Source organism: Thermotoga profunda AZM34c06, from assembly GCF_000828675.1.
Classification (GTDB): Bacteria; Thermotogota; Thermotogae; order Thermotogales; family DSM-5069; genus Pseudothermotoga_B; species Pseudothermotoga_B profunda.
Genome location: NZ_AP014510.1, coordinates 576,716 through 692,058, shown reverse-complemented (window position 1 = coordinate 692,058; position 115,343 = coordinate 576,716). Strand labels below are relative to the sequence as shown.

Below are 115,343 nucleotides of genomic sequence, written 5' to 3'. Positions count from 1 at the left end.
GTTATATCTATGTGGCAACACAGAGTGGTATCAAGGTCTTGGATAGTAACCTGGAACAATCCAAATCCGTGGATCTGAATGGTATAGTGGAGATCTTGTTACCCAAATAAATAAAACGTTGAGAGTTCTAATATATTTTTAATATCTGTGTTCAGATAATGTATTTAGTCCAATTCATCTAAGGGGGGATCAAAATGACCAAAAGATTTATATTGGTTTTGCTTGTGTTGCTGGCTGTTGTCAGTTATGGTATACAGTTTAAAAGGAATATCGAAGAGCGTATTGAAGTTATGCGCGATGGTTCTGCGATTATCAAAAGAACGGAATTTATTCCAGAGTCAGAGTTAACAAAGCCATACATAACCCACTATGAAGAGATGCAAAAAAACAAAGATGTTTTCAACAATTTTTTGAATGAGCTCACCAAACACTATTACTTACTATACGGCACAACTCCTTCTTTCACAATGAATGATATGAAAATCACTCGAGATTCGAAGGGTTACACTTGCACTATAACAATGAAAGTACCAGGTATTGTCAGATCACAAGGTGGTTCATTTCTCATCATTCGTAAAGGTTTTGAAAATGAAAAACTCGCAGAGAAACTGATGCCAAAGTATTTCGAGAACGAAATCGATGGAAAAATCTTTGAATCAGCTTTCCTGCAATCAGAAAAGAATTCTCTTTTGACAGAACGAAAAGTCGAAATTGTACTACCAAGTGGCTCACAATTGGAAGACATAAAACCTAATTTCTTCTCAAAATCTTTATCAGACAGTTGGTCTGTAGACATGGGAGGGGGCACAACTTACAAAGCTGAACTTAAAAAAACAGAGACAGGTATCTTAATCTCAGAAAAAATAGTAACAAATGGTGGCATACCCAAGAACCTCCTTGATGAAAAAAGAAGTATAGAGGTTTTACAGGCTCTTAGGGACTACACTGCTTTTAGTTTGGTTTTCTCTAACAAAGATATGAGTGAAAAGAATTTGACCCAACCTGTTGCACACAAAATCTCAAGTGATTTTTCTGGATCTTGGAGTTTCAGCGTCTCTACTGGAGAATTGTTATCCTATACCTTCACCTACCAGACACTCTCAGTGACACCAAAGATAACTGTTACCCTATCTTTTACGGCATCGTTGTTATGGGAACACGAATGGGTGAGAACGGGTTGGCTCAGTTGGAGTTATAGGTTTAAAAAATTTGAAAGTGTCGTATCTCTCACTCCTTCTCTCACTCCTTCTTTACAGGTATCATCTGGTGGAACCGTTGAAAAACAATGGTCTAAAAATCTTTTTACACGAGGAAAGACCGTGACATTTTGGGTTGGCTATGTACCTGTTGTACTCTATCTTGAAGCAAAACTCGATGCCGAAGCAACCGCGAAGATCTATGGCTCGATAGGCTTCACCACTTGGGCTACATTCAGTGTAACGACATCGCTCAAAGTTACCTATCAAAATGGTTCTTGGAGTAAAACCCCAAGTTATTCAACCAGTTATTCTGGCGTGAATTTCCAAGCAAACGCAAAGATTGGAGCTGAAGCAGAAGGAAAATTGCCTTTCACTTTGTCTGCGTACGTTTATTATGTTGCAGGACCATTTGTGAAACTCACCCCTTGGATAAAAGGGGCAACATCGGCATCTGTCGGTAGTTCGAATCAGGTAGGCTATACGATAACAGGCGGATTAACAGCCTCTGGTGGTGTTCAGATGGCAGGTTGGCTGAAAGATCTTTGTGGAAATATACCATCAATCAGTTACGATTTTTGGGAATGGAGCAGAACACTTGCGAGTGGCACATACACTTTTTGAAAGCCAAAGACTTCAAGAAATGACAAAATGGGCGGGGATGTGACACTCCCGCTTTTTTCATTTTGTCAAAGATTCGTACCAGGATACTTAACACATCTGGTGTATAAAAGTTTGTATGGCGAAATATTCGAATCCTTTCAGAGCACTGAAGAACAGAAATTATCTAATGTTCTGGGTACCACAGAGTATATCATTGATCGGAACATGGATCGATACGACGTTGCGTGGCTGGGTCGGTGTGAATATTTTGCCAGAGAGCAAAGCGTCGGGGTTCATCGGTCTGATAGCCTTCTTGAAAGGGTTTCCCACTGTGATACTCTCTCCAGTGAGCGGAGTTCTCATCGACTGGTTTGGACCAAGAGAAGTACTTTTCTTGACACAATTGGCTGATACGATCAATGCTTGCTTTATGGCTTATCTCGTCTATAAAAATATCCTAACACCATTTCAACTACTCATACTCAGTACTCTTATGGGGGTTTCTGCTTCTTTCTATCTTCCTTCCAGAAATACCTTTATTGGAAATATAGTTCCAAAGAATTATCTTCCAAATGCCCTTGCTCTTCATTCAATGATATTCAACATGGCAAGAATGATAGGTCCATCGATAGCGGGCTTTGTCGTGAAATATTATGGTCTTAGCTTTGGTTTTTTAATCAATGCGATTTCATTCGTACCACTACTGATAGTATTGCCAATGATACCATCAAAACATGAGACCATCAACAACAATGACAAATCATTTTTCAAAGACCTTGTGGAAGGTGTACGCTTTGTCTCTAAGAACAGAACAATGAGTTTGACTTTCTATTCGTTGATCGTTTATGCACTCTTTGGTATGCCTTACAGCATGTTGATGCAAGCCTTCGCAAAAAGTGCTGCAAAAACAGGTCTTGTAGGTTATGGTTTGATGATGGGATCTATGGGATTAGGAGCACTTATCGGAGCCTTGGTTGCAGGCGGAATGGAACCAGAACATGTCATATCCATTAGAGAAGAATATTTCATATTGATCATTGGCATGAGTACATTGATCAGTTCCATATATCCCCCAGCAGCATACGTGATGTCCTTTGTGAATGGTGCAGGGCAAACGATATTCTTCAATATCACCAATAGCAGAACTCAATTTCTATCACCACAGAGTATGCGAGGCAGGACGATGTCATTGTACGCTTTGATAAACAACGGTGGATCACCAACAGGCGCATTCATTTTTGGTCTTGTTGGGAATATCATAGGTATCAAAAACTCATACACTATACTCGGTGTTGCCATGATAACGTACTTTATCCTCAAAATATGCTTAAACAATAAACCTGAGAATCTCAGATCAAATAACTAACACCACTCACAAGGATTGTGGCAAAGACAATATACCTCAACCAATTAATACCCTTTTTCAAGGCGAATTTAACTCCAAGATATGCCCCTACCATGCTACCCAATCCAAGAATCAAACCCGCCAAGAACATGACCTTTCCATTCAGCAAGAAGATGATCAATGATATAGGTGTATATAAAAGAACAATGAAGACCTTCAGTGCATTATTCTTTACCAAATCCAAACCCAAAAGTGCCGCAGTGAAAAATATGAAAAAGAATCCAACACCAGCTTGTATAAAACCTCCGTAGACACCTATACCAAAGAATGCAATGGCTGCTAAAAAGGGATTGATCTTTTTATTAGGCTCTCCACTCCACATTTTCGGCTTGATGAAGAAAAACAATCCCATAATCAAAAGCAAAACTCCAACAATTTTTTTGAGAAGGTTCTGATCCAGGTCAACCACGATCATCGTGCCAACAATTGAACCTACAGCGGCTGGTATTCCACACAAAAGTGAGAGCTTCACGGGAAGTACCTTACCTTTCTGGAAATTCCTCACCGCCACTATATTTTGAAGAAGAATTGCTATTCTATTTGTGCCATTCGCAACATCTATCCCCATTCCCAAAAGAGTAAGAAGTGGGAGCGTCAAAAGGCTACCACCGCCAGCTACAACATTCAAAAAACCAGATGCTATGCCCGACAAGAAAATGAGGAAATACAACATAATATCACCTACTGCTTCACAAGAACTGTGAGAAGTTCTACGAGTTTTTCAAAGTCGTTTAGAGATATATACTCCGCCTGAGAATGTAGATATTTCACTGCCAATGCTATTGGCACCATTTTTGCATTGTTTTCAATCGCTACAGATCCATCCGTTCCACCACCGGTGATACCAACTTGAACAGGTATACCGTATTCCCGTGCCACACCGAGAATCTTTTTCATCATATCGTAGCTTGCTATCGCACTGTTATCGACCATTCTAAGGACAGGCCCTCTTCCACATGCAACATCACCCGTTAGAGATGAACAGCAAGCAAAAGAATCTATCGCATAACAAAGATCTATATCGTGTTTAGACACAAATGCCTTCGCACCTTTTAGACCTATCTCTTCTTGAACGGTCCAAACGAAAAATACTCTTTTCTTGAGATCTTCTTTGACCACATTGTTAAGAACACGTAATAGTGCAACACAGCCAAATCTATCATCAAGAGATCGCATTGACAAATATTTGTTGTTCAAAATGCTCATATGTTTTTTGAAGACAGCAAAATCCATCACCTTCACACCGAGTTCCTCTGCTTCTTGTTTACTGTGTGCACCAATATCTATACGAAGATTGTCCGTTGATTGATTCATTCCAAGATGTGGCGGTGTTACTCCAATTACACCATCGATAACGCCTCTCTCTGTCACAACATCAAGATGTGCGCCCAAAAGCAGTCTGTCATCGAATCCACCTATTTTCCTGAACATGAGTAAACCATCGGATGTGATGCCTGTGATCATCAAACCGATTTCATCCATATGGGCCATCAAAGCAATGTTTTCTTCTCCATGACCTATTTCAACGATGAGATTTCCTATGTTGTCCACGGTATAGTTGATATTCTCAGGAAGATGTGAAATGACAAGTTCTCTAATCTTTTCTTCTCTACCTGATATACCTCTTGCCGAGCAAAATTCGATTAATTCTTTTAAAAAGTCGTTTTCTTGCACACAGATCACCTCAAAAAATATTATACCAATTTGTTCGCTCAAGGAACGTTTTTATTCCATTTTCTCGATGGTTAGAAATGAACGCCTGAAATACTTTCGAATAAGAAAGATCAGAATAACAGTCAATGAAATCGGAAGGCAAATACCAACCAAATCAACCAATATCTCTTTTCTGAGAATAGTTAAGAGTGATTGTCTGTTGTACATATACATGATCAACGGTAGAACAGACCCGGCAGCCATAGCAAGAACAATGCCTTCAATGGCAAAGATGTGGGAAGTGTTCAATATCCTGGCTGGATTACTAATCGTATTTTTCTCCTTTTCTTTCATGAAAAAACCGATGCCTAAAATCGATGCAAACGCATACATCACAAATATAATAGGAACGATGAGATAAAACGTCAATGAAAGTTTGAAGTAAAGTTGCAAAAAAAGAGCCAAAATAACTGTTATCAATGAATAGAGACCTGCCGGTATGATCATCTTGGGCATCAAAATTTGCGAATTAGTCAATGGCATGATCTTTGCAAGTGGCCAAGCCATAAATTCTTGCTTCATAAGCATCGCTGAACTCATTGAAACATACATAGTGCTTATAACTATCGATATGAAAAGGGGACTCACAAAAGACCTTGTTGTGAAGACAAAAATCAAACTCACAGCTATTGGATAAATCAGCATGAATATACCTTGTTCATATCTAAAAAGAAGCTTGAGATCCTTTGAAAAAACACCGGGTCGATGAGTTGTGTTTTCGCGTCTCCTGAGATGTGTTATCTCTCTATTTTCAAAGGTAATTCTCTCTGATATTTTCAGCGAAATAAACCACAACACAAAAATCGCGGCAAAAAGTAATATCACATATAAAAAGTTGTCCAGAGCAAGTATCGGCCAAACAAATGGATTAAACCCAGAGAAAACCTTCAGTCCGGTTTTTATCAAGAGAGATAGAGTGTTGGCATTCATGCTTTTCATACTGGGTAAAGATTGAGTAACAACGAGAAAGAGAACCACCGTGAGCAAGAGTGAAAAGACATTCATTTTTCGTGCCGTTGATCTTTGCATCCAAAGACCCAAAAAGGAGGCGATAAAGATTGAGATCAAAAGGAGCATGAAACACATCGCAAAAGAGAGAAATATCGACATGAAAAGATTCTTTCCAGTAGCCACGGCATATGCCGGTATGACAAAGAGATACATCACTACTGTAAAAGACTGTACAATAAAAGTAAGAACCGTTTGGTACAACACTATCGTTGATCGCCTCACAGGCATAGTTAAAAGAAGCTGTATCTCTTCATTTTTGACAAAAGAATTCACCAAACTCGGTACAAAAGAGAGAATAAACATACCAGCCATTAAAACAGACCAGTTAGCAACAAAGATTGTGGCAAGATCGCTTTGATCAACAACTACATCTTTTGCCATTTTGAAAAAATCAGCCAAGAAAAGCCCAAGTGGTAAACCGTATGCGGCCACAGCTACTACAGGGAAAAATAAATTGGAGATTGGTTTTTTCATCCTACCACGTGATTTACTTGAAAAATTTGTCGATCCCGCTAAACCATATTTCAAAAGTACTATCAATTGTCTCATCTTTCAAAGCTCCTTTACGATAGCTTCGATATCTTCGCCATCGGCAGTTAACTGGAGAAAGATGTCTTCAAGGCTTGCTTGAGTTTTGTTTGCGACACTTCTCAATTCGGCTAAGGTCCCCTCTGCTATGAGCGTACCTTTGTTGATTATTCCTATTCTTGTACACATCTTTTCTGCAATCTCAAGAACATGAGTAGTCATGAAAACTGTACTGCCCTCAGAAGAATATTTTTGTAGAAGCATTTTTAAAATCTTTGCCGATTTCGCATCTAACCCTACCGTTGGTTCGTCAAGAAATAATATTTCCGGTTTTCTCATCAAAACACTCACCAGATAGAGTTTTTGCTTCATACCATGTGACATGTCAGAGATTGTTTTATCAAGATAATTCACTCCAAATACTTCACACAATTCGTTGATTCGCTCTTTGATCTTTTTCCTATTCAACTTGTAGATCTCAATTACAAAATCAAGGAATTCAAATCCTCTTAAATTCGGATATATCCTTGGTTCATCTGGAACAACGCCAATTCGACTTTTTATCTCTATCTCTTTTTTACTCAGATCAAGACCAAGTATCTTGATCTCCCCATAGGTTGGTTTTAGTGTACCTGTAAGCATTCTTATCGTCGTTGTTTTTCCAGCACCATTTGGTCCCAGAAAGCCGTAGATTTCACCTTGATTTATCGACAGATTCACACCATTAACTGCTCTGAAATTACCAAATTCCTTGACCAAATTCCTTGCTTCAATAGTAATACTCATGTCATTGCCTCCTATAATCTCTCCGCTGCCAAAGTCGCGAGCTTCGATCTTTCTCCCTTGGTAAGGGTGATGTGTGCGACCAATGGATCTCCAATCAATTTAGAAGCAGCATAGACAAGTCCATTGCTGTCTTTGTCAAGATATGGCGTGTCGATTTGGTATGGATCACCAAGGAGTACGATTTTTGTATCTTTCCCGGCTCTTGTGAGTATTGTTTTTACCTCATGTGGTGTCAAGTTTTGTGCCTCATCAACGATGATATATTGATCCGGTATACTCCGTCCTCTTATGAAACTCAGTGCGCTCAATTCCATTATTTCTCTCTTCAGAAATTCTTTGAGACTCATTTGAACACAGTCAAAAAGAAACTCAAGATTGTCCATAACTGGTTGCATCCATGGCTCGAGTTTTTCTTCCAATGAACCTGGAAGGTATCCAACATCTTTACCCATCGGAATCAAGGCACGTGTAACTATGATTTTTTTATATTTCTTTTCCTTCAAAGTTTTCTCAAGTGCGCAGGCAAGAGTTATTAAAGTTTTACCGGTACCTGCTATCCCAACGAGTGTTACCAGATTCACTTCATCATCAAGCAAAGCATCCATTGCAAACAACTGTTGCTCATTCAAAGGGCTTATCCCCCATACAACAGTAGATTGATCTATCGAGAGCCTTTTCGCAGATTTGTTTTTCACTTTGAAATATCCATTAACTGCCTTGATGTATTCATTTTCTCTTGTATCAACTGTTTGACCTTCTTCGATTTGCTGATTCAACTCTCTGTATCCCGTAGGCAGAGAAGCGAGATCTGATCTATCTGTTAAATAATCCTGAGCTAATATACCGAGTGCCGAAGCCTTCACTCTGAGACTTATATCCTTACTGACAAGAATAGTTGGTATAGAGGAAGTTCTTCCAAGTCTCAAAACATAAGCTAAGATCCAGTTATCAAGATATTTTTCAAACAAAAATTCTGGTGCTTCCCTGCGACCGTCTGTTATCGTCATTACACTGATAGAACCACCACTCGACAGTTTTATACCCTTTGAAAGATCGCCCATCGTCCTGAGTTTGTCCAACTCTCTTATAACTTCTCTTGCTGATCTACCAACAGAATCGGACCTTCTTTTGAGTTTGTCCAACTCTTCCAGTACCGGCAAAGGCAGTACGATGTTGTTATCTTCAAAGGAATATATAGCATGAGGATCATGGATCAAAACGTTGGTATCAAGAACAAAGTTCTTCACCATTCCTGTCCCCTCCAATTATGAAGAAGTTCTAAAACCTGTGGCTCGGTGAGTTGATTCAGCATCTTTATAAATACCTTAGCAGTCACAAGTGCATCGTCCAAAGCTCTGTGAGTTGGTTTTTCATATCCAAATTTCTGCGCAAGCCAACCAAGGGTTTTTTTCTCTCCGAACAAAACCATTGACATCTCGCGTGTGTCTATGTAGTTAACTGTAGGAGGGAAAATACCTATCTCTTTGGCTGAGATATCTACAAAAGTCAGATCAAATTCGGCTCTGTGAAAAACCATAATGGATTTTCTCATGAAGGTTCTCATTTTTTCAAATACCTCATCGATCACAGGGGCATTTTCTATATCTTGATTGCTTATTTTATGAACCCTCTCAACAACAGCAGGTATTTTTATCTTTGGATTGACAAGCGAACTATATATAGATCTGTACAAAATTTTCTGCTTGTAAACAGGAACTATGGCAATTTCAATAATCCTGTCGCCACCCAAAGGATCAGTACCAGTTGTTTCAGTATCCATCACACAAAAAAGTCTATCACGTAGGTTCAAGTTTACCTTCCTTTCACGTGTACATCAATCTGTGGAAATGGAATGGTAATTCCCTGCATTTCGAATTCTTTCTTTATTCTTTGTGCGAGTGCGTTCAAAGCATCAAAATAATTCTCCCTTTTGACCCAAAAAAGTAACTCAAAATCAATTGAAGAACTATTAAATCCACTGAAAACTATGGAATTACTGACATTTTGTTTTTCAACAAATGGCTCTTCGTCAACACATTTTTTGAGTATTTCAAGTACCTTCGTTAAATCCGAATTGTATGCCACCGAGACCTTCATCGACAGCCTTCTGACCGGTCCAGGCCAATAATTGGTTACTTTCTCACTCCAGACCTGCCTGTTAGGAATGATAACACTCTTCCCGTCAAAAGTCTTCAAGATGGTGTGATTGTAATTAACAACTTCCACTATCCCGATTGTACCGTCTATTTCTATTACATCCCCTTCTTTCAATTTTCTCGTGATTAACACTAAGATTCCTGACATGAGATTTGACAAAGGTTCTTGAAAAGCCAGACCAACTATAAATCCAGTCACACCAAAAGCTGTCAGGTAAGGTAACAAACTTATGTGCCAGATATTCAAAAGAACCATTAGAACAATCAGTGTTATAATTGTTCCAAGGATCAACTTGACAGTGTTCTTCATCTTGAACTCTTTACCAAGCTTTTCAGTACTCTTGATTATCATTCCATATAAAACACGATAAACAATGTAACTGATTGCAACTGATATCACAGAATTAACGACTCGTAGAATAAATTCCTTGGACATTTTCTTGATCCTCCTTAGTCTTATTATCTATTAAATTGTACTATATGGAATCTTGAATCTCATTTGATCTGAATTCTGAGTTATAATAAATATCAGTATCTCTGACTGTTTTTCAATATAGGGAGGATGAACAATCCACAATGATGCCACAGATGTCCACAAATAGAATTCACACATTTATTTCGAGTTTTATAAGAGAATCGAGCAATGCAAAGGACCCAGAGTCACTCCTTCTTTCTCTCATAAAGATTGTCCAGAAATTCGTCAATTGTCAATGGGTGGCTATACTGGATAAGGATTTTAATTTGAGAAAATCCGATTCGAGCAACATATCACTTGAACAGGATTTACTCGACATGATCAAATGGTCTGTTGAGAAAATGTCGCCAACTTCCTTGGTAAAGGGCCAATCAACGATCTTGATATTCCCATTAGTAAAAACCAATAGAGTTCTTGGTGTCTTGCTTGCAGCGACAAATGAAGAGCCGGTCTTTGAAATTTTTGAACTAATCCGTACCCTTGCGTTTCTTTCATCAGTAGTACTTGAAAACCTCGATCTGTACAAATCACTTGAAAAACAACATGCAGTAGTTGAAGAAACCATGAATTACATGCAGCGGATATTCAATTCCTTTCCACAGATAGTAGTCGTTCTCGATTCTCAGCTAAAACCAATCTTTTCAAATATACAGTACTTACAACGTGAAAAGGAATCAAAATTAACTGATGCGATAGAAAAAGTTGCAAAAAATGTGTTAGCAACTAATTCTCGACAGGTGAGCGAGATTGAATCAGAAGGAACTTTTTACTCATTAATCGCAGAGAAGATCGAATATGAAGGTGAGACACAGGTACTGTTGTCCATTACGGATGTGACAAATACCAAAGAACTGGAACGGCTCAAAGCGATCGACAAACTAAAAACAGATTTCGTTGCAAGTATATCCCATGAACTCAGAACACCACTCGCAGCAATTAAAGCCTATTCAGAAACAATGCTCTCGAGTTTGAGCGATCTTGATAAAGACATTCTCAATGACTTTCTTCAGATTGTGTACAAAGAGAGTTTGCACTTGGAGAGTTTACTCGACGAACTCCTTGATTTTGCCAAGATCGAACAGAAAGCCATGAGCCTTGAAAAAACAAAATTCAACTTGGCAGAACTCATCCAAGAAGTTATACAGTCGATGACAGAATTTGCAAAAAGCAAAAATGTAAGACTTGAATGCGATGTAAGTGAACCGATCTTCATACTCGCAGATAGAAAGAGAATCAGACAGGTGCTGATCAACCTTGTAAGCAATGGTGTGAAATATTCTAAAGAAAATGGAAATGACAAATTTGTGAAGATCTCGACGAAAATTGATAATGCGTTTGTTATAATTTCAATCTCTGATAATGGAATAGGTATACCAGAGGAATACCAACAAAAGGTTTTTGAGAAATTCTTCAGGGTGGGCTCGGCACTCGATTATAGAACGGAAGGTGCTGGAATAGGATTGACGATAACAAAAGAAATCGTTGAGTTACACGGTGGAAGGATTTGGTTAGAGAGTAAAGTCAACGATGGAAGTGTGTTCTATGTTCAGTTACCCTTGGGAGAGTGAAAAATGGAGTTACAGGATATCTTGGTAAAGATAGATGAACTTCCAACACCAGATCCAATTGTTCAAAGAATTGTATCAGTCGCATCAGATCCAGATGCGTCTGCGAAAGATCTCGCAGAAGTCATCAAATTGGATGCGAGTCTAACGGTTCGCATATTGAAGTTAGTGAATTCAGCTTATTATGGTCTTCCACGCAAAATAGCTGTACTGAACGAGGCTATAATGATCCTTGGTTTCAAAACTGTGAGAAACATAGCTTTGAGTGTTTTCACATACAATTCTGTTCTCAAGAACAAGAGACGTTCTACCATCGATCATTATCAACTGTGGAAACATTTCATAGGTGCCGCAGTAGGATGTGAACTTCTGGCACAGATGGTGGGATATCCCAACAAAGAAGAACTGTTCATATCGGGATTGTTACACGATATAGGAAAAGTAGCACTTGACTATATATTTCCTGAAGCCTTTGGTGCTGTTACAAAGCTCACAAAGACTTTGCAGATTTCTTTCACACAGGCAGAAGATAGACTGAACTTGCCAAATCATTCTATCATCAGTGGCAAAATGATAGAAAAGTGGAACCTTCCCGAGATCGTTGTTCATTCGGCGAGTGGTCATCATACACCAAATAATTTTTCAGAATCTGTTTACTCAGATGTAGTAGCAATTGTTCATATAGTTGACTTTCTCGTGAATTTGATGAGATATGGCGATTCTTACACATATGGTGGCTTAACGCTCTCACCTTTCGCGTTGAATGTATTGGGAATAAAACCAAGCTTCTTGACAAATTTGGCAGATAAGCTAAAAATTCGCTTAGCAGAAGCCGAAGATTTCTTGAAAATAGAACAGGAGGTGTCCTAAATGAGACCTGACTACAGAAAGGCTATGTTGGAATCTGAAATCACAAAACTCATAACCGAAGCACTTCGTGAAGCAAAAGATCCCAAATTGAAAGATTTGTTGATAACTATCTCTCGCTCAGAATTATCAAATGACAAAAGATTTGCCGATGTCTATGTGAGTGTTATGGGAGACAAAGATGAGCGCATCAAAACTGTCGAGTACCTGAACAAGATCAAAGGATATTTCAGAACGTATTTAGCCAACAACTTAGATTTGTACACAGCTCCTCAGGTGAGATTCAAAGAAGATCCTGGTATAGAAGCAAGTGTGAGAATACAAGAGATTTTGAACAAAATCAAGGAGGAGAAAACCGAGTGAACAAATCTGGAGTCCTGCTGGTGGACAAACCCGAAGGCCCAACTTCACATGACATCGTTAATGAGGTCAGAAAGAGATTGAAAATCGAAAAAATTGGGCACGCAGGAACTCTCGATCCATTTGCAAGCGGATTGTTGATAATTGGAATTGGCAATGGAACCAGAATTCTTGAATATTTGATGAACCACAACAAGATCTATCGTGTGAAGATGCGCTTAGGTATCATCACAGATACTTTCGATATCACCGGGCAAGTCATGGAAGAAAGATCAGTTGATTGTTCAACCGAGCAAATATTGAATGTAATCAAGTCCTTTGTTGGAACATATAAACAGGTTCCCCCTGCTTATTGTGCCAGAAAATACAAAGGAGAAAGACTTTACGAACTTGCAAGACAAGGCAAGATAATAAGGTTACCTCCAAAACAGGTGACGATATACAAGATAGAAGATATCTCAATAGATGGAAACGACATCTCTTTCACAGCAGATGTTTCTGCTGGTACGTATATACGTTCACTATGCATGGACATCGGTTATGTACTCGGTTGCGGTGCAACAACATTGAAACTCAGGAGGATCTCCATAGGACCATTCACGGTCGACAAAGCTATCGATATTTTGAAAGCCGATCAACAAGAAATACTCAACAACTTGTTGGATTTGTCGAGAGTATTAGATATGCCAAGGGTTTATCTGAGAGATTGTGGTTATGAAAAAATTATCCATGGTAACACACTCAAAGTTAAAGATTTGAAAAGCTTTGAAGACTTTCCCAAAGACTCCTTGGTACAAGTGATTTACCAAGGTCAATTAATCAGCATAGCAAAAACACAGCGCAATTCTACATTTGTGAGAACTCTAATTGAACAGAATCGGAATGAACCATTACTCAAACCGATCAAAGTTCTAAAGGAGAATTGACGATGAAGGAATACGTTATAACCATAGGAGTATTTGACGGTGTCCACATAGGACATCAACAACTACTCAATAAGGTGAAAAAAACTTCGGTAGAGCATGGTTATAAAAGCAAAGTTTATGTCATTTCTTATCCCTTTGAATATTTTCTTGATGATTTTGATGGTCTTATAATGCCATTGACTGACAGAGTCCTACAGATATCGAAATATGTCGATGAAGTCGATGTGCTCGACCTTCTTCAAATCAAAGACATGCCAGCGGATGTTTTTTTTGACAAATACATAGCAAAGAACTGCTCTTTTTTAATAGTAGGGGAGGATTTCAAGTTTGGAAAAAATGCTTCAGCCGATATAACGAGATTGAGAGAAATGTGCAAAGAAAGCGAAATCCAACTCGAGGTTTTCCCGGAGGTTTTTGATTCAAAGAACAGACGAATAAGTAGTTCTCTGATAAGGAAACTCATACGAGAAGGTGAAATTGGGGAAGTTTCAAGACTACTCGGTAGAAATCTTTCGATCTATGGATTTGTGGAAAAAGCAAATGAAGAAGCCTTGGAAAGTTTTGTTGTTAAAACCGACGAGAAAATAACAAGACCATCAATGGGTACTTTCAAAGCATTCGAAAAAAATTTTCAGGTGAATGGCATGGTGAAATTCGACGATGAGATAGTCTTTATCTCAAAAGATCTCCATGCAGCTCCTGGTAGTATTTTGGAAGTGGTCATACTCGGTCAGCAAAAGGGGGATGAGAAATGACAATTGGAGTTGTAACTGGTACAAGTAGTTCGAGTCCGTACAATTTTTTTGTCAGACTCCACCAAGAAAATAATCGACCCATCCACATGGTCCAGATAGATGATGTCGTTAAAGTCATTTTTTCGTACAAACCTTATGGTGAAATAATCTATTATGGCATAGTTACAGAAATCAATGCACGATGGGACTTTGGCCTTGTTTCAGGTTATGAAGAAGAGATAGCACTTAAAGGTTTGTTACCAGCCTTTCCAATTTACATAGCTACAGTAACAACAACGCGTATGTTGAGAGTTGAAAAAGGTAAAGTGACATCAGACGCTCCACAAGTACCCCCACCACCAGGTACGGAAGTGTTGATAGCTGAAGGTGAAGAAATAGACATTGCTCTTGGATTTGACGATCTAATCAAACAGAATATGGCTGTTCCAATAGGTACTTTTAGAAACGGAAGGCCAGCCTATGTAGATGTGAGATATATCCTTGGAGAAAACGGTGCACATATAAATATCTCTGGACAATCTGGTGTGGCTTCGAAAACCTCTTATGCGACGTTTTTGGTCAGATCATTCCTCGATACAGGTAAAAAGTTAAGAGAAAAGAATGAACTCATGGGATATCTATCACGCTCGAGATTTATCATCTTCAATGTCAAAGGAGAAGGGTTACTTTTCTTAGATAAATGGTCAAAAGACTGGAAAAACCTTGAAAAGGAAGAACAGGGAAAACACTGGAAAAAGATGTATGAATCAATGGGTATCGAACCAAAACCATTTGAGAAAGTCTTGTTTTACGCACCAAGAAGATCTAAGAAAAACATGGCACCATGGTCAAATAAAAGATATGACAACATCTTCTCATACGGTTGGGATTGTATAGATATCTTCAAAATGGGATTATTTGAACTCATGTTCGATCCACAGGAACTTGAGATCAACCAAAACCTTCAACTTGCTGTGACCACCGTACAAGAATTTCTCTACGAAAGACTTGAAAAAGCTGTTGAAGAGGCAGCGAAATTTTGTCATAAAAATTCTTGTTTTCCTTCCACAACAGACGATGAAATAATTCTTCGAACTGCGATTGCAAATGGATTTGATATTGTAGCACAAGGCAAACTTCCTGAAGGAATAGATGATCTGATAAAAATGTTCTCAGAAGATTCAGATAAAGAATTTTCAGATAAAATGATGCAGGAGCTGAAGGGAAAATCAACCATTATGGCTATGATAAGAAGACTCAAATCGATCAAGAACATTGGTATGGACCTTATTTGGATTCCTACGAGTTTTCTCTCGGCAAAAGTTGGAACCACTGAAGAACACAAGATAAATTGGGATCATCCCGGCCAGGTTACCGTGATAGACATTTCAAAACTCAGACCAAGAGTTCAATCATTTGTTGTTGGGGCGGTACTCGTTGAAGTGATGCGTTCTCGTGAAGAAAAAACCGACCAAGATCCCGTCTTCATATTCCTCGATGAACTGAACAAATACGCTCCAAGGCACGGTGGGGGACCACTTGGGAATCTGTTCAGAGATATAGCAGAACGTGGTCGCTCTTTCAGGGTGATAATGATCGGCGCAGAACAGACGGCCTCCGAAGTCGATTACAGAATAATAACTCAGTCATCAACAACAGTTGTTGGAAGGCAAAAAGGAGCAGAGTTAGAGAAGCCCGAATATGCACACCTGACTGTTGAGCAAAAAGAACGCGCAGCGTTGCTACAACAAGGAGAGATGATCGTTGATCAGCCATTTATGAGAATACCAATAACCGTTAGCTTCCCTCTACCTGCTTGGTGTACAAGAGAAGATGGATATTACACCCTTAGCGAAGAGAAAATCAAACAAATAGAAGGAAAACTTTATGGGTGATAGAGAATGGTACTAAAAAACGTATTAGTCTACCAGAATGGTGAATTTGTAAAAAAAGATCTGCATGTGGAAGGAAAGTTCTTCGTTTCAAATTCCTCTGGACTTATTTTTGACTTCTCGGGCATGTATTTAATGCCTGGTTTTGTAGATTCCCATGCTCACATATTGGGTGTAGGTCACAAGTATGGTTATCTAAATCTTGAGCAAATAGATTCGCAGGAAAAATTGTTGAATCTGATAAAAAACTGCAACGATGCAGTTATCAAAGGTAGAGGTTGGAGTGAGCAAATTCTTGGAGGATACCCTGATAAAAATTTATTGGATCAAATAAATAAACCTGTAATACTCAAAAGAAGATGTGGCCATATAGCGGTGTTGAACAAAGCTGCGATGAGTGTTGTTGGAATATACAAGAACGACGGAATCTTCAAAGAAAATGAATTAGATCTGATAGAAGAAAAATTGAAAGATGAAAATCCCGAAAAGTTTTTCAAAATAGGTGAACAGAAATTTCTCGAACATGGAGTGACCTTTGTCCATTCCGATGATCTTCATGGAATCAGCTGGGATCAATTAAAGAAAATACTCATGAACTCAAGAATTAGAATCTTTGAGAAACTCTATTTTCCTACAATAAATGACCTAATAGAATTTGATGATTTTGGCGACCTCACAGAAAAAGTTTATGTGAAGGGTGTGAAAATCTTTGCAGATGGTTCTCTTGGTGGCAAAACAGCCTACTTGAGTCTACCCTATCCAGATGAAGTGCAATACAGAGGTGTTAAATTACTTGACTCCGACCAGATAGAAAATTTTGCGAGAGTAAGTAGTCAAAAAAATCTTCAACTTTCTGTTCATGCGATTGGTGATGCTGCTGTTCACGAAGTCGCTGAAGTGTACCAAAAGTATCCAGGTAATAGGATTATTCACGCACAGCTTGTCAGGAAAAGTGATCTACCTTTACTGAAGAAAAGTTATTTTAGTATCCAACCTCATTTTGCCTTTGAAGACCAAGAGTTAATCAAAAAAAGAATTCCTCAAGATCTCGATGTCCTCAAATATGATTTTCTCAGATTTTTCAAGGAAGGTTACAAAATCAGTTTTTCCACCGATGCACCTGTCTCACCAGAAGATCCAAAGTATGTGATTGAAAAGGCTTTGAAAATGGGGTTCAACTTGAGAGAAGCGATTGAACTTTACACAGTTGCCGGGGCAAAAGCCGCTGGGTTTGATAATATAGGCAGGATCGAACAAGGATATCTCGCTGACTTTGCAATATATGAAAGAAACCCTCTCAAACTGGAAGATGATCCTATTGCAGTTTACGTTTCAGGTGAACTCGTCTGGAAAAAATAAATGGAGCAGGCGGTGGGACTCGAACCCACACCCTCCGCCTTACCAAGGCGGCGCTCCACCTCTTGAAGCTACGCCTGCTTACAGTGTTCAGTATAACAGAAATACACTTTCTTTTCAAGAGCCTTATATAATTATCCTGGTGGGTGAAAAATATGAATGTGGTTCTTGCCGCTGCAACAAGTGTGGCGCTTGTTCTTTCTGGTGGAGGAGGAAGAGGAGCCTATCAGATAGGGGTTTGGAAGGCTCTAAATGAACTTGGAATCGAGATTGCAGCCGTTTACGGTACATCGGTTGGAGCCATCAACGGTGCTTTGATCGCAATTGGTGATTTTGAATTTGCCGAGAAAAGTTGGCTTGATATTACTTTTGAAGACGTGATGGATATACCCGAGAGCGTGAAGAAAATAATAACTGGTAGATTCACCGATCTGACGATCCCAGAAGCAATAGATGCAGCTAAACAACTGATAAGTGAGGGGGGAATAGATATAACACCTCTGAGAGAAAAAATGAAAAACCTACTCCCTGAAGAAAAGATACGTACCTCAAAGGTACACTATGGTCTTGTTGCTTATTCTCTTTCTGAATTGAAACCTTATATGCTTTACATAGAAGAAATCCCACAAGGAATGCTGGCTGATTATATTCTATCAAGTGCCAATTTTCCACTTTTTAAAAGAGAAGAAATTGGGGGTAGACTCTTTGTTGACGGTGGTGTGTACAGTAATATACCAGTCAAGATGGCCATAGAAAGAGGTTATGAGAATATCATAGTGGTAGATATAGGTACAATAGGTGTGGCCGATATACTTGAATACATAAGAATATTCAGTAATCAGGGTAGGATAGAATACATACGACCAAGAGAACATTTTGGAACAGTGCTCACCTTTGATTCTCAGGTTTCAAAAAAATACCTAACGGAAGGTTACTTAGACACTCTTGCCCATTTTGGAAAACTCTTTGGTGAGAGTTATTACATAAGTGACAATGAGGATCTTATACAAAAATTATTCATAAATCTAAGGTCGGTCGAAAGAGACATAGCAGCGTCATTACTTGGAATTCGTTTACCAGTTAACCTGTCAGCACAAGCTCAATACGAAGAATATATTCTACCAAGATTGAGATTGGAAACATTATCTCCCTTTGCGGAACCAGCGTTAGTCTGTAGAAAGTTACTCGAAGATGTGGCAAAATTTCTCAAAGTTGAAAGATTAAAGGTTTATACATCTTATGATTTACTAAAAGCTATAGTGAGCGCTTCATCCCCTTCAGGCTTTTTGGATACCATCATGTATAAGACCAGATACAGAAAACTAATTGATTTTCTAATCTTTTTGTACAAAAACAGTCATATACCCCATTCGCAGGAAGTTACTCCATGATTTTTTAAAAAATTTTCATCGTTGGTCAATGCAAGATTGAATTTTTCTACTAACTCGGGGGAATTACATTCATCTGCACCGTTTATCTGGTATTGCAAGTAGGATGACATTAGATCTTCAAAAACAATTTTGGCATTCTGACCAACGAGTTTTCTTAGAATTCTCATCTTGCTTTTGAGAATTTTGAGATCTTGCATCTTGCGTGATGCCATTTTTGTGCCTCGCTTTGGAACCAATGGATTGAACGACAACTTAATCTGTCTGTACCCCATTTTCTTAACGTCATCAACAAAATCTGCAATTTGATTTAGTTCTTGCTCATTCTCTTCATCTAATCCGTAGATCATGTACATCTTGACTTCATCAAACCCCACTTTTTTTGCTCGCAAAAGAACGTCTAATATTTGCTGGTCTGTGAAGTTTTTACCAAGTATCCTTCGAATCTTGTCATTGAATGATTCAGGTGCTATCGTAAAACTCTGCTGATTCAATTTCAGGAATCTCAAGAACCTATCGTTCAATCTATCCAATCTGAGTGAGGAAAAGGAAACTTTCAACTTCATTTCCTCGAACAAAGGTATCATTTCATCTATCCACGGATAATCTGTTACATTGGAAGCAATCAATCCAACAAAATTAGAACCTTTAAGTGTTTCCTTGAAAATTTTAGGATCAAGAAATCTCACTGGCTTTTTCAACGCACTCATCATACAAAAATTGCAACTCCAAGGACATCCACGTTCTATCTCTATGAGCAGACGATTTGCAAATTCTCCTTCTGAACAAATCAATGGGCTTGATGGAACTAAAATGTTTATATTATCAGATATTGCGATATTCTTTGGCATTATTCCATAAACTGGTACAGTGGCAAAATTGAGCTTCGAGATTCTTTCAATTAATCTTTCTCGATCTTTGTATGCGAGGATTTCCTGCAAATCTTTCATCATGGCTTCAAAATCACCATGCAAAATAACATCTGCCACAACCCTGAAGATAGGAAGATCGGTGTATGTCAAGGCTCCTCCAAAAACAATCAGAGGGTCAAAGCTTCTCCTCTCAGTATTGAAGATGGGTACAGCTTTCTTTTTCAAAAGCCAGAGTACATTGAGAAAGTCATTTTCAAAGTGCATCACAAAAGCCCAGATGGGAAATTCATCGAGTGGTGTTTGTGTGTCCAATGAATAAAACTTGCTGAAGCTCTTGTGGAGAAAAAACCTTTCACACCTCACCTGTGGGATTTTGTTGAACCACTTCCATACCAGATTAAAGCCAAGGCTCGAAGCTGCAACTTGGTATGTATTTGGAAAAATAAGGGCAACCCTTAGGTCGCCCTCAAGATTTATGTGCTCTACAACTTTTTCGCTCAGTTTGAATTCCCTAACAGCATTGAATTCACTGAAGGATTTTGCATCACGAGGTCTTCTCAATAGAAGTCCTCCTGAGATAGTTCCTGGAGATTACTGCTCTGATAAATTCTGCTTCCAATATCTTCGTCTCGCCCTTCATGATAACCCCACGCAGCTTGATCTTGTTATCTACAACATCAATCACCTTGACACCAACTGCGAGCCTTTCTGAAACATGTATTGGCGTGATGTGACGAATATTTGCTTCTACAACAACCGAAATCTCGTCTTGGGATAAAAATGGTTGTATCAAATCGTATGCGATGTGGAACAACAAAGCGCTCAAACCAGAAGTACTGGCAAGAGAAAGCAAACTCATTTCTCGATCTTCATCCCAATGGCATGACTCGTCGACTACTATATCAACTGTTTTGCTCTTTCCGCGTAGCTGCTCCAAGTTCGTCATGGTTCATCATTTCCTCCCCAAGTTCGCTCTTCAAGATTCTCCTCAATTCCTCACCTTCAAGAACTTCACGCTCAAGAAGGAGTTCAACCAATTCATCGAGTTGTTTACGATACTTAGTTAACATCTCCTTTGCCTTGTCATAGCACTCGCTGACCATCTTTCTCACTTCGTCATCAATCTCGCTTGCCACTTCTTCACTGTAGTTTCTCATTCTCGTGAGTTCTTTGCCAAGAAATATCTCTTGCTCGGATTTGCCCCATGCCAATGGTCCAAGTCTGTCGCTCATACCAAACTGACAAACCATCCTTCTTGCAAGTTCTGTTGCCCTTTCAATGTCTGAAGCTGCGCCAGTTGTGACTTCTTGAAAAATGAGTTCTTCAGCGGCCCTTCCTCCAAGGAGACTGGTTATCTGATCCAGAAGTTCTTGTTTGGTGACAAGATAACGATCTTCTGCAGGCAATTGAAGTGTATAACCAAGCGCCCTGTAGCCTCTCGGAATGATGGATATTCTATGAACAGGATCGGCATTTGGTAATAGGCTTGACACAATAGCATGTCCAACTTCATGATATGCAACTATTCTTTTCTCTCTTTGACTTATCACACGTGATTTTCTCGCTGGACCAGCTATGACTCGATCTATGGCTTCTTCGAAATCAGCCATTGCTATCTTTTCCCTGCCATCTCTTGCGGCTAATAGTGCGGCTTCATTTACAAGATTTTCAAGATCTGCGCCAACAAATCCCGTTGTCCTCTGTGCTAAAACTTTCACATCTACATCTTCTGCCAAAGGCTTGTTTCTTATGTGAATCTTGAGAATCGCCTCTCTTCCTTTCACATCCGGCGTGTCCAAAACCACTTTTTTATCAAATCTCCCAGGTCTCAGCAGAGCAGGGTCAAGGATGTCTGGTCTATTTGTGGCAGCCATTACAACTATTCCCTGTCTAATATCAAATCCATCCATTTCTACGAGCAACTGGTTCAGGGTTTGCTCTCTTTCATCATGGCCCCCACCGAGACCTGCGCCTCTGTGTCTTCCAACGGCATCTATTTCGTCTATGAATACTATGCAGGGTGAATTCATCTTAGCTTGACTAAATAAGTCACGAACACGAGCCGCACCTACTCCAACAAAGAGTTCTACGAAGTCAGAGCCGCTTATGTGGAAAAATGGGACGTTGGCTTCTCCTGCAACGGCTCTGGCAAGCAAGGTCTTACCCGTACCAGGTGGCCCAACTAAAAGTATACCCTTAGGCATCCTCGCTCCAATCTTTGCAAATCGGTTGGGATCCTTTAAAAATAGAACGGTTTCTTTTAACTCTTCTATCGCTTCATCTACGCCAGCAACATCGTTAAAAGTGACACGACCTTGACCGGGTCTACTCATCTGGGCTCTACTCTTTGTAAAAGTGAAAGCTTGATTATTCCTGCCAGAGATTGTCCTCATCATGAAAAAGAACATAAACAGCAGAAAACCGATAAAAATCACATTTCCAACGACATTGATCCAGAAAGAGCTACTTACACCTTTTTCACCAGTCACCCGTACGCCTTTTTCACTGAGAACTTTTATGGTCGCGGAATCTTGGCTGAACCAAGGTGCGTATATTTCGTAATACTCACCACGTTTAGTCGTTACTCTAAGCATACCGTCATCCCTTATAACCACTTCAGCGATCTTTGTGGGTTCTTCATATGACATTTGTATGAAATCACTGAAACTCATTTTCGAAGGTGTTGAGCTCTCAAAATAAAAAGATCTTACAAGCCAGAAAAGCGAGAGTATAACCAATGCTGCGAATATCAACGATATATAATTTGGACGATTTCCGTTCAAACTTTTTTCCTCCTTTCACTTCTCTCTTTAAGTATACAACTGTATGGATCATTCAGCAAATTCAAAACAAGAAGATTATTTTTCTTTTCTCTAAAACTATTGTTTAGATAAACACCAGGAACCCAAATTATCTGGTTTTGGATACAAACTATAGGTATTTCATCCCTCAAAAATTGTGGTACTCTTGAATCTATAAAAATGTCTTTCAGTTTCTCGTTGAATACCCTGTCTCCTTTCTTGCGCGTTCTTATGATCGTATAATGTGGATCGACAAAGATATAATCATCTGATTTGATCTCTCTTGAAAGTTCAAAGATCCATCCATTGAAATTGTACGTTCCCTCGAATGAAATTTGTAGCTCCTCAACAAAGGGGCGTTTTGTCTCAATACTGATGAATTCAAAACCTTTGCTCACTCTGATCTCTTTGGTTAAATCAACGGCCCATGAACTCTTATCTAAACTCGATACTATCCGATCTATTTGCCTGTAATTAATCTGTACATGAAATTTTTCAAGACAAAATTTGATCATCTCCACTATTTCAAATTTGTCCATCCCATCTAAGTCGAGAATAATCCTATTTTGAAAGTTATGTATTCTATCTGCGTATCTTTCCAAGATACCAGAAATGTGATCTTTAAGCAAAATGGCGGAAAAATGGATTTGTCTAAGTGTATTTTCTACGTCATCATTCAAGTTCTTCAGCAGTGGTAGTATTCTGTGGCGTATATAATTTCTCGTGTATGATGTATCGAGATTTGTCTCATCTTCAACGTGTGAGATAAAATTTTGTTTTGCATACGACTCAATTTGCTGTCTTTTGAAATACAAAAACGGCCTGATTTTATACCCATCTTTTGGATACATGCACACAAGACCTGTGAAACTCGTACCTCTTGCCAATCTATATAAGATAGTCTCAGCAAGATCGTTCAAGTTGTGACCAAGAGCCAGAAGATCAGAGCCGGATTCTCGCAAAACCCTTTCAAAGAACTCGTAGCGTAGAATTCTGGCTCCTTCTTCTATGCCGATCTTTTTTTTGGCACAAAAAGCTGGCACATCTACCCTATCTATGTAAAGTTTCACACTCAATTTGTTGCAAAGATCCTTTACAAACTCTTCGTCTCTTAAGGCACTCTCGCGAATCATATGATTTAAATGAGCCGCACATAACTCGATCTTTAGAAACTTGCGAAGTTTTATCAGCACATGTAAGAGGCTTACAGAATCTATACCACCAGAAAGGGCTACTAAAACTCTCGAATTGGGTGTAATCAGTTGGTGATTTTCAATAAACTTGAGAACTTTAAGTTCAAATTGGTCAAGAGGCACATCAACACCTTCTAAATAAAAATATGGAGCCAGCGAAGGGATTCGAACCCCCGACCTACGCATTACGAATGCGCCGCTCTGCCGATTGAGCTACGCTGGCTCACATAGACGTGCTTTGCAATAAAATTATACAGTCAGCACATTGAAAAATCAAGTTTGTGGCAGACCATTTAACCTTTGAATCACTGAATAATATCTATCTTTGACACCATTTCTGCTGTGAATTGTGCAAGGTCTGTGATCCTAACTTTCTCAAAGCCATTAACATAAGTATACAGGACATCACCGAGTGGCGATATCCATCTATCCGGTAGTTCACGCGCTCCTTTCATCACACCAAGGATCGTTCCTACCTCACCAGCATTACAATCGACGTCATATCCCAAGGCGGAAACTATACGCATGGTTTCATCGAAATCACCTTCGCCATACCATAGAGAGGTTATAACACAACAAAGATTGGGATACAAATGTATCCAGTTGTACTTCTTGAAATTCTCTTCTATCAACGACCTGACATATCGCCATGAATTATTCTTCTTACATTTTTCTATGATATCGATTAAGATGTGTTCAAACTCAGTGTTTTTCGGGACGTATTTTATAGATTCTTCAACGAGTTTTCTCACATTATCTTGAACGAAAGCAAGTGAAGTCATGACCGCGCTGTGTATCCCACCGTATACTCCATTCCCCGAATGTGAAATGCAGGAATCAAGATAAGCGAGATAAGCAGCCTTTCTTGGTTGTCCAGGACACACTAAACCATGAACCATACATCTCATCTGAGCGCCTATCCATTCTTGAAATGGATTGTTAAACCAACCAGATTCTGGTGGGAAGATCCCCATCTTTAGATTTTCCAGTGCAATGTATTCGGCACTCCAACCGAATGGAATTAACTCAAGCCATTTCAATGCAATTTTGTCTGACGTTAGCACATCGTTTTCTTTCAATGCTTGCAAAAATGCTATCTCATAAGTTATGTCATCGTTGTACGTATCTGGCGTTCCAATGTAATAACCCAAATCGTTCCCAAAAGATTTTTCGAGTACTTCTCCTCTATAACCTTCGAATCTCGTTCCCATTGAAGCACCGGCGATCTGTCCAAGCCATCCACCGAGTATTTTGTCGTGAAAATAGACTTTTTGCCTTGTTTGATCTTCTGGAAAATCCTTTGATATGGTTTCCCAGTCCAGTGGTCTATTGTATTTGTGATAAGGATGATCTTTATCAATGGGTGCTTCTCTGAGATTTTTGAATATCAAACTGGTGATAGGTTTTAACTGATCTATATGGCCATGATGGAGAAGCTGTAAACCATCTTCAAAGAGCGACTCTGCTTTTTGAACATCTCTACCCATGTTTTCGACTGACTGTATCGCTCCAGCTACCAGACATTCTGGTGCCTTTGACCCGGGAACACGACTTTTCCAAAATAATTCAACCAACTTTCTGGGAAAAATACCAAGATCAATCGATTCTGTCCACGAACCTTTTTCATCCAACGATGGTTCTGCGTTGACTCTCATCTGCGCTTCATATTCCCATGCCTTCAAAATCATCACCCCTGCTTCCTTTTTTCTTTTCCATAGAAATAAAGGACAAACAGAGTAGCTATGTAAGGAACCATCGCGGCAAATTGTGGTGCCAGTTTATAATGTTGCAATATCAGTCCGACACTTTCAAACAATCCAAAAATCAGTGACAATCCGAGTATCGCTAATGGTCTTCCCTTTACGAGTATGATTATGGCTAAAGAAATCCAACCACGACCATTTGACATGTTCTCACTAAATAGTGTGACATAACCCAAAGAAAGATATACACCAGACAAAGCAGATAACAATCCACACAATACAGTTGCAACCAATTTGACCTTAATTGGGTTGATACCAGCCGATCTTGAAGTCTCTGGATCTTCACCTGTTGCTCTCAGGTGTAAACCAAATTTGCTGTTGAAGATCAATATTTCCAGAATGAATACTGATATGAAAGCCAAATAAAGTAGAAATGGATGTCCAGAAAAAATGTTTCCAACAGAACCTAAGCGATCCAAAAACGGTATATTCCATTTTGGTAGAGGTACGATCTTGGGTGATATAAGTGCTCCTTTAACTTTAAAGGTACTTCTCAGTGCGTAAGTTGTCCACCCCAATGCAAGCATATTTATTCCTATGCCCGTTATGAACTCATCACAACGCAGATATATCGCAAAGAACGCAAACAGTCCAGCCATGAATAGACCACTGAGTAACGCGAAGACTATCCCTATAACCCAACTACCAAAGAAATAACTGCCATAAACCGCAAAAAAAGCACCTGTGAGCATCATACCTTCCATGGCGATGTTGAAGATATTAGCGTAATATGTAAACATACCGCCCAGAGCAGCAAGCATAATGGGAGTTGCGCTACTCAATGTGGCTCTAAACATGTGTAAAACCAATTCAGTCATTTTTAGACACAACCTTCCTCAGTTTTGCCATAGATCTCATCCACTGTGTATAATGCTCAACGGCACTTCTCGTACCAACAACTGCCAAAACAATTACCGCTTCCATAAACAAAATGAATTCCGATGGAACTGATGTTTCAAATTCCATTCCAATAGCACCATTTTTCAAAACACCAAAGAAAAGACTGTAAAAAAATGTCTCAATCACACTGTTGTTCGCAATGATTGCTATCATCACACCATCCCAGCCGAAATTTGCTCCTATGCCTTTCATAAATCGATGTTGTGTACCACCAAGAATTAGCAGGGATCCAGCAAGGCCAGAGAGAAATCCTGTGAAAAGCAAGACAAGTGTTGTATTTGATTCAACAGAGCAACCACCCACTTTTGCAAAATTAAAATTGTATCCCATCATCCTGAATTCATAACCATGCCATGTCTTTTTGATATACCAGTATGAGATCAAGATGGTGAATACGGCAACAAAGAAAGCAAAATTCAAACCATTAACGTCCGGCATAAAATAAATACGCTTTATGAGTCTTGTCGCCGGAACATAAGCTTTTTTATCCAAAAAAGGATAGGTTGCAAGATAAACGGTAAAATACTCTGCAATGAAATTCAACATCAACGTCGATATGAACTCATCCATTTTGTAAAATCTCTTGAGTATAGCCGCAATACCAGCCCATAATGCACCTACAAGACCTCCAATAATTACCAAAACCGATATTCCAATTGAGCTTGGTAGATTCAGGTAAACTCCGAGTATAGCAGTTATTATGGCTCCCATTAGAAGTTGACCGTGTTGTCCAAGGTTGACCACACCAGAAGCAAAAGCAACGGCAGCCGAGATACCAGTAAAGATCAGTGGTGTTGCCGTGTTCAGAGTGGAAGAAAAGGAGAACCACGATCCTAAACCATACGTATATAACGCTTTATATGTGTCTATAGGTGAATTGTTTTGTATCTTGATTAAGACAGCACAGATTATAAAAGCAGATATTATAGAAATAATTGACACTGCAATTCTTTGAAATATCTTCAACTTACTGCCCCCAACATGTAATTCCCAATTGTATGAATATCGGTTTTGCTTGGATCAAGGTGCGCTACGATCTTTCCATTCCTAATAACATAGATCCTGTCAGATAATTGTATCAGTTCATCGAGATCTGCTGAAACAAGCAAAATGCCTTTATTGGCATCTCTCATTTGCAATATCAAATGTCTAATATATTCTGTAGAAGCAACATCCAAACCACGTGTTGGTTGATCGAGTACGATCAAATCATATCCAAGCGAAAATTCTCTTGCAACAACTATTTTTTGCTGATTGCCCCCAGACAACACCATTGGCTGCTCATCTAAACTCCTATGAACAATCTCAAATCGTTCGGTTATATACTTTGCGTGGGAACGAGCTTTCTTAAAATCTATTGACAACAAACCCTTCTTAAATTCTTTTTTCAAATGATGTGTCATGATCAAATTTTCGAGTATATTTGCCTTGAGAGCAAGACCGATGTATTTTCTATCCTGCGGAACATAACAGATGAGTTTTCTTCTTTCTCTTATTGGAAGATATGTCACATCAACATCATTGACGATTATTGTGCCACTATCGGGTTTTATCGTACCGATGATACTTTGAACGAGTTCATACTGACCATTTCCCTCAATACCGGCTATACCAACGATTTCACCAGCCCTCACCGACAAATTCACATCACTCAAAAGTTCTTTGTTGGTCTTTTTCGACTTGATAGACAAACCTTTCACCAGAAGAACTTGCTTTTTTGGTTGTGACTTTTCTTTCTTGATCTCTGAAAATACAGGCCTACCGATCATCATCTTTGAAAGTTCAACTGCACTCACGTTTTTATTTTCAATCGTTGCGATGTTTTGACCCTTTCTTAAGACAGTTATTCTATCAGAGATCTTCAATACCTCATCGAGTTTGTGACTTATGAAGACTATTGTTTTTCCTTTATTCTTCAACTCCAAAATCTGTCTAAAAAGCTCATCGCTTTCCTGGGGTGTTAGCACAGCAGTCGGTTCGTCAAGTATAAGAACATCTGCTTTCCTATAAAGTTGTTTTATTATTTCCACCTTTTGTTGTCCTGCTACTGACAATTGAGACACAGGTGAATTTGAATCTATTTTGAACCCATATTTATCAATGATTTCTTGTACGCTCTCTGCTGCTTTTTTCTTGTTAATGAATCCAAAAGTTGATATTTCTTGACCAAGAATTACATTTTCAAAGACTGTGAATGATGGTATCAACATGAATTCTTGATGAACCATTCCTATACCAAGTTTTATAGCTTCCGATGGTGTTGATATCTGAACTCTTTTTCCATCAACTATTATTTCACCAGAGGAAGGCTTGATCATTCCATAAAGAATTCGCATTAACGTTGATTTACCTGCACCGTTCTCACCAATGATCGAGTGGATCTCCCCTTTTTCGAGTGAGAGATCCACTCGATTGAGTGCAACTACATTTGGTGGATAAATCTTGTATATTTTCTTCATCTGAATATATACCAAACTACAAACCTCCACAGATCATGGTACGTATGGTTTGACTAATATTGTGCCATTAGCTACCATTTCCTGTAATTTCAATATTTTTTCCACTACTTCCTGTGGAAGGATTTTCCTGGTGTATTCATCCACTGCCAAACCTACAGCCTCTTCCTTGACACCAAAACTGTATATCTTGCCTTTTTCAAATGTTCCATCCAAAATCATTTTGAATATTCTGTAAATGGATTTACCGACTTCTTTCAAATCACTCGTTATGACATGACCAGGAACCAATGGATTTTGATTTGAATCAACCCCTATAGCATACTTGCCAACTTCTTGTGCAGCTTGCAAAACACCAAAACCAGTCAGAGCAGCGATTTGAAAGACCACATCGGCCCCTTGGGCATACAATTGAAGTGCCGCTTGCTTACCTTTGGCTGGATCATCCCAAGTACCCACGTATATAACTTTGATCTGAACTTCTGGGTCGATGTACTTTGCACCCTGTTCATAACCGTAGACAAAAGATCTTATGACTATATCATCGTCTCCACCTACTGCGCCTATGATCTTCTGCGGGTTTATACCAGGCAGTTGTGTCATGGTCGTCACCATCGCAGCTACTGCACCTGCAAGAAATGCCCCTTCTTCTTCTCTGTAATCAACACTTGAAATAATACCTTTCTCGTCTTGGACAACCGTGTCGATATTAACCCATACCTTATTTGGGAATTTCATGGCGATCTCTTTCAATTCTTCCTCAAAACCGTATGAGATAACAAATATCACATCTGCCCACTGAGCCGCAGTTGTCAAACTCGGATAATACAGTGATGGATCGAAATTGCACTCGATTACCCTTGTCTGGGCACCAAAATCTTTTTCTAATTGTTGAATTCCAGCATATCCAGAATCATAAAAAGACTGATCACCCAAAGAGCCATTGATGACATATGCCACTTTCTTCGGTGCTCCCAAGATCGATATTCCTATGACAATTAACAATACAAGAAACATCTTTCGCACAATAACACCTCCCAAATTAATTTTCTCATATCTTGACTCAACGAATCAATCGAAATATCAACGCAAAACAAATCAGTAACGTTGACAGAATAATAATTAGAACATCGGCGGTTTTCAATTTTATGTCATAATAACTACTCGTTTTTTCGAACAAACCATATCTTCTGGCATCCATTGCCAATGCAAGTTGTTCTGCTCTGTTAATAGTCGAAACGACAACTGGTATGATTATCGATGTCAAACTCGATAATCTCTTTATAATTCCACCTTGGGATATATCCACACCTCTCAATGTTTGCGAAACTCGAATTCGATCTATTTCGTTCATCATCAATGGGAAAAATCTCAAAACCAAAATCACAGTGATTGAAAAATCCCTTGCTTTTCTATCGTTGAATCCAAACAGTCTGAGTAACTTTTCCAGACAATGGGATATTTCAGTTGGTCTGGTTGATCTTGTGAACACCGATACAACAAAGATTATAGAGAAAATTCTCAGAACATTTGTAATGGCAGTTTCAAGAACATGCAAATTGACGCCATAGATAATTTGAAATAAAAAAGCGAGTAACATTAGAAACCACGCACTTTGAATATCTCTGAGAAAATACGAAAGGCGTACTTTTGAAAGAATGGCCAAACACCACAGCATAGTTATTAATATGGTAAAATAAAAATAGTTGCTGGTGATAAATACACTCAATGTGGTGCATAATATCAGTAAGAGTTTTGATAAACAGGTACTTTTGTGAATGAATGAGTCATTTTCAACATATCTACCGATATTTCTGTACAGTGAAACAACACCTCCACTAAAGTTTTCTCTCATATTGACGATTATACAAAAGGAGGGTTAACAAATGCAGGAAATAGGTAAGGTTGGTGGCCCGGTTCCCTTCCAACAACCCAGTAGTGTTGAAAAAACAGAAAAGAAGACAAAATCTGAGTCCTTAGCCTCAACAGAGAGATCTGGTACCTTTATAAATATCGCAGAACTCATAAAAGGTGCGAAAGAAGCACCGGAAGTCAGAGAGAAATTTGTTGAAGAGATCAAAAAAGCGATTGAACAAAACATTTATAATATAGATCCCGAGCGCGTGGCAAAGCACATACTCAGAGAGCTCTGAATATGAATGAGTTAATCGATATCCTCTCTCAAGAGGAAAATTTGTTGTTGCAAATAAACAATATCTTAAAAGAGCATGAGCAGGCTGTGATATCAAAAAATATATCACAACTTTCCTCGACGATAAGTAATTTGGAAGAGATGTTGCATATTTTTGAAAATATAGACGAGAAAAGAAAAGATATCTTCCAAAATTTGAAAACCACCATGAACCTGCCCCAGGATTTATCTTTCTACAATTTTGCAAAAACCACGGGTGGCTTACTTTTGGAAAAACTCTTCAAAGTAACTGAGCAATTGAACAATATGGCATTTGAGATTGAAAGACTTAAACAATTATCAGATTTTCAGCTTCGTTATATGGACGTTTTGATAAAACTCTTAAATCCTCAGGAATCTCCCACATACAATGAAAAAGCCTCTTTGAGAAAAGATGCATCCCACCGATTTGAAGTAGAAAGCTAATCTTGTTCTTGTTTGTGACGATAATCATTTAGGACTGTAAAATCAATCGGTAGAAAAATCAAGAGAAGGAGGAAAAATGAATTGGCAAACCTCAGTCTCTTTGGTTCTTTGAACACAGCTCTTTTAGGTATTTACACACACAAGCTTGCAATGAATGTCGTGGGTCACAACATTGCAAATGCCAGTACAGAAGGATACTCACGACAAAGACCTATTATCGTCACAACACCACCTTTGACTTTACAATTTTCCAATATTTTGACAATCGGTACCGGCTCACAGGTAAAGGATATTCAGCGGGTCAGAGATCTTTTTCTCGATCTCCAGTACAGACAAGTCACCAATAGGTACACCTATTTTGATACAACCTATTCGAATCTCCATTATATCGAGCAACTTCTCACAGGATCGAGCGAATCTGGGATCACCAGTTTGTATGATTACTTCATGTCAACGGCAGAAGAAATAATAACCGATCCTACCAATGTAGCAGCCAAAAGAGAATTCGTAACTTCTGCTCAGCAAATGGTAACCAACATAAAAGATTTTTACCTTCGACTTCAACAACTCAGAGAAGATATAAATAATGAAATATCTCAAACGGTTGATAAAGTCAATTCACTCGTCGCTAATCTTGCAAAGATCAACGAACAAGTGCGGATAGCAACTGCTTTAAAATCAACTCCAAATGATCTACTCGATGAACGTGACAGAATTTTGGACGAACTTTCTCAATATGCAAATATCTCTCATTATGAGACAAAAGATGGCCAGACGATATTGATGTTTGGAGATCAGGTTGTGTTATCAGGCTCTGTCCAAACAGAAATAAGAGCGCTCGAAAGACCTTATGCAAAAGGTTTTTATGAACTCTTTGTTGGAAATTCAAGGGTAACAGTAGCCGATGGAAAGATTAAAGCCCTACTCGATCTCAGAGATAATACCATAGTCAAGTACATGAGCTATCTTGATGAATTTGCACTCACCCTTAGTGATAAATTGAATCTCATACACAGAGAAGGTTTTGATTCTTCCGGTAATATCACTGGTTTGAATCTCTTTAATCCCATAACCTCAACATATAGTGCAGATGATCCTGCCATATATCGAATTCTTGGAAGCAGAAAGATGATGAATGGTCCTATCTATTACGCAACAGGTTTGACAGGTTACTCAGATATCTCACAGCTTGAGAATATCACCTTCACTTCGGATGGAGAACTGACACTTTTTGATGGTAGTAATACAACATCGGTGACCGTGAGCAATGGAAGTATGGTACAAGATCTGATCTTGAACCTATCAAGTACATGGCTTTCCTTGAATGTGGGACAACACAGCTCAGACGGGATTAATACAACTTACAGGCTCTATTTTGACAGCACAATTAATTTAAGAGATGCCCTGGTAATTGACAACGGTAATGTCTTGACAAGAATGGGGTTCAAGACAAAAGAACTTCAATTATTGACAATATCCGATCTATCAAAAATTGAGTCCGGTAACTATACACTGTCATTTCAAGAGACCCTTGCCGATGGCAGTAAACTCACAGAGACACTTGATTTGACAATAGATGGATCAACAACTTTGAATGATTTAGTAGATCAAATCAATTCACAGTTGATAAATATAAAAGCAGCGATTACAAACAACACGCTTGTACTCATTCCGAACAGTAATCTCGAATTCAATATCGATAGAATCAGTATTACAGATGAAGGTGGTTTTCTCGTACAGGCACAGGCAAATAAGATTACATATTCCGCACTTGATGTGTCTGAAACATTGGAAAACATCTTTGCAGGCACAACCAATTTCGACCCAACGATGGGCTTTGATCTTGTGATAAATAACACATCTATTCACGTCGATCCCACTGTAGATACATTGCAGGATTTCGTAACTAAAATAAATTCCGCAAGTACAGGTATTGTCGCAGACTTAACCCCACACGGCGCATTCGTACTGAGAGCCGGCCGTAGTTACGAATTCGATCTGAAATCGTTCAACATAACTGGACCGCAGGGATTGTTCGAAGCCCTTGGTTTCATAGATACAAATAATGATCCAACAAATTTCAATGCCGATTGGACAACCAATTACACACTCATATCGAGAAATGAAGATTTTGAAACTGTTAGAGACAGGCTATCTTTGAGCGAACTTTTAACCGTCGATAAGCGCGAGAGTTATGAACCTTACTTTTTTGTTGATCAATGGTCAGTTTCAAATGCGCTTTTGAGCAATGCTGAGTCTCTCGCAGTCGATATTGGAAAGACCTTAGCAAATACTACGTGGAATGCCGTTAGTTTCTTACCAACAGGTGAGAGCAACACACAGATAATGAATCTGATATCTTCATCCAGATATGAAACTCTTTTGGCTGATGGTAAGGAAAGCTTTTATGAGTTTATGACTGGAATCATTGCGGAGTTGGGTGTTGAATCCGAGACAGCTTCAAATCTCAAGAGTAATACCGAACTTCTCAGAAGCGAGATAGACCAATCAAGGGAAAGTATAAAGGGAGTTTCCTTAGACGAAGAGATGACAAACATGATCAAATATCAACATGCTTTCAATGCTGCAGCAAGGGTAATCACAAGTATAGATGAAATGATTGGTAGGGTAATAGACAACATGGGAGTAGTGGGAAGGTGATTTAAATGAGAATCACAGATAAGATGATAAGTGACAGGGTTTTGAACAACATCCAAGGCAGTATTAAGAGAATCGCAAAACTCCATGATCAACTCTCCTCTGGTAAGATGGTCAGATACCCGAGCGATAATGCCGTTGTTGCGACAAGAGCAGCCAAGATTGAAAGCCGATTACGAGAACTCGAACAATACAAAGGAAACGTAGATTATGCTCAAAATATTCTCCAATCCTATGATGCTTCTCTTCAAGAAGTCAGCAGTGTTTATCAAAGACTCAGAGAGTTGATCGTCCAGAGTGCCAACGGAGTTCTCACCGCAGACCAAAGACAGGCTATATCCAAAGAAATCCAGGAAATCAAAGATCATCTCATCCAAATAGCAAATACCCAAGTTGGTACCGATTACGTATTTGGTGGTTATGAAAGCAACAAGGCACCGGTGGATGAAGATGGCAATATCGTACTCAATCCTGATTCTGCAAAGTCTCGTTTTGTGAATGTGCTTGGCTATAAAATCAATTACGGTCTAACGGTTAATGACGTCTTCTTGACAAAAAGCGGTGTTAGCGTATTCAAATTGATCGATATGACAGTGAATGCACTTGAAAATAACGATCAACAGATGCTTGCTAAGGGTTCTCTAATGAGTTTGGATTTGCTTGAAGATTCTGTTGCCAAGAGTTTAGCTCAAGTTGGAGCGAATCAAAAAATGGTCGAGATGGTCTCTTCGAGAATAGACGATTTAGACACCTTCATGAATGAATATATCTCAAATCAAATAGATACAGACCTACCAAAAGTTTTGACAGACCTATCAACACAACAAGCTGCTTTAACGGCTGCTTTAAAGTCAGCTGCGAATGTTCTGACCGCGACATTGGTCGATTTTATCGATTGAATAATTAAGAGGTGACTGAAAATGTTATACAAAACCAAATTCGGTGATATGGATATCAACGACGACCAGATTATTACTTTTGAAAATGGTATACCGGGTTTTCCAAACCTGAGAAAATTCATACTCTTGGCTCGCGAAAGTGATAATCCAATCCATTGGCTTGTGTCTTTAGAAAATGAATTTGTGGCATTTCCTATTGTGAATCCATGGATTGTGTGTGTAGATTATTCGCTGAATCTTTCTCATTTAGATATCCAAGAACTGAATATCGAAAATCAATCAGATCTCAACATCTGGGCGATATTGACGATAAAGGATGATCCAAGTCAGGCTACGATCAACTTACTTGCCCCAATTGTGGTAAACTTAAAAAACAGAAAAGCCAAACAGATCATCCAGGAGGAGAGCAATTACTCAGTAAGACATCTTGTTAAAGACGAGGTGGAAAAAAGCAAAAAGATAATTGAAAATAGCAAGACAGGGAGTGGATGATTCTGTTAGTCATATCCAGAAAAATTGGTGAAAGTTTCATGGTTGGTGATGATATAGAAATCAAAATATTGAAGATAGAAGGAGCAGAGGTGAAGATCGGTATCAGTGCTCCTTTATATGTTAAAATATACAGGTCTGAAATATATCAAAAGATCGTGCAGGAAAACAAAATCGCAGCTCAGACAAATGTCGACAACCTCAAAGGAGTGATACCGGGTGATTAAGATCGATGAAACTTTGATAAAACATCTCGAAGCTTTGGCAGCTATTGAATTGACACCTGAACAACGTAAATCTATCGAGAAAGATATGCGTGAGATTCTCGCTTACATGGAACTTTTGAATGAAGTAAATGTGAGCCTTACTGAACCAATGTATACACCAATAGAGAATCCTGTTGAATTGCGCGAAGATATCGCCAGGGAATCAGATTGTGTAGATCTGATAAAATCCAATTTTCCAAAAGAGCGGTCGGGACATATAGTTGTTCCGGGGATACATGCTTAACTGGAAACAAGCAGAAGAGAGAGCAGTTTCATACCTACGTCGAAAGGGTTTCAAGATACTGGAACGCAATTACAGAACCAGGTTTGGCGAAATAGACATCATAGCGAGGTATAGAAAATACCTCGTTTTTGTTGAGGTTAAGAGCGGATTGAGTGATTACCTACCAAGAACAAGAGTAGACCTTAGAAAAATGCAAAACATTCAACTCGCTGCAAATGACTACATCATGAATAATCCCCAAGAGTACTCTGGGTATAGAATAGATGTGATAGAAGTAACTGAAAAGGGTATAGAACATTTTGAAGGTGTACAGCCATAAGGAGGAATTTTTCTGCAAATAGTTGCCATCAACAAAAAAGCACGGGACTATGAGATATTAGAAACATACGAAGCCGGAATAGAATTGAAAGGTACGGAAGTGAAATCACTCAGAGAGAAAAATGTGTCCTTTAAGGACTCTTTCTGCCGCATTAAAGATGGTGAAATATATCTTCTGAACTTGCACATCAGTCCCTACAGATTTGCGAACAGGTTCAACCATGACCCAGAAAGACCAAGGAAACTCCTACTTCATAAGAAAGAGATTAAAAAACTGACTGGTAAACTCAGCACAACTGGTTTAACTCTCATACCGACCAAGATTTATTTCAACGATAAAGGCATCGCTAAAATTGAGGTAGCATTGGCAAAGGGTAGAAAACAGTATGACAAGCGTGAGGAAATAAAGAAAAAGGAAATCGATAAGAAAATCAAATCTTTCATGAAATATGGAGGAAGATAGAAAATTGGAATTCTTAGTGCAAGAGAACAATCAGTACAGAAGGATCGACAAATTTCTCAGAAATCAGTTAAAAAACGTCCCGCTTTCCGAGATATACAAGTTCATACGTACCGGTAAAATCCTGGTAAACGATAAGGTCGTCAGAAAACCCCATTATGAAATCGATGCGGGAGACAAAATCGACGTACTGGTTGATCTTTCCATTTACAAAAGAAGATCAAACGAAGTCGTTCCCGTTCCCTTGAAGCTCGATGTTCTTTATGAAGATGAAAATATACTGATCTTGAACAAGAAAGCAGGTATAGCATTACATCCTGGTGATAGGACTAAAAGTACTACGTTAATCCAAGGATTAATCTTTTATGGAAACAAAGAAGGCTTTCAACCACATCTGGTGCATAGACTTGACAGAGATACATCTGGTGTGTTGATAGTGGCAAAAAATTTACGCACCGCCAGAACATTGAGTCGAATGTTCAAAGAGAGACTTGTTGAAAAGGAATACATATCACTTGTTCGTGGAAGATTGAAAAATTCTGGAATAATAGATACCCCACTTGATAATTCAGAGGCAATTACCGAGTACAGGACTCTGGAAAATTTCCACGATGCGACACTTGTGAGTGTGATTCTTCACACTGGCCGTACTCATCAAATAAGAAGGCATTTTGCTTCGATCGGGAACCCAGTGATTGGAGACACTCTCTATGGAGACAAAGCAATAAACGCACTGTACAGGCAAAGATATGGCCTGAGGAGACAATTCCTTCACTGCATACGTGTTAGTTTCACTAACCCATCGGAACCTGGAAAGTTGCAGATCAAGGCTCCTCTCGGTGAGGATTTGGAGGAAGTCCTGAGGAGGCTCAGGCAGTGAAAGTCCTCCCATTCCTGCTTATTGCGTGTTTGTGCTTTTCTCAAGAGTTACTCATGAACACCTACGATAAAACTGGATATCTTTTTTTTAACGATAAAGTAGAAATGGTATTCACCTTTCAGGTTAATACTCAGATTAGTCTCAAAGATTATATAGTTGAACATTACATACCTCCAAAGATTTCTGTCGAATATATTCCACTTCCCAAACAAGATTTCTTGGTTACATCGTCTGGAAAAACAATTGGTGTTGTGATGACCGATGTAGTTGTCCCGGATTTTGTATATGAAAAACTCGTTGAATTATTCAAATCAGGCATACAGATTCAAGTGACAATAGACAGATATCCCATAGAAGTTTATTCTGATCACGTTGTAATATTCGAATTTGACAGAGAAAAGATCAAGGAATTTCTACCGCGCTTTGTTGATTATGACCTGTCGAAGATCACCAAACCAGGAAAGTATTCACTTGAACCACCTGTTTTGGATGTAGATTGGGTTATTACGAGTTATCCTGGCTTTGGTGGAGCGATTATACCAATTTACAAAAGTGAACCAACCTCGATCGAATGGGTTATCGATGGGGCACATTACAAAGACATCTGTGGTACTTTTCCCGTGGGTGAACATTTGATTGGTGCGCAAATCAACGGTAAATTGTATAATTTCGAGGTATCTGTTTCAAACCAGAAGAGCTTCAGAACACAGGAAATCTTTGAAATTGGAGAACAGTTGAATGAAAATTTTATCTCTTTGAGTGGGTTAGACTCTGATCCTTTGATGATCCCAGGTACCTTCACCTTTCTACAAATTCAACCAGATCAGATAAAACTCGTCAAAGCAACTGTCCAGGACAGCACTTGTCCTACTCTTGATATTGATGTTTCTCAAAAAGCCCCAGGTATCTTTGAATTTTCTACTTCTGTGAAGGACATGACTGCTTGTACTGTTCAGGTATTTCTCGACGGTCAAAGCCTTGAAATTACAAAAGGTTTATTGAGCCTTTCTGACAAAGATCATACAATAGTTGCAATAGCACAGGACAGTTTTGAAAATAAATCGTACGCCATTCTGCAAATAACCAGTAATCGCGAATTGAGTAAAAGTGGGATAATTGTCAAGCAACAAGAGTTGTATATAAATATTCTGGGATTCAGTTTCATTTCACCATACATAAAATGGTGGATGGCGAAAGATGTATCGGCAAAGGTGATAACAGATGGATATGGTTACACGATTGAAACGTATTAGTAGTTGGTTGTTTCTATTGATTTCCATTACTTATCTCATATTCTTCATACCTGTGAGAATCAACAGCGACAGAAAAGCTATGAATTACAGCGTGGGTTTTACTTTGGATGATAAAAGAATCGTACTACAAAATGATGAAATCGTTTGGGTCATTGAGCCAGGAGAGAAATTGGAAGATTATATGAAGTATGTCATCTTCAAAGGCGATTTCAGCCAAATAGATCCAGCAAGTTATATTCAGGATATTGATAGATACAAAATCTTTGTTGGAATACTTGAATTCAACGAGAGCCTTCCTTTTGCAAAAAGATTGGCAAGCCAGAGATCTCTGAAAGATCTCATCTTTCGGGTTCACACAGTCAGACAAGAAGAAGTCGACAAACTCGGTCTTGATGAAACGATGATATATTACAGATTGCGCAGGGCAATTTTGGAAAGAAGCATTGATCTACTTTGGATACAACCTTTAAACAATGTGAATATGCAAACAGTTCTGGAAAAATTGGAAAGGCAATTTGGAAAACCTGTACCTTCCCCAATGCCACAAAAAGATTTCCAGGCACTGCGTTTTATTCCATTTCTCGCAATTTTGTTTGCATTAACATCTTATAAAATAGTAGCCGTATTGCCTTCCATAGCAGCGCTACCATTTGGTTTTTCTATCTCTGTTTCGGTGGCTTCGATAATGGCAACGGTAACACTTCATTTCTCAATCCGAAAGAGAGAATTGCTTCCTCTGTTCTATCTTCTTTTAGGTCTACTGACCTATGCAACATTATCGGACTTCAACCATATGAACGATTTAGATCAATTCAGGGGCGTGAAATTATCACTGATAGCACTCCCTGCTACCTTAGTGATAATAATTCTTATAAGACATTGGAAGTGGCTTAAGAGATATATACCATACCTTCTTGTTGCTGGTGGTTTTTTTGGGTTCTATTATATTTCCAGATCGGGAAATATCGCATTCGTTCCGGATATGGAAAGAAAATTAAGAGATCTTATTGAAGGTCTACTTTGGGTCAGGCCAAGATTCAAAGAAGTATTATTCTATCCTGTATATTTCATTTCTCTTAGATTTATAAACTTCAAATGGAACTTCGTGCTCGAAATACTCGGTTCCATAGCACTGGTATCGACTTTCAATACATTCTGCCACATAAAGACACCTCTCGTTGTCTCACTCTATAGATCGGTCTTCTCGATTCTGCTTGGCTATATCGCTTATTATATCGTGAGGCGTTTGAGATGGTCCTGAATATCTACGATTCCAATTATTTAATTAGAGTGCGTAGGCTTCAAATAAAAAAGGATAATATCATTCACCTGATTGGAAAACTCAAGAGTTGGTCAAGGGAAGATGCACAAACCTTTATCGATAATCTGATAGGACCATTGAAAAGATCTTTGAAGGAAAGAAAATTGGATCTTTTACAAAACGGTCTTTTGAGATTTTTTGAAAAAGGCTTTCCATTAATCAAGAAATTGGAGAATCTATCCAAAGAATTTTCCGTACCAGCCTTTGAATGCCTTGAAATCCCGTTCTGGGTCAAACCATCTTTTTATCCACCTCCGACCGACGAGATGATTTCGTTGATCAAAGAAAATGATTTGATTTTGTTCATACAGAATGCACGAAAAATATTGAAAGAATCTATGCTTAAGGATTTCATCGAGTTACAGGCTGCGTTGATGACTACCGATGAAAGCGACATGGAATGGCTTGCCAGCGAAATCAACGATATAACTTTGCAAAACTGCTCAGAAATAGAATCATACAAAGAGCTTTATTTAGATTTGAATGTGGTCGAGCGTGCTGAGTTGATTTCAAAATTGAGATGTCATGCATACGTCAAAGCAGCATTGATACGTAAAGCTAAACAAGGTATAGTCCTTGATGGAAACAATATATTCATGTTCAGAAAGAGATTCTCAGATCTGGAATTTGTATTGGAAAAGATAGCGGAGAACGATCCATTTTACTATCCATTCTGGATAGTCTTTGACAAAAATATAATTCACCTTGTTGAAGAGAAAGATTATTCGACTTGGTTTGAGAGTCCATCGGTATTTTTGTATTCACCGGCAGATGAACTCATACTGCGGCTTGCTAAGGAGAAAGATGCCGTTGTTGTGAGCAGTGACAGGTTCAGACAATGGAACACGACAATACCAAGAATCGACCCAAGGAGGTTTTTCGAATGAAGTTATCAGATTTCGACTACGAATTACCTGAAGAATTGATAGCGCAAACACCCATTGAACCAAGAGATATGTCAAGATTGATGATCCTACACAGAAAGACTAAAACAATAGAACACCGAATTTTTCGGCAAATCATTGACTATTTGAGACCAAATGATCTTTTAGTACTCAACAACACGCGTGTCATACCAGCCAGATTGTTTGCAAAGAAAAATGAATCTGTTATAGAAGTTTTCTTGCTCAGGAAGATAAATGAATCTTTATGGGAATGTATGGTAAAGCCCGGTAAAAAAGTTAAACCCGGAGATGAGTTATTTTTTGATGATTTTATGGCAATTTGCATAGAAAAAACACAGCAAGGGACACGAATTCTCAAATTCAACGTGACAGACGAGAAAATTCTCAGCAAAGGTAACACACCGCTTCCACCGTATATTCACAGTAAGGTATCTCTTGACAGATATCAAACAGTATATGCGAAAGTAGATGGTGCCGTCGCGGCGCCAACGGCTGGACTTCATTTCACCGAGGAATTAATAAATCAAATAAAAAACCTCGGAATAAACATCGCAGAAATCACATTACATGTTGGAATTGGAACATTCAGACCAGTTAAAACACAAGATATAACTCAACACAAAATACATGCAGAAACTTATCACATACCCCCTCAAACTGTAGATTTGATAAAATATACTAAGCAAATGAAGGCAAGAGTAATAGCCGTTGGGACAACCGTGGTCCGTGCACTTGAGCAATATGCAATAGATGGCAATACCGATGGAGAAACGTCGTTATACATATATCCTCCTTTTGAATTCAAATTAATCGATGCTATGGTAACCAATTTTCATCTCCCAAAGTCGACTTTGTTGATGTTGGTGAGTGCATTCGCAGGACATGATTTCACAATGCAAGCTTATCGTGAAGCAATTAAGGAAAGATATCGTTTCTATTCTTTTGGTGACGCAATGCTGATACTTTAAAAAGGTGGTTTGATGAAACAGAATTTACGTTTAGAACCATCCATTAATTCTTACCGTAGAACTTTTTTTCGAGTCTTGGAGCTTCCAGTCTCGGCTTTACTGGAATATCTGAGGGAAAACCCCTTTGGTTTAAGTTTGAATGTAGAATTAAACGATGAAAGTGAGACAATGGCTGAATTGATTGCAAATGATGAAAAGAGTCTCTGTGAAGAGATTGTTGAAAATCTCGCTTTTGCCAGACTCGATGATGAGACTGAGAAGATAGCCGAGTATATAGCGTACAATTTAGATCAAAATGGACACATGAATGTCACAGTAAAAGAGATCTGTGAAAGATTCAAAGTCAACGCAGCTGTTGTCTATAAAGCCATGGAAGCCATCAAAGACGTCGGACCAGATGGAGTTCTGGAGGGTAAGGTAAAAGGTTATGGCGTGAGATCATCTTATATTGAACCAGATATAATAGTCAACCATGATCTAAGCATATCACTCAAAGAAATTCATTTATCGATCCCCAGAAGTGCAAATAAAATCGAGACGAAAATATACCTTTTCCTGAGTCAAGCAATCGATTGTAGAAGACAACTGCTCTTGTCTCTTGGTCAGATGTCTGTGAGAGAAAATACCTTGTTTCTTTCCAAGAAAATCAACTATCCTCAGAAAATCAAAATGATCGATGCGGCGAAATACCTTGGGGTAAGTGTTTCTACAATATCACGTGCTGTCTCAAGCAAATTCATAAAAACACCGATTGGTATCTTTCCATTCAGAATCTTTTTTGGCAGGAATGTAGAAAAAGAATATCTCGTGATAGAGATTGCCAAAATCCTTGACAAATCTCAAAACATAACCGATGCCGAGATCGTACAAAAATTGAAAATGCAGGGAATCTTTATCAGTCGTAGAACGGTGAATAAATACAGGCAACTCACCATGAAAATCTTGAAGGGGAATGATTCAATTGAGATCGATAATCTTTCTTAATGGTGATTATTCAAAACAAAGCCTTGAGCAATTCGAAAATGACGACTTAATAATTGCCGTAGACGGTGGAACAAAATACTTGCTCAGTAATGGAGTTATACCCGATATATTTGTTGGAGATGCCGATTCTATTGATAACGATGTGCTCAAAAAACTCGAAGTGTCAGGTTGTGAGCTCTTTGTTTACCCTGAAGATAAAGACAAAATCGATGCACAACTTGCAATTGAAAAAGCCATAGAACTCGGTGCGAATGAGATAGTAATACGAGGTTGGCAGGGAGAACGCATAGATATGATACTCGCCCTTATCTATTTGATGTGTAAATATCCAGATATCATTATTAATGCTAAAGATGATAACCTTCAAATGGGTGTAGTTCACTCACAAGTAGAACTCGATTCAATCTCAGGTGAAAAGTGGTCGATCTTGCCAATATGTGGTGATGCAAAGAATGTAACCTTGCAAGGGTTCAAATATGTATTAAAAGAGACTGACATGCCATGTCAAGAGCCATTTGGTGTCAGCAACATAGCTATGGCAGAAAAGGTGAGGATAGAAGTTAGAGAAGGGATGGTGGTCTATTTCAGATGGATAAAACAACCGTTGTGATACTTGGAATGACAGGATCAATAGGGGTTCAAGCGCTCGAAGTGATTCAAAAGATGCAAGATTTTGAAGTATTAGCGGGAACGTATCATTCTAATCAAGAGTTAGCCAAGGAATTATCTTTGAAATTCAAAGTAGTCAAGATAATAAGAACAAGTGATGGATATGATGACATCTTCAATGAACTCGAACAAACAAAGCCAGATATAACACTTGTTGCTGTACCAGGTTTTGTAAGTCTTCCACTCACTCTCAAAGCAATTGAAACATCCAAAAGAGTTCTTCTTGCCAGTAAAGAAGCGCTCGTCTGTGGTGGTTGGATGGTGAAAAGTGCACTGAAAAAGACATCAACTCAGTTATTACCTGTGGATAGCGAGCACAGCGCCTTGATGCAACTCTATGAAGACGGGATTGAAAAGATACTCCTTACATCTTCTGGAGGGGCATTGAGAGATTGGGATATAGAGAAATTAGATGAAGCAAAACCATGTGATGTTCTCAAGCATCCTGTTTGGCAAATGGGTAAAAGGATTACCATTGATTCTGCTACAATGGTGAATAAAGGCTTTGAGATTCTTGAAGCCTACGAGTTGTTCAATATCGATGTTTCAAAAATCGAAGTACTTCTGCATAGAGAAGGTCTTGTTCATGCGGTTGTATTTCTGAGAGATGGAACAGTGAAATTACACATGGGTTTTCCAGACATGAGAGTTCCCATAGCTTATGCCCTTACTTATCCAAAGAGAAATTATCAAAAGACTGAATGGCCAGATCTTTCTCAAAGTAGGTTGTCTTTCCATCCAGTTGACATGAAAAGATATCCTGCATTTTTCCTCGCATACGATATTGCCAACGATTATGCAAAAAGAACGGCTTACAATGCTTCGGATGAAGTGGCAGTTGAATATTTTTTGTCTGATAAAATCAAATTCACTGATATTAGTAAAGTGATTGAAAAGGTGGTACAAAAGATCGAAGGTAAACCAAGAGATCTAAGTGATCTTGTTGAAGTGGACAAGAAAGCAAGGCGCTTAGCGATAGAGGTGATCGAATGTCTATAGTTTATTTCATAATCATACTTGTTGGAATAATCAGTGTCCATGAATTTGGTCATTTCATTTTTGCCAGAATCTTTGGCGTAGATGTTCTTGAATTTGCAATTGGCTTTGGACCAAAATTGTATGAGAAGAAAGGAAAGAAAACAACATTCAGGGTAAATGCAATTCCCATCGGTGGATATGTAAAACTCGCCGGAGAAGATCCCACCGAGGAACAAAAAGAAGGAGTGATAGGTTTATACAGTAAACCAGCATGGCAGAGACTCCTCATATTCTTTGCTGGACCACTTTTTTCCATTCTCGCCGGTTATTTACTTTTCACCTTGATAGTTGCTTTTTGGGGTGTCCCTTCTGTTTCTATAGCGCTTGTTGAAAACAACACACCTGCCTTCGAGGCTGGTTTAATGCCAGATGATGTCATACTCTCCATCAACAACAAACGTGTGTATGATACTTACACAGTCAGTCAAATCATCAGGCAAGGCAAACCTGTTAAGATGTTAATTTCAAGAAATGGCAAAAGATTAACTGTTTTTGCCACTCCTCAACTTTTTAAAAGTAATCATTTCTTTGTACTGAGAGACGTATCTGGTGAATTGGGCAAGAAGATAGAATCCATTTCTGGTAAACCACTTGAAGCCAGTGTTATCAACTCAATGCTCAATCAATACATTTCCATAGAATTTGAGTCCACCTCTCTGAAAGGGCTTCTTAAGCAATATCAATACGATCAACCCAGATTCGCTTTGGGATTTTATTTTGCAAGTGTATCAAATGTCTTCAGAAAGGATGTAGGACCATTTTTGAAAAAAGATCGACTGATCTCGATCGGTGGACTACAGATCCAGAGTAATGTAGACCTTTCAAGGGTGTATCAGTTGATAATGGCTGGTGATGGTGGAATTTACATCGAAGTATCAGATGATCAGGTAGTTTGGTCTCATTCAGGTTTCTCAGATCAAGTTGAAGTCAGAATACAGAGAGATGGTCAGGAACTTTTTGTGAATGTGCAAAGCGCTCTAATCAAACAAATAATGGAAAGCGCAGGTGTATTTGAACCAAAAGTGAATAACATAAAATTCAACAATTTGTGGGAGATGATCTATGTCTCATTTGATAGGTGCAACAACTTACTTCTCATGATGTATAAATCATTACTTGGTATCTTCAAATCTACTGAGTCAGGCGGTGTAGTTGGACCGCTTGGATTAGTCGGATTGGTTGGAGAAGCAGCACAAGTTGGTCTTGAACAAGTTTTAACACTTGTCGCTTTTATCACAATGAGCATTGGTTTGTTCAACCTGCTACCACTACCAGCACTCGATGGCGGTAGGATCATCTTCTCGCTTTTGGAAATCATATTTAGAAAAAGGATAGACCCAAAAATAGAGAGCTTGATACATTTAATAGGCTTTGTTATACTAATCGTTTTAATGATTTTTGTGACTTTTTCCGATGTGGGTAGGTTGATATCCAAATGAGCAAGGTGGTAAAAGTTGGGAAGGTTTTGGTTGGTGGTGGCAACCCTGTAACTATACAATCCATGACTAATACAAAGACCGTTGATATAGAACAAACAGTTCAACAGATAAAGATGTTACAAGATGCCGGCTGTGATATTGTAAGGGTTGCAGTACCAGATTTCGAGAGTGCAAGAGCAATTAAATTGATCAAAGAACAGATAAACATACCACTCGTAGCTGATATCCACTTTGATCATCGTTTAGCAATCGAAGCGATCAAAAATGGTGCAGACAAAATCAGAATAAACCCAGGAAATATAGGAGAGGACTGGAAGATAGAAGAACTTTCAAAAGTGGCTAAGGAGTTTCAAATACCAATTCGAGTTGGCTCCAATGTTGGTTCATTGAGAAAAGAGTTCGAATCTAAGTACGATCGCGCAACAGCTCTGGCTGAATCAGCACTACATGAAGTCTATCTACTTGAAAAATTTGAGTTTTACGATATCGTTGTCTCAGTAAAAAGTAGTGATGTAATCGAAACAATTAAAGCAAATGAGTATATCGCCCAAAAAATTATCTATCCAATCCATATTGGTATCACCGAAGCAGGTACATATGACACATCCATCATAAAGTCATCGGTGGGTATAGGGCATCTCTTGCTGCGAAAGATTGGTGATACTATCAGAGTATCCATTGCAGGTGATCCAATAAAAGAGGTCTATGCCGCACGTAAGTTACTCGTATCTCTACATCTGAGAAAAGGTGGACAAGTTATAGCATGTCCAACTTGTGCAAGAACTGAGTTTGATGTTGAACAAGTAGCAAGGTCAATAGAGCCCATTGTTGAGGGGACAAATCTCGTCGTGGCTGTCATGGGATGCGTTGTAAATGGCATCGGGGAAGGAAGACATGCAGATATTGGTATAGCAGGTACAAAAGACGGAGCCGTTATCTTCGAAAAAGGACAGATAATAAAAACGGTAAAGAGAGAAAGTATATGTGAGGAATTACTGAATTTGATAAAAAAATCACATTTGTAAAATTAGAGTAATTGTGTCGGAATAAATAAATGCTACTATATTTTCGAGGTGATCATGATGGATGTTAAATTCTCTGTGGCTGCTAAAGCCGAAACCGAAACGAGAGTCATGGTGAAGGCCAGAAACTTCACAATGTATGTGGATGAACCACCGCAACTTGGTGGAGAAGACAAAGGCGCAAACCCCGTAGAGTATGTCCTTGCAGCTTTGGCAGGATGTTTGAATGTCGTTGGCCATCTTGTGGCAAAGGAAATGGGAATAGTTTTGCGCGAACTGTCTATAGAAATTCAAGGCATATTAAATCCAGCAAAATTTCAAGGAAAATCTCAGCAAGAAAGAGCTGGTTACAAACAAATCGACGTATTAATAAATGTCAAAACTGATGCAGACGAAAAAACTCTTGCTAAATGGTTAAAGACAGTTGAGGAAAGATGTCCTGTTTCAGACAATCTTGCAAATCCAACACCACTGAAGATCTCTTTCAAAAAAATATAAAACACAAGATGCCCCGAAAGGGGCATCTTATTTATCAACGAACGAAAACGAAACCAGGTATGCCATCGTTTTCATTGTAAAAAAAGAGGCCAACCTTGTTGTACCTGTTGACGAATATCAAACTCGGTGTATAGTGTTTCAACCTGAAGGTTTGTTTTGATGCTCTGTATTCTGGTTTTCCCCAACCATTGACTTCCCACTGCCAACAGGTGTTGTCAAAACCAAAGTGTGTTATCTCAACAGGATCAGAAGATATAGCTTCAATTGAAAAATCCGTTCGAACTGTAGTCAGAACACAAAGATCGGCGACTACATGTGTATTTTGCTGACCTCCGTACAGTGTGATAGCGCCCAATTTTCCATCATTCTCGTTTCCTATTATGAGTGCGATTTTGTCATATCGTCCGACCATCATCATAAACATCCCATAATGTGGTATGTCGTACTGCTTTGTCTTCGCAGTATAGCCAGCACTTGCCCATCCACCTACTTCGTCATGCATGTAACTACCCTTTGCCCACAGTCCAACTTCAACTGGTTGACCAAGTGATGCCACCGTGAACTTTGGCCCATCCCTTGTAACACGTACAACCGATGGAATCTCTAACGGTTTGAACGGTCCTCCTTGCAAAACTTTGTAAGAGATTTGTCCATCATTTTCTCTTATGACTACGAAATATATCTTTTCATAACGTGCGAGCATCAAAATACAAGTTCTATAGTGCGGTAAAGGCAAGTACTTTGGATTCTGTTGGAATTCTGGTGAGCCCCATCCACCAACCTCAGTTTGGAAGAAAGATGTTTTTTCCCATCCTTCGATGAAGTTGTTTCCTTTTACTTGAACTCCTATAGATGGTTCCGATGGTGTTCCACCTCCATCGAGTATCAAATAGGAAACTTCTACCGGCATATTGCGATTGAGTGCCTGGATTTCAAGAACATAGTCCGTTGCCCACCAGAGGTTGTGAGAAAAATTCTGAACAGCGGTGAGTTTGACAAAATCAGGATCGTTAATCAAAACCGTGTTTGCAAACAAACACGTTGCAACAAGTAATATTAAACCGGCTATCACCGAGATCCTCACAGTAATCCCCCCAATGGAAAATCTCACCGATATTTTTGATTACACCAACGAGATTAGAAAAATATTAAATGCGAGGACAATCCCTCGAGTTATATCGAATATCTTCCTTGTTGGTTTATAACTTTTTAGAAATTATAATGTTACACAATCTTAAATCATTTCTACAAAAATAGTGTTATATATAAGTAGAACACTATATTACTGGAGGTGTTATCGTGGAGTGGGTCAAAAACTCTAAATTTCTTCAGGTAGTACTGATCGTAGCGATTTTGGGAATCCTTGGTTGGTTTTTACCATTTGTCCCTTTGAAGATCATACTTGCTTTCATCGCCATTACAATCCTGGCACTTACGTTCAAAAATTACGTGAGACACATGGCTGGTTTCTTAGTACTGGCAATCATAATCTTCTTAATTCCAGTTGCAATTAGCAGTTATTCACACATTATCTTGCAAAGTTTTCCGAATGTCTTTCATTTTCCTTATATTGACATGTTAAAAGATGTTCCACCATCAAAAACAGTTGATCTCAAACCAAGGGTCGTCATCGATGGGTTAAATGTAGATATACACTTTGCCAACACAAACTCAATACGATTGGCAGATGAATTAGATGTGAGAATCATGGATGACGAGATCAGAATCTCAGGAGGTCAACCAAACAAAAGATATGTTATCGAACTTGGAACTATTGATCTGAGAGATTTAGAAATTGATGGTACTGCGGTATCGCTGAGTGGTGAATGCCAAACAGCCTTTATGAACATATATGGAACGGCAGTAAATGTCAAGGGAAAGATCATAGCAGATCGTTTTTCAATAAACGGGACAGGTATAAATGTCAACGGTGAGCTGACTGGTAAATCATTCTACGCAGATGGTACAGGAATAAATCTCAAAGGTGAATTTGGATTTGAAACCATCAAAATAAACGGAACTGGTATCTCGATCGATATGACACTTTCAAAATGCAGATCTTTCTTTATAGATGGAACGGGAATAAACGGAATCCTGGTTTATACTGGGGTAGATGAACTTTACATACGAGCCGACGGAACTGGTGGCAAAATTACACTGAGAAATAGATCAAGCGCGGATATTCGAGTCGAAAGCTCTGGCATCAAGATAGTAAGAGAGTGATTCATATGCTGAGAAAAATAGATAAGCACAGTGGTATACCCGCTTATCTTCAGATCATGAACCAAATCAAGTCCGAAATATTACTCGGAAATCTCAAAGCAGAATCACAATTACCACCTGTGAGAGAACTTGAAAGTATCTTCGATGTTAACGTGAACACGATACTGAAAGCTCTCGATAAATTGAAGAACGAAGGGTTTTTGGTTTCAGAGCAGGGTATAGGATATTTTGTGGCTAAGAATACTTCAATCGATCCACAAATCACAGACGAAATAAGAAAACTGGTAAGCGAGCTTAAGGTAAAAGGACTTGATCTGTATACTTCTTTGTTACTGTTTGAGGAGGTGTGGAAAAATGAAAAATTTTGATGTATATGTGAGAAAACAACTTCTTGAAAAATATTCAAGTATGCTCTTCTTTTTGGTTATAATGCTATTTCCCAGCTTCGGCGTGAAGGCGTTCGGTGCTTTTTTCATAATACTCTTTTCCCTCGCATCTGATATAAGACAAAAAAGACTTGATTTGATGACCTTTTTGCCTTTCACCAGAAAACAGCTGTTTTGGATGGAATATACATTCCTTCTGACGTTAGTTTCTGTGACATTCTTTGTTGGGTTACCTTTTGCCGATAGGTCTATAGATTCTTGGTTGATACTCATTAGGGCATTTATTTTCTTATCGACTTACTTTGGAGTAGTGATATCCGCTGTGAGTGTTGGGTTTGATCCTTACGGTGCTGCATTTTTGTTCTTGTTAGCAGATCTCGTACTTGGTGGTATCGGATCGAGCCGTCTTGGACCTACATTCAATCCATACAAATTGATTAGTCCAATATACCAAGCCAATATCTTTGCTTCACTTGCCTTTGCTTTTGTACTCATTTATGCTGCATATAAATTGTTCATACAAAGAGGTGGTGAAAGATGATTCGCGTAGAACATCTCAGAAAACAGTTAGGTAATAAACAAGTATTAAGTGATGTTTCATTCAACGTTGATCAAGGAAGTGTGTTTGCGTTGGTAGGACCTAATGGAGCGGGTAAGACAACAACGATAAGATGTCTAACTGGTGCACTAATGCCTGATGGAGGTTCGATAGAACTTTTTGGTGAAAGTTGCAATGGTTCGAATGAAATCCATTTGAAGGAAAAAATAGCGGTTGTTCCAGAAGAAAGAATTGTTTTTCGAAATTTCACAGCCAAGGATTACTTGATGATCTGGTCCAAGCTCTATCCAAAATGGGATGATGCGATATTTTCGAATTTTGTTGCAAGATACGGTTTTGATCTCTCCCAAAAAGTTGAATCATACTCAATTGGAATGAAGACTCTTTTCTTTGTCGGTCTTTGTGTAGCGAGTCAGGCTGAATTGTTAGTGCTCGATGAGCCAACACAACATCTTGATCCCACGGTAAGACTTGAAATAATGAATATGCTTAAAGAATACGCTAATTTAGGAAGGACGATATTGATTTCTTCACATGAGATATTTGAAATCGAAGAATACGCCACTCATTTTGGGATAATCAAAGAAGGAAGGGTTATCTATTCAGACTCGATAGACAACGCGAAAGAAACACACAGAATCGTCGAGAAGGGTGAAAATCTACAGGCAACAGATGTAATCGGTTTAGTCGGTTCCAGTATACTCGTGAAAACCAAATCCGATGTTGGAAGATTTCCCAAATTGAATGAGATCGTGATAGGCTACTTAACCGGTCATCGCGAAAGATCTCTATCATTAAAGTGAAAGCGGGAGATTCCCGCTTTCACTCTCTTAAGAATATCAAATACAAAATAAAGAGTATGGCAAGTATCCAAGTCAACCAATGAACCTGTTTTGCCTTCCCACTGAAAAGCTTGATAACAGGATAGGTTATAATTCCCAATGCTATACCATTTGCAATTGAGTACGTCAGTGGCATCATCAAGAGAGTCACAAAAGCTGGTACTGCCTCGCTGATATCATCCCAGTTGATCTTTTTGAGTGTCTTGATCATGAGAACACCAACAAAAACTAAGGCTGGCGCAGTTGCGGCAGACGGTACCGTCAAAGCAAGAGGAGAGAAGAAAAGCATCAAAAGCATTAAGATAGCTACTACAACTGCTGTTAAACCCGTTCTACCTCCTTCAGCAATACCTGCACTACTTTCTATGTATGTTGTGACGGTCGATGTACCAAACATTGCACCTACGGACGTCCCTACAGCGTCGGCGAGATATGCTCTGGATGCCCTTGGTAAATCTCCGTTCTTCATAAAACCCGCTGACTCTGCCAACCCCGTGAGTGTTCCAAGAGTATCGAAGAAATCGACAAAGAAGAAAGTGAAGACAACCATCCAGAATGTCGCAGTACCCAGGGCTTGGAGATTGAAATCCATCTTCATGAATGTAGGAGTAATATCTGGAATTCTACCAACTATACCTTGATAATTCGTGACTCCAAAAATAGGTAAGGCACCTATCAAGGTGCTGGCAAGTATTCCAATCATTATCGCTCCGGGTACCTTAAGGGCAAACAAAACAGCTATGATGAAAAATCCAATTATTGCAACTATCACATTTGGGTCATTCAGACGCCCCAAACTTACAAAAGTTGCAGGATCAGCTACAACAACCCCTGCCCCCTTTAACCCTATGAAGGCTATGAATAGACCTATACCTGCGCCTGTTGCCAGCTTCACTGAATCTGGTACGGCTTTCACAACAAAACCACGAGCACCGGTGATTGTCAAAAAGATGAATATAAGACCTTCTACGAAAACCGCGGCAAGAGCTACTCTCCAGTCGATACCCAACTTCAAACATACCGTGAAAGCAAAATATGCATTCAAACCCATTCCTGGTGCGAGAGCAAATGGATAATTTGCAAATAGTCCCATGATCAATGTTGCTGTCACAGAGCCAAGGATTGTTGCCACCATAAAGGCTCCAAAGAATTGAGTATAAAGAGCACTACCAGGTGTGGCACCAGGAATAACGTTGATGAGAATGGAAGGATTCACGAAAACGATGTAAGCCATAGTTAGGAATGTCGTGATTCCTGCAACGACTTCTCGACGCACAGTAGTACCATTTTCTTTCAAGCGAAAGAATCTGTCCACACTTCTCCCTCCCACGAAAAAATTAAAAAACACACAAAAATATTACACAACAAAGCTTTAAAACATCTACACCTTGCATGAAACAATTAGTTGAACAAAAAATACTATTAATCTATATTTGAACATTTAGCGGGTTGATAAAAAGATCGATCCATGGTTTTGAAATGGAAAATCTCGTATAGAATACGACTGACAAAATAAAGAGAACGATGATTATCACTTTGATCCATTTGGTCAACGAGATTCTTTCAGTATTCTTCTCTAAATGGCAAGCCATGATCGCCGAAAGAAAAGTAACTACAAACGCCCAAACGAGCTCAACAGTCAGTGACTCGACATGTCCGATGATAGCTGGTAACATGTACCATATTACGACTATAAACCAAGGAGCGAGTATCGCTGAAAAAATCCGTGAGTACCAAAAATTTTCTTGTCGAGCTTTCTTTTTGACAAGAAAGTATTCAATTACACTAACTATCAAATACGCCCAGAAACCCATTTTGAGATGTTCAAAAACAGATTCATCTGTACCACAAAATATAATTAATAAAGGCCATTTTAGTACTTCATAACCAAAATGAAGTACAGAAAAAACGATCAAATAGATTATGGCTTTCAATATTATTTTCATTTAAAACACCTCCAATTATATTTTGTACCATTTTCGCCTGATCTGTCAGTTAAGTAATCCCATTCCAAAAATCAAAATACCCACATCGAAAATATACGATCAAAGGCCTTTATGATATTCTCCAAAAAGTTAGCCTCAACAAAGTTCTGTTATAGCGATGAATAGCAAAATACATTGAGTTTTCTACACCAAAGTGTCATCAGAAAGGCAAAAACAAGAAATTGTTACAAACAAAAAATCGTATACTATATAATGGAAGGCGCCAACCAGGATCCTGGGAAAATACCCCATCGTATATTGCCATAGGTCTAATCTTTTATGGCAGAAGATTAAGTTCTGTAAGTTCTTTCCTTTGTGTTTTGAGTTAAACCAAATTGCAGCAAGAATATACAACAAGACCGTTGAAAAACAATAACACAAATCATAAGATCCATCAATGATTTTTCAGATAGATGATAGACATGACAACCTACAAAGCACAACTGTTTGGAATGAAAGTAAAGTTAGCAGCATACGGCATCCAGAATAATCCCAATGGACGAAACTACAAATGTAAAAACTGTGGATTTGAATACCATTGTATGGAATATTCACATCTCCGTGGAAAGCAACCTTAAGGAACTATCAAGAATTCTATCCCCTTTAAAAGAATATATCTATCAAAAAACAGGAGAGATAACTCTCCTGTTTTTTTATTTTGATTTGTCTTTGAAAGGGCAGTTAACTTGACATGAACAAATGTTCAGGTGCTATAATTATCTTCAAGATCTCACAAGGGGGTGTGTAGCATGAAAAAGTTCTTGGTACTTTTCTTCGTAGTGACTGTTGCTTTATGCTTTGGCGCTAAATATGGTGGGACCCTGAGATTTGTGATGGGCGCCGACGCAGCGAGTTTGTTACCTGCCAACCAAACCGACAACATAAGTGCTACTGTCTGTAGGCATGTCTTTGAAGGTCTTGTTGAATTCGATGAAAAACTCAATTTGATGCCTGCCTTGGCTGAAAACTGGGAAGTTTCTGCAGATGGGACTGCCTACACTTTCTACCTGAGAAAAGGCGTTAGATTTCATGACGGCACTGATTTCAATGCCCAAGCAGTTAAGAAGTATTACGATTATGTATTGAACAACAACTTAAGGAGAACGGGTTTGTTCAAGGGAATTATCAAGGAAATCCAAGTGCTGGATGAATACACAGTCAAGTTTGTATTGGAAAAACCATTTTCACCATTTTTGTATCGACTTGCGCACGAAGGTGCACTCATTGCATCGCCAAAGAGTATAGATGAACTTGGCTCTGATCCGGGTAAATTGGGAAGGACTGCCGTTGGAACAGGTCCATTTATGCTCAAAGAATGGAAGATAGGTGAGAGAATAGAGCTTGTGAAAAATCCAAATTATTGGAGACAAGGACAACCTTACCTTGATGGAATAATTTTCACGATAATACCTGAAGACGTCACTCGAGTGAACCAGTTAAGAGCCGGTGATGCAGATGTAATGTTCAACCCACCACCAGCTTTGGTACCGACATTGCAAAAAGACGATAGGCTCGTTGTCAGAGTCGAACCAAGTCTGAGGGTAATCTACATAGGTATGAACACCAGAAAAGCACCACTCAATGATGTACGTGTTAGACAAGCTCTCAATTATGCAATTGATAAGAGCAAACTTTGTTCTGCTATCATGAAAAACCTCGCTATCCCATCGGATTCTCCACTCTCAAGATACACTGTTGGTTATGTATCAACGGGCGGTTATCCACATGATCCACAAAAAGCCAAGCAACTCTTGAAGGAAGCGGGACAAGAAAATCTCAAATTGGAACTGATTACTCCAAAGGGTAGATATTTGAACGACTACGAAGTTGCCATTGCAGTTCAAGGTATGCTCAAAGAAATCGGTGTCACGGTAGATGTCAAGCCAATGGAATGGGCAACATATCTCAGCCGTCTATCGTCGGACAACCCAGACGATTGGAATTATGAGCTGTTCTTGCTTGGTTGGGCTCCATCAACCGGTGAAGGACATTGGGTACTTTACCCACTGTTCCATTCGGACAATATCAAACCAAATGGCACAAGAGACAACAACGCCATGTATAGCAATCCCACCGTTGACGATCTAATCACCAAGATAGGTTTTGAGCTCGATAAGAACAAATTAATGCAATACTATACACAAGTACAGAAATTGATAGTTCAAGATGCCCCGTGGATCTTTTTGTATAACATGGCTAATGTCGTCGCATTTAGAAAAGAACTCAAAGATGTTTGGGTGCTACCAACAGAGTTTGTAATCGTCAAATACGCTTGGTTTGATAAATAATCAATAGGTGTGGCTTTGCCACACCTATTATTTTTGTTCATATTTCCCCCCAATGTTTTTCTTCAATGCAATTTCTTGCCTCTTTAAAAGATGAATTAGCATTTATTTTAAATATACACACACAAACCTCCTTGACACAAGTTCTTGATCATGATAAAATCTCACCCAAATACATCACACAAAGGAGGTGAAAATCGGTGAGAAAGGTCCTATTAATTGCTTTATTGGTTTTTGTAGTCTCTCTTTTCGCGGCAAAGTACGGTGGAACCTTGAGGTTTCTAATTGGAGTGGACGCAACAACATTGCTCGGGCCAAACATTCCAGACTCAATAAGCAACATAGTTGCAAGTCATATTTTGGAAGGTTTAATCGATGTCGACGAAAACCTAAGGATCATACCGTGCCTCGCCGAGCAGTGGGAAATTCAAGAAGGTGGAACCGCCTACGTGTTTTATCTGAGAAAAGGTGTTAAGTTTCACGATGGAGAAGATTTCAACGCCTACGCAGTTAAGAAACATTTTGATTATGTTTTAAATTCATCTCTGAGAAATGTTGGTATGTTCAAAGGTATAGTCAAAGAAGTCCAAGTGCTCAATGATTACACAGTCAAATTTAAACTTTTCCAACCTTATACTCCCATACTGTACCGTTTGGCAACTTCGTCTGCAGCATGGATTCTCTCACCAAAGGCGATCGAAAAGTACGGCAACGATCCGGCTACTTTTGGAAGAAATCCAGTTGGAACCGGACCTTTTATCTTCAAAGAATGGAAGGTGGGCGAAAAAATTGAATTGGTTAAGAACCCAAATTACTGGCAACAAGGTCTGCCTTATCTCGATGGGATAACATTCTCTGTGGTATCAGAAGACGTCTCTCGTGTTACGCAGGTTAGAGCTGCCGATGCAGATATTATGTACAATCCACCTCCTGCCTTGATACCGGCTTTGGAGCAAGACTCACGACTTGTTGTAAAAACCATACCAACAGTGAGAGTTATCTACATAGGCATCAACAGCCGTACAACCCCATTGAATGATGTGAGAGTCAGACAAGCGCTCAATTATGCCATTGACAGGGAAAAACTGTGTAAAGTCATCATGAGGGATATGGCAAGACCATCTGACTCACCTTTGTCAAGTATTACTTATGGCTATGTTTCTACAGGTCTGTACCCATATGACCCCCAAAAGGCTAAACAACTATTGAAAGAAGCTGGGTACAACGGCTTAAAGCTTGAACTCATTACTCCAAAAGGTAGGTATCTGAACGATTATGAAACAGCCGTGGCATTGCAAGGAATGTTCAAAGAAATAGGAGTCACACTTGATGTCAAACCTATGGAGTGGGGAACTTATGTGGCAAAGATACTCTCAAATAAACCAGAGGACTGGGATTATCAATTGTTCCTGCTTGGTTGGGCTCCCGGTACCGCCGAAGGTCATTGGGTACTATTTCCTCTTTTCCATTCGATAAACCAAATGGGTAATCCACAGGGTACCGCGAGGTATAACAACTTCTTCTACAGCAACCCCAAGGTCGATGAACTCATAGATAAAATCGGTACAGAACTCGACGAAAAGCGATTGATGGATTATTACGCTCAAGCGCAAAAGATGATTCTTCAGGACGCTCCAGCATTATTTTTGTATGAAATGAAAATTGCCACAGTCATGCGAAAAGAAGTCAAAGATCTAAAGATATATCCTACTGAACGCTTTAACATGACGTATACTTGGATTGATAAGTAAGTTTTATGGGGTGTGTCGACACACCCCATGGTTTGTGGGGTGTTGTGAGTGATCAAATTCATTTCAAGGAGATTATTACTTCTAATCCCAGTGATAATTGGAGTTTCAATCATATCATTTTCAATAATGCACATGATACCAGGTGATCCTGCGCGCATAATTGCAGGTGAAGGCGCAACAAAACAAGATATAGAAGCGATACGCTCAAAATATGGGCTGGATAAACCTCTGATCGAACAGTATTTTAGATTCATGAAAGGGATTCTCACAAATGATCTCAGATCGATCAAAACCGAGAGACCTATCTTGAAAGAAATCTCCCCAAGATTTCTCAACACTGTCCAACTTGCTATGGTCAGTATACTGATTTCTTCGATCATAGGTATATCTCTTGGCATAATTTCCGCTGTGAAAAGAAATACTTGGGTCGATAATTTTGCTATGTTTTTCTCTTTAATAGGTGTTTCTATGCCAATTTTTTGGTTGGGAATTCTTCTGATCATTATTTTTGCAGTGATACTAAGCTGGTTGCCATCGGGTGGCAAAGGTGGTATCGAACACATAATCCTTCCTGCCATTACACTCGGTCTTGCGACATCAGCCATAATAGCGAGGATGACGCGTGCAAGCATGCTTGAAGTTCTCAGTCAAGATTATGTGAGAACAGCCAAAGCCTTTGGATTACCAAAGAGAAAAGTTGTATACAAATACGTTTTGAGAAATGCCTTGATTCCCATTGTAACAGTTATTGGATTGCAATTTGGCTATCTCCTTGGTGGAGCTGTGTTAACCGAGAGTGTATTCGGCTGGCCTGGGCTTGGAAGATACGTTGTGGACTCCATTTTCAATCGTGATTACATAGCCGTTCAAGTTGGAATAATGGTGATAGCCATGTCTTTCGTCTTAGTAAATCTGGTTGTAGATATTTTCTATGCGTTGATTGATCCAAGACTAAGGCGGGGTTAGATATGCCAAAAAAGAGTTCAACGACGATCATATTTAAACGAATAAGTAAAAACAAAGGTGCATTGATTGGTATGTTCATAGTGATTGCGATTGTGGTAATTGCTCTCACAGCCCCTTTAATTGCACCATATGATCCATACAAACAGGATCTACTCTCGAGTCTTGAGGGACCATCAAAAAATCATATCTTTGGTACCGACATCTTCGGAAGGGATGTTTTGAGCAGGGTTATCTATGGTGCAAGGACATCTGTATCCATTTCTTTTTTAGCTGTGATCATCGCAATTCTCATGGGTATAATAGCTGGAACAATTGCAGGTTACTTTGGTGGTGTTGTTGACGAAATTCTGATGAGGTTTTTGGATATACTAATGGCATTTCCGGACATATTATTGGCTATAGCGATTGTTGCAGCTTTGGGTCCCGGCAAATCAAACTTGATCATAGCCATTGCCATCTATTCATTTCCACAGTTCGCAAGAGTAATGAGAGCATCTGTTTTGACAATCAAAAATAATGAATACATCGAAGCAGCCAAAGCCATTGGTGAATCACACATATCTGTAATTGTCAGATATGTTGTGCCAAATGCATTAGCGCCAATAATAGTTCAAGCCACTCTCAGGATGGCTACAGCGATATTGACAATATCTGGCTTGAGTTTTCTTGGATTAGGGGTTAAGCCTCCAGAAGCAGAATGGGGAACAGATCTTGCAATGGCAAGAGTTTATTTAGAGATAGCACCTCACTTGGGTATATTCCCTGGCATTGCACTGTTTTTGACTGTGATGGGTTCCAATCTTTTCGGGGATGGTCTCAATGATGCCTTAAACCCAAGATTGAAGGATAGGTGAAATGAGAATATGGAAGATTTATTGAAAATAGAAAACCTGCGACTTTATTTTGATACTGAAGAAGGTACCGTAAAGGCTATAGAAGATGTCAATATAACAGTTGGAAAAGGTGAAATAGTCGGTATAGTTGGTGAAACAGGAAGTGGCAAATCTATTACAGCAATGAGTATACTCAAGTTGATACCGACACCACCTGCAAGGTATCTCAATGGAAAAATTTGGTTCGAAGGTCAAGAGATAAGTAAATTTTCAGAAGATGAGATGACCAGTATTCGTGGTAAAAAGATATCGATGATCTTTCAGGAGCCTATGACTTCGCTCAATCCTACATTTACAATTGGTGAGCAGATCTGTGATGTTATTATGACCCACACAGGTATCAGTAAACAAGAAGCGATTTCAAAGGCTATAGAGACATTCAAACTTGTGAGAATGCAAGACCCTGAGTCTCTTTTGACTAAGTACCCACATCAATTATCTGGAGGCATGAGACAAAGAGTGATGATCGCTATGGCACTGGTATGTAATCCGAAGTTATTGATTGCCGATGAAGCGACAACTGCACTCGATGTTACGATTCAAGCCCAGATTTTGAGTTTGTTGAAAAGAATGAACCAAGAGCTTGGTCTGAGTGTTTTGATCATCACACATAATTTCGGCGTTGTGGCACAGATCTGTGATAAGGTCGCAGTAATGTATGCAGGATATGTCATTGAATTTGCTGAAGTTAAAGAGATATTTCAAAGACCTCTACATCCATATACACGAGGTCTCTTAAATGCCATACCACCTGTTGATAGTAAAATAGAAAAACTCAGAGTAATCGAGGGTAGTGTACCAAATTTGATAGATCCTCCAAGTGGTTGCCGCTTTCATCCTCGTTGCGAAAGGTTCATAAAAGATCTATGTGATAAGAAAGTTCCAGAGCTTGTTGGTTCAAATCATAAAGTCGCTTGCTTCAATCCTTATAACGGTGGTGACCAAAGTTGGAAATCCTGAAAGTGAGAAAACTCGTGAAAACTTTCTGGGTTAAAAAAGGATTTTTTGGCAAACACTTCGTTATTAAACCTCTAAATGAAGTTTCGTTTGATTTGAATGAGGGTGAAACATTAGGTGTCGTTGGTGAGTCTGGTTGTGGCAAGACAACTCTGGGGCGAACCGTGATAAGATTGCAGCAACCCGATGGTGGTGAAATAAATTTCGATGGAATCAATATAACAAATATACCAGAAAAGGAATTCCGTCACTTTCGGCGTAATATGCAAATAGTCTTTCAAGATCCATTTTCTTCATTAAATCCGCGCATGACTGTTTACGATATCCTCGCACGACCGATACGAATCCACCAGAAATTTCCAAGATCCGAGGAAAGATCATTAATCATGAGCACTCTGGAAAGCGTCGGCTTAAAATCTGAGCATGTTGGTAGATTTCCGCATGAATTCTCAGGTGGACAGAGACAGAGAATAGCAATAGCTCGCGCTATAATAACAAAACCAAAATTCATTGTCCTTGATGAGCCAACATCGGCTCTCGATGTCTCAGTTCAAGCACAGATAATGAACCTACTGAAAAAGTTGAAACAAGAACTGAAACTCACCTATATGTTCATATCTCATGATCTGTCTGTGATTAAATTCTTGAGCGATAGAATAGCAGTTATGTACCTTGGACAGATAGTTGAGATGGGGAAAACAGATTCAGTAGTCACCGATATGCTTCATCCATATACACAGTTGTTATTTAGCTCTATACCCATACCAGATCCAACAAGAAAGATGAAGCTCATTATGGATGTAAGTGAGATCCCATCTTTAATTAACCTACCGGCAGGATGTCCATTTTTCGATCGCTGTCAATTCAGAATGATCGAATGTAAAGACACACGACCTGCCTTAATTGAAGTGAAGAAAGACCATCTTGTTGCCTGTTTCTTATACCACAACTCTGTTTATCAATAAACTGTATTTTGCGTTCAATCGTGAATTATTTTATCTGTGATTCAGAGAATCATAAGCCACTTTCATTCTTTCCATTATCTGCTCGAGAGTTTTTCTCGAGCATGCAATATTTAACCTCACTGAATTTGGGTCTCCAAAATCTGCGCCGTTGTTGAGATAAACTCTTGCGTTCTGCAAGAAAAACTTTTGGGGATTTTCTAATCTCAATTTGGAACAGTCCAACCACATCAGAAAAGTTCCTTCCGGAAGTGTCATATCTATCAAAGGCATGTTCTTTTTCACAAAATCATATACATAATCTCTGTTTGACTGTAGAAAATCTATCAACTCAGTTAGCCATTGTTCTCCTTGAGAATAGGCTGCACAAAGGGCAGTTATGCCGAATATGTTCCCTGTCGTCAATTCGAGTTTCTCAATGGCTTTGTTGTAAAAAGTTCTCAGCTCCTTGTCTGGTATTATTCCATATGAATTTGTCAAACCAGGTACATTGAAGGTCTTCCCCGGAGAGTTGAGCACAATAACATTTCTTTGGGCAACCTTGAGCAATGAAGTAAATTCATTGGGCTTGTAAATTATATCGGCATGAATTTCATCGCTGATGATTATCAAACCGTATTTCAAAGCGATGGAATAAAGTCTTTCAAGTTCTTGATAAGTCCATACTCTACCAACAGGATTGTGAGGATTCGATATGATCATCAATTTTGTCTTTTCATCGATCACTTTCTCTAAGTTCTCAAAATCCATTTGGTAAGAATTTTGTGTTCTTCTGAGCCTGTTCTCGACAATCGTTCTTTCGTTTTTCTCAATAGCCGCAAAAAACGGCGGATAAACAGGTGGCTGAATTATGACTTTATCACCTGGTTGTGTGAGTGTGTTGACCAAGATCGCAATCATTGGGACAACACCAGGACCATCGACAATCCACTCTGAATTGATTTTGCAGTTATGTCGCTTTTCATACCATTTCACTATCGCTTCGTAATAATTTTTGGAACGAAAGGTGTATCCAAAAACCCCATGTTCGATTCTTTTGACAAATGCCTCAAGTATCTTAGGAGCAGTTTTGAAATCCATGTCTGCTATCCAAGCTGGAATCACATCTTCACCATATTTGTTGATGATAGAATCATACTTCACACAATCTGTGTTCTTTCTATCGATACAATCCAAGATATCCTCACACCTTTCGATGAGATCAAATCTCTCTTCTGACATTTTATCAAAGAAACACTTGCTGTAGCAAATTATGTTATTATAGGCTCTAAAAAACAATAATGAATAGATTTGAATGATATGATGCTCTCATTTATTTTTTCTATAAATATTGTTGACAGCAGCAAAATAATATGATATAACATGTTATGACAAGTGGGGGATGATATGAAAAACAAACCCATGTACATGATCGTAAAAGAATATATCCTCTCGAGAATCAAAAAAGGTGAACTTTCCCCAGAAGATCGCATACCATCGGAGAAAGAATTGATGGATTTGTTCCAAGTCAGTAGAATTACGGTTAGAAAGGCTATAGATGAACTGGCTATTGAAGGTTATATTTACAGGCTCCAAGGAATCGGTACTTTTGTACAAAAACCACCACAAAAGGCACAAATAGTCTCCTCAAAATTAGTCGGAGTCTTTCTAACAACTGCTTCTGATATACTTAGCGTTGGAATTTTAAGAGGTTTAGAGGAATATTTATCCACGATTGGTTTCCACCCGGTAGTTCAATTTTCTGACAATGATGAAAATTCAGAAAAAGAGAAACTCGATAGATTACTTCAACTTCAAGTGGCAGGATTCATAATCCTTCCACATCTTTGTTCACTTTCAGATCAGACGCTTTTGGATCTGGTGAAGCAGAAAAAACCTGTGGTCTTTGTCGACAGAACAATCGAAGGTTTGGGATACCACAGTGTTCAATCTGATAATCAAAAAGGAGCTTATGATATAGCAAGGCATCTTTTAGAGATACATCATTACAAGAATATAGCTTTTGTTTCTTGGGAGAGCACAAAGGTAAGCAGCGTTAGAGAGAGATTTCACGGTGCCAAAAAGGCCTGTGATGAATTTGGGGGAACTATTCAACTCGTTCAAATAGAAAAGCCTCAAATAAAAGAACTACATCTGCTTACCAAAAAATTCGATGCGATATTTGCCTGCACGGATTTGCTCGCAGTTGAAATCATCTCACATTTACAGTCATACAACATAAGAATACCAGAAGATATAGCAGTCGTTGGCTTTGATGACAGACCATTCAGCGAGTTTATCCAACCGAAACTCACAACTGTGAGACAGTATCCTGAGAAGATTGGTGAAAAGGCAGCCGCTGTTCTTATCTCCTTACTGGCATGGAACAATGTCGACGAACAGGTACATTATGTCCCAACAAAGCTCGTTGTTAGAAATTCTTGTGGATGTAAATAAAACTTCATAGGGGGAGGTGTTTTTGTGAAAAGGTGGATCTGTTTACTAATTGTCCTTTTATTGGCTATTTTTGTAGTTGCTGAAAAAATATCGATCATCGCAAATGCCATTAAAGGTGGAAAGAACACACAAGTTGTTGAGTGGTTCGAGAAATTCCTTCCAGATATTGAAAAAGAACTGGGTATTCAAGTTGAACTAATTCAAACTGGTATCAAGGACGAAGACTTCAAAGCCAGAATTGTGCTTGATATCAAAGGTGGCGGAGGAGCAGACATACTTTGGATTGATGGTTTCTGGGTACCTGAATTCGCTGAAGCTGGGTATCTCAGGCCTATCGATGACATTTTGGAAACAGTCCCTGCCTGGAAATACTACTATGATTCGATGAAAGCCATGGGGAGCTACAAAGGAAAGACTTATCTTGTACCGGCTTCTACAGATGTGAGAATGATTTACTACAACAAAGAACTCTTCAAAAAGGCTGGGATACCACTTCCATGGCAACCAAAGAATTGGGAAGATATTATCAAAACAGCAAGAATCATCAAAGAAAAATTACCTGGTGTAATACCACTACAAATCAACGCAGGTACGGAAATGGGTGAAGCAACAACCATGCAGGGGTTTTTCATGGTCTTACTTGGAGCTGGTGGAAATCTCTATGATTGGGAGACTGGAAAGTGGATTGTAAATAGCAGCGCATTAAGAGACACTCTGAATTTCTACAAACAGATTTATGTCGATGAAAAATTAGGCGATGCAGAACTTCAGGTATCACCTGGTGCTCGAGAAAAGACATTTGATTTGTTCAGACAGGAAAAGATTGCAATGTATGTTGAAGGAACTTGGATGTATACATCTGTTCTAAACCCAAATAACCCATCTTGGGGCTTTCCAGACAGAGATGAGAGAATTGGCTGGGCTGCAATGCCTGGGAGAGGCAAACCTGGCGATCCAGAATTTGTTTCCATCTCCGGTGGAACAGGCTTTGCCGTAAATCCAAATACCAAAAATCCAAAACTTGTAGCGGAAGTCTTGAAAAGAATCCTTTATGTCGAACCACAACTCAGTTATTTTACGCTTAAACCATTCGTCTCTCCAAGATCTGATCTTGCAGACTCATGTTGGACTGTCAACAAAGATAGATTCATAGCCGAAACAAGTAGAGTACTGGTGAAATACACCACCTTCAGACCTGCATTTCCAGTTTATCCGGAGATCTCATTCCAAGCACAATTATTAACCGAAAGAGTCGTTACAAAACAAATGACCGTTGAACAAGCTCTTAAAGAATTTGCAACCGAAGTCACACACATAGTCGGAAAACAAAACGTTATTGAGAAACCATGAACAAAAGGGGGCGTTTTGCCCCCTCTTCTTGGGCGGTGAGTATTTTGCAAAAAAAGTATTTAATAGGCAAAAAAGCCGTTGTGTTGCTGTTAATTCCTGCTTTGATTCTTATATCGGTCTTTCTCATCTTTCCAGCTATTTGGGTTTTGAAGCTAGGTATGACGAATGAAACACTCACAGGTATTAAGGCAAGAGAGCCTGATTTTGTGGGTTTCGAAAATTTTTCAAGGGTTTTTTCTGATCGTTTTTTCTACAACGCTTTGAAGATAAGTCTTCTGTTTGTCTTTGGTTCCGCAATAGTTGGTCAAGCAGGACTTGGGATGATTCTGGCGTTACTCACTTATAGAAGAAGCCGCAGGTTAAAGACTATTGTTCAGTCCATCGTGATACTCGCATGGATCATCCCGGAAGTAGTCGTTGCATATCTTTGGATCGCATTCTTGGACAAAGATTTTGGAACACTAAATGTGACATTGTCTTGGCTTGGTTTTGAGAAAATCAACTGGTTTTACAACCATCCCATTTTGACTATTGTCTTATTCAATACTTGGAGAGGAACTGCTTATTCCATGTTGTTGTTTTCTGCGGCTCTTGAGACAATTCCACCTTCTTATCTTGAGACCGCCGACATAATAGGAACAACATCTTGGAGAAAATTCAAAGACATAGTTTTACCAAACATAAAGGGTTATATCTTCACTGATTTTATTCTAATAACACTTTGGACTTTCAATGTTTTCACGCCTTATCTTTTAACGGGAGGAGGACCTTCATTCAAAACAGAACTTCTACCAATCTATATATATAGGAATGCATTCAAATATTTCAAGATAGGCTATGGATCAGCAATATCAACAATTGTTTTGCTTATAAATCTTCTTTTGGCAATCTTTTACATAACACTGTCACGGAGGAAAAAAACATGAAGGACCCCAGAAGAATGAGTAAAATCACGAATTATATAATACTTACACCTATATTGGCTTTTTTCGTTGCGCCCATCTTATGGTTGTTAGTGACACCATTTAGCTCGAGGCCATCATTGTTCATATCGATCTCAACTCCAACATTGAATAATTTTGTAAGAGTCTTTCATAACAAGACAGCGATCAATGCATTCAAGAACAGTCTGATCATTTCCGTGGGTGTGGTATTACTCGTCACTGTATGTGCACTTTTTGCAGCTTATGTTCTCTCGAGGCATTATTTTAAAGGCAGAGATGTCTTGTTGTATGTTTTGGTTCTTTTTTCGAGCATAGTCACTGGTGTAGCAGCAATGGTTCCAATATTCATGCTGAATCTAAGACTTGGTTTGATAAACAAGGAGCTCGGAGTTATTCTGACAATCGCAGGTGGTATGTTACCAACGTCGATATTCATCCTGAGAGATTTTTTCGACTCGATCCCGAGGACCTTTGAAGAAGCAGCACTTGTCGATGGAAGCTCACCCTTACAAGTCATGTTTAAAATCTTTTTACCACTCTCAAGCAAGGGAATAATTGTAGTAGCTATGCTTGTTTTTGCTCAATCTTGGAGTAATTTTCTAATTCCTTTTGTTTTATTAAGGTCACATACAAAATACCCGGTTTCCATAGCTATATATACATTTTTCACCGAAGTTGGTGTACCCGATATAGGTATGATATCCGCATACGCATTACTTTACACAACACCAGTCATAGTTATGTACTTTATCGTTGAGCGAAAATTCGGTTTCTCATTCTACGGCGGCATCAAAGGTTGAAGGAGGTTGTACCGTGCCCTGGGTAGAATTCACAAATGTTGTCAAAAGATTCTCCAATATCATGGCAGTCAACAATGTGAGTTTTTCTATAGAAAAACATGATTTTTTCACACTACTTGGGCCTTCGGGCTGTGGCAAAACAACTACGTTAAGGCTTATAGCAGGACTTGAATTACCAGATGAAGGAAGAATCTTCATAGCAAATCAGGATGTCACATATAAACTCCCGAAAGAAAGAAACGTTGCAATGGTGTTTCAGAATTACGCTCTTTATCCTCATATGACTGTGAAAGAAAATATTTCATACCCACTCGTTGTGAGAAAGATTCACAAGCAGGAAATAGAAAAAAGAGTCAATTTTGTAGCTGAAAGCCTTCAAATAAACCAACTACTTGACAGATATCCACAGCAAATAAGCGGTGGCCAGCAGCAAAGAGTTGCCTTAGCGCGGGCAATGATACAAACCCCGAGTGTATTTCTGCTCGATGAACCTTTATCCAATTTGGATGCAAAACTCAGACTCGAGGCAAGAAGTTTTCTGAAGCACTTGCATATGGAACTTGGTACGGCTGTGGTCTATGTCACACACGATCAAGCAGAAGCAATGGCGCTATCAACAAAAATTGCCGTTATGGACAGTGGAATCATCAAACAAATAGGAACTCCAAAACAAATTTATGATCAACCTGTAGACACCTTTGTTGCTTCGTTCATAGGAAACCCACCAATGAATATTATTCCCTGTAGGATCTCAGATGGATATTGTTATATTGGAGAGCAAAGATTTCAACTACAAATACCTCTGGCAAAGACATATCAGGATGTTTATCTGGGGATAAGGCCAGAGAATATCCAAATAGATCGCACAAAAGGAGATCTCTGCGCACAAATCTTTGTGATAGAACCGCTTGGAGTTGAAACAATAATTACGCTGAATATCGATAATTACCAAATCAAATGTCTTGTCTTTGAAGATGTCCCATACACGGCGGGTGATAAAATTTGGATTAAGCTCAAAAGAGACAAAATACACATATTCGAAAAAAGCGGTAAAAGAATACAAGGAAGTGAACAAATTGATAATTATTGAGGGAAAATTAAGCACAGAAGACTCAAAAAAATTATCGTTCAAGGAATTTGATGTTCCGCAAGATACAAGTGCTTTGAAGATTGAATTTGAATATGCCCCAACCTCAATCGGGCTCATTCAGAACCACGTAAACCTGCTTATCTATGACTCTATGGGTAGGTTCATGGGAAGATATGACCGGGGAACAAAGCAGTTTACAATTGCAGAACACGCAAGCGTCGCTGCGCAGAGGACTCTGCCACTGCCAGGGAGATGGAAAATTTGTTTTGAAAATCATTATCTTTTCACAGATGTGAATTATAAACTAATCATTGAGTTTGAAAACAACTCGAAATACAGAACCTATATTGGAGAGCTTCACACTCATACAGTTCACAGCGATGGTACTTTTACCGTGAAAGAACTCGCAGATTACCTGAAAGAACTTGGATTTGACTTTTTCTTCCTGACCGATCATAGTAACGTGACTGGCTGGAGAGAAATATCAACCATCAAAGATATAGTTTGTTTTCAGGGACAAGAATTGAATACCTTTAATGGACATGGACTTGTTTTGGGATGTAATACGTTCATAGATTGGAAAAATCTCGATGGACAAGAGAAAGAGATAACTCAGGTAATGAATGAAGTGCATCAACAATATGGATTAATGGGTGTTGCCCATCCATTTGCGTTAGGGGATCCTCTATGCGTTGGCTGTAAATGGATGTATGATTTTGATCCATTTAAGACAGATTTTGTAGAAGTTTGGAACGCAGATTTGAGTAGAACTGAACTGAATTTTGAAGCTATTGGAAAATGGATAGAAAATCTCAGGAAAGGCAGAAGAATCACAGCTACTGCTGGTAGAGATTTGCACAAGAAATCTGAAATTGATTGGCTAAAAACAGTTGTTTTTGCGAGAGAACTAAGCCTTTCAGAAGTATTATTCGCGATCAAAAATGGTAAGGTGATCTTAAGCTATACAGATGATGTTTCTTTTACAGTTGAGGATAAAACAAGTGGAGAAACGGTCATTGCGAAAGATAAAGTAAAGATCAAAGCCTCATTTGGTCAACTTGGTCAGAAAAATGTGATCGTGATCACCAAGAAGACTGCAAAGAAACTTGGTGAAATCGGTGAATTAGAAATGAAAATCGATATGGAACCAGATGACTTTGCTTTACTAATCGTTCTTGGAAAAGATAACCTCCCACTTGTCATTACAAATCCAGTTTTTGTAAAGAGAGGTGACTGATTTTGAAAAAGGCTTTTGTAGTGACTCACACACATTGGGATAGAGAATGGTACACAACTTTTGAAATTTTCAGAGAAAGATTGACACTCTTACTCGAGAAACTCACTGATCATATGAAAAAAGATGATTCGTTCAAGCATTTCCACTTAGACGGGCAAACGATTGTACTCGAAGATTCCGAAGAAACTATGGGTATAAGACAGGATTTTCTCGATCTAATAAGAAATGGCAAGATCAGCGTTGGTCCATGGTATGTACTGCCAGATGAGTTTCTCGTAGCTTCAGAATCTTGGGTTAGAAACTATCTCTACAGCGAGAAAATTGCCGAAAGATACGGTGTGAAACTTTCAAACATTGCCTATCTGCCAGATATGTTTGGGCATAACGCATATATGCCAACAGTAGTTAAAGGACTTGGATTGAGGTGGGCTGTCATATGGCGCGGCGTTGATAAACTCGAAGATGCAACATTTATTTGGTCAACACCTTTTGGTGATCAAGTAGATGCAATTTATCTCATTCACAGTTATTCGAATGCAGCACACTTTGGCATCAATGAGCAAGCACTGAAAAGAAAATTGATCGAAGAATCAGAGAAACTTTCAAACATATCCTCGCACAATCCACCGCTTTTAATGAATGGGACAGATCATGAGATTCCTTATTTCAATATAGGTAAAATTCTTGAGGAAATCTCTACAAACGAAATTAAATTCGTTCATGCTGGATTTGAGCAATACGTCGCAGAACTTGAAAGACCTCGATCTCATATTACTGGAGAATTGAGATCGCCAAGAATCGTTCCGGTATTGAAGGACGTGACTTCGACAAGAATCTGGGAAAAGATATTGCATTACCAAGCTGAGAAATTCTACATTCATTATTTGGAACCGATTCTTGCCATCTCGAGAATAACAGGTAATCCAACTCCAGTTAATTCTATCTGGTACGGGTGGAAACAAATTCTACAGTGTCAACCACACGACAGTATCTGTGGATGTAGTATTGACGCTGTACACAAAGTCATACAAGTAAGACTGAAGAATGCGATAGACCATGGGAGGGCTTTATTTGCAAAAACTTTTCTTGAAATTGTCGATAAACGCGTTGATGATATGGGTATCACACTCTTTAACCCACTTGAAAGCAATTTCCAAGGCGTTGTTGAAGTTTGTGCAAAATTGGAAGAGGGTGAATATAAATTCATCGATGAAGATGGAAATGAAATAGAAACGGTCATAATAGAATCTGCAGAAGATTTACAAAATGATATGAGTACACTAATAAGATTTTTCGAAAGTAATACTACAAAAGCTATTGAGAATGACCAGAGAAAAACATACAGATGCTTTCTGAACGTTTCAGCACCAAGTCTTTCTTTCAAAACTATCAACATAGTTCGTTCGAAAGGAAAAAATGGATCTTTCGATCAGCCTCATCGGGTAAACGAAAATGGAACTTTAACATTGAAATGCAAAGAAAGAACTTTTGAAAATCTGTGCTATCTTGAAGATGTAGAAGATATCGGTGATGAGTACAATTACAGCTGGGTATCAAAAGAGATTTTCAATTCACTTAAAACCAATGCCACTATCAATAATTGCATTGATTCATCTTTTATGAAGAAGATAGTTGTCACAAATACTATGCAAATACCAGAATCAATAGCCATAAACAGAAAAAAACGTTCAGAGAAATTGGTAGATTTACCATTTGAAATCGAATATACATTTTACAGAGACACACCAAGAATAGATGTGAAAATCCAGTTCATTAATTACGTAAAAGATCACAGATTATCCATTGTCTTTCCATTCAAAAATCTTTCAAAACTCATCACCGATGGATATTTTGGCCCTGTAGAACATACAATAGAAAATTTTGATGAGGATTATTCAAAATGGGCAGAATTGCCAGATAACAATTTTGCAATGTACTGGTTTGCGACGCTTCCCGAGATTGGCGTGACGATCTCAACAAAAGGACTCAGGGAGGTGCGGGTCGATCACGATGGTTTAAAGATAACCTTGCTCAGATGTGTAGAGTGGCTTTCAAGAAACGATCTTGTCACAAGACCAGATCATGCCGGTCCTGGTATTAGAACACCTGAAGCTCAGGGAATTGGCGAACATGTTGCCGAGTTTTCGATTATCCTCCATGACAAATGGAATATCGAAGATGTCTATAGAAGTGTTAGAAATTATCAAATACCACCTATAGCAGTCCAGGGAAAGTTTGAAAAGCTTCCAAAGATAGAACTGGAGATAGAAAGAGGTTTCTTGAATACTCTCAAACCTTCTGAAAATGGTGAAGGTGTGATAATTCGAGCTTTCGACCCACAAGGAAATGAGCCAAAGATCAAATATCGATCTAAGGAGATAATCGAGGTTAATCTCGCCGAAAAGCCAATTAAACCAGAGGAAAAACTCAAAAATGTTCGAAGTTGGTTGATAAAAATATGATATAATGATTTTGGCAATGGGGTCTGCCATACTTGCCCATAGAGGCTGATGACTCCTACTCGAAAGAGTAGGAGTTTTTTTCTTTTCGAGGTGAGAGATTTGAAACCAAGAGATTTTGTGGAAATCAAGATTATCGATATCATGTCTGAGAAAGATCAATCTTGTCCTATTTGCAAATTGATCAATGAAAGCATGGAAAAACTCATAGACACTATCTTGTATGAGCTCGTCAATGACCCTCAAGTCAGATCGAACTTGAGAACCATGGGATTGTGTAGAAAACACGTAGAAATTATCGAGAGATACCTCCATCATCATCCTGAACTTGGACTGTTAGGTATAGCGATTATATACGAAGACATACTCGACCACAAATTGAAAACCATAAAACAAAATGAATCAGATATATACTCGTGTAGCTGCTATTTGTGCAATCATGAGTCTCAACTCGAGGAAGTTTACACAAGTTCCTTTGGTAAAATCCTCAGTGAAACTGATGGTATGATACTCTTTTCACAAAGCGATTCAGTTTTTTGTCTATATCATTTCGGCAAGATATACAGATTATTGAATGATACTACAAAAGATCGTTTTAAGGAAATTCAGACTGAGAAATTGAACTATCTGAAAGATCAACTGTCAATATTCATCAAAAAACACGATTATCGAAACAAGGAATCTATTGGCAAAGAGGCAACTGCGTACAGATCAGTTGGTAAATTGATATCACAGCCAACGAATTTGGATAACAGGAGGAATCACAAATGGCAATTCTGGAGAATTTCGCGAGAAAGATAATCGAGAACGTCTCAAAGGTGATCGTTGGAAAAGAGACCGTCGTGGAAAAAATATTAGCCTCTATGCTCAGTGACGGACATGTACTTTTGAACGATGTTCCTGGTGTTGGTAAGACTATGCTCGCAAGGGCTCTATCTGTTTCCGTAGGTTTGAATTTCAACAGAGTCCAATGCACACCAGACTTGTTACCATCTGATATAACGGGATTGAATATCTTGGACGTCAGACACAACGAATTTGTTTTCAAAAAAGGTCCTATTTTCACCGATATCCTTCTTGCAGATGAGATAAATAGGGCAACTCCACGAACACAGTCGGCATTGCTTCAAGCTATGGCAGAGAGACAAGTTACAGTTGACGGAACCACCTATTCATTGAGTAAGCACTTTTTTGTAATAGCAACGCAAAATCCTGTGGAATTCGAAGGAACCTTTCCTTTACCTGAAGCACAACTCGATAGATTTTCCATCTGCGTGTCACTCGGCTATCTTGGTAGAGATGACGAGATGAGAATGCTTCGCAAACTCGAGAAAATTCATCCTATAGATTCACTGAAACCTGTTTGTGATATACAAGAACTCGATGAAGCCAAACAAAATGTCAAACAGATTTACATTGACGACTCCATATTGGATTACATAATAAGAATTGTTTCAAGAACCAGAGAACACGAGGACATAGCCCTTGGTGCAAGTCCAAGGGGTGCTATCGCTCTTATGGAAATCTCAAGATCTCTGGCTGGTTTGAGGGGTAGAGATTATGTCTTGCCAGATGACGTCAAAGAGATAGTGATAGATGTACTGGCACACAGGATAATCTTAAAACCTGAAGCAAGACTCATGAGAAAAACCAAGCAAGAAATACTCAACTATATTCTTCAAACAGAGGAGGCACCGATAAAGAGTGAAACTTAAACTACAAAAAATCTCTTCTTCGAGTGGCATACTCTCTTTGTTCACAACTTTGTCTGCGCTTTGGCTTTTGGCAAATTTCAATGGTTTTTCGGTAATTTTGTGTATTTGCTGTGGTTTCTTATGGTTCAATTATTTCTCGACAAAACAAAAGATAGGCAACCTTGATATTGAAAGGTGGGCTAACAGAACACGATCTTTCACAAATGAAGATGTGATAATTCACCATAGGCTCTGTTGTTCCTCGGGAAATATGAACATAAATATCCTGTCACAGATAAAAGTCGCCGGTCTTTTGACCTATAACCTTTTAGATCAACCTGTACATTTACAAAAATCACAACCAATTATCTTGCAAGCCAAGACAACTTTCTCAACCAGAGGCAAAAAGGTTCTCACCGATCTTGTCGTTGTTTACGAACATCCGCTCGGATTTTTCAAGCACTGGGCTCATTACTCTGCTGAACAACAGATACTCGTCTTACCGAAAATAATGTACCTGGAATCCTTTCCATCACGACTCAGAGAACTCCTCCCAGGGATCAGATCAGACTTCAAATTACTCGAAGATACAACACAGATAAAAGGTGTTAGAGAATACTCCAACGAACCTTTGAATAAGATCCATTGGAAGATATCAGCCAAATTGGGTGAACTGTATGTCAAAGAACTCGATTTCACTGCCGTCAGTAATACCATAATTTATCTGGATCTGAATCTATCAAAAGATATTTTCGCAAAGAATGTCTGGGCACAGATAAGGAAAAATTACGAAGAAGAAGCAGTACTTGCAACATCATCAATTATTTATTGGTTGACACAACAAGGGAATTTCATAGACATCGTTGTTGTAGCAAGAGAGGTCTTGAGAAGAAACTACGGCTCTACTTCCGATTGGGTAAACGCAGTAGAACTTCTCGCGATGGCAGAGGGCGATGAAAATGGACCACAACTCGCCGATGAATTAGCCAAAGATCTATATGTTCTGAATCCATCAAATACTTTGGTGATAATATCCATGTACCTAACTGACTCATTGCTCCCATTATTGATTAATGCAAGGGCAAAGGTTTCTCGAGTGATTGTACTTTTAATCCCGTATGGATTTAGAGACCCGAGATATAAACCGACAAGAACATATGAAATGTATCCATTGGACATGCAAAGATTAAATGAAAGGGCAAGATTACTCGAAAAAGAGCAGATAATTATCAGGATAGTTAAACCAAGTCAAACATTGCAGGAGGTATTCGATGAAATTCAAGGCTTTTGAAAAACTGCTAACTGTTGCCTTACTCGTATTGATGGGCTTTTATCTGTTCAGTTCATTACCGATCTGGGCAACTCTGGTACTCGCTGGTCTGATGGTGTTTTCATTTATTCTTTTGGTCTCGGATCTGGGTTGTTCAATGATCTTCATCTTTCCTGCTATCTTAATCATTAACTTCGTATTGGCTGGCATTATCAAAATAGAATTTTTCACCTCCGTGATGTTCACTCTTGTAGCAACGGCGCTCATTATGATATTCGTTTCAAGTGGACTGTCTTCTGTATTTTCTTTGATCTTTCTTGGTGTGTACCTAAGCTTGGCAAAGCCACATGGAACGGTTGCCGATCTTTTATTTTTTGGGTTCCTGCTGGGAACATGGTATTTGAACAAGTCAAAACTTTTAAACCTCAAAATCGCCTTAGTATACATACTATCAATCCTAATAGTTGCCACAGTCTTTTCGCGAATCGATTTTGTTCCACTCAAACCAATCTTGTCGTTGATCCCCGCACATCAAGAACAACAAACCCAAAAGGAGCAACAAGAGGAACAGGTCATTCTAATGCAGCCATCTGAAAGATCCCAGAACTCAAAAAAGAGTTTTTTGACGGATTTCATAGACAAGATATGGTTTCCAGCGGTACTCATTCTCTTTGGATCATTACTGTTTACCTTTTCTATTAGCAATTTTGGCGTAAGAGGAACACTAAAATTACTCATGCTTGGAATACTGACCTTTACAATTGCCATATGCTCTTTGTCGCTCTTTTTCAGATTCATCAAGCCATCTGAGAATACCATTCAAGAAACTTTTCAATACGAGGAAAAAACAGGACAAAGTCAGCAATTTTATCAACCGTCGAGTACAGCTACGATTGTAATCGAGAACTCACAAACAAAGCAATCAAAGATGAACGTAACACTGATACTCGATATTATAAGTATGTTGGCTCTTTTATTGATGATTATCACTCTGATTTATTCATTACTCAAAGGCTTGCGATTAAAAACATACCATGAACAAAATGCAGAAGGAAATATACCGAAAGATATCGAACTCTATCCCATTGAGGTTATTCCTGAATATGAACCGAGCGAGAAATTCATCCTTGGTGCTTATTGGTGGTTGAGAAGAAAATACTTCGCCCAATATCATCACTTAACACCAATTGAAATACTCAAAATTGCTGAAAATCAAGAAAATCTTTCTGTTGCAACAGATGTGTATGTAAGATTGAGATACGCGCGAAAAAATCTATCTGAACAGGAAATGAAATTGTTTTACGAGAACATGATCGCTTTTGTTCAAGAAAGGCAAAGCAAGATCGATCAATCTGAGGACAAAACTGTGTCAAATATCGATGTTAAAGAACTTTCTGACAAAAAGACCTATGAAAAATGAAACTGCCGCCACCCCTATACTTATTGAAAACATTTCCAAGAAATTTCTCCTAAAACTCTGGTCTTTCACAACAGACACAAAAAAGGTAAAGATGAAAATCACAAAGATCGCATTTATAACCGTCAAAGATAGCGCAACGAATGGATTATTGAACAAAAGATAAGGAAATGTTAAAAATAAAACGGTGAATATATAGGCAACTCCCGTATATAAAGCAGATTTGAGTGGTTTTTTCTCGCCACCTTCTGATTTTCTGGACAGATAATCAGATGCAGCCATAGAAAGGGCAGCTGCTATACCAGTGATTATTCCAGAAAGAGCTACGATCGATGTCTTTTGTATCGCCAAAGTCAAACCAGCAAGTGCTCCGGTCAGTTCAACAAGCGCGTCGTTCAATCCAAGGACCATCGAGCCTATATAATCGAGTTTCTCTTCGTCTATCAATTTAAGTAACTCCTCTTCATGATCCTTTTCATCGCTGATTAATTCTCTAAACAGATTTTCTTGAGCCGATGAATAATTCTTTTGGGCTTTTTCCTCTCCTCTTTCCATTAATTTCAATGCGAAAGTCAACCCAAGAATTCTTGCAAGGACAACATACCAAAAGACCTTGAACCAATTTGGCTTCACATCAACCTTAGTCAATGAACGAATCCTTTCGTAGTGTGAGAGCTCTTCTTGAGATATCCTGCTTAAGATCTTTGAATTCTCAGATTTATCATGCTTGGCAAGTATTTTATAAACAACGTGTTCGGTGATTTCATTTCTTTGAAATTCAGTTAGCACATTCTTTCCTCCTTTTTACAATAGTATATCTTAGAAAAAGAGAGCAAACAAGAGATCTAAAAAGATTTTTCCTAATAAAATCCAACATACGAGATCTTTCGGCGTATTTTCAACGTTCATCGAATTTTTCCGAATTTGACATTGACGATAAGAAATCATTACACTATCTGTAGTGTCATAAAAAGAAAGCTACTTTCACAAAATAAAAGCGGGGTGATCAACATGCAGTACTTCTTACATCTTCCAAAACAGGAAAAAATATTCAAGTGTGAACCGAATGAGAATGGAATGCGTTACCTTGGCTTTGAAAGAATTTTATTATCTTCTTCACAAGAATACAGCTCGGAAAGCAAAGATTTCGAGATCTTCTTAGTCATTCTTTCTGGAAGATGTGATGTTTCTGTCAAAGACAGAGAATTCAAAAACATAGGTGGAAGGAAAAATGTATTTCAAGGCAAACCTTTTTCAGTTTACATACCACCGAAATCTTCTTTCACCATTCGAACAAATCAACAAGAGGGTGTAGAAGTTGCATTGGCAAAAGCAAAAGTCGATGAGGAGTGCTTAATAGAACCATATTTGATAAAACCAGAAGAGGTTGCTTCAGGAAAATGGGGCATTTCTAACTATTCAAGGGTATATCACCAAATAGCCGTCGATCAAACTCATCCGGCGGTGAAATTGATGATAGGCGAAACTTTCACCCCATCTGGGAACTGGTCAACGTACCCACCACATAGGCATGAAAACGATAACCTTCCAGAGGAAAGCTACTTGGAAGAAATTTATTTTTACAAAACTGATCATCCAAAAGGCTTTGGACTCGCGAGACATTACACCGATTCAAGAGATATGAACGCTTGCTATGTAGTAGAAGACAACACACTCCACTTAATGCCAAAAGGGTATCACACAGTTGTTGCTGCGCCTGGTTTCACCGTGTATTATTTGTGGTTCTTGGCTGGTCCAAAGAGAGTCCAAGCACCATACGTCGATCCAGATCTGAGGTTTGTAGACCTGGCTACTAACATGATCAGAAATATAGAGAACAATCTTTCGGTTTGAGAGGTGGCAAAAATGAGTGTCCTGGAGAGTTTTTCTTTGTCAGGAAAGGTCGCTATAGTAACTGGAGCCTCACGTGGACTTGGTCAGGCTATGGCTATTGCATTAGCCGAAGCAGGTGCAAACATAATCGGTGTGAGTAGCTCTTCTGATCAGATAGAGACCAAAAAAATCATAGAGAAACTCGGTAGAGAATATTTAGAATTAACAATAGATTTAAGAGATTCAACCAAGACTCATTCAGTTATTGAAAAGTCAATCGAGAAATTTGGCAAAGTCGATATTCTGATCAACAATGCCGGGATAATTCGCAGAGCACCTGTAACACAATACAGCGAAAAAGATTGGGACGAAGTAATGACTGTAAACCTTAAATCGGTTTTCTTGCTATCGCAAAAATTTGCCCAGCATGTGATAGAGAGAAAGGTAAAGGGAAAGATAATCAACATCGCCTCGATGTTGTCATTTCAAGGTGGTATCTTCACAACGGCATACACAGTTTCAAAACATGGAATTGTAGGATTGACAAGAATCTTTGCAAATGAATTGGCACCATATGGGATAAATGTGAATGCCATAGCGCCAGGGTATATGGCGACAAAGAATACCGAACCCTTGAGAATGGATGAAAACAGAAACAAAGAGATTCTTTCAAGGATTCCCATGGGAAGGTGGGGTGACCCACAGGATTTGAAGGGAGTGGTTGTCTTCTTAGCAAGTTCGGCATCTGATTACATCACTGGTGCAGTGATTCCTGTAGATGGAGGGTGGTTGTGTAGATGAAGAATATCGTCAATGTCAACGAGGTGCAAAAAAGAAAGGTCAAGGAAGGAATTGAAATGTGTGTTTTAGCTTGGGGTGGATCTCTGATGATGACCCAGGTCTTTTTCAAAAAAGGTACAGCAAGTGATCCACATTCACACAAACACGAACAGTTATCTTATGTTGTCAAGGGTGATTTCACATACATCATTGATGATAAGCGATACGAAGTGAAACAAGGACATAGTATCTATATTCCGCCAAATGTACCACATTGGGTAGAAGCAATAACCGACGGTATCCTCGTCGATGTTTTCACACCGATCAGAGAGGATTTTCTGAAGAAGGGAGATTAGACCTTGCACACACTCAAAAGAGGTTTAGAAATACTCGATTATATTGTAAAAGCTCCAAATGGTGTAACTGCAAGTGAGATATCTAAGAAATTTTCCATGAGTATTTCCAATGCATGTAAATATTTAGCTGTTTTTACAGAATGCGGTTATCTCACAAGACACAATGACAAGATGTATTATCCTGGATTCAAATTACTGGAATACAGCTCAATCATCCTCAGAAAATTCGATATCAGAGATATCGCACACAAAGATCTGGTGGATTTGATGGCAAAAACTGGTCAGACAGTTCATTTGATAATCAAAGATGGATTTGAGGGGGTTTATCTCGATAAAGTCGAAGGAATTAACAGCATCCCCATGGTTTCAAAGATTGGTATGCGTGCACCGTTCTATTCCACTTCGGCTGGCAAAGCAATTTTGGCTTATTTACCCGATAAAGAATTCGAAGAATACTTAAGAACAGTAAAACTAACAAAAAGAACCGAGAAGACAATAACAGATGCCGAACAACTTCGCAAAGAAATCAGCAAAATCAGGCAGAGTGGATATGCAATAGATGACGAAGAAAGTGAAATCGGTATAAGGTGTATAGGAGCTGCCATATTGAACCATGAATGTTACCCTATAGCCGCTGTCAGCATATCTGGTGCGGTGTCGGTATTATTGGACGATACCATCGAGAATTTTTCAAAAAAGGTTGTTGAGTGTGCCGAGAAAATATCAAAAAAATTGGGGTGTAATCACCGCTAAGTGAGGGGGTGAGAAATTAAATCAATTCAAAAAAGTCTTTTGGAAAAACCACCACTCAAGGGAGGTGTTAGAGGTGAGAAAGTTTTTCGTTTTTGCAATCTTGGTATCTTTTGTTCTGGTGACTTTCTGTGCACCTATTGTCTTAAAGGCATCTGACGTACACAACGAGGGGTATCCAACAGTTGAAGCAATTAAAATGATGGGTAAGACTATTGAACTGATGACTAATGGAAAGTACAAGATCGAAGTATATGTAGGCGGACAGCTTGGTTCAGAGAAAGAGGTCATCGAACAAACCATCATGGGAGCAATTCATATTGCGAGAGTGTCTGTCGCTCCATTACAGCCATTCTACGACCCAATTGGTGTATATGCCATGCCTTACCTTTTTAGAGATGCAGAACATTATTGGAAAGTTTTGGAAGGGCCAGTAGGCGAACAGCTCCTGAAAGACATGGAGAAAATAGGATTGATAGGATTGTGCTATTACGACGCAGGTGCAAGAAGCTTTTACACGAAAAAACCTGTTCAAAAACCTGAAGATCTAAAAGGAATGAAAATAAGAGTCCAGCAAAATGCCATAATGATCGCTCTAATGGGTGCGCTTGGTGCCACCGGTGTACCGATGGGACCAGAAGAGATATACACGGCTATCCAAACTGGAATTGTCGACGGTGCTGAAAATAATCCACCTTCATACTATGAATTCAGGCACTTTGAAGTCGCTCCATATTATTGTTTAGATGGTCACACGAGAATACCCGAGATAGTGCTCATCAATAAAGCCTTCTGGGATAAACTCACAGCCGAGGAAAAACTCATCTTCAAAACAGCCGCAATTGCTTCTGTACAATATGAGAGACTCCTGTGGAATCAATGGGAAGAATCGGCTCTCGAAGCAGTTAAGAAGGCAGGAGCACAGGTCTTTGTTCCCGATGTTTCCGCATTCCAAAAAGCCGTTCAGTCGATGTATGATAAATATCCACAATACAAAGAATTGATCCAAAAAATCCAGGCAACTAAATGAAAAAGATGGGCGCCTTCGGGCGCCCATAGTTGAGGTGAATTAAATGAGAAAAGTACTCAACAAAATTTTCGATTTGATCAATAAAACTGTTCTATGGTTTTCAGCGATTGCTCTTTTTTTCACGACGGGCATTGTCTTTTACCAGGTGATTGCGAGATATGTTTTCAACAAGCCTCCTATGTGGACCGAGGAAATCGCCTTGATAACATTGATATGGATTTCAATGCTTGGTGCAGGTGTTGGCGTTAGAACGGGTATTCATGTCAGAGTTGAAGTTTTTATCAACATTTTCCCCAAATTAATTTGTAAAATCATTGACACTTGCATCCTTTTACTCATAGCATCTTTTGGTGTAGGAATGTCCTATTACACTTTTTTACTCGTCAAGAGATTGCCTAATAGAATGGCAGCTACCGGAATACCAGTGTGGTGGATGTATCTACCGGCAGCGATATGTGGGATACTGGTCGTTTTCAGTGTGATCATAAGAATAATTATCGATATCTTTGGGGGAGAAAAACGATGAAAAATACTTTGAGATTGATCACAGGTGGGATAGCTATATTCTTGGTTGGTTTGATTTTAGTGTTTTTCCTCAAATTACCGATTGTCTCTCATATCTCACGAGACAATTCAGCAATTACAATCTTATTTGCCTCTTTTGCATTGATGTTATTTTTGGGCACGCCAATAGCATTTTGTTTGAGTATTTCGTCGCTTTTGACAATAATTTATCTCAAATTGCCTGCAATGGTTGTGTTTCAAAGAATGAGTGCCGGAATAAATGCCTTTTCTCTGATCGCAATTCCCTTTTTTATTTTGGCAGGACAGATAATGGCTGACGGTGGGATAGCAAGAAAAATTGTGGAATTTTCGAATATATTGATTGGTCGTGTTCGTGGCGGACTTGCCATGGTAAACATTCTTGCGAGTATGTTTTTTGGTGGAGTGAGTGGTTCTTCTGTTGCTGATACTTCTTCAATTGGTGCATTTTTGATACCAATGATGGTTGATCAAGGATATGACAGAGACTTTTCTGTTGCTGTGACGATTACATCTTCAACGCAAGGTATCATCATACCTCCGAGTCATAACATGATCATTTACTCACTTGCCGCCGGTGGGGTATCGGTGGGTGCTTTGTTCATGGCAGGATATATACCTGGTATAATGGTTGGAATATCACAGATGATAGTGGCTTATTTCATTTCAAAGAAGAGAAATTATCCAAAAGCTGGTAAGGTTGGATTCAAAGAGGCATTGATAATAACAAGAGATTCCATACTCGGTTTGTTTGTTGCCCTTATAATCATATTTGGTATAGCATTTGGTGTTTTCACAGCAACAGAAGCATCAGTCATAGCGGCAGTTTATGCTCTGATAATCACCACATTCGTGTACAAAACTATGAATCTCAAAAAAATCTTGGAGACTTTTAAAAACACAACTATCATTGTTGCGATGGTAATGTTTGTGATTGCAAGTTCGTCTGCTTTTGGATACTTACTCGCTTATCTTAAGATTCCAGCCCTGGTTGCGGGAGGTTTGCTATCTGTAACAACAAACAAGTATCTTTTAATGCTAATGATTAACCTAATTCTATTGTTTCTTGGAATGATCATGGATATGGCTCCGCTCATCTTGATAACAACTCCAATCTTTTTACCAATTGTTATCTCATTGGGTTGGTCACCAATTCAATTTGGCATCATAATGATGATCAATTTGGGTATTGGTTTGTGCACACCACCGGTTGGTACCACACTGTTTGTCGGTTGCGCCATTGGTAAATGCAGTATCGAAAAGGTGACGAGGGCTTCCGTACCATTTTACATAGCGATGATTATCGTTTTGCTACTCGTCACTTACGTACCATGGTTCACCATGTTCCTTGGATCAAGATTTTTAAGGTAGGTGAATCATACGATAATCGGAAAACCTTTCATCGAAACAGGATACAAGCAAATTGTCTCAACAGAAATCTTTGATAACCTAACCTTCGGCCTGTTGTTATTGAAGCAATCGCAGGATTTTATGTACAAGGAAGAAGAAAAAGAGAGTGTTTTTATATTGATAAAAGGACAGGTGATCTTCAAGGTCAACGGCAAAGAATACACAACCAATCTCAGAAGAGATGTCTTTGTCGACAGTCCAAGCGCTCTCTATGTACCCAAAAACCTTGATTTACTCATAAAGGCTGTAACCGATTCGGAAATAGCTGTAGCAAAGGCATTTTGTATAGATTCTGGAAGTGAATACTTTATACCTGCTGAAAAAGTCAAGAATAAATACGTTGGTGAATCAAACTGGAAAAGGTTAGTGAGAGATGTCGTTGATAGCTCAGTTCCCGCTCAAAGGTTAATAGTGGGTGAGACGATTAATCTTCCTGGATGTTGGTCAAGTTGGCCACCTCATAAACACGATATAGACGATTTTCCAAATGAACTAAAAGCCGATGAGCTATATCATTTTAGAATAGAACCAACCTACAGCTTTGCTTTACAAAGGATTTATAATAAAAATATCGATGAATCATATGTAATAAGAGATGGTGACACAGTTATAACCAAGACAGGTTACCATCCAGTAGTAGCTGCCCCGGGAACATTAGTGTATTACATCTGGGTGGTGAGCAACGAAAAAAGAAAATTTCTTCCTTCCACTGACCCACTTTTCACTTGGCATAAAAATGTTGAATTCATACTAAAAGAAAAATAGTAAGCAAACAGAGACCTGATATCAATGTTTTGGTGATAAAATAATGTTAGGAGGTGGAAATATGCCAGAATTTGTTAATCCATTCAGTGGCAAAGTCCCCGAGAGAAAGTTGACTCTTACAGAATTAATCAGGGCTATTAGACTTAACATTGCCGCGGAACACGAGGCCGTTCATCAATATTTATCTCATGCCGATGCAACAGATCATCCATTGGCAAAAAAGGTACTCACCGAGATCGCAAATGAAGAAAGAGTTCACATCGGAGAATTCACAAAGCTTTTGGAAATACTCACGAAAGACGAAGCGCAATTCATGGCGCAAGGAGCTAAGGAAGTTGAAGATATCATCAAAGAGATAGGCGATGAAGAACCGACAGTTGGTTCTCTCAAGGATGGTGAGTGACATGGCGAATAAATATTTAATGCAAGAAGATGCACCACTATCACCGGAGCTTTGGCAACTCTTCAATAACACAATGGTCGAGATCGCAAAAAGTTATCTCACAGGAAGAAAGATTCTTCCAACAAAAGGACCTTTTGGCATTGGTTTGAAACAGATATCTTTGGCAGATATCGAGATCGAACCGGGAGTTTTTTCATCTAAGACACTCCCGTTGACTTATATACACAAGACCTTTCTGATCTCAAAAAGAGACCTTGCAGCTTATGAAAAAGAAGGAATTACGATCGATCTTTCTTCACTAATCGAAGCTACAAAAGAATGCGCAAAAATCGAAGATAAATTGATCTTTGAAGGAATATCTTCTAAGGGTTTACTCAATTCAGACGGTGTACTCAGCGTTGAATTGAAGTCCTGGAAAAACGTCGGGCAAGCAGTTAATAATGTGATCGAAGCAGTCACCCGCCTTGATGAAGCGGGTTTCCATGGTCCTTATCTATTGGCTCTATCACCTGAAAGATATAACTTGCTCTTCAGGAGATACGAAAGTGGAAATCAAACTGAACTCGAGCACATGAAAGCTTTTGTAAAAAATGTCTATAAAGCTCCCATTTTGAAAGACTGCGGTGTTCTCATACATGAATCAGATGTATTCGCTTCGATAATAATCGGTCAAGACATGTCAATAGGTTTCATAGGACCTGTTGGAGAGAAACTTGAATTTTCAATTTCTGAAAGTCTCACATTATTTTTGAATACACCCTCCTCTGTGTGCATATTGAGTACAAAATAATAATCCCCCTTACGGGGGTTTTTTGACAGTTGAGATCTTTGGGCACAAAATTTTGTAAAGTATTTTTATTCATTTTGAAAATATATCTCTGATTAAGCTTCATGATATTATTAAACTGTACAAGTGAATATTTCCCTCCCACGGGGAAATGCCCTTGTATAATTCCGAGAATAGGGCTCGGAAGTCTCTACCGGACAGCCGTAAACTGTCCTGGCTACAAGGGCTAATTTCTTTTCGGTAGAGACTTTCACTACCGATTTTTTATTTTTTGGAGGTGCTTTGCATGAAAATTGCCATTGTCGTGGGAAGCGATAGCGATTTAAAGTACGCTCAAGAAGCGTCTGAGGTGCTCAAATCTTTTGACATTCCACACGAGATTTTCATCCTCTCTGCCCATCGGACACCATATGAAACGATCGATCTTGCAAAAAACGCAGAAAAAGAATATTCGGTGATCATTGCCATGGCTGGTAAGGCTGCACATCTACCAGGAATCATAGCATCTGTGACCACATTACCAGTGATCGGTGTACCAATTTCTGCTTCTTTAAACGGACTTGACTCACTTTTGTCAATCTGCCAGATGCCAACTGGTGTACCTGTTGCAACGATGACCATAGATGGAGCCAAGAATGCCGCATTATTTGCAATAGAGATTTTGTCTTTGAACAATCAAAATCTCAGGGAAAAACTCGCAAAGTACAAAGATGATCTCAGAAAAGCCGTATTGGATAAAAACAAAAAACTAAGGGAAGGGTGAGATGATGGAAAAAAAGCAGATGATTTACGAAGGAAAAGCAAAAAGGGTATATCAAACAAGTGACCCAAATCTTTTGATAATCGAATACAAAGACGATGCAACGGCTTTTGATGGTAAGAAAAAAGGAACGATCCCAAACAAAGGTATCTTGAACAACAAAATCTCAGCGATCTTTTTCGAATTACTCGAGAAGAATGGCATTCAAACCCATTTCATCAAACTACTGAACGATAGAGAAATGCTCGTCAAAGCAGTGAAGATAATACCCATAGAGGTCATTGTGAGAAATATCGTTGCCGGAAGCCTTTCAAAAAGATTGGGTTTAGCCGAAGGAACTACTCTCAAAAAAACCGTTCTCGAACTTTGCTACAAGAGCGATGAATTAGGAGACCCGATGATAAATCACTATCATGTACTCGCATTGAATTTGGCGTCAGAGGAAGAGATTGGAAGGATCGAGCAAACAGCGCTAAAGGTTAATGAAATCCTGAAGAACTTTTTAGAAAGCAGGAACATAGTCCTGGTTGATTTCAAGCTCGAATTTGGAAGAATGGATGGACAAATATTGCTTGCCGACGAAATTTCACCGGATACCTGTAGGTTCTGGGATAGCTCAACAAAGGAGAAACTTGACAAAGATAGATTCAGAAGAGACCTTGGCAAAATCGAGGAAGCTTATTGGGAAATATACAAAAGGGTAAGCAGTTAGGAGTGATTTTGTGTATAGAGCAAAGATCGAAATCATGTTTAAAGATGGTGTACTCGATCCCCAAGGTAATGCCGTTAAACAGGCATTGCATCATCTTGGATTTGAAAATGTTAAAGATGTGAGGATGGGTAAAATAATCGAAATCGATATCGATGTGAAAAATCAGACAAAGTTGAAATCTGAGATTGAACAAATGTGTGAAAAGCTACTTGCCAATCCAGTTATAGAAAAATATCTAATTTTGTCTGTGGAGGAGATAAGATGAGATCGGCAGTCATAGTCTTTCCTGGGTCAAATTGCGACTCAGATGCTTACTATGTCTTGAAGTACGTCCTTGGCTTTGACTGCCAATATGTTTTTCACAAGGAGAATTTTGCACCAAATGAGTTCGACTTGATAGTCTTACCAGGTGGGTTTTCTTATGGAGATTACCTGAGAGCTGGTGCAATAGCAAGATTTTCACCAGTTATGAAAAGTGTCGTTGATTCGGCGCAAAATGGCACTTTGGTACTCGGTATCTGTAATGGTTTTCAGATACTGACCGAGGCAGGCCTTCTTCCCGGTGTGCTGATGAAAAACAAAGATCTGAGATTTCACTGTCATGATGTGTATTTGCGTGTTGAGAATAATTCCACACCTTTCACGCTCATGTATTCTATGGGAGAAATTGTAAAGATGAGCATTGCACATGGTGAGGGAAATTATTTTATTCAAAATCCAAAGAAAGTAGAATCTCAAGTTGTTCTGCGATATTGTGACAGGAGCGGAAAGATCGATGAAAGATCCAACCCAAATGGATCTGTTTCAAACATAGCGGGTATTATCAATCAAAATAACAACGTGTTCGGTTTAATGCCCCACCCAGAAAGATGTACCGAAGATATCCTTGGTTCAATAGACGGGAAAAAGATCTTTGAATCAATCGCTTTGTACATAGAACGGAGGAAATCTCATGCACTCATATAAAGAACTCGGACTGAGCGAGAAAGAATACAAAAAGATCGTTGAAATATTACAAAGAGAACCAAATGAAATTGAGCTTGGAATGTTTTCAGTCATGTGGTCTGAACATTGCAGTTACAAACACACGAAAAAACTTCTCAAGGAATTCCCAACAAAGGGCAAAAGAGTTATCCAAGGACCTGGAGAAAACGCAGGTGTAGTTGATATAGGTGATGATCTGGTTGTTGTCTTTAAAATGGAGAGTCACAACCACCCATCGGCTGTGGAACCATTCCAAGGCGCTGCGACCGGAATTGGTGGTATCGTGAGAGACATCTTTGCAATGGGCGCACGACCGATAGCTTTACTCGATTCTCTCAGGTTTGGCGATCTCAAGGATCCAAAGACAAAATACCTATTCTCGGGTGTGATTTCAGGTATAGCACATTATGGAAATTGTATAGGAGTTCCCACAGTTGCTGGTGAGATATATTTCAATGATTGTTACGATGACAATCCTTTGGTTAATGTGATGTGCGTTGGTATAGCCAGAAAAAAAGAAATAAAACTTTCAAAAGCGACTGAGTCGAGTAGTCTCGTGATGCTCGTTGGTAGTTCTACAGGAAGAGATGGTATACACGGCGCGAGTTTTGCCTCAGAAAACCTCACCGAACAATCTGAAAAGAAAAGACCATCTGTTCAAATAGGAGATCCTTTCACAGAAAAACTACTCATTGAGGCATGCCTCGAGGCAAGCAAACTCGATTGTGTATTGGCGATTCAAGATCTTGGTGCTGCGGGTTTGACATCTGCATGCTCAGAAGTTGCTTCAAAAGGAAACAAAGGTATAGAAATAGAACTTTCACTCGTGCCACAAAGAGAAGAGGGAATGACTCCTTACGAAATTGTTCTTTCAGAATCCCAAGAGAGAATGCTTCTCATTATCAAACCGGGATCTGAGAAAATAGTCAAGGAGATCTTTGAAAAGTGGGACCTCCATGCACAGATCATAGGAAAGATAACAGATGATGGTCTTTTCACTGTGAAAATGAAGGACCAGGTTGTCGCTCAGATACCAGTGAAAGCTCTCACCGATAAGGTACCGATCGTTGATCTCGAAGCAATTCCATGGACAGATTCTTGCCAGACAAATTTTCCACAATTAGATAATCTGCAAGAGATCTTCTTTGAACTCCTTAGAAGCGAGAATATCTGCAGTAGGAGATTTGTCTATGAAAGGTATGATCACAGAGTTGGGACAAACACGGTTGTATTACCTGGTTCAGATGCAGCAGTTTTGAGAATAAAAGATTTGAACAAAGCAATCGCGGTAACAACAGACTGTAATAGTTTTTATTGCTATTTAGATCCATACGAAGGTACAAAGATCGCGGTTTGTGAAGCCGCAAGAAATTTAGTCGTAACCGGCGCAGAACCAGTTGGTATAACGGATTGCTTGAATTTTGCAAATCCAGACGATCCAAAGATAGCTTATCAACTTCAAAGAGCCATACAGGGTATAGCTGATGCCGCTAAATATCTGGAGATACCAGTTGTGAGTGGAAATGTGAGCCTTTACAATGAAAGTCCTCAAAGAAAGATATATCCAACTCCAGTGATTGGTATGGTTGGTTTGATAGAGGATCTTTCATCTTTGTGTACGGCAGGTTTTAAAAATCCAGGAGATGTTGTGATACTATTGGGAAACAACCGTAGCGAAGAGTTCGCCTGTGAATACACGAGATTCATCTTCAAAGTCGAATCAGGTAAACCACCATGTGTCGATCTTGAGATGGAAAAAAGACTCCAAAAGACTTGTTTAAGATTGATACGAGAAAAGATCGTAAATTCAGCGCACGATCTTTCAGAAGGCGGTTTAGCAATTTCCCTTGCAGAATCGTGCATTCTGGGAAATCTTGGAGTGTCGTGTGAACTGAAAACCAATAAGAGACCAGATTTTGTACTTTTCGGCGAGGATCAGTCGAGAATTTTAATCAGTGTTTCAAAGGAAAAAATCTCGTCTTTCTGGGAAATTGTTCAACAAGAAGACCTTCCAGCAACTGTAATTGGAGAAGTAATAAAACAAGATTTCATCATCAAAATCAATGACAATCGAGTTATAGACACGACTGTAAATGAGATACAAAGTATATACGATCATTCACTCGAAAAGCTGGTGAATCAATAATGCCATTGAAAGAAGCCTGTGGTTTACTGGGTGTTTTTTCTTCGCAATATGATGAATCAATAGCAAAGACTGTGTATTATGGACTTTTTGCTCTGCAGCACAGAGGACAAGAAAGCGCCGGCATAGCGGTGAGTGATCAGAATTCGATTAGATACCACAAAGGTCTGGGTTTGGTGTCTGAAGTTTTTAACGAAGAAGACCTCGATCTACTCGGTGGAAAGATGGCTATTGGGCATGTCAGATATTCAACAACGGGAAGTAATTCTTTGAGCAATGCACAACCACTGGTTGTGAAATATCACTCAGGTGAATTGGCTGTGGCTCACAATGGAAACATCGTCAATGCGTACGAATTGAGAAATGAACTTGAACAAAACGGCATAATGTTTCATACAACCACAGACAGTGAAGTAGTTGCAGCTTTGATTGCAAAATCACGTAAATCATTGATCGACGCAATATTTGAATGTGTTGAAAAAGTGCACGGTGCTTATTCGCTTTTGATAATGTCCAAAGACAAACTCATTGCAGTTAGAGATTCTCATGGTTTTCGCCCGTTGTGCATTGGTTCTTATAACGGTTCTTATGTAATAGCATCGGAAAGTGCCGCATTTGATACCATAGGTGCTACATTCATTAGAGATGTTGAACCTGGAGAAATCGTTGTATTTGATGAGGATGGCCTTAAATCTTTCAAGAAAAAAAGCTCAAAGAAATCGCTATGTGTCTTTGAATTTGTCTATTTTGCAAGACCAGATAGCACGATAGACCAAGTGAGTGTATATCAAACAAGATGGGAAGCAGGCACAATATTGGCAAGAGAGCATCCTGTTGATGCAGACCTTGTTGTTGCTGTACCTGATTCAGGAAATGTTGCGGCTATAGGATTTTCAGACGCATCTCATATACCAATGGGCATGGGATTGATCAAGAATCGTTATATAGGAAGAACCTTCATTCAACCATCTCAAAGAATGAGAAGTCTTGGTGTGAGATTGAAACTCAGCCCACTTAGAGACTTAATCAAAGGTAAACGGATTGTTTTGGTAGATGATTCGATTGTTCGTGGAACGACCATGGGACAGATCGTTAGAATGTTGAAAGATTGCGGTGCAAGAGAAGTACATGTGAGGATAAGTTCTCCTCCAATAACTCACAGTTGCTATTTTGGAATAGACACTTCAACAAGAAAAGAATTGATCGCGTCAGATAACAATCTTGAGATGATCAAAGAGTTTATCGGCGCAGATAGTCTTGGTTATCTGAGTATTGAGGGTTTAGTCAAAGCAACTGGCCTAAGTAAACAAAATCTATGTTTAGCCTGCTTTACAGGCGAATACCCCATTGAAATACCAAGAGAAGGTAGAAAGTATCTTTTTGAAAAAAGATGAGGTGATGTGATGTCTATCACATACAAAGACAGTGGAGTCGACATAGATGCTGCAGACGCTGCCGTAAAAATGATCAGAAAATATGTTCAATCGACCTATACAAAAGGCGTTCTTGGAGATATAGGAAGTTTTGGTGGTTTTTTTCAAATAGACAATTCACACAAAAATCCTGTATTAGTCGCAGGAACCGATGGAGTTGGCACAAAACTAAAGATAGCTTTTATGATGGATAAGCACGATACAGTTGGAATTGATTGTGTTGCAATGTGTGTGAACGACGTATTAGTCCACGGTGCGGTACCACTTTTCTTTCTTGATTATATCGCCGTTGGAAAGCTCATTCCCGAAAAAGTTGCTCAGATAGTTAAAGGTATTTGCGATGGTTGCATTCAAGCCAGATGTGCCCTAATAGGTGGCGAAACGGCACAGATGCCAGATATGTACAAAGAAGATGAGTATGACCTCGCAGGCTTTGCGGTTGGTATAGTCGAAAAAGAAAGATTATTGGATGGCTCAAAGGTCAAAGAAGGTGATGTTGTTATTGGTCTTGCTTCAAGTGGTCTTCACAGCAATGGATTCTCCCTGGTTAGAAAATTACTTCTGAAAGATATGAAACTAAATACATACATAGATGATCTTAAAAAAACCCTCGGTGAAGAGTTATTGATTCCGACGAAGATTTATGTCAAACCAATTCTCGAGATACTCGATGAAAATGTTCATGCAATGGCTCATATAACCGGTGGAGGGATCGTGGAGAACCTTCCAAGAGTCATACCAGAGGGCCTTGAAGCGAGATTGGATAAAAAATCATGGGAAGTGCCTGTGATCTTTCATCTAATTCAAAGTATGGGAAAAATGGAAGAGAAAGAAATGTTTAGGACCTTCAACATGGGAATAGGCTTTATTTTAGTTGTCGAGAAAGATAGCGCAGATACTATTATCAAAAAATTACAAATTCAAGGGCAAAATGCATGGATTATTGGTCAGATCTTTAAAGGTGAAAGAGGTGTAATGGTTTGAATATCTTAAAAGTTGGAATCCTCGCATCTGGAAATGGAACAAACCTTCAAACGATAATAGATAAATCCGAGAAAAAAGAACTGCCCGTCCGCGTAGTCGTAGTGATAAGTGATAAACCAGATGCTTATGCTTTGCAAAGGGCAAGCAAGCATTCTATACCAACTTTTGTCGTAAAGCCAAGAGATTTTGCTGATAAAGTGTCTTATGAGCAAAAGATGATCGACATATTGAAATCTCATGATGTCGAATTGGTTGTTTTGGCTGGTTTCATGAAGATCCTCTCACCACATTTCATTGGAGCTTTCAGGAACAGAATCATCAATATACATCCATCTCTGATACCAGCCTTTTGTGGTAAAGATTTTTACGGTATGAAGGTACACCAAGCAGTTATCGATAGTGGAGTTAAGATCACTGGTGCAACGGTTCATTTTGTAGATGAAAATGTCGATGCAGGTCCAATAATAATTCAAAAGGCAATCGAAGTCAAAGATAACGATACTGCAGAAACAGTGGCTTTGAAAGTTCATCAAATAGAACACCAAATATTACCAGAGGCGATCAGATTGTTTGCCGAAGGAAAACTCAAAATTGTCGGGCGAAAGGTTTTTATAGAGGAGTGAAAAAATGCGAGCGTTGATATCTGTTTCGAACAAAGAAGGTCTTGTCAGTTTTGCAAAAAAATTGTCTGAATTGAACGTGGAGATTGTTAGTACAGGTGGTACCGCAAGATATTTGAAAGAAAACGGCCTTGAAGTCTTAGAAGTACAGCAAATAACATCATTCCCAGAAATATTGAATGGAAGAGTGAAGACATTGCATCCATCAATTCATGGGGCGATTCTCGCGAAGAGAGACAAAAAAGAACACCTGGAAGAACTCAAAAAATTCTCAATTACACCGATCGATATCGTGGTTGTCAATCTCTATCCATTCAAAGAAACTGTCCAAAAGACAAATGACTTGGAACAAATATTGGAAAACATAGACATAGGTGGGCCATCGATGCTCCGTTCGGCTGCAAAAAATTATAAAGATGTTCTTGTGGTGTGTGATCCATCTGATTACGAATGGCTCATCGATAAACTTTCTAAGAGAGAAACTATTACAGAAAACGAGAGAATGAAGCTTGCTTTAAAATCCTTTGAGCATACCGCACATTATGATGCAATGATTTCCCAGTTTTTCAGAGAAAAATTAAATATGGAAGAATTTCCGAAAACATTTACACCAACATTTGAGAAACTCTACGACCTTAGATATGGAGAAAATCCTCACCAAAAGGCTGTACTTTACAAGAACCCTTTCTCAAAATCTTCAGCGATAGTGAATGCTCAGCAATTACAAGGAAAGGAACTTTCCTTCAACAATCTATGCGATGCAGATGCCGCCTTTGAACTTGTAAAAGAATTTGATATGCCATGTGCCGTGGCCATAAAACACACCAATCCCTGTGGAGTTGCATGCGATGAAGATATCTCGGTGGCATTTGAAAAAACATATCAAGCTGATCCTATCTCTATCTTTGGTGGTATCGTCGCATTCAACAGAACTGTTGACAAGACATTGGCCGCTAAACTCTCAGAGATCTTTCTTGAAGTAACACTTGCACCCGACTACACACAAGATGCATTGATGGTTTTATCGAAAAAGAAAAATCTGAGAATTCTGAAAATCGACTTTTCAGCAGAAGATGAACCATTTGATTTCAAAAAGATCAGCGGAGGTATTCTTTTACAAACAAAAGACAATCTCGATTATGAAGAACTCAAAGTAGTGACCAAGAGAGCTCCAACAAGTAGTGAAATGAGAGATCTCATCTTCGCCTGGAAAGTAGTTAAGCACGCAAAATCAAATGCAATCGTAGTTGCCAAAGATCTATGTACTCTTGGAATAGGTACGGGTCAAGTAAACAGATTGTGGCCGACTGAGCATTGTGTGAGAATGGCAGGTGAAAAAGCAAAGGGATCGGTTCTTGCTTCAGATGCCTTTTTCCCATTTCCAGATGCACTCGAAGTTGCAGCAAAAAGTGGTATTTCCGCGGTGATTCAGCCAGGAGGATCGATAAGAGATCAACAGGTTATTGAAATTGCAAATCAATACAATATTGCAATGATCTTCACGGGCACAAGACATTTCAAACACTGAGGTGGTTTTGTGAAAATCTTGGTGGTTGGACAAGGCGGAAGGGAACACGCGCTGGTTTGGAAACTGTCTTTTGATAAAGAAATAGAGCTTTTCTGCACTCCTGGAAATGGTGGAATCTGTGAAGACGCAAAATGCTCTGTTTTGACAAATATCCAAGATATATTAAACTTTGCTGTTCGAGAAAAGATAGATCTTACAGTAGTGGGTCCAGAGATCTACCTTGCGAATGGTATCGTTGATGAATTTGAAAAACATGGTTTAAAGGTCTTTGGACCGAACAAAAAGGCTGCAATGATAGAAAGTAGCAAAGTCTTTGCAAAACTTCTCATGTCAAAGTACAATATACCAACGGCTAAGTTTGAAGTCTTTGACAATCAAATAGATGCTCAAAAATATCTTTGTAAAATCGACACACCAATTGTTGTGAAGGCCGACGGACTTGCCGCGGGAAAGGGTGCTATTGTTGCAAAATCAAAAAAGGATGCATACAAAGCAATAGATGATATTATGAACAAAAAAATCTTTGGCGAAGCAGGAAATAAGGTGATAATCGAAGAATTTCTCCAAGGAAAGGAAGTCTCTGTTCTGGCTTTTTGTGATGGAAAAACCGTGATTCCCATGGTTAGCAGTATGGACTACAAGAGAGCCTGTGATAATGATCGTGGTCCTAACACCGGTGGAATGGGGGCAATTGCACCGTGCCCATATTACTCAAAAGAGACGGCGGAATATGTCTATCATCGGATTCTCACTAAAACTGTTAAAGCCCTACAAGATGAAGGAATCGAGTACAAAGGTGTGCTCTACGCAGGGTTGATGATCACAAAAGATGGACCAAAAGTATTGGAATTCAATTGTAGATTTGGAGATCCAGAAACACAGGTGATATTGATGCTGTTGAAAAATAATCTTGTAGAGATTTTACAAGCCACGGTAGAAGGAAGTCTGAATAATCGTTCAATAAAATGGTCAGACGAAAAAGCCGTTTGTGTAGTGTTGGTAAGCGGTGGATATCCAGATTCTTACAAGACGGGATTTGAAATCTCTGGCTTGAAAAGTATAGAAAAAGATGTGGTCATCTTTCACGCAGGCACAAAAAAGGTCGACGAAAAAATTCTAACAAACGGTGGCAGAGTTTTGAATATCTGTGCGAAATCACAGAGTTATGAACAAGCAAGAAAAGTCGTTTATGATGCAATCAAAAACATTTATTTTGAGAACATGTATTATCGAAAAGATATCGCTCTTAACCTATACAGGTGAGATCGGTAGGATGATTTACAACTGCGAACCATTCACAACTGTTGGTGATGTTTATCCTCAAATCTTGAGTGAGTATTCAACAAAAGGAGAAATCTCAATCAAAACCTTAGTCAGTTTACTCTTCAGCATTGTACAGAATGTTCTCTCAATAACAGATATCTGTCATTTTGTCGTTGGCGGAAGATATGCCATCTTTGATGAAAAATACCTTCTGGAAGTTGAAAGATTAGCCAGGGAAAGATTTTATGGATTTGAAGTTTTCATAAGAAAATCTCTCAACAACCCCGATGCAATATTAACAGGTGCAGCAGAATATTTGATAGAAAACAGTATATTCAATATCTAACAGAACCTTTTCCAAAAACTCTCTCAAATCTTTCAACTACTTCAAGAAACTTGTCTTTGGTCAGCCAATCCGTCCAACCATATTTTTCATACACCATTTGCACTTGCCTATGGTAATTGAGTGCATCGAGCATTACTCTATCTACATACTTTGAAAGCATATAGGCAAGATGCTCTGCATCCATAACAATAACAGGTCCTACAAAGACAGAGACATCAATACCAGCTTCCTTGAGTTTTCTGAGTGTTTCAAATCTCTCTTCAACGGAAGGAGCACCTGGCTCAAGAATCTTTCTAACATCTTCGCGGTCTGTAGTAATTGTAAGTGTTACAGAAAGGTCTTTCAGAAGATCGATATCTCTCAAAATGAGATTTGATTTGGTCATGATGTGAGCTTTTCTGAAATGTGAAGTTAGAATCTGAATGATCTTTCGTGTCATTTCATACTTTTTTTCCATGTGTTGGTATGGATCGCAAATACTCGACAGGAAGAAATCACCTTTAGTTTTGATCAATTCTTTTTCAACCAGTTGTGCAACGTTGGTTTTGACCAAAACATCTTTTCCCCATTTGTAACCAGTGTATTTGAAAGGTCCTATGAAACGGGCATAACAATATAAACATCCAAAAGTGCAACCGATGTATGGGTTGATCACATATTTTGCAACGGGGATCTTAGTGCGAGTAATGGCTGTTTTAGCCGTTATCTCCCTGATCATCGATTAATCCCGTTTACAATAATACCAATCAATTTATTTGCAGTGTTTGAATTGACAAACGAAGTGATTAAGCTCTTATTACTCTTGCCAAGACAAATCACCAGAGCAAATTTTTCAACAGCTTTGCTTGCAAGAATACCCTCTGCACTATTGAGCGACGGCATATCTACGATGATCTTGTCGTATAATCCAACGAGTTTTCCAAGAGAGTCGACAAGTTTTGGATTGCTGAGAAACCAACTATCTTTTTCGTTAAGTGGTAAGATGTGGAGATTATCAGAAAATTTCGTGATACAGTTTTCTAAAGGCAATCCATTGATCAAATCTCTGATATCACCATTATTTTCAAGAGAGAAAACCTCTGAAAGCATGGGTGAGTTTGTACTCATATCGATCAACAAAGTTTTTTGAGCCATTTTTGAAAGAATATATGCAAGATTGGAAGCAACAAAGGTCTTCCCTTCCTTTTCACCTGCACTCGTCAAGCCAAAAATTTTTATAGGCATATCCAATACCATTGCGGCTGCGTATTTGAAATCACTGCAGATCTCTTCTTTTTCACATTCAAATGTGACCAAAAGATCTTTACCCTTCGCAGTTTTGTCATGCGATATCGTTCCCAAGATTGGTATCTTTGGAAAGATTCTTTCTAATTCATCTGGTGCTCTGAATTTCTTATCTGTCACTTCTCTGATGAAAACCACGACAATCCCAAGAAAGATCCCCAGTACACCGCCTATGGCAAGTGTGAGTTTTTTATTCGGTTTTGAAGGTCTATTTGGTATAACAGCGCTTGTGATAACACGCACATTACTAACGGTACCAACAGCACCTATTTTTGCCTGTTCGTACTGGCTCAAAAGAGCTAAATAGGTAGTTTGTTTTGCCTGTTTTTGTCTCTCTAATTCGAAAAGCTTTTGTTCAATCGATGGAATTGTTGAAACTTTCTTTAGATATTCATCTCTGATTTTCTCCACGGCAACTAAAGTTGCTTGCTGAACTTGAAGCTCTGTTTGCTTTAAAATCCAGGTAGTATAAAGTTCAGAATAAGCGGGATTTATCGTTTGAATCTCTGCACTTATAACCTTACTAATCTCTTTTTGCAAAAGATCTTGTGTTTCTTCGATTTGTTTCTTCAACGAGACAACCCTTCTATCGGTTTCTGAATATGTCTGGAGCAAAGCAGAAAGCTCTACCTGAAGATCAACGAGTTTAGATCGAAGTTGTTGAACAACGGGATTCGTGCTAATTGTTTCAGACGATACAATCTTTTGATCAACCTTTTTCAACATATCTTCTGCTGCCTTGATCCCAGTCTTGACTTGTTCTATGGACACTTTTGCTTCATAAACCTTCGCATCAAACTGTGCTACACCTTCAACGAGTTTTGCCGTTTGATCACTCAGCGAATAAATCTGGTTTTCCTCTTTAAATTTTCTCAATCTATCTTCGACATCTTTCAATTCCTGCTCAATACCAGGTAATTGCCTTTCTATGAAATCAACACGAGCGCTGTATTCATTCACAATCAACCGACTTCTCATGTCTAAATAAATATCGATCAAAGAATTCACAACTTTTGCTGCGACTTCTGGATTCTCATGTTCAGCTGATACTTGTATTACTCTTGTGTTCTTAACACTTTCTATCTTCAACCATTTTTCACTGATTACATTCACAACATCTTCGAGTGACACTTGCTTATCTTTGAACAATTCCATCAAATTAAGTTGATTAATCAATTTTTCTATGTTTTGTCGACTTTTCATCAGTTCGATCTCTGTCTGGACATCAGTGCCCCCACCCAGACTGCTGACACCCATTAATTGGGTCACAGCGCTTGGGATACTTATCGTCGGTTGGCTGGTTTGCATGAGAAGCTGTGCGCTTGCTTGATAAATAGGTTTTGTAAAAAACAAAAGATAGATCAAAGTTCCAAAAGACACCACAAGAAAGACCATCAAAAACCACCAAAAACGTCTTTTGAAGATTTTAAAGATATCAGATAAAGTGAGTTCTATTGTCTCGTTGTTCAATTTTTACCCCTCCTAATAAGGTGCCTACCAATTAGTATTTAATCACAATCAAGCTTCTTTGATACAAAATCTGTGTTAAACTCCATTTTTAGGAGGCGAATAAATGGTTGCGATTGTTGGTAGCAACAATGTTGATCTTGTTGTCACCGTTGATCATTTTACAAAACCAGGTGAAACACAAAGATGTCTTTCTTTCGAAAGATTTGCAGGTGGTAAAGGGGCAAATCAAGCGGTTGCGTGTAAAAAATTAGGAACAGAAGTCGCTTTTCTCACCTGTGTCGGAAATGATGGAAATGGTCAATTTGCATTTGAAAAACTATCCCAAGCAGGTGTTGAGAAATTTGCAGTAAAAACAAATCTTCCAAATGGTTTTGCTTTGATAGAGATCACGAAAGATGGTGAAAACAGAATAATAATATATCCAGGATCAAATGGTTTATTGACAAAAGATCTTATCCATGAAAGATCACAAGAATTACTCAAGGCACATATGGTACTTCTTCAAAACGAGATACCTTTTGAAACCACATTTGAGGTAGCAAGGCTTTTCAAGAAACATGGTAAATTAGTGATCTTTGATCCTGCACCGGCTCAAAATATAGACAAAGAAATTTTCAAATACGTTGATATCATAACTCCAAATGAATCGGAGATCTTTACTTTGACAGAGATCAAAGAGATTGATCTGGCTGTTGAAAAACTCTTAAAAGCCGGCTGCAGGAATGTACTTGTGAAAATGGGGGAAAGGGGTTCTTTCTTTAAAGGAGAGTTTGGACAGGTAAAAACAGAGGCTTTCAAAGTAAAACCAATAGACACAACTGCTGCAGGAGATATCTTCAATGCAGGTTTTGCTGCCGAATTCGATAGAACAAAAGACCTCCAAAAAGCATTGATCTTTGCAAGTGCGGCAGCTGCTATCAGTGTTACAAGAAAAGGGGCGCAAAGTTCAATACCAACTCAAGATGAAGTCGTGGAATTTTTGAAAGAAAGGGGGCAATCCATATGAAATTCGGTGTAAGCTACTTTGGAAATAGAATGCCTTGGTATGTTGGGAAAGACCTTCAAACACTTAAAGAAGTTGGTTTTGACATCTTGGTACACACATACAGCGAAAATGATTTCAAATTCTATGAAAAAACTATGAGACAAATAGCAAAGATGAGTAAAGACATGGGTTTTGAGATATGGGCAGATCCATGGGGTTGGGGTGGAATTTTTGGTGGAGAAGCCTTCAGTGGCTTTCTTCAAAATAACATGAGTGAAGCTCAGGTGGGTAACGATGGAAAACTGAAGGGATCAGTTTGTTTGAGATCTGAAGTTTTTAAAGAATACATGAAACAGTGGATCGATAGTGTAAAAGAAGCGAAATTTGATGCAGTATTCTGGGATGAACCACACTTTCACATACCAACACCTATCACCGATTTTCCACAAAAGTGGACTTGTAGGTGCGAAAGATGCAGATCTGCCTTTGAGGAGAAATATGGTTATGAAATGCCTATCGAGTACAACCAAGATGTCTCAGATTTTAGAAATGATACGGCAATAGAATTTTTCAGGCAAATGACTGAATACGCGAAACAAAAAGGTCTAAAAAACATCGTGTGTTTTCTTCCTTTTGAGACAGAGCTTTTTGGCATCAGAGATTTTGAGAGTATAGCTAAACTTTCATCGATAGATGACATTGGCACAGACCCTTATTGGTTCGCTTTTGGACTGCCTGCAAATCCCTTCGTTGAGAATGCCGCAAATACTATAAAAGAACTCTCGAAAAAGTACACCAAGACAAACCACATGTGGCTCCAAGGTTTTAAGGTTCCTTCAAACAGAGAAAAAGAATTGATAGAAGGTTTCAAAACAATGAAAGATAATCAAATAGAAAAGATACTTTTCTGGGGTGTATATGCTTGTGAACATATAAGCAGTATCTCTCCAGATGACGCAAAAAAGACATGGGAAACTATTTTAGAGATTGTGAGGAGTTCGAAAGATGAAATATGAAATGGTCTATTTTGATTTAGATAATACTCTACTTGATTTTTCTCGTTCCGAGAAAGAGTCGCTATGCTATGTGTTTTCAAAGTATGGTTTTGAGCTCAGCGATGAGCAAGTCGAATTGTATATTCAGATAAATAAAAAATGGTGGCAAGATTTTTCCAAAGGCTTGTACAGCAAGGATCACATAGTTGTGGCGAGATTTAAAGAATTTCTTGAAAAAATTGGTTTACTGAATATATCTGCAGAAAAAGTCGCTCAAGAATACCTCGATAAACTCTCAAAGACCGCCTATTTCATGCCAGGAGCTAAGGAATTTCTTGAAAAAATGAAATCCCAAGGTCAGAGAATGGCAGTACTCACAAATGGTGTACAGAAAGTCCAACACGGCAGATCAAAGATACTCAAATTGGAAAATTACGTAGAATTTATTCTCACCTCCGAGCAAGTGAAAAAACCAAAACCAGATCCTGCGATGTTCATTCAGGCTTCCAAAATGAGTAACGTGAACCTCAAAGATTCAGTTTATGTTGGAGATGATCCTGTGGTAGATTATCAAGCAACAAAAAACGCCGGAATGGATTTCATACTCTTTGATCCATCCGGCGTCAATAAAAACAATGATTTCAAAATTGTTAAAAATTTCGATGAACTTTACACATTACTGTGCATGTGAATCCAATTTGAAACATATCTCGCCACCGATTCAATTGTTCTTTTCTCAAACGGCGAAGACAGTTTCGCAACGGCTAAGAGTTTGGTAAAAGGCAGGCTTCCTCCCATATCACAGAGTTTTACATAATCTTTGAAAGCATTTTCTCTATCATTAACAGATCTCATCCAAAATTGAAACGCGCAAATTTGTGCGAGAACATAGTCTATATAATAGAAAGGATCTTCAAAGATGTGCCCTTGTTGGTGCCATCTGCCGCCATTCTCCAAAAACTGGTTGCCATCATAGTCTATTTCTGGCATATAAGTTTTCTCTATCTCCCGCCACAGTTTTCTTCTCTCTTTTGGTGTGATATTTGGGTTTTCATAAACACAGTGTTGAAATTCATCTACACACGTTCCATAAGGAATGAAATTCAAAGTCCCCCATAAATGAACGAGCTTTGCTTTCTCTGCTTGATCTTGATAAAAATACTCCATCCACGGCCATGCGAAGAATTCCATGCTCATAGAATGTATTTCACATGCTTCAAGTGTAGGCCAATGATATTCGGGGATCTTGAAATCTCTACTTCTGTAAACTTGAAAGGCATGACCTGCCTCGTGGGTTAACACTTCAACGTCATGTTCGGTTCCATTGAAATTCGCAAAGATAAAAGGAGATCTGTAATTAGCTACGAAGTTGCAAAAACCGCCGGGATATTTACCATCGCGACATTTGAGATCCAACAACTCATTTTCAAGCATGAAATTGAAAAACTCAGCGGTTTCATCTGACATTTCTTGATACATTTTCTTTGCCTTCGAAACTATCTCATCTTCATCTCCTTTTGGTCTTGGATTCCCTTCTTTCAGGATGATTGAAAGATCGTAATATTTCAATTTATCCAGACCAAGTTGTTCGGTTTGTCTTTCTCGAAGTTCGGTTACAACGGGAACTACATATTTTTTAATAGCCTCTCGCAAGGCATTGACCATCTTCGGATTGTAATCTGAACGACCGAGTCTATCGTAACCAAGTTGAGTAAAAGATCCATAACCGAGTTTATGTGCGATCTTTGTTCTGAGTTTTACAAGTTGATCGTATATTTCATCGGATCTTTCTTGGTTAGATGAAAAGAAAGAATACAAAGTTTCCGCAGCTTGCCTTCGAATACTTCGGTCTGGTGAAAGCATGAACGCACGCAATTGAGGAATTGTTAATCTCTTGCCATTGAACTGAATCTGGGCAGACGAGACCAATTCGGCATATTGAGTTGCAAGTTTGTTTTCCTGAATGAGATCTTCCAAAATTTCTGGTTTGAAAGTTTTAACAGCGAGATTTGCAATGTTGAAAAGTTGCTCACCAAATACTTCTTCAAGTTCTTCTTTGAATTTCGAATCGATCAGTGCCTTGTAGTAATCATTGACAAGACCTTCCATCACTGGATTTGCGCTGTCAAAATAATCTTTCTCTTTCTTGTAGAATTCATCCTTTGTGTTCATACAAAAGCGAATCATGCAAATGGATGACGCAGTGGAAAAATCCTCCCTGATCCTGTTGATTTTTTCTACACAATTCTTTGCTTTTTCAACGCTGTTTGCTCTTTTCAATTGTTCAACGTACTCTTTGAATTCACTTTGAATTGTGTTTAGATTTGGCCTTTTGTACTCAAACTGCGAAAATTTCACACAAACACCTCCTTGTTATTTATATTTTATATCCTTAAGATCGCACACGCGTGATATATTATTCTCAAGAACGATGATATAGTATTCAAGGTGAGAAATAGGAGGATGACAGATGCTTAGAACCCACACATGTGGTGAGCTTAGAATTCAAGATGTCGGTAAAAAAGTCGTTTTAGCAGGTTGGGTAGACAGAATCAGGGATCTTGGTGGTGTGAAGTTCATAATGCTCAGAGACAGGTATGGTTTGACACAAGTTGTTTTGTCCTCTGATAATCATGCAGACCTGCGTAGAGAATCAGTTGTCCAAGTTGAAGGTGTCGTTAGAGAAAGACCAAAAGAGACAATAAACAAAGATCTCGCGACAGGCGAAGTAGAGGTTGTGGCTGAAAAGATTATCGTTCTTTCATCTCCACTCAAAGATCTTCCATTCTATCCTGGGGAGACGAAACTTCCTTCAGAAGATGTCAGGTTGAAATATCGTTATATCGATCTGAGAAGAAAAGAAGCAATGGACAAAATAATAATAAGGCACAAGGTCGCTCAAGCTGTGAGAAATTATCTGACTTCTCAGGGTTTTGTAGAAGTCGAGACTCCCTTTTTAACAAAAAGCACACCAGAAGGTGCAAGAGATTTCTTAGTACCATCGAGATTAAAACCCGGTACATTCTACGCCTTGCCACAATCACCACAACTTTTCAAACAATTGTTGATGGTTAGTGGCTTGGACAGGTATTTTCAAATTGTAAGGTGTTTTCGCGATGAAGATCTCAGGGCAGATAGACAGCCGGAATTTACCCAAATTGACATAGAGATGTCTTTCAACACAAGAGAAGATGTGTTGCAAGTTACTGAGAATATGCTTAAATTTGTTTTTAAACAGGTGTTAGATGTCGAACTTCCAGACAAATTAGATCATCTCACTTATGATTATTGTATGAATACATATGGCTCAGACAAACCAGATAGAAGAATAGGCATGGAGTTCAAAGATGTGAGCGATTGTTTCATGGAATCAGAGTATCATGTGATATCGAATGTACTGGCACAAAATGGTGTTATCAAAGGTTTTACACTGAAGAATTTTTCGGAAAAGATGACACGAAAACTTGCGGATGAATTAGATGAACTGGCCAAATCTCTTGGACTTGGTGGGATCTTGTGGTTTGCAGTTGATCAAAACAACGTATTACGAGGTTCGGCTTTGAGATATCTTGAGAAAAATTACAAAACAGTCGTTGAGAAACTCTCGATGCAACCAAAGGATGTTTTTATTTTCGCAGTTGGCAAGAACAATATTGTAAACAGCACACTCGGCGAAATTAGAAAGCTCCTTGGAGAGAGATTCTTCTCTCACTTGAAAACAGGTTTTGATATCTTCTGGGTCATAGACTTTCCCATGTTCGAGTACAGCGAAGAAGAAAACAGGTTTGTGGCACAGCATCATCCCTTCACGATGCCAAATTTGGAAGACCTTGAGAAATACAGAGACAGCGATCTTTCAAAAATTAGGGCACAATCTTATGACATTGTTATAAATGGTTTTGAAGTTGGATCTGGAAGTGTTAGAATTCACAATGCAGAACTTCAAAGGGAAGTTTTCAAACTCATGCAGCTGTCTGAAGATGAAATCAAGGTAAAGTTTGGCTTCTTGTTGGAAGCATTTCAATATGGTGCACCACCTCATGGTGGCATAGCGCTTGGTTTGGACAGATTGGTTGCAATAATCTGTGACGTTTCTTCGATAAGGGATGTGATAGCGTTTCCAAAAACTTCAAGTGGAGTCTGTCCGCTCACTGGAGCTCCAGATGTTGTCAGTGAGAGACAATTAAAAGAACTCAAAATAAAACTTGGAGGCGATTGATAATGAATGATGTAACTGTGAAATTTGAACAGGCAAAATCTAAGTTGATCTGCAAAATCGAAGGAGATTTTGATGCGTATCACTCGGCAGAAATTAAAAAAACTATCAAAGAACAACTTGAGAAATCAAAAGATACAAAAATAGTTTTAGATATGTCAAACGTTCCATACATTGACAGTGCTGGGCTTGGCACGATGGTGTCGCTTTTAAAAGATGCGAGAAACCTCCAAAAAGAGCTTGTGTTAGCTTCTCTAAGGCAAAATGTGAAGCGAATCTTTGAAATGACCAGACTGGACAAAGTTTTCAAAATTGTCGATATTCCGGAGGAAGCGTGAGTTGAGACATTTTCTTATAGCAATAGATGGACCTGCTGGTTCTGGAAAATCCACTGTTGCGAAACTTGTGGCAGAAAGACTTGGAATGAATTATCTTGATACAGGGGCTATGTACAGAGCGGTTGCTTTGTATTTGCATTCAAAAAATCTATCGCCTTCAGATGATTTATCTAATGAGCTCGACCACATAGATCTATGTTATAAAGATGGTGAACTGTACATAAATGGTGCAAGGGTTTCTGAGCAAATACGATCTGCTCAAGCTGGAAAGCTCGCGTCGGACTTTGCCGTTAATCCAGCTGTGCGATCGAGATTAACTCAACTTCAAAGAGATATATGTAAAGATGGCAAGTTCGTGGTTGAAGGAAGAGATATAGGAACGGTTGTTTTGCCTAATGCGCAGGTTAAAATTTTTTTAACAGCTTCATTCGATGAAAGGGTGAGAAGAAGGCTCAAAGAATTACAAGAAAAGGGGATTCATCTCACATTTGAGGAAATTGCAAATCAGATAAGACTCAGAGATGAACAGGACTCAAAAAGATCACTTGCTCCAATGAAGCCTGCTGAGGATGCTTTAGTTATCGACACAACAGGCAAGAATATCGATCAAGTTGTAGAAGAAATTTGTCAGATCGCACTCAGGAGGATGGACTGTGAAAATAATCGTTGCTGATGATACAGGATTCTGTTTTGGTGTTCAGCGAGCTTTACAAATGATTGATTCAAAAGTTGCGAACCATGAAAAGATCTACACGCTTGGCGATGTCGTCCACAATAAATCCGTCATCAGATCGCTTGAGCAAAAAGGTATCAAGATATTACAAGAAGATATTCCACAAGATGCAGCGGATTCTGTTTTGGTAATACGTGCACATGGTATACCGAGAAAACAGCTTCAAGAAATGAAAAGGATCTTCAAGGATGTCGTGGACACAACCTGTCCTATCGTCATGAAATTATTTATGACAGCAGAACAAATGCATAAACAGGGATATAAAATCATAGTGTTTGGGAAAAAGAATCACCCAGAGATGATCGCATTAATGGGTTATGTCCAAGATGTTATAGTAACGACAGAACCAATCCCCTTACATATTAAAAGTTGTGTTCTATCTCAAACAACGATGTCGACGTATGAATTCTATAAATTCTTAGAAAAGTCAATCGATATTTCGAATTTTAAAGAACTCAGAGTGATAAACACTATATGTGACGTGACTGCAAAAAGAGAATCTCAAACGCAAGAAGTGGCACGAAAGAGTGACCTTGTAATTGTTCTTGGTGGTAAAAACAGTTCAAACACTTCAAAACTTGCTAAGATAGCTTCACAGATAACGAAAACTGTACATATAGAAGAACCATCTGAAGTTGATGAAATCGATTTAAGTGCTATAAAAACAATAGGTATAGTTACTGGCACTTCGACACCACAAGAAGATGTGAAAACACTCACCGAAAAAATTCTCAATAGGAGGGAAAAGGAATGAGTGAGAAAAACGAAAAGATGGAGAACTTCCAAGAGTATCTGGATTTTGTCGAGAACACACCGGGTCAAGTTGTGGAAGCAACTGTAACGAGAATAAATCCTGCCGAAGGTATTTCCGTTGACTTTGGTGGCAAAGGCGAGGGGATGATACCTCAGACCGAGTTAGTAAACCCAGCAACCAACTATACCGTAGGTCAGAAGATCAAAGCACAGATCCTGAAGATCAACGATGAGGAAGGATACGCAGTACTTTCAGAAAAAAGACCGTACGCAAGAGAGATGAGAAATCAATTGAAAAAAGCCTATGAATCAAAGACGCCAATCAAAGGGAGAATAACTCAAGCGGTACCTGGAGGATATCAAGTCACGATCTATGGGGTCTTTGATGCCTTCCTACCAGGTTCTCAATCGATGTTGAGAAGAGAGCAACCAATTCCAGATAAGGAAATGGATTTTCTGGTTACAGAGTATTCTGTAGATCGCAAGCGGCAGAGAATCGTTGTTTCAAGAAGAGCTTTGATAGATCAAATGAAAGAGGAGTTCTTTAAAGCGCACAAAGTAGGAGATCAAATCGAGGGTGCTGTTGAACAAATCACAGATACACACGCAATAATCAACTTTGGTGTAGTCAAAGCCTTTCTGCCAAAATCAGAAATCTCTCATGATCCTTCGCTTTCTGTAAAGGATGTGATCAAAAAGGGAGAGAAGGTAAAAGTCAAGATAATTGAAATGGATCAGGCAAAATCTTCAATCACCGTCAGTTTAAAGGCATTAGAACCAGATCCTTGGTCAAGGGTAATGGAAAAGTATCCAGTTGGAACAACAGTCCAAGGTACTGTAAAGAGTATTTTGCCTTTTGGAATATTTGTGAATCTCGAGCCAGGCCTTGACGGTCTGATACATATCTCGGAGATTTTCTGGGGAAGCAAGAAAACCGATCTGCACAAGTATTTCAAAGTTGGACAGGTCGTTCAAGCAGAAGTAGTTGAATTAGATTGTGAAAAACGCAGAATATCACTGAGCTACAAAAGAGCAAAAGGAGATCCTTGGGAAAACATAGCCCAGAAATATCCCGAAGGCAGTGTTGTAGATGGAGTTGTACAGAGAATCCTGTCGACGGGAATCATAGTTGAGATAGAAGACGGTGTAAGTGGTTTTGTACCAAAATCAGAACTTTCTTGGAACAGGATAAAAGATCCTTCTGAGCTCTTCAAAGAAAAACAAAAGGTTCAGGTCAAGGTTCTTTCGGTTGACCAACAACAGAGACGAATGAGATTGAGCGTGAAACAATTAGTACAAGACCCGTGGGAAGAAGTCTTGACCAAGTTAACTGAGAATACTGTTGTAAAAGCGACAGTGAAGTCAAAGGTGAATTCTGGATTCATAGTGTTCTTGAAAGACTTCTTTGTTGAGGGACTCATGCCATCTGGTCATGCTCATGAGGATATCAAAGAAGGAGATGAACTGGAAGTTCTCGTTTTGAGATTGATCCCTGAAAGAAGAAAAGTGTTGGTCAGTCAGAAGAAGCTCGAGGAAAAAAGAGCATACGAAGAATACAAAAGCAAGATAGATGAAAAACACAACCAAAGAACTCTTGGTGATAGGATGAAAGGCTGATGGCTGTTGTCGTTATCGCAGGCAGAACAAATGTTGGAAAATCTACTCTCTTCAACAGATTAATTGGTAAACGTAAAGCGATAACAGAAAAAGTCGAAGGTGTTACGCGCGATTCTATAAAAGGTCTCGTCATGTATGACGAGACCGCTTTTACTTTGTACGACACGTGTGGCATCTTTGAGACAACTAATGATCTGATCCTATCCGCTATGAAGAATAAAGCCTTTGAGACTTTTCAACAGGCAGATCTAATACTCTTTGTCGTGGATGGCAGAAATGGTATCACCTCTGATGACGAATACATAGCAGCTCAACTCAGAAAACTCGGTAAAAAAATCATTTTGGTAATAAACAAAGCAGAAAACATCTCTGCGGTTGAGAAGAATATCTCTGATATTCTCAGATTGGGTTTTGATGACTATGTACTTGTCTCGGCGCAACACGGGAACAACATAGACGAATTACTCGAAAAAATTCTGAAAATTCTCAAAGCTGAAGGCGTTACTTTTGAAAAATTCTCGGAAGATTCTCCACCTGCCATTGCCTTAGTTGGTAAGCCAAATGTTGGGAAGTCTTCGTTATTCAACGCATTGATAGGTCAAGAGCGTTCAACAGTCACTCCTATACCAGGTACAACCAGAGATTCTATTGACGAAACTATCCTTATTTCAGGTAAGAAATTCACCTTTGTGGATACCGCGGGTATGAGACGCAAAAGTAGAATACAGAGAAAAACCGTTGAATACTTCAGTGTTAGTAGGACAATCGACGCAATAGAGTCGGCTGATATAGTTTTGCTAATCATGGATGCAACAGAAGGCATTACACAACAAGACAAAAAGATCGCAGATTTAATCTTGAGCAACGGCAAAGCCATGGTTTGTGTGATGAACAAGTTCGATCTGAGTAATATCTCTAAAAAAGATCACGAAGCAATGTATCTGAATGAGATGCCGTTTGCGAGTTTTTGCCGTCTTATCTTTACCAGCGCGACAAAGAAAACCGGGCTGAAACAACTAACTGATGCGATTTTGGAGGCTTACGAATCTTATTCAAGAAAAATTCAGCAAGAACAACTGAGTAGACTCGTGTCGCAGCTTTCCTTACTCTCACCAAACCTTTCAAGGGGTGATCTTAAAATATATTCCATTAGACAAATTAAGACAAAGCCACCAAAGTTCCTCGTCCAAGTCAACAAAAAAGAACTCACGAATGAAGGTATTGAAAAAACTCTACAAAGATTACTCAGGGAAAGAGTAGATCCTTTCACAGGTACACCTTTGATCATAAACTTCAAAGGTAGGGAGAAAAGATGAATTATCTTCTTGTTGGATTGATCTGTTATCTCTGTGGATCGATACCATTCAGTTATTTGCTCCCAAGGCTGAAAAAGGTGGATGTCAGGAATGTAGGAAGTGGCAATGTTGGAGGTACAAATGCTTTAAGGGCAGCAGGTCCCATAATTGGTGTGGCTTCGATGATTCTTGACGGTGTCAAATCTTTCGTCCCAATACTTATAACTTCAAAGATTTTCAATCAAAATCCATATTATGTTGGTGTTGCAGCAATATGCGCAGTGTTAGGACATGATTTTCCGATCTTCTTGAAATTCAAAGGTGGAAAGGGTGTTGCGAGTACAACTGGTGCCTTCTTCGCATTGGTTCCAGTTTCTGGTTTTGTGTTTCTTGCAAGTTGGTTGTCGATCATCCTTTGGACAAAATATGTCTCACTTGGGTCGATAATTGGTATGTATATCGCATCTCTGGTGACATACTTTTTTAACAAAGATTTTGCCGTGCTCTTCTTGCTACTTGCAACATTATCTACACTGAGACATGCCGATAATATAGAGAGGCTGATGAAACATTCTGAAAGAAAGACTGATTTGATTGAAATATTTAGAAAGAGGCGTTGATGGTGAAAAAAGCATTTTGCTTGTTGTTGGTGTCTATTATCTCAATTACGAGTTTTTCAATAATCAACGAAGAACAAGCGCGAGACCTTTTTTCTCAAGCGCTTTCTCTCTGGTATGATGGAGATGTCAGTAAAGCAAGATCTCTCATGGATGAAGCCTTATCAGGCTTGATTTATGTTTCCGACATACCCGAATTTTGGTTTTTCACTTCCAAAATAGACATAGACATGCGTGCAGTGGAAAGAGCACAAGAGGATCTCAAAACCATTCTTGTCATCAGCCCCGGTAAGTCTGAAGTTATCTCATTACTCAAGGAGATTGAAACACTTCAAAAACCACTCGAGTTTTCCACACCAACTGTTTTCGACGAATCAATAGTATTCTCTGGTTTTCAGAAAGGCACAGAATATTTTTATACACCAAATGCCGCTACTTTTTGGGGGAATTCTCTAATCATCGCCGATAAAGCAAACAAAAGACTGATATTGACTTTTGAAGGAAATTACAAAATTTTAAAAACCAATACATCACCAAATAGCTTAGCCATTTCTCATTCAGGTTTGTTGTATATCAGTGGTGATGGGAAGTTGATTGAGTACGACTTGAAAAATGAATCTGAAAAGATCATTCATGAAGGTTTCATAAATCCTATACTTGCGGGTTTTGACAGAATTGGAAGGCTTTGGGGTAGTGACGTCGATAGGGTCTTCGTGTACGATGGCAAATCTGTCGATTTCTTTTCGCTTGATGATTTCTATATCATCAACGATATTGAATTAACCCCATATGGCTTTTGGATTCTCGATGTAATGAAAAATCAACTTTTATACTACGATTTCTCTTTCAAGAAAATCAAATCTCTTCCTTCTTACAATGCCTGGTCTTTCGAAGTGAGTATTCACGGTGACCCAATTATATTGACGAAAGATCGAAAGCTCGCCTTCATTCGAGATGATAAACTTTACGAATTCTATACACCATCAGACGGTACGATGCTTTTTGAGTATCTATATCCATATCTGATTTTCATGAACTGGAAGACAGACACAGTAACGATACACCCCATGAAATCCCAAGAGCCACTCATAGTGAAGATCGATAATCTCAACCTTGAGAATGATAATATCAATCTACTTGTCAGAGTAGAAAATATTCTCGGAGAGGCTGTGCCGTATGTAAGAGATTTCTTAGAGGTACGTGAAGGCGGCGGACCGGTTTTTTTCAATATCTCATTAAACCATGTGAAATTACAGTGGTTGAAAGCCGATCAAAGCTTTTTTGAAAAAACTCTTTCCTTCATAAAAAGAGGTTCGGCATATGGCGTTTTCTTCCAAGACCTGCCGAATAACTTCAGAAAGACGGACATCGTGACATTGCGTGGAAAAAATGTAAAGATCTTTACGAGTTCACCAACCTCAGAATTTGTTTTGTTCAGTGGTGGTACTGGTTTAGTCGCATCACCTGTTGATATATGGCAACCCATATGGAAAATCACTTTCAATCGCACAAGACCGCTTCCATCTGATATAACGCCCGTTACAGTGCAGATTAGATTTGCAGATGAGCTTTACTCTGACACTATTTATTACACACGAGGACTGATCAAATGAACTTTGAGGAGTTATTCAGAGAAGCATACAAGGCAGCTGAAAAAGGTGAATTTGAAAAGGCTGAAGATTTTTATAAACAGTGTCTAAGCCTGCGACAAACTCCAGAGATTTGGAACAACCTTGGTAATGTCTACAGAAGAATGGAAAAGGTTGCAAGGGCAATTGAATGCTATCAAAAAGCAATTGAGCTTGATAGAGATTATGTACCAGCCTATGTAAATCTGGCATCTACGCTTTTCAACCTTGAAAGGTACGACAACACCAAACTTTTACTCTTGAGAGCCATCCAACTTGGTATGAAAGATCAAAGAATTGTAGCTATGCTCATAGCCTGCCATCTTGCCTTAGAAGAATTCATTCAAGCGGTGGATCTGTACATTTCAAATATGCATGATGAGATACTTCTTGAAGAATTGAATGAATATGGTGTTCTTGAACAGCTCGAAGATCTCAGAAAAAGTTGGAGAAAGTCTTAGAGTTCATCGAAGAACATTCTCAAAAGTACTGGATTTATTTTCTCCTTCAACAATCTTTTGAGTTTTTGTACAGTGTTATCGACTTTCTTGAAATTCACGCCTAACTCTTGCTCTATTTGTTCATAACTCACTCCATCTATCCACATTTGGATTATTTGAACTTCTAAATCAGATAAAAGCTCGTAAATCTTTTCCATGATTATACTGGCAATAGCTTGACGCGCTGTAGAAAATGAAATGTCTTGAAATGAATATCCCGTTTCTTCGGAATCTTCACTGGTCAAAAGATCTACACTGACCGCATCTGTGAGCATCCTGTTTTTCTTCCTGTTCAAAAATGTCAAAAAAGATTTCAATTCAGATTCAATACTTCTCCAGGCGAACGAGGAAAAACCACTTTTATCGGGTTGGTAATAATAAACCGCTTTGATCAAACCAACTAACCCATTCTGCACAAGATCTTGAAAGTCAGCCCAAGGTGCATAGTATTTTGATGATATTTTCATGACCATTGGGTAATATTTCTCAACCAAAAGATCGAGAGCCTCTTTCAAACCAGCTTGTGCAAGGTTGACAAGTTCCTCAACCTTCTTAGTTCTTAAACGATACTTTATGTTCAAGATTCAAACCTTCCTTTTGAGTATTGAAGCAAGTTCTCCTATGTTCTGTAAAACCAAATCTGGCTTTTGTTCAACCTTTGCCAAATCGTCTAAGCTACTCTCACCAGAAAGAACGAGTATTGAAAGAATACCAGATCTTTTAGCAAATTCCATATCGGTGTAGAGCCTATCGCCAACCATTGCTATTTGTTCTGGCTTAACGCCAGTCTTCTCCACGATCATTTGCAGCATCAAAGGATTTGGTTTACCAATGATGAAATCTGGTTTTCTACCTGTGGACTTTTCTATCAACGCAATGAATGAACCAGCATCAGGCAACGGACCTTGAGACGATGGGCAGTTTATATCTGGGTGTGTAGCTATGTAGTCTAATCCTTTTCTTATGAAAAGACATCCTAAGGATAGTTTTTCATAATTAATTTCTGTATCATAACCAAGGATTACGACCTGCGGATCTACATTAGTGACAATATGACCATATTCTTCGAAGGTCTTAACAAGCGACTGTGTACCTATAACAAAGACCCTCGCATTCCCATATCTGTACTTCGTGAAAATGGCAGTAGCCTCACCAGATGTGAAAACATCTTCTATATCAACGTGAACGCCAAGTCTTCTCAATTTAGCAACATATTGTCTGCTGTCTTTGGAAGAATTGTTTGTCAAAAAAAGGAATCTCTTTCCTTGTTCTCTTATCGTCTCTACAAAATCCAGCGCACCAGGAAGAAGATCATCACCCAAATAAAAGGTACCATCCATATCCAATAAAAAGAGCTGGATTCTTTCAAGAACCAAATTGATCACCTCATAGAATACAATACCAAAATTGAAGGATAAAGAAAACGATCTTTTTGTATAAAAACAATCGGTAGGGATTATTTTTAAATTTTACCAGAAAACCAATGAACAAAACTCTCTTGCCAAGGACTCAGGAAGCAAACTGTATCTGATAGAGTTTGTAATAGACGCCCTTTTTAGAGAGCAAATCTGCGTGTCGACCTTCTTCTGCAACCTTGCCATCATGAACAACTACTATTCTGTCTGCACCTTTTACAGTCGAGAGTCTATGCGCAATCATGATAACAGTCTTGTCTTTGGATAATTCTCTGACGGCTGTCTCGATTCTGGATTCTGTATCAACGTCTATATTACTGGTTGCTTCATCCAAGATCAGTATCTTCGCATCAAACAGAACCGCTCGAGCTAAAGCTATGAGCTGCCTTTCCCCAGCGGAGAGTGTCGATCCACGCTCAATTATCTTTGTATATATCCCGTTGCTGAGCTTTTCTATGACATCGTATGCGTATACCTTTTCAAGTGCCGCAATAACTTGTTGCTCAGTGTATTGCTCATGAAACAGCCTGATATTATCAAAAATCGTCCCGGAGAAGAGTATCACATCTTGTGGAACGGTTGCGATTTGTTTTCTTATCTTTCTTAAATCATAACCGAACATATTCTTTCCATCTATTAAGATCTCTCCCTTTTGAGGAACATACATTCCATTGATCAGATTCATCAACGAAGTCTTACCCGCTCCAGTTTCTCCGACAATGGCCGTCAATTCCCCTGGCTTGAAAGAAATGTTTATGTTTTTGAGAATCCACCTTTCTGAATCGTAACTGAACCAGACATCTTTAAAGACGAGCTCTCCTGTGGTTATCTTGCTGTCATCTTTTGGATTACCCAATACTTCTGGTTTCTCATCCATCAATGTAAAGATCTTCTCACAAGAAGCCGCTGTGTTTTGAATGATATCGTATTTTTCTGATATATCACCGAGAGGTCTCATGAATGTATCTACATAAGCAACAAAGGCATAAAGTTCACCAAAGTGAATTGATCCACCTATTATGTATTTCGAACCAAACCAAATTATCGCACTCAGGGCAAAGTAATGGATCAAGTCTATAAAAGGTCTGAAGATGCCAAAGACGTAGAGTTGGTTCACCAGGGATTTATACAAATCTTTGTTCACCGAGTCAAATTCCTTTGCTTTATAACCTTCAGCTAAAAATAGTTTGATCACATTTATTCCACTTATGTGCTCTGCAAGGTATGCATTAACACGAGCGAGATTTGTTCTGACTTCTTTATAGACTTTTAAATCGAAATATCTGAATAAAACCATTGCAACAACGATTATGGGGAATACAAAGCTCACATTTGCAAAAAGTCTTGTACTTATTTTCAACATGAAATAAATTACTCCTGCCAGCAAGAAGATATCTTTTACCATGGAAGTTATAACGCTCGAGAAAAATTCCTGAATGTTCTGTGTGTCGTTGACTATTCTTGTATTTATTCTTCCGGAGGGGTTCTTATCGAAAAATGACATTGGTAGATCTAACACTTTCCTATAAAGCTCGCTCCTCACGTCATAGACTATCTTGTTTCCAAGAAAAGATGTTATATAAGTACTCAAATATCCCAACAAAAATTGGAGACCTACCACACCCAGCAATACAAACGCCATCACTGATACACCATTAATGCGTTGTTCAATACTCAATGTCGTGTT

At 38.8% G+C, this 115,343-nt stretch carries 114 protein-coding genes, 2 tRNA genes and 2 riboswitches (2 of these 118 running past the window's edge); of the genes, 86 read left to right on the top strand and 30 right to left on the bottom strand.

The genetic code is table 11. The features are described from left to right. The 3 genes from TSP02S_RS03310 to TSP02S_RS03300 form a co-directional block, all read left to right on the top strand. Positions 1-110, top strand: partial view of a fibronectin type III domain-containing protein gene (locus TSP02S_RS03310; RefSeq protein ID WP_144380711.1) — the 3' portion only. The gene continues 1,561 nt to the left of window position 1, outside the view; only the last 110 of its 1,671 coding nucleotides appear in the window; its start codon lies beyond the left edge, outside the window; the stop codon is at positions 108-110. Positions 111-194: 84 nt separating this feature from the next. After that, entirely contained in the window at positions 195-1,820 is a 1,626-nt protein-coding gene (locus tag TSP02S_RS03305; protein ID WP_041081845.1) for a hypothetical protein, read from the top strand. A 115-nt stretch (positions 1,821-1,935) separates the two neighbouring features. Then, complete coding sequence (locus TSP02S_RS03300) at positions 1,936-3,165, top strand: MFS transporter (RefSeq protein ID WP_041081843.1); 1,230 nt, start codon at positions 1,936-1,938, stop codon at positions 3,163-3,165. Here TSP02S_RS03300 and TSP02S_RS03295 read toward each other — a convergent pair. From TSP02S_RS03295 to TSP02S_RS03265, 7 genes are read right to left on the bottom strand one after another with little or no spacing between them, the layout of a single operon-like run. Beyond that, complete coding sequence (locus tag TSP02S_RS03295; RefSeq protein ID WP_041081841.1) at positions 3,149-3,877, bottom strand: sulfite exporter TauE/SafE family protein; 729 nt, start codon at positions 3,875-3,877, stop codon at positions 3,149-3,151. The two genes, TSP02S_RS03300 and TSP02S_RS03295, sit on opposite strands and share 17 nt — an antisense overlap. 8 nt (positions 3,878-3,885) lie before the next feature. After that, on the bottom strand, positions 3,886-4,878 hold the full coding sequence (locus TSP02S_RS03290; RefSeq protein ID WP_171816309.1) for a M42 family metallopeptidase: 993 nt from the start codon (positions 4,876-4,878) through the stop codon (positions 3,886-3,888). A 51-nt stretch (positions 4,879-4,929) separates the two neighbouring features. Continuing rightward, positions 4,930-6,477 carry a hypothetical protein gene (locus TSP02S_RS03285; RefSeq protein ID WP_041081839.1) on the bottom strand — a complete coding sequence of 516 codons (1,548 nt, stop codon included), beginning with the start codon at positions 6,475-6,477 and terminating at the stop codon, positions 4,930-4,932. 3 nt (positions 6,478-6,480) lie between these two features. Next, complete coding sequence (locus TSP02S_RS03280) at positions 6,481-7,242, bottom strand: ABC transporter ATP-binding protein (protein ID WP_041081837.1); 762 nt, start codon at positions 7,240-7,242, stop codon at positions 6,481-6,483. A gap of 11 nt (positions 7,243-7,253) precedes the next feature. Next, on the bottom strand, positions 7,254-8,492 hold the full coding sequence (locus TSP02S_RS03275) for a PhoH family protein (RefSeq protein WP_041081835.1): 1,239 nt from the start codon (positions 8,490-8,492) through the stop codon (positions 7,254-7,256). After that, complete coding sequence (locus TSP02S_RS03270; RefSeq protein WP_144380710.1) at positions 8,486-9,052, bottom strand: 3'-5' exonuclease; 567 nt, start codon at positions 9,050-9,052, stop codon at positions 8,486-8,488. Before TSP02S_RS03270 ends, TSP02S_RS03275 begins: the two co-directional genes overlap by 7 nt. 2 nt (positions 9,053-9,054) lie before the next feature. After that, positions 9,055-9,834, bottom strand: coding sequence for a mechanosensitive ion channel family protein (locus TSP02S_RS03265; RefSeq protein ID WP_041081833.1), 780 nt, complete (start codon positions 9,832-9,834; stop codon positions 9,055-9,057). A gap of 143 nt (positions 9,835-9,977) precedes the next feature. On the opposite strand from TSP02S_RS03265, the gene TSP02S_RS03260 reads away from it, so the two are divergent. The 7 genes from TSP02S_RS03260 to TSP02S_RS03230 are packed head-to-tail and all read left to right on the top strand — an operon-like array spanning position 9,978 to position 17,576. Then, on the top strand, positions 9,978-11,441 hold the full coding sequence (locus TSP02S_RS03260) for a sensor histidine kinase (RefSeq protein ID WP_052465468.1): 1,464 nt from the start codon (positions 9,978-9,980) through the stop codon (positions 11,439-11,441). A gap of 3 nt (positions 11,442-11,444) precedes the next feature. Continuing rightward, positions 11,445-12,308 (top strand): HDOD domain-containing protein, encoded by an 864-nt coding sequence (locus TSP02S_RS03255; RefSeq protein WP_041081830.1) that lies wholly within the window; start codon positions 11,445-11,447, stop codon positions 12,306-12,308. Then, entirely contained in the window at positions 12,309-12,668 is a 360-nt protein-coding gene (gene rbfA, locus TSP02S_RS03250) for a 30S ribosome-binding factor RbfA (RefSeq protein WP_041081828.1), read from the top strand. Then, on the top strand, positions 12,665-13,591 hold the full coding sequence (truB, locus tag TSP02S_RS03245; RefSeq protein WP_041081826.1) for a tRNA pseudouridine(55) synthase TruB: 927 nt from the start codon (positions 12,665-12,667) through the stop codon (positions 13,589-13,591). Before rbfA ends, truB begins: the two co-directional genes overlap by 4 nt. A gap of 2 nt (positions 13,592-13,593) precedes the next feature. After that, positions 13,594-14,346, top strand: a complete 753-nt coding sequence (locus TSP02S_RS03240) for a hypothetical protein (RefSeq protein ID WP_052465293.1) — start codon at positions 13,594-13,596, stop codon at positions 14,344-14,346. Beyond that, complete coding sequence (locus tag TSP02S_RS03235) at positions 14,343-16,220, top strand: ATP-binding protein (RefSeq protein ID WP_041081824.1); 1,878 nt, start codon at positions 14,343-14,345, stop codon at positions 16,218-16,220. The genes TSP02S_RS03240 and TSP02S_RS03235 overlap by 4 nt, the downstream gene beginning before the upstream one ends. 6 nt (positions 16,221-16,226) lie before the next feature. Further along, positions 16,227-17,576 (top strand): amidohydrolase, encoded by a 1,350-nt coding sequence (locus TSP02S_RS03230; protein WP_041081823.1) that lies wholly within the window; start codon positions 16,227-16,229, stop codon positions 17,574-17,576. A 1-nt stretch (position 17,577) separates the two neighbouring features. Here TSP02S_RS03230 and TSP02S_RS03225 read toward each other — a convergent pair. Next, a tRNA-Thr gene (locus tag TSP02S_RS03225) sits at positions 17,578-17,654 on the bottom strand. Between the two features lie 74 nt (positions 17,655-17,728). On the opposite strand from TSP02S_RS03225, the gene TSP02S_RS03220 reads away from it, so the two are divergent. After that, on the top strand, positions 17,729-18,964 hold the full coding sequence (locus TSP02S_RS03220; RefSeq protein ID WP_041081820.1) for a patatin-like phospholipase family protein: 1,236 nt from the start codon (positions 17,729-17,731) through the stop codon (positions 18,962-18,964). Here the strand turns inward: TSP02S_RS03220 and TSP02S_RS03215 are convergent. From TSP02S_RS03215 to TSP02S_RS03165, 11 genes are all read right to left on the bottom strand, one after another. Beyond that, complete coding sequence (locus tag TSP02S_RS03215; RefSeq protein WP_070104614.1) at positions 18,931-20,394, bottom strand: B12-binding domain-containing radical SAM protein; 1,464 nt, start codon at positions 20,392-20,394, stop codon at positions 18,931-18,933. The genes TSP02S_RS03220 and TSP02S_RS03215 overlap by 34 nt on opposite strands. Continuing rightward, positions 20,378-20,779, bottom strand: a complete 402-nt coding sequence (locus TSP02S_RS03210) for a thioesterase family protein (RefSeq protein WP_041081819.1) — start codon at positions 20,777-20,779, stop codon at positions 20,378-20,380. The genes TSP02S_RS03215 and TSP02S_RS03210 overlap by 17 nt, the downstream gene beginning before the upstream one ends. Next, positions 20,736-22,616 carry an ATP-dependent zinc metalloprotease FtsH gene (ftsH, locus tag TSP02S_RS03205; RefSeq protein ID WP_041081817.1) on the bottom strand — a complete coding sequence of 627 codons (1,881 nt, stop codon included), beginning with the start codon at positions 22,614-22,616 and terminating at the stop codon, positions 20,736-20,738. Before ftsH ends, TSP02S_RS03210 begins: the two co-directional genes overlap by 44 nt. Continuing rightward, complete coding sequence (tilS, locus tag TSP02S_RS03200) at positions 22,613-23,950, bottom strand: tRNA lysidine(34) synthetase TilS (RefSeq protein WP_041081815.1); 1,338 nt, start codon at positions 23,948-23,950, stop codon at positions 22,613-22,615. The genes ftsH and tilS overlap by 4 nt, the downstream gene beginning before the upstream one ends. Positions 23,951-23,974: 24 nt before the next feature. After that, positions 23,975-24,050, bottom strand: a tRNA-Thr gene (locus tag TSP02S_RS03195). Between the two features lie 82 nt (positions 24,051-24,132). After that, positions 24,133-25,509, bottom strand: a complete 1,377-nt coding sequence (locus TSP02S_RS03190) for an ADP-ribosylglycohydrolase family protein (RefSeq protein ID WP_041084061.1) — start codon at positions 25,507-25,509, stop codon at positions 24,133-24,135. 5 nt (positions 25,510-25,514) lie between these two features. Beyond that, positions 25,515-26,408 (bottom strand): ABC transporter permease, encoded by an 894-nt coding sequence (locus tag TSP02S_RS03185; RefSeq protein WP_041081814.1) that lies wholly within the window; start codon positions 26,406-26,408, stop codon positions 25,515-25,517. Further along, positions 26,401-27,456 carry an ABC transporter permease gene (locus TSP02S_RS03180; RefSeq protein ID WP_041081812.1) on the bottom strand — a complete coding sequence of 352 codons (1,056 nt, stop codon included), beginning with the start codon at positions 27,454-27,456 and terminating at the stop codon, positions 26,401-26,403. The genes TSP02S_RS03185 and TSP02S_RS03180 overlap by 8 nt, the downstream gene beginning before the upstream one ends. After that, positions 27,453-28,949 (bottom strand): ABC transporter ATP-binding protein, encoded by a 1,497-nt coding sequence (locus TSP02S_RS03175; protein ID WP_041084060.1) that lies wholly within the window; start codon positions 28,947-28,949, stop codon positions 27,453-27,455. The genes TSP02S_RS03180 and TSP02S_RS03175 overlap by 4 nt, the downstream gene beginning before the upstream one ends. Positions 28,950-28,982: 33 nt before the next feature. Beyond that, the gene (locus tag TSP02S_RS03170; protein WP_232503790.1) at positions 28,983-29,963 is read right to left on the bottom strand and encodes a BMP family lipoprotein; all 981 of its coding nucleotides are present in this window, start codon (positions 29,961-29,963) and stop codon (positions 28,983-28,985) included. Positions 29,964-30,009: 46 nt separating this feature from the next. Then, entirely contained in the window at positions 30,010-30,801 is a 792-nt protein-coding gene (locus TSP02S_RS03165; RefSeq protein WP_082025886.1) for an energy-coupling factor transporter transmembrane component T family protein, read from the bottom strand. A 31-nt stretch (positions 30,802-30,832) separates the two neighbouring features. On the opposite strand from TSP02S_RS03165, the gene TSP02S_RS03160 reads away from it, so the two are divergent. From TSP02S_RS03160 to TSP02S_RS03065, 20 genes are all read left to right on the top strand, one after another. After that, positions 30,833-31,099, top strand: coding sequence for a flagellar biosynthesis anti-sigma factor FlgM (locus TSP02S_RS03160; protein WP_041081807.1), 267 nt, complete (start codon positions 30,833-30,835; stop codon positions 31,097-31,099). A gap of 2 nt (positions 31,100-31,101) precedes the next feature. Next, positions 31,102-31,563 (top strand): flagellar export chaperone FlgN, encoded by a 462-nt coding sequence (gene flgN, locus TSP02S_RS03155; protein WP_041081805.1) that lies wholly within the window; start codon positions 31,102-31,104, stop codon positions 31,561-31,563. Between the two features lie 81 nt (positions 31,564-31,644). Further along, positions 31,645-34,224, top strand: a complete 2,580-nt coding sequence (gene flgK, locus TSP02S_RS03150) for a flagellar hook-associated protein FlgK (protein ID WP_041081804.1) — start codon at positions 31,645-31,647, stop codon at positions 34,222-34,224. Between the two features lie 5 nt (positions 34,225-34,229). Continuing rightward, complete coding sequence (gene flgL, locus TSP02S_RS03145) at positions 34,230-35,120, top strand: flagellar hook-associated protein FlgL (protein ID WP_041081802.1); 891 nt, start codon at positions 34,230-34,232, stop codon at positions 35,118-35,120. 21 nt (positions 35,121-35,141) lie between these two features. Beyond that, entirely contained in the window at positions 35,142-35,612 is a 471-nt protein-coding gene (fliW, locus tag TSP02S_RS03140) for a flagellar assembly protein FliW (protein ID WP_041081800.1), read from the top strand. Between the two features lie 2 nt (positions 35,613-35,614). After that, entirely contained in the window at positions 35,615-35,836 is a 222-nt protein-coding gene (gene csrA / locus TSP02S_RS03135) for a carbon storage regulator CsrA (RefSeq protein ID WP_041084059.1), read from the top strand. Next, the gene (gene gatC / locus TSP02S_RS03130; RefSeq protein ID WP_041081799.1) at positions 35,829-36,119 is read left to right on the top strand and encodes an Asp-tRNA(Asn)/Glu-tRNA(Gln) amidotransferase subunit GatC; all 291 of its coding nucleotides are present in this window, start codon (positions 35,829-35,831) and stop codon (positions 36,117-36,119) included. Before csrA ends, gatC begins: the two co-directional genes overlap by 8 nt. Beyond that, entirely contained in the window at positions 36,112-36,438 is a 327-nt protein-coding gene (locus TSP02S_RS10965) for a YraN family protein (RefSeq protein ID WP_041081797.1), read from the top strand. The genes gatC and TSP02S_RS10965 overlap by 8 nt, the downstream gene beginning before the upstream one ends. A gap of 12 nt (positions 36,439-36,450) precedes the next feature. Next, positions 36,451-36,900 (top strand): SsrA-binding protein SmpB, encoded by a 450-nt coding sequence (smpB, locus tag TSP02S_RS10960; protein ID WP_041081795.1) that lies wholly within the window; start codon positions 36,451-36,453, stop codon positions 36,898-36,900. Between the two features lie 4 nt (positions 36,901-36,904). Further along, positions 36,905-37,777 carry an RluA family pseudouridine synthase gene (locus TSP02S_RS03115; RefSeq protein ID WP_041081794.1) on the top strand — a complete coding sequence of 291 codons (873 nt, stop codon included), beginning with the start codon at positions 36,905-36,907 and terminating at the stop codon, positions 37,775-37,777. Then, the gene (locus tag TSP02S_RS03110) at positions 37,774-39,030 is read left to right on the top strand and encodes a hypothetical protein (RefSeq protein WP_041081792.1); all 1,257 of its coding nucleotides are present in this window, start codon (positions 37,774-37,776) and stop codon (positions 39,028-39,030) included. The genes TSP02S_RS03115 and TSP02S_RS03110 overlap by 4 nt, the downstream gene beginning before the upstream one ends. Further along, positions 38,999-40,291 carry a DUF5693 family protein gene (locus tag TSP02S_RS03105; protein ID WP_041081790.1) on the top strand — a complete coding sequence of 431 codons (1,293 nt, stop codon included), beginning with the start codon at positions 38,999-39,001 and terminating at the stop codon, positions 40,289-40,291. Before TSP02S_RS03110 ends, TSP02S_RS03105 begins: the two co-directional genes overlap by 32 nt. A gap of 29 nt (positions 40,292-40,320) precedes the next feature. Further along, positions 40,321-41,238 carry a hypothetical protein gene (locus tag TSP02S_RS03100; RefSeq protein ID WP_232503753.1) on the top strand — a complete coding sequence of 306 codons (918 nt, stop codon included), beginning with the start codon at positions 40,321-40,323 and terminating at the stop codon, positions 41,236-41,238. After that, a complete protein-coding gene (gene queA / locus TSP02S_RS03095; protein WP_041081786.1) occupies positions 41,235-42,224 on the top strand; it encodes a tRNA preQ1(34) S-adenosylmethionine ribosyltransferase-isomerase QueA in 990 nt (329 codons plus the stop codon). Before TSP02S_RS03100 ends, queA begins: the two co-directional genes overlap by 4 nt. 12 nt (positions 42,225-42,236) lie before the next feature. Next, on the top strand, positions 42,237-43,208 hold the full coding sequence (locus tag TSP02S_RS10695) for an RNA polymerase factor sigma-54 (RefSeq protein ID WP_052465290.1): 972 nt from the start codon (positions 42,237-42,239) through the stop codon (positions 43,206-43,208). Beyond that, the gene (locus TSP02S_RS03085) at positions 43,177-43,818 is read left to right on the top strand and encodes a thiamine diphosphokinase (RefSeq protein WP_232503752.1); all 642 of its coding nucleotides are present in this window, start codon (positions 43,177-43,179) and stop codon (positions 43,816-43,818) included. Before TSP02S_RS10695 ends, TSP02S_RS03085 begins: the two co-directional genes overlap by 32 nt. After that, positions 43,797-44,876, top strand: coding sequence for a 1-deoxy-D-xylulose-5-phosphate reductoisomerase (locus TSP02S_RS03080; protein ID WP_041081782.1), 1,080 nt, complete (start codon positions 43,797-43,799; stop codon positions 44,874-44,876). Before TSP02S_RS03085 ends, TSP02S_RS03080 begins: the two co-directional genes overlap by 22 nt. Then, positions 44,867-46,354 (top strand): M50 family metallopeptidase, encoded by a 1,488-nt coding sequence (locus TSP02S_RS03075; protein ID WP_041081781.1) that lies wholly within the window; start codon positions 44,867-44,869, stop codon positions 46,352-46,354. Before TSP02S_RS03080 ends, TSP02S_RS03075 begins: the two co-directional genes overlap by 10 nt. Beyond that, a complete protein-coding gene (gene ispG, locus TSP02S_RS03070; RefSeq protein ID WP_041081779.1) occupies positions 46,351-47,379 on the top strand; it encodes a flavodoxin-dependent (E)-4-hydroxy-3-methylbut-2-enyl-diphosphate synthase in 1,029 nt (342 codons plus the stop codon). Before TSP02S_RS03075 ends, ispG begins: the two co-directional genes overlap by 4 nt. Before the next feature lie 57 nt (positions 47,380-47,436). Beyond that, a complete protein-coding gene (locus TSP02S_RS03065; RefSeq protein WP_144380709.1) occupies positions 47,437-47,874 on the top strand; it encodes an OsmC family protein in 438 nt (145 codons plus the stop codon). Between the two features lie 34 nt (positions 47,875-47,908). Here the strand turns inward: TSP02S_RS03065 and TSP02S_RS03060 are convergent, their stop codons facing one another. Beyond that, a complete protein-coding gene (locus TSP02S_RS03060; RefSeq protein ID WP_052465289.1) occupies positions 47,909-48,958 on the bottom strand; it encodes a hypothetical protein in 1,050 nt (349 codons plus the stop codon). A 215-nt stretch (positions 48,959-49,173) separates the two neighbouring features. Here TSP02S_RS03060 and TSP02S_RS03055 point away from each other — a divergent pair, with 215 nt between their 5' ends. Genes TSP02S_RS03055 through TSP02S_RS03040 form a run of 4 tightly spaced genes read left to right on the top strand, consistent with a single transcriptional unit; the run spans position 49,174 to position 51,845 of the window. Next, positions 49,174-50,097 (top strand): hypothetical protein, encoded by a 924-nt coding sequence (locus TSP02S_RS03055; RefSeq protein WP_041081776.1) that lies wholly within the window; start codon positions 49,174-49,176, stop codon positions 50,095-50,097. Between the two features lie 5 nt (positions 50,098-50,102). Continuing rightward, complete coding sequence (locus tag TSP02S_RS03050) at positions 50,103-50,465, top strand: GntR family transcriptional regulator (RefSeq protein ID WP_041081775.1); 363 nt, start codon at positions 50,103-50,105, stop codon at positions 50,463-50,465. Beyond that, entirely contained in the window at positions 50,452-51,024 is a 573-nt protein-coding gene (locus TSP02S_RS03045; protein WP_041081773.1) for a hypothetical protein, read from the top strand. The genes TSP02S_RS03050 and TSP02S_RS03045 overlap by 14 nt, the downstream gene beginning before the upstream one ends. Next, positions 51,021-51,845 carry an ABC transporter ATP-binding protein gene (locus tag TSP02S_RS03040; RefSeq protein ID WP_041081772.1) on the top strand — a complete coding sequence of 275 codons (825 nt, stop codon included), beginning with the start codon at positions 51,021-51,023 and terminating at the stop codon, positions 51,843-51,845. The genes TSP02S_RS03045 and TSP02S_RS03040 overlap by 4 nt, the downstream gene beginning before the upstream one ends. A gap of 19 nt (positions 51,846-51,864) precedes the next feature. Here the strand turns inward: TSP02S_RS03040 and TSP02S_RS03035 are convergent, their stop codons facing one another. Next, entirely contained in the window at positions 51,865-53,199 is a 1,335-nt protein-coding gene (locus TSP02S_RS03035) for an NCS2 family permease (protein ID WP_041081770.1), read from the bottom strand. Between the two features lie 112 nt (positions 53,200-53,311). Next, the gene (locus TSP02S_RS03030; RefSeq protein WP_332370263.1) at positions 53,312-53,830 is read right to left on the bottom strand and encodes a DUF6512 family protein; all 519 of its coding nucleotides are present in this window, start codon (positions 53,828-53,830) and stop codon (positions 53,312-53,314) included. 452 nt (positions 53,831-54,282) lie between these two features. Here TSP02S_RS03030 and TSP02S_RS11015 point away from each other — a divergent pair, with 452 nt between their 5' ends. The 7 genes from TSP02S_RS11015 (at position 54,283) to TSP02S_RS03000 (ending at position 61,686) form a co-directional block, all read left to right on the top strand. Beyond that, positions 54,283-54,447, top strand: a complete 165-nt coding sequence (locus TSP02S_RS11015; RefSeq protein WP_171816308.1) for a hypothetical protein — start codon at positions 54,283-54,285, stop codon at positions 54,445-54,447. Positions 54,448-54,618: 171 nt separating this feature from the next. Next, positions 54,619-56,157: a glutathione ABC transporter substrate-binding protein gene (locus tag TSP02S_RS03025; protein WP_052465288.1), complete on the top strand. Its 1,539-nt coding sequence runs from the start codon at positions 54,619-54,621 to the stop codon at positions 56,155-56,157. 197 nt (positions 56,158-56,354) lie between these two features. Continuing rightward, complete coding sequence (locus TSP02S_RS03020; RefSeq protein ID WP_041081768.1) at positions 56,355-57,905, top strand: glutathione ABC transporter substrate-binding protein; 1,551 nt, start codon at positions 56,355-56,357, stop codon at positions 57,903-57,905. Positions 57,906-57,953: 48 nt separating this feature from the next. Then, entirely contained in the window at positions 57,954-58,871 is a 918-nt protein-coding gene (locus TSP02S_RS03015) for an ABC transporter permease (RefSeq protein WP_041081767.1), read from the top strand. 2 nt (positions 58,872-58,873) lie between these two features. Further along, positions 58,874-59,725, top strand: coding sequence for an ABC transporter permease (locus TSP02S_RS03010; RefSeq protein ID WP_041081765.1), 852 nt, complete (start codon positions 58,874-58,876; stop codon positions 59,723-59,725). A 9-nt stretch (positions 59,726-59,734) separates the two neighbouring features. Next, positions 59,735-60,724 carry an ABC transporter ATP-binding protein gene (locus TSP02S_RS03005; RefSeq protein WP_041081764.1) on the top strand — a complete coding sequence of 330 codons (990 nt, stop codon included), beginning with the start codon at positions 59,735-59,737 and terminating at the stop codon, positions 60,722-60,724. Beyond that, the gene (locus TSP02S_RS03000; RefSeq protein ID WP_041081762.1) at positions 60,712-61,686 is read left to right on the top strand and encodes an ABC transporter ATP-binding protein; all 975 of its coding nucleotides are present in this window, start codon (positions 60,712-60,714) and stop codon (positions 61,684-61,686) included. Before TSP02S_RS03005 ends, TSP02S_RS03000 begins: the two co-directional genes overlap by 13 nt. Before the next feature lie 30 nt (positions 61,687-61,716). Here TSP02S_RS03000 and TSP02S_RS02995 read toward each other — a convergent pair whose 3' ends face one another. Continuing rightward, a complete protein-coding gene (locus TSP02S_RS02995) occupies positions 61,717-62,904 on the bottom strand; it encodes a MalY/PatB family protein (RefSeq protein ID WP_052465287.1) in 1,188 nt (395 codons plus the stop codon). A 165-nt stretch (positions 62,905-63,069) separates the two neighbouring features. Between TSP02S_RS02995 and TSP02S_RS02990 the strand changes: the two genes are divergently transcribed. From TSP02S_RS02990 to TSP02S_RS02940, 11 genes are all read left to right on the top strand, one after another. Then, positions 63,070-64,119: a GntR family transcriptional regulator gene (locus TSP02S_RS02990; RefSeq protein WP_041081760.1), complete on the top strand. Its 1,050-nt coding sequence runs from the start codon at positions 63,070-63,072 to the stop codon at positions 64,117-64,119. 24 nt (positions 64,120-64,143) lie between these two features. Beyond that, complete coding sequence (locus TSP02S_RS02985) at positions 64,144-65,469, top strand: extracellular solute-binding protein (protein ID WP_171816307.1); 1,326 nt, start codon at positions 64,144-64,146, stop codon at positions 65,467-65,469. 44 nt (positions 65,470-65,513) lie between these two features. Continuing rightward, a complete protein-coding gene (locus TSP02S_RS02980; RefSeq protein ID WP_041084052.1) occupies positions 65,514-66,395 on the top strand; it encodes a carbohydrate ABC transporter permease in 882 nt (293 codons plus the stop codon). Next, entirely contained in the window at positions 66,392-67,213 is an 822-nt protein-coding gene (locus TSP02S_RS02975; protein ID WP_041081758.1) for a carbohydrate ABC transporter permease, read from the top strand. Before TSP02S_RS02980 ends, TSP02S_RS02975 begins: the two co-directional genes overlap by 4 nt. Before the next feature lie 13 nt (positions 67,214-67,226). Next, on the top strand, positions 67,227-68,303 hold the full coding sequence (locus tag TSP02S_RS02970) for an ABC transporter ATP-binding protein (RefSeq protein WP_041081756.1): 1,077 nt from the start codon (positions 67,227-67,229) through the stop codon (positions 68,301-68,303). Then, positions 68,290-69,540: a CehA/McbA family metallohydrolase gene (locus TSP02S_RS10690; RefSeq protein WP_052465285.1), complete on the top strand. Its 1,251-nt coding sequence runs from the start codon at positions 68,290-68,292 to the stop codon at positions 69,538-69,540. The genes TSP02S_RS02970 and TSP02S_RS10690 overlap by 14 nt, the downstream gene beginning before the upstream one ends. Before the next feature lie 2 nt (positions 69,541-69,542). After that, entirely contained in the window at positions 69,543-72,002 is a 2,460-nt protein-coding gene (locus TSP02S_RS02960) for a glycoside hydrolase family 38 N-terminal domain-containing protein (RefSeq protein ID WP_041081754.1), read from the top strand. Positions 72,003-72,005: 3 nt separating this feature from the next. Beyond that, a riboswitch (Fluoride riboswitch) is annotated at positions 72,006-72,067 on the top strand. 25 nt (positions 72,068-72,092) lie between these two features. Next, positions 72,093-72,800 carry a DUF6062 family protein gene (locus TSP02S_RS02955; protein ID WP_171816306.1) on the top strand — a complete coding sequence of 236 codons (708 nt, stop codon included), beginning with the start codon at positions 72,093-72,095 and terminating at the stop codon, positions 72,798-72,800. After that, positions 72,767-73,714: an AAA family ATPase gene (locus tag TSP02S_RS02950; protein ID WP_041081750.1), complete on the top strand. Its 948-nt coding sequence runs from the start codon at positions 72,767-72,769 to the stop codon at positions 73,712-73,714. The genes TSP02S_RS02955 and TSP02S_RS02950 overlap by 34 nt, the downstream gene beginning before the upstream one ends. After that, the gene (locus TSP02S_RS02945) at positions 73,704-74,984 is read left to right on the top strand and encodes a DUF58 domain-containing protein (protein ID WP_041081748.1); all 1,281 of its coding nucleotides are present in this window, start codon (positions 73,704-73,706) and stop codon (positions 74,982-74,984) included. The genes TSP02S_RS02950 and TSP02S_RS02945 overlap by 11 nt, the downstream gene beginning before the upstream one ends. Continuing rightward, positions 74,965-76,383 (top strand): hypothetical protein, encoded by a 1,419-nt coding sequence (locus tag TSP02S_RS02940; protein WP_041081746.1) that lies wholly within the window; start codon positions 74,965-74,967, stop codon positions 76,381-76,383. The genes TSP02S_RS02945 and TSP02S_RS02940 overlap by 20 nt, the downstream gene beginning before the upstream one ends. Here the strand turns inward: TSP02S_RS02940 and TSP02S_RS02935 are convergent. After that, positions 76,333-77,169, bottom strand: a complete 837-nt coding sequence (locus TSP02S_RS02935) for a VIT1/CCC1 transporter family protein (RefSeq protein ID WP_041081743.1) — start codon at positions 77,167-77,169, stop codon at positions 76,333-76,335. The two genes, TSP02S_RS02940 and TSP02S_RS02935, sit on opposite strands and share 51 nt — an antisense overlap. Positions 77,170-77,391: 222 nt before the next feature. Between TSP02S_RS02935 and iolB the strand changes: the two genes are divergently transcribed. The 21 genes from iolB to TSP02S_RS02830 all read left to right on the top strand — a co-directional run bounded on the left by iolB (position 77,392) and on the right by TSP02S_RS02830 (position 95,810). Continuing rightward, positions 77,392-78,234 carry a 5-deoxy-glucuronate isomerase gene (gene iolB, locus TSP02S_RS02930; RefSeq protein WP_052465284.1) on the top strand — a complete coding sequence of 281 codons (843 nt, stop codon included), beginning with the start codon at positions 77,392-77,394 and terminating at the stop codon, positions 78,232-78,234. A gap of 12 nt (positions 78,235-78,246) precedes the next feature. Continuing rightward, complete coding sequence (gene kduD / locus TSP02S_RS02925; RefSeq protein WP_041081742.1) at positions 78,247-79,014, top strand: 2-dehydro-3-deoxy-D-gluconate 5-dehydrogenase KduD; 768 nt, start codon at positions 78,247-78,249, stop codon at positions 79,012-79,014. Beyond that, positions 79,011-79,349 (top strand): cupin domain-containing protein, encoded by a 339-nt coding sequence (locus tag TSP02S_RS02920; protein WP_041081740.1) that lies wholly within the window; start codon positions 79,011-79,013, stop codon positions 79,347-79,349. Before kduD ends, TSP02S_RS02920 begins: the two co-directional genes overlap by 4 nt. Positions 79,350-79,352: 3 nt before the next feature. Next, positions 79,353-80,102 (top strand): IclR family transcriptional regulator, encoded by a 750-nt coding sequence (locus TSP02S_RS02915; RefSeq protein ID WP_041081738.1) that lies wholly within the window; start codon positions 79,353-79,355, stop codon positions 80,100-80,102. Between the two features lie 73 nt (positions 80,103-80,175). Further along, on the top strand, positions 80,176-81,129 hold the full coding sequence (locus tag TSP02S_RS02910; RefSeq protein ID WP_041081736.1) for a TRAP transporter substrate-binding protein: 954 nt from the start codon (positions 80,176-80,178) through the stop codon (positions 81,127-81,129). A 43-nt stretch (positions 81,130-81,172) separates the two neighbouring features. Then, a complete protein-coding gene (locus tag TSP02S_RS02905) occupies positions 81,173-81,655 on the top strand; it encodes a TRAP transporter small permease (protein WP_041081734.1) in 483 nt (160 codons plus the stop codon). Then, on the top strand, positions 81,652-83,043 hold the full coding sequence (locus tag TSP02S_RS02900) for a TRAP transporter large permease (RefSeq protein ID WP_082025882.1): 1,392 nt from the start codon (positions 81,652-81,654) through the stop codon (positions 83,041-83,043). Before TSP02S_RS02905 ends, TSP02S_RS02900 begins: the two co-directional genes overlap by 4 nt. After that, entirely contained in the window at positions 83,044-83,847 is an 804-nt protein-coding gene (locus TSP02S_RS02895) for a 5-deoxy-glucuronate isomerase (protein WP_041081732.1), read from the top strand. It begins immediately after the preceding gene. Between the two features lie 61 nt (positions 83,848-83,908). Beyond that, positions 83,909-84,250, top strand: coding sequence for a ferritin family protein (locus TSP02S_RS02890; protein WP_041081730.1), 342 nt, complete (start codon positions 83,909-83,911; stop codon positions 84,248-84,250). A gap of 1 nt (position 84,251) precedes the next feature. Further along, positions 84,252-85,040 (top strand): family 1 encapsulin nanocompartment shell protein, encoded by a 789-nt coding sequence (locus tag TSP02S_RS02885; protein WP_041081729.1) that lies wholly within the window; start codon positions 84,252-84,254, stop codon positions 85,038-85,040. A gap of 134 nt (positions 85,041-85,174) precedes the next feature. Next, positions 85,175-85,277, top strand: a riboswitch (purine riboswitch). A 46-nt stretch (positions 85,278-85,323) separates the two neighbouring features. Continuing rightward, positions 85,324-85,800 carry a 5-(carboxyamino)imidazole ribonucleotide mutase gene (gene purE / locus TSP02S_RS02880; protein WP_041081727.1) on the top strand — a complete coding sequence of 159 codons (477 nt, stop codon included), beginning with the start codon at positions 85,324-85,326 and terminating at the stop codon, positions 85,798-85,800. A gap of 4 nt (positions 85,801-85,804) precedes the next feature. Next, complete coding sequence (purC, locus tag TSP02S_RS02875) at positions 85,805-86,509, top strand: phosphoribosylaminoimidazolesuccinocarboxamide synthase (protein ID WP_041084048.1); 705 nt, start codon at positions 85,805-85,807, stop codon at positions 86,507-86,509. 10 nt (positions 86,510-86,519) lie between these two features. Next, a complete protein-coding gene (gene purS / locus TSP02S_RS02870; protein ID WP_082025881.1) occupies positions 86,520-86,774 on the top strand; it encodes a phosphoribosylformylglycinamidine synthase subunit PurS in 255 nt (84 codons plus the stop codon). After that, a complete protein-coding gene (gene purQ / locus TSP02S_RS02865) occupies positions 86,771-87,475 on the top strand; it encodes a phosphoribosylformylglycinamidine synthase subunit PurQ (RefSeq protein ID WP_041081726.1) in 705 nt (234 codons plus the stop codon). The genes purS and purQ overlap by 4 nt, the downstream gene beginning before the upstream one ends. Further along, on the top strand, positions 87,462-89,639 hold the full coding sequence (purL, locus tag TSP02S_RS02860) for a phosphoribosylformylglycinamidine synthase subunit PurL (protein ID WP_041081724.1): 2,178 nt from the start codon (positions 87,462-87,464) through the stop codon (positions 89,637-89,639). The genes purQ and purL overlap by 14 nt, the downstream gene beginning before the upstream one ends. Then, positions 89,639-91,030 (top strand): amidophosphoribosyltransferase, encoded by a 1,392-nt coding sequence (gene purF, locus TSP02S_RS02855; protein WP_041081722.1) that lies wholly within the window; start codon positions 89,639-89,641, stop codon positions 91,028-91,030. Before purL ends, purF begins: the two co-directional genes overlap by 1 nt. Positions 91,031-91,039: 9 nt before the next feature. Continuing rightward, entirely contained in the window at positions 91,040-92,053 is a 1,014-nt protein-coding gene (gene purM, locus TSP02S_RS02850) for a phosphoribosylformylglycinamidine cyclo-ligase (protein WP_041081721.1), read from the top strand. After that, positions 92,050-92,676: a phosphoribosylglycinamide formyltransferase gene (purN, locus tag TSP02S_RS02845; RefSeq protein ID WP_198407760.1), complete on the top strand. Its 627-nt coding sequence runs from the start codon at positions 92,050-92,052 to the stop codon at positions 92,674-92,676. The genes purM and purN overlap by 4 nt, the downstream gene beginning before the upstream one ends. Positions 92,677-92,680: 4 nt before the next feature. Then, the gene (gene purH, locus TSP02S_RS02840) at positions 92,681-94,201 is read left to right on the top strand and encodes a bifunctional phosphoribosylaminoimidazolecarboxamide formyltransferase/IMP cyclohydrolase (RefSeq protein WP_041081719.1); all 1,521 of its coding nucleotides are present in this window, start codon (positions 92,681-92,683) and stop codon (positions 94,199-94,201) included. A 9-nt stretch (positions 94,202-94,210) separates the two neighbouring features. After that, positions 94,211-95,464, top strand: a complete 1,254-nt coding sequence (gene purD / locus TSP02S_RS02835; RefSeq protein WP_041081717.1) for a phosphoribosylamine--glycine ligase — start codon at positions 94,211-94,213, stop codon at positions 95,462-95,464. Further along, positions 95,415-95,810, top strand: coding sequence for a hypothetical protein (locus TSP02S_RS02830; RefSeq protein ID WP_171816287.1), 396 nt, complete (start codon positions 95,415-95,417; stop codon positions 95,808-95,810). The genes purD and TSP02S_RS02830 overlap by 50 nt, the downstream gene beginning before the upstream one ends. Here the strand turns inward: TSP02S_RS02830 and TSP02S_RS02825 are convergent. Both TSP02S_RS02825 and TSP02S_RS02820 read right to left on the bottom strand, forming a co-directional pair. Continuing rightward, complete coding sequence (locus TSP02S_RS02825) at positions 95,800-96,528, bottom strand: SPL family radical SAM protein (RefSeq protein WP_041081714.1); 729 nt, start codon at positions 96,526-96,528, stop codon at positions 95,800-95,802. The genes TSP02S_RS02830 and TSP02S_RS02825 overlap by 11 nt on opposite strands. Next, entirely contained in the window at positions 96,525-98,564 is a 2,040-nt protein-coding gene (locus tag TSP02S_RS02820) for an exopolysaccharide transport family protein (RefSeq protein ID WP_041081712.1), read from the bottom strand. Before TSP02S_RS02820 ends, TSP02S_RS02825 begins: the two co-directional genes overlap by 4 nt. A 103-nt stretch (positions 98,565-98,667) precedes the next feature. Between TSP02S_RS02820 and rbsK the strand changes: the two genes are divergently transcribed. Genes rbsK through TSP02S_RS02805 form a run of 3 tightly spaced genes read left to right on the top strand, consistent with a single transcriptional unit; the run spans position 98,668 to position 101,235 of the window. Then, positions 98,668-99,570, top strand: coding sequence for a ribokinase (gene rbsK, locus TSP02S_RS02815; protein ID WP_041081711.1), 903 nt, complete (start codon positions 98,668-98,670; stop codon positions 99,568-99,570). Continuing rightward, a complete protein-coding gene (locus tag TSP02S_RS02810; protein ID WP_041081709.1) occupies positions 99,567-100,565 on the top strand; it encodes a hypothetical protein in 999 nt (332 codons plus the stop codon). The genes rbsK and TSP02S_RS02810 overlap by 4 nt, the downstream gene beginning before the upstream one ends. Then, positions 100,555-101,235, top strand: coding sequence for a YjjG family noncanonical pyrimidine nucleotidase (locus tag TSP02S_RS02805; RefSeq protein ID WP_041081708.1), 681 nt, complete (start codon positions 100,555-100,557; stop codon positions 101,233-101,235). The genes TSP02S_RS02810 and TSP02S_RS02805 overlap by 11 nt, the downstream gene beginning before the upstream one ends. Here TSP02S_RS02805 and TSP02S_RS02800 read toward each other — a convergent pair. Beyond that, positions 101,214-102,902, bottom strand: coding sequence for a M3 family oligoendopeptidase (locus tag TSP02S_RS02800; protein WP_041081706.1), 1,689 nt, complete (start codon positions 102,900-102,902; stop codon positions 101,214-101,216). The genes TSP02S_RS02805 and TSP02S_RS02800 overlap by 22 nt on opposite strands. Positions 102,903-103,014: 112 nt before the next feature. On the opposite strand from TSP02S_RS02800, the gene aspS reads away from it, so the two are divergent. Genes aspS through TSP02S_RS02755 form a run of 9 tightly spaced genes read left to right on the top strand, consistent with a single transcriptional unit; the run spans position 103,015 to position 112,202 of the window. Then, the gene (gene aspS, locus TSP02S_RS02795) at positions 103,015-104,763 is read left to right on the top strand and encodes an aspartate--tRNA ligase (protein WP_041081705.1); all 1,749 of its coding nucleotides are present in this window, start codon (positions 103,015-103,017) and stop codon (positions 104,761-104,763) included. Between the two features lie 2 nt (positions 104,764-104,765). Then, positions 104,766-105,098 (top strand): STAS domain-containing protein, encoded by a 333-nt coding sequence (locus TSP02S_RS02790; protein ID WP_041081703.1) that lies wholly within the window; start codon positions 104,766-104,768, stop codon positions 105,096-105,098. 1 nt (position 105,099) lies between these two features. Next, positions 105,100-105,771 (top strand): (d)CMP kinase, encoded by a 672-nt coding sequence (gene cmk, locus TSP02S_RS02785; protein ID WP_041081702.1) that lies wholly within the window; start codon positions 105,100-105,102, stop codon positions 105,769-105,771. After that, positions 105,752-106,585 carry a 4-hydroxy-3-methylbut-2-enyl diphosphate reductase gene (gene ispH, locus TSP02S_RS02780; protein WP_041081700.1) on the top strand — a complete coding sequence of 278 codons (834 nt, stop codon included), beginning with the start codon at positions 105,752-105,754 and terminating at the stop codon, positions 106,583-106,585. The genes cmk and ispH overlap by 20 nt, the downstream gene beginning before the upstream one ends. Further along, positions 106,582-108,201, top strand: a complete 1,620-nt coding sequence (locus tag TSP02S_RS02775) for a S1 RNA-binding domain-containing protein (RefSeq protein ID WP_041081698.1) — start codon at positions 106,582-106,584, stop codon at positions 108,199-108,201. Before ispH ends, TSP02S_RS02775 begins: the two co-directional genes overlap by 4 nt. Then, a complete protein-coding gene (der, locus tag TSP02S_RS02770; RefSeq protein WP_041081696.1) occupies positions 108,201-109,517 on the top strand; it encodes a ribosome biogenesis GTPase Der in 1,317 nt (438 codons plus the stop codon). Before TSP02S_RS02775 ends, der begins: the two co-directional genes overlap by 1 nt. Beyond that, positions 109,514-110,116 (top strand): glycerol-3-phosphate 1-O-acyltransferase PlsY, encoded by a 603-nt coding sequence (plsY, locus tag TSP02S_RS02765; protein ID WP_041081695.1) that lies wholly within the window; start codon positions 109,514-109,516, stop codon positions 110,114-110,116. Before der ends, plsY begins: the two co-directional genes overlap by 4 nt. Continuing rightward, a complete protein-coding gene (locus tag TSP02S_RS02760; protein ID WP_041081693.1) occupies positions 110,116-111,726 on the top strand; it encodes a hypothetical protein in 1,611 nt (536 codons plus the stop codon). The genes plsY and TSP02S_RS02760 overlap by 1 nt, the downstream gene beginning before the upstream one ends. Beyond that, complete coding sequence (locus TSP02S_RS02755; RefSeq protein ID WP_041081691.1) at positions 111,723-112,202, top strand: tetratricopeptide repeat protein; 480 nt, start codon at positions 111,723-111,725, stop codon at positions 112,200-112,202. The genes TSP02S_RS02760 and TSP02S_RS02755 overlap by 4 nt, the downstream gene beginning before the upstream one ends. Here the strand turns inward: TSP02S_RS02755 and TSP02S_RS02750 are convergent. The 3 genes from TSP02S_RS02750 to TSP02S_RS02740 all read right to left on the bottom strand — a co-directional run. Then, the gene (locus TSP02S_RS02750) at positions 112,199-112,822 is read right to left on the bottom strand and encodes a sigma-70 family RNA polymerase sigma factor (RefSeq protein ID WP_052465283.1); all 624 of its coding nucleotides are present in this window, start codon (positions 112,820-112,822) and stop codon (positions 112,199-112,201) included. The genes TSP02S_RS02755 and TSP02S_RS02750 overlap by 4 nt on opposite strands. A gap of 3 nt (positions 112,823-112,825) precedes the next feature. Continuing rightward, entirely contained in the window at positions 112,826-113,626 is an 801-nt protein-coding gene (locus TSP02S_RS02745) for an HAD-IIA family hydrolase (RefSeq protein WP_269763775.1), read from the bottom strand. Between the two features lie 124 nt (positions 113,627-113,750). After that, on the bottom strand, positions 113,751-115,343 hold the 3' portion of the coding sequence (locus TSP02S_RS02740) for an ABC transporter ATP-binding protein (protein ID WP_041081690.1). The gene runs 135 nt beyond the window's last position; the window shows 1,593 of its 1,728 coding nt (coding positions 136-1,728); its start codon lies beyond the right edge, outside the window — the gene reads right to left on this strand; its stop codon occupies positions 113,751-113,753.

What these genes read in the sequence shown, in the direction of transcription:
- TSP02S_RS03305 (WP_041081845.1), top strand. Translation starts at nt 195, where the DNA reads ATGACCAAAAGATTTATATTGGTTTTGCTTGTGTTGCTGGCTGTTGTC.
- TSP02S_RS03300 (WP_041081843.1), top strand. Translation starts at nt 1,936, where the DNA reads ATGGCGAAATATTCGAATCCTTTCAGAGCACTGAAGAACAGAAATTAT.
- TSP02S_RS03295 (WP_041081841.1), bottom strand. Translation starts at nt 3,877, where the DNA reads ATGTTGTATTTCCTCATTTTCTTGTCGGGCATAGCATCTGGTTTTTTG.
- TSP02S_RS03285 (WP_041081839.1), bottom strand. Translation starts at nt 6,477, where the DNA reads ATGAGACAATTGATAGTACTTTTGAAATATGGTTTAGCGGGATCGACA.
- TSP02S_RS03280 (WP_041081837.1), bottom strand. Translation starts at nt 7,242, where the DNA reads ATGAGTATTACTATTGAAGCAAGGAATTTGGTCAAGGAATTTGGTAAT.
- TSP02S_RS03275 (WP_041081835.1), bottom strand. Translation starts at nt 8,492, where the DNA reads ATGGTGAAGAACTTTGTTCTTGATACCAACGTTTTGATCCATGATCCT.
- TSP02S_RS03265 (WP_041081833.1), bottom strand. Translation starts at nt 9,834, where the DNA reads ATGTCCAAGGAATTTATTCTACGAGTCGTTAATTCTGTGATATCAGTT.
- TSP02S_RS03260 (WP_052465468.1), top strand. Translation starts at nt 9,978, where the DNA reads ATGCCACAGATGTCCACAAATAGAATTCACACATTTATTTCGAGTTTT.
- TSP02S_RS03255 (WP_041081830.1), top strand. Translation starts at nt 11,445, where the DNA reads ATGGAGTTACAGGATATCTTGGTAAAGATAGATGAACTTCCAACACCA.
- rbfA (WP_041081828.1), top strand. Translation starts at nt 12,309, where the DNA reads ATGAGACCTGACTACAGAAAGGCTATGTTGGAATCTGAAATCACAAAA.
- TSP02S_RS03240 (WP_052465293.1), top strand. Translation starts at nt 13,594, where the DNA reads ATGAAGGAATACGTTATAACCATAGGAGTATTTGACGGTGTCCACATA.
- TSP02S_RS03235 (WP_041081824.1), top strand. Translation starts at nt 14,343, where the DNA reads ATGACAATTGGAGTTGTAACTGGTACAAGTAGTTCGAGTCCGTACAAT.
- TSP02S_RS03230 (WP_041081823.1), top strand. Translation starts at nt 16,227, where the DNA reads ATGGTACTAAAAAACGTATTAGTCTACCAGAATGGTGAATTTGTAAAA.
- TSP02S_RS03220 (WP_041081820.1), top strand. Translation starts at nt 17,729, where the DNA reads ATGAATGTGGTTCTTGCCGCTGCAACAAGTGTGGCGCTTGTTCTTTCT.
- TSP02S_RS03210 (WP_041081819.1), bottom strand. Translation starts at nt 20,779, where the DNA reads ATGACGAACTTGGAGCAGCTACGCGGAAAGAGCAAAACAGTTGATATA.
- TSP02S_RS03185 (WP_041081814.1), bottom strand. Translation starts at nt 26,408, where the DNA reads ATGACTGAATTGGTTTTACACATGTTTAGAGCCACATTGAGTAGCGCA.
- TSP02S_RS03175 (WP_041084060.1), bottom strand. Translation starts at nt 28,949, where the DNA reads ATGAAGAAAATATACAAGATTTATCCACCAAATGTAGTTGCACTCAAT.
- TSP02S_RS03170 (WP_232503790.1), bottom strand. Translation starts at nt 29,963, where the DNA reads ATGTTTCTTGTATTGTTAATTGTCATAGGAATATCGATCTTGGGAGCA.
- TSP02S_RS03165 (WP_082025886.1), bottom strand. Translation starts at nt 30,801, where the DNA reads ATGAGAGAAAACTTTAGTGGAGGTGTTGTTTCACTGTACAGAAATATC.
- TSP02S_RS03160 (WP_041081807.1), top strand. Translation starts at nt 30,833, where the DNA reads ATGCAGGAAATAGGTAAGGTTGGTGGCCCGGTTCCCTTCCAACAACCC.
- flgN (WP_041081805.1), top strand. Translation starts at nt 31,102, where the DNA reads ATGAATGAGTTAATCGATATCCTCTCTCAAGAGGAAAATTTGTTGTTG.
- flgL (WP_041081802.1), top strand. Translation starts at nt 34,230, where the DNA reads ATGAGAATCACAGATAAGATGATAAGTGACAGGGTTTTGAACAACATC.
- fliW (WP_041081800.1), top strand. Translation starts at nt 35,142, where the DNA reads ATGTTATACAAAACCAAATTCGGTGATATGGATATCAACGACGACCAG.
- TSP02S_RS10965 (WP_041081797.1), top strand. Translation starts at nt 36,112, where the DNA reads ATGCTTAACTGGAAACAAGCAGAAGAGAGAGCAGTTTCATACCTACGT.
- TSP02S_RS03105 (WP_041081790.1), top strand. Translation starts at nt 38,999, where the DNA reads ATGGATATGGTTACACGATTGAAACGTATTAGTAGTTGGTTGTTTCTA.
- queA (WP_041081786.1), top strand. Translation starts at nt 41,235, where the DNA reads ATGAAGTTATCAGATTTCGACTACGAATTACCTGAAGAATTGATAGCG.
- TSP02S_RS10695 (WP_052465290.1), top strand. Translation starts at nt 42,237, where the DNA reads ATGAAACAGAATTTACGTTTAGAACCATCCATTAATTCTTACCGTAGA.
- TSP02S_RS03085 (WP_232503752.1), top strand. Translation starts at nt 43,177, where the DNA reads ATGATTCAATTGAGATCGATAATCTTTCTTAATGGTGATTATTCAAAA.
- TSP02S_RS03080 (WP_041081782.1), top strand. Translation starts at nt 43,797, where the DNA reads ATGGATAAAACAACCGTTGTGATACTTGGAATGACAGGATCAATAGGG.
- TSP02S_RS03075 (WP_041081781.1), top strand. Translation starts at nt 44,867, where the DNA reads ATGTCTATAGTTTATTTCATAATCATACTTGTTGGAATAATCAGTGTC.
- ispG (WP_041081779.1), top strand. Translation starts at nt 46,351, where the DNA reads ATGAGCAAGGTGGTAAAAGTTGGGAAGGTTTTGGTTGGTGGTGGCAAC.
- TSP02S_RS03065 (WP_144380709.1), top strand. Translation starts at nt 47,437, where the DNA reads ATGGATGTTAAATTCTCTGTGGCTGCTAAAGCCGAAACCGAAACGAGA.
- TSP02S_RS03050 (WP_041081775.1), top strand. Translation starts at nt 50,103, where the DNA reads ATGCTGAGAAAAATAGATAAGCACAGTGGTATACCCGCTTATCTTCAG.
- TSP02S_RS03045 (WP_041081773.1), top strand. Translation starts at nt 50,452, where the DNA reads ATGAAAAATTTTGATGTATATGTGAGAAAACAACTTCTTGAAAAATAT.
- TSP02S_RS03040 (WP_041081772.1), top strand. Translation starts at nt 51,021, where the DNA reads ATGATTCGCGTAGAACATCTCAGAAAACAGTTAGGTAATAAACAAGTA.
- TSP02S_RS03030 (WP_332370263.1), bottom strand. Translation starts at nt 53,830, where the DNA reads ATGAAAATAATATTGAAAGCCATAATCTATTTGATCGTTTTTTCTGTA.
- TSP02S_RS11015 (WP_171816308.1), top strand. Translation starts at nt 54,283, where the DNA reads ATGATAGACATGACAACCTACAAAGCACAACTGTTTGGAATGAAAGTA.
- TSP02S_RS03025 (WP_052465288.1), top strand. Translation starts at nt 54,619, where the DNA reads ATGAAAAAGTTCTTGGTACTTTTCTTCGTAGTGACTGTTGCTTTATGC.
- TSP02S_RS03010 (WP_041081765.1), top strand. Translation starts at nt 58,874, where the DNA reads ATGCCAAAAAAGAGTTCAACGACGATCATATTTAAACGAATAAGTAAA.
- TSP02S_RS03005 (WP_041081764.1), top strand. Translation starts at nt 59,735, where the DNA reads ATGGAAGATTTATTGAAAATAGAAAACCTGCGACTTTATTTTGATACT.
- TSP02S_RS02995 (WP_052465287.1), bottom strand. Translation starts at nt 62,904, where the DNA reads ATGTCAGAAGAGAGATTTGATCTCATCGAAAGGTGTGAGGATATCTTG.
- TSP02S_RS02990 (WP_041081760.1), top strand. Translation starts at nt 63,070, where the DNA reads ATGAAAAACAAACCCATGTACATGATCGTAAAAGAATATATCCTCTCG.
- TSP02S_RS02975 (WP_041081758.1), top strand. Translation starts at nt 66,392, where the DNA reads ATGAAGGACCCCAGAAGAATGAGTAAAATCACGAATTATATAATACTT.
- TSP02S_RS02950 (WP_041081750.1), top strand. Translation starts at nt 72,767, where the DNA reads ATGGCAATTCTGGAGAATTTCGCGAGAAAGATAATCGAGAACGTCTCA.
- TSP02S_RS02940 (WP_041081746.1), top strand. Translation starts at nt 74,965, where the DNA reads ATGAAATTCAAGGCTTTTGAAAAACTGCTAACTGTTGCCTTACTCGTA.
- iolB (WP_052465284.1), top strand. Translation starts at nt 77,392, where the DNA reads ATGCAGTACTTCTTACATCTTCCAAAACAGGAAAAAATATTCAAGTGT.
- kduD (WP_041081742.1), top strand. Translation starts at nt 78,247, where the DNA reads ATGAGTGTCCTGGAGAGTTTTTCTTTGTCAGGAAAGGTCGCTATAGTA.
- TSP02S_RS02920 (WP_041081740.1), top strand. Translation starts at nt 79,011, where the DNA reads ATGAAGAATATCGTCAATGTCAACGAGGTGCAAAAAAGAAAGGTCAAG.
- TSP02S_RS02905 (WP_041081734.1), top strand. Translation starts at nt 81,173, where the DNA reads ATGAGAAAAGTACTCAACAAAATTTTCGATTTGATCAATAAAACTGTT.
- TSP02S_RS02900 (WP_082025882.1), top strand. Translation starts at nt 81,652, where the DNA reads ATGAAAAATACTTTGAGATTGATCACAGGTGGGATAGCTATATTCTTG.
- TSP02S_RS02890 (WP_041081730.1), top strand. Translation starts at nt 83,909, where the DNA reads ATGCCAGAATTTGTTAATCCATTCAGTGGCAAAGTCCCCGAGAGAAAG.
- TSP02S_RS02885 (WP_041081729.1), top strand. Translation starts at nt 84,252, where the DNA reads ATGGCGAATAAATATTTAATGCAAGAAGATGCACCACTATCACCGGAG.
- purE (WP_041081727.1), top strand. Translation starts at nt 85,324, where the DNA reads ATGAAAATTGCCATTGTCGTGGGAAGCGATAGCGATTTAAAGTACGCT.
- purC (WP_041084048.1), top strand. Translation starts at nt 85,805, where the DNA reads ATGGAAAAAAAGCAGATGATTTACGAAGGAAAAGCAAAAAGGGTATAT.
- purQ (WP_041081726.1), top strand. Translation starts at nt 86,771, where the DNA reads ATGAGATCGGCAGTCATAGTCTTTCCTGGGTCAAATTGCGACTCAGAT.
- purL (WP_041081724.1), top strand. Translation starts at nt 87,462, where the DNA reads ATGCACTCATATAAAGAACTCGGACTGAGCGAGAAAGAATACAAAAAG.
- purF (WP_041081722.1), top strand. Translation starts at nt 89,639, where the DNA reads ATGCCATTGAAAGAAGCCTGTGGTTTACTGGGTGTTTTTTCTTCGCAA.
- purM (WP_041081721.1), top strand. Translation starts at nt 91,040, where the DNA reads ATGTCTATCACATACAAAGACAGTGGAGTCGACATAGATGCTGCAGAC.
- purH (WP_041081719.1), top strand. Translation starts at nt 92,681, where the DNA reads ATGCGAGCGTTGATATCTGTTTCGAACAAAGAAGGTCTTGTCAGTTTT.
- TSP02S_RS02825 (WP_041081714.1), bottom strand. Translation starts at nt 96,528, where the DNA reads ATGATCAGGGAGATAACGGCTAAAACAGCCATTACTCGCACTAAGATC.
- rbsK (WP_041081711.1), top strand. Translation starts at nt 98,668, where the DNA reads ATGGTTGCGATTGTTGGTAGCAACAATGTTGATCTTGTTGTCACCGTT.
- TSP02S_RS02810 (WP_041081709.1), top strand. Translation starts at nt 99,567, where the DNA reads ATGAAATTCGGTGTAAGCTACTTTGGAAATAGAATGCCTTGGTATGTT.
- TSP02S_RS02805 (WP_041081708.1), top strand. Translation starts at nt 100,555, where the DNA reads ATGAAATATGAAATGGTCTATTTTGATTTAGATAATACTCTACTTGAT.
- aspS (WP_041081705.1), top strand. Translation starts at nt 103,015, where the DNA reads ATGCTTAGAACCCACACATGTGGTGAGCTTAGAATTCAAGATGTCGGT.
- TSP02S_RS02790 (WP_041081703.1), top strand. Translation starts at nt 104,766, where the DNA reads ATGAATGATGTAACTGTGAAATTTGAACAGGCAAAATCTAAGTTGATC.
- TSP02S_RS02775 (WP_041081698.1), top strand. Translation starts at nt 106,582, where the DNA reads ATGAGTGAGAAAAACGAAAAGATGGAGAACTTCCAAGAGTATCTGGAT.
- der (WP_041081696.1), top strand. Translation starts at nt 108,201, where the DNA reads ATGGCTGTTGTCGTTATCGCAGGCAGAACAAATGTTGGAAAATCTACT.
- plsY (WP_041081695.1), top strand. Translation starts at nt 109,514, where the DNA reads ATGAATTATCTTCTTGTTGGATTGATCTGTTATCTCTGTGGATCGATA.
- TSP02S_RS02760 (WP_041081693.1), top strand. Translation starts at nt 110,116, where the DNA reads ATGGTGAAAAAAGCATTTTGCTTGTTGTTGGTGTCTATTATCTCAATT.
- TSP02S_RS02755 (WP_041081691.1), top strand. Translation starts at nt 111,723, where the DNA reads ATGAACTTTGAGGAGTTATTCAGAGAAGCATACAAGGCAGCTGAAAAA.